The organism is Streptomyces sp. NPDC057617 (assembly GCF_042800555.1).
Taxonomy (GTDB): Bacteria; Actinomycetota; Actinomycetes; order Streptomycetales; family Streptomycetaceae; genus Streptomyces.
Genome location: NZ_JBHVGV010000005.1, coordinates 233,749 through 315,879, shown reverse-complemented (window position 1 = coordinate 315,879; position 82,131 = coordinate 233,749). Strand labels below are relative to the sequence as shown.

At 70.1% G+C, this 82,131-nt stretch carries 60 protein-coding genes, 2 pseudogenes and 1 riboswitch; of the genes and pseudogenes, 24 read left to right on the top strand and 38 right to left on the bottom strand.

The genetic code is table 11. The features are described from left to right. Positions 1–126: 126 nt before the first annotated feature. The 8 genes from ACFU9P_RS15305 to ACFU9P_RS15270 all read right to left on the bottom strand — a co-directional run bounded on the left by ACFU9P_RS15305 (position 127) and on the right by ACFU9P_RS15270 (position 9,194). Positions 127–1,242 carry an ABC transporter ATP-binding protein gene (locus ACFU9P_RS15305; protein ID WP_384080615.1) on the bottom strand — a complete coding sequence of 372 codons (1,116 nt, stop codon included), beginning with the start codon at positions 1,240–1,242 and terminating at the stop codon, positions 127–129. A gap of 14 nt (positions 1,243–1,256) precedes the next feature. Beyond that, positions 1,257–2,354 (bottom strand): ABC transporter ATP-binding protein, encoded by a 1,098-nt coding sequence (locus ACFU9P_RS15300; protein WP_376371589.1) that lies wholly within the window; start codon positions 2,352–2,354, stop codon positions 1,257–1,259. Beyond that, complete coding sequence (locus tag ACFU9P_RS15295; RefSeq protein WP_376371591.1) at positions 2,351–3,349, bottom strand: ABC transporter permease; 999 nt, start codon at positions 3,347–3,349, stop codon at positions 2,351–2,353. The genes ACFU9P_RS15300 and ACFU9P_RS15295 overlap by 4 nt, the downstream gene beginning before the upstream one ends. A gap of 114 nt (positions 3,350–3,463) precedes the next feature. Next, complete coding sequence (locus ACFU9P_RS15290) at positions 3,464–5,248, bottom strand: ABC transporter substrate-binding protein (protein WP_376371594.1); 1,785 nt, start codon at positions 5,246–5,248, stop codon at positions 3,464–3,466. Between the two features lie 62 nt (positions 5,249–5,310). Beyond that, positions 5,311–6,312 carry an ABC transporter permease gene (locus tag ACFU9P_RS15285; RefSeq protein WP_376371597.1) on the bottom strand — a complete coding sequence of 334 codons (1,002 nt, stop codon included), beginning with the start codon at positions 6,310–6,312 and terminating at the stop codon, positions 5,311–5,313. A gap of 362 nt (positions 6,313–6,674) precedes the next feature. After that, positions 6,675–7,466, bottom strand: a complete 792-nt coding sequence (locus tag ACFU9P_RS15280) for an enhanced serine sensitivity protein SseB C-terminal domain-containing protein (RefSeq protein ID WP_376371600.1) — start codon at positions 7,464–7,466, stop codon at positions 6,675–6,677. Between the two features lie 238 nt (positions 7,467–7,704). Continuing rightward, a complete protein-coding gene (locus tag ACFU9P_RS15275) occupies positions 7,705–8,439 on the bottom strand; it encodes an enhanced serine sensitivity protein SseB (protein ID WP_384080610.1) in 735 nt (244 codons plus the stop codon). A 77-nt stretch (positions 8,440–8,516) separates the two neighbouring features. Further along, positions 8,517–9,194 carry an AAA family ATPase gene (locus ACFU9P_RS15270; protein WP_384080607.1) on the bottom strand — a complete coding sequence of 226 codons (678 nt, stop codon included), beginning with the start codon at positions 9,192–9,194 and terminating at the stop codon, positions 8,517–8,519. 186 nt (positions 9,195–9,380) lie between these two features. After that, a riboswitch (glycine riboswitch) is annotated at positions 9,381–9,478 on the top strand. A gap of 147 nt (positions 9,479–9,625) precedes the next feature. On the opposite strand from ACFU9P_RS15270, the gene gcvT reads away from it, so the two are divergent. The 4 genes from gcvT to ACFU9P_RS15250 all read left to right on the top strand — a co-directional run bounded on the left by gcvT (position 9,626) and on the right by ACFU9P_RS15250 (position 14,210). Beyond that, on the top strand, positions 9,626–10,765 hold the full coding sequence (gene gcvT / locus ACFU9P_RS15265) for a glycine cleavage system aminomethyltransferase GcvT (RefSeq protein WP_384080605.1): 1,140 nt from the start codon (positions 9,626–9,628) through the stop codon (positions 10,763–10,765). A gap of 153 nt (positions 10,766–10,918) precedes the next feature. After that, complete coding sequence (gcvH, locus tag ACFU9P_RS15260) at positions 10,919–11,296, top strand: glycine cleavage system protein GcvH (protein ID WP_376371611.1); 378 nt, start codon at positions 10,919–10,921, stop codon at positions 11,294–11,296. A gap of 33 nt (positions 11,297–11,329) precedes the next feature. After that, a complete protein-coding gene (glyA, locus tag ACFU9P_RS15255) occupies positions 11,330–12,601 on the top strand; it encodes a serine hydroxymethyltransferase (RefSeq protein WP_384080601.1) in 1,272 nt (423 codons plus the stop codon). A gap of 226 nt (positions 12,602–12,827) precedes the next feature. Beyond that, the gene (locus ACFU9P_RS15250) at positions 12,828–14,210 is read left to right on the top strand and encodes an L-serine ammonia-lyase (RefSeq protein WP_376371616.1); all 1,383 of its coding nucleotides are present in this window, start codon (positions 12,828–12,830) and stop codon (positions 14,208–14,210) included. A 100-nt stretch (positions 14,211–14,310) separates the two neighbouring features. Here ACFU9P_RS15250 and ACFU9P_RS15245 read toward each other — a convergent pair whose 3' ends face one another. From ACFU9P_RS15245 to ACFU9P_RS15235, 3 genes are all read right to left on the bottom strand, one after another. Continuing rightward, positions 14,311–15,582, bottom strand: coding sequence for an MFS transporter (locus ACFU9P_RS15245; RefSeq protein ID WP_384080598.1), 1,272 nt, complete (start codon positions 15,580–15,582; stop codon positions 14,311–14,313). Beyond that, complete coding sequence (locus tag ACFU9P_RS15240; protein ID WP_384080595.1) at positions 15,579–16,325, bottom strand: PIG-L deacetylase family protein; 747 nt, start codon at positions 16,323–16,325, stop codon at positions 15,579–15,581. The genes ACFU9P_RS15245 and ACFU9P_RS15240 overlap by 4 nt, the downstream gene beginning before the upstream one ends. Before the next feature lie 70 nt (positions 16,326–16,395). After that, positions 16,396–17,841 (bottom strand): glycosyltransferase, encoded by a 1,446-nt coding sequence (locus ACFU9P_RS15235; protein WP_384080592.1) that lies wholly within the window; start codon positions 17,839–17,841, stop codon positions 16,396–16,398. Between the two features lie 621 nt (positions 17,842–18,462). Here ACFU9P_RS15235 and ACFU9P_RS15230 point away from each other — a divergent pair. After that, on the top strand, positions 18,463–20,196 hold the full coding sequence (locus ACFU9P_RS15230) for an amidase family protein (RefSeq protein WP_384080589.1): 1,734 nt from the start codon (positions 18,463–18,465) through the stop codon (positions 20,194–20,196). Between the two features lie 110 nt (positions 20,197–20,306). On the opposite strand, the gene ACFU9P_RS15225 is transcribed toward ACFU9P_RS15230, so the two are convergent. The 10 genes from ACFU9P_RS15225 to ACFU9P_RS15180 form a co-directional block, all read right to left on the bottom strand. After that, the gene (locus ACFU9P_RS15225; RefSeq protein WP_384080586.1) at positions 20,307–20,540 is read right to left on the bottom strand and encodes a DUF6296 family protein; all 234 of its coding nucleotides are present in this window, start codon (positions 20,538–20,540) and stop codon (positions 20,307–20,309) included. A 142-nt stretch (positions 20,541–20,682) separates the two neighbouring features. After that, the gene (locus tag ACFU9P_RS15220) at positions 20,683–21,681 is read right to left on the bottom strand and encodes a CopD family protein (protein ID WP_384080583.1); all 999 of its coding nucleotides are present in this window, start codon (positions 21,679–21,681) and stop codon (positions 20,683–20,685) included. Positions 21,682–21,769: 88 nt separating this feature from the next. Further along, positions 21,770–21,985, bottom strand: a complete 216-nt coding sequence (locus ACFU9P_RS15215; RefSeq protein WP_376371633.1) for an EF-hand domain-containing protein — start codon at positions 21,983–21,985, stop codon at positions 21,770–21,772. A gap of 57 nt (positions 21,986–22,042) precedes the next feature. Continuing rightward, positions 22,043–22,732 (bottom strand): ADP-ribosyltransferase, encoded by a 690-nt coding sequence (locus tag ACFU9P_RS15210; protein ID WP_384080580.1) that lies wholly within the window; start codon positions 22,730–22,732, stop codon positions 22,043–22,045. Positions 22,733–22,919: 187 nt separating this feature from the next. Next, complete coding sequence (locus ACFU9P_RS15205) at positions 22,920–24,104, bottom strand: YncE family protein (RefSeq protein ID WP_384080577.1); 1,185 nt, start codon at positions 24,102–24,104, stop codon at positions 22,920–22,922. Continuing rightward, positions 24,104–24,922 carry a polysaccharide deacetylase family protein gene (locus ACFU9P_RS15200; protein ID WP_384080574.1) on the bottom strand — a complete coding sequence of 273 codons (819 nt, stop codon included), beginning with the start codon at positions 24,920–24,922 and terminating at the stop codon, positions 24,104–24,106. Before ACFU9P_RS15200 ends, ACFU9P_RS15205 begins: the two co-directional genes overlap by 1 nt. A 212-nt stretch (positions 24,923–25,134) precedes the next feature. Then, the gene (locus ACFU9P_RS15195; protein ID WP_376371644.1) at positions 25,135–25,659 is read right to left on the bottom strand and encodes an ATP-binding protein; all 525 of its coding nucleotides are present in this window, start codon (positions 25,657–25,659) and stop codon (positions 25,135–25,137) included. Positions 25,660–25,920: 261 nt separating this feature from the next. Then, complete coding sequence (locus ACFU9P_RS15190; RefSeq protein WP_376371646.1) at positions 25,921–26,691, bottom strand: enoyl-CoA hydratase/isomerase family protein; 771 nt, start codon at positions 26,689–26,691, stop codon at positions 25,921–25,923. Between the two features lie 94 nt (positions 26,692–26,785). Beyond that, positions 26,786–27,964, bottom strand: coding sequence for an Ig-like domain-containing protein (locus ACFU9P_RS15185; RefSeq protein WP_384081023.1), 1,179 nt, complete (start codon positions 27,962–27,964; stop codon positions 26,786–26,788). A gap of 437 nt (positions 27,965–28,401) precedes the next feature. Next, positions 28,402–29,592 carry an Ig-like domain-containing protein gene (locus ACFU9P_RS15180; protein WP_376371649.1) on the bottom strand — a complete coding sequence of 397 codons (1,191 nt, stop codon included), beginning with the start codon at positions 29,590–29,592 and terminating at the stop codon, positions 28,402–28,404. A 498-nt stretch (positions 29,593–30,090) separates the two neighbouring features. On the opposite strand from ACFU9P_RS15180, the gene glgX reads away from it, so the two are divergent. Then, on the top strand, positions 30,091–32,340 hold the full coding sequence (gene glgX, locus ACFU9P_RS15175; protein WP_384081020.1) for a glycogen debranching protein GlgX: 2,250 nt from the start codon (positions 30,091–30,093) through the stop codon (positions 32,338–32,340). Positions 32,341–32,397: 57 nt separating this feature from the next. On the opposite strand, the gene ACFU9P_RS15170 is transcribed toward glgX, so the two are convergent. The 4 genes and pseudogenes from ACFU9P_RS15170 to ACFU9P_RS15155 all read right to left on the bottom strand — a co-directional run. Next, positions 32,398–33,042 carry a response regulator gene (locus ACFU9P_RS15170; protein WP_384080569.1) on the bottom strand — a complete coding sequence of 215 codons (645 nt, stop codon included), beginning with the start codon at positions 33,040–33,042 and terminating at the stop codon, positions 32,398–32,400. Next, a complete protein-coding gene (locus ACFU9P_RS15165; RefSeq protein WP_384080566.1) occupies positions 33,035–34,339 on the bottom strand; it encodes a sensor histidine kinase in 1,305 nt (434 codons plus the stop codon). Before ACFU9P_RS15165 ends, ACFU9P_RS15170 begins: the two co-directional genes overlap by 8 nt. Before the next feature lie 64 nt (positions 34,340–34,403). Next, positions 34,404–35,147 (bottom strand): ABC transporter permease, encoded by a 744-nt coding sequence (locus ACFU9P_RS15160; RefSeq protein ID WP_384080563.1) that lies wholly within the window; start codon positions 35,145–35,147, stop codon positions 34,404–34,406. Positions 35,148–35,301: 154 nt separating this feature from the next. After that, positions 35,302–36,198: pseudogene (locus ACFU9P_RS15155) on the bottom strand (ABC transporter ATP-binding protein); the annotation flags it as partial. 161 nt (positions 36,199–36,359) lie between these two features. Here ACFU9P_RS15155 and ACFU9P_RS15150 point away from each other — a divergent pair. From ACFU9P_RS15150 to ACFU9P_RS15120, 7 genes are all read left to right on the top strand, one after another. Further along, positions 36,360–38,261, top strand: coding sequence for an ABC transporter ATP-binding protein (locus ACFU9P_RS15150; RefSeq protein WP_384080560.1), 1,902 nt, complete (start codon positions 36,360–36,362; stop codon positions 38,259–38,261). Further along, positions 38,258–40,216 (top strand): ABC transporter ATP-binding protein, encoded by a 1,959-nt coding sequence (locus tag ACFU9P_RS15145; RefSeq protein ID WP_384080558.1) that lies wholly within the window; start codon positions 38,258–38,260, stop codon positions 40,214–40,216. Before ACFU9P_RS15150 ends, ACFU9P_RS15145 begins: the two co-directional genes overlap by 4 nt. Positions 40,217–40,403: 187 nt before the next feature. Beyond that, a complete protein-coding gene (locus ACFU9P_RS15140; protein WP_376371669.1) occupies positions 40,404–41,267 on the top strand; it encodes an oxaloacetate decarboxylase in 864 nt (287 codons plus the stop codon). A gap of 14 nt (positions 41,268–41,281) precedes the next feature. Next, the gene (locus ACFU9P_RS15135) at positions 41,282–41,779 is read left to right on the top strand and encodes a hypothetical protein (RefSeq protein ID WP_384080554.1); all 498 of its coding nucleotides are present in this window, start codon (positions 41,282–41,284) and stop codon (positions 41,777–41,779) included. A 10-nt stretch (positions 41,780–41,789) separates the two neighbouring features. Continuing rightward, positions 41,790–42,860, top strand: coding sequence for a bile acid:sodium symporter family protein (locus ACFU9P_RS15130; RefSeq protein ID WP_384081017.1), 1,071 nt, complete (start codon positions 41,790–41,792; stop codon positions 42,858–42,860). Positions 42,861–43,196: 336 nt separating this feature from the next. Beyond that, on the top strand, positions 43,197–45,203 hold the full coding sequence (locus ACFU9P_RS15125; protein ID WP_384080551.1) for a M4 family metallopeptidase: 2,007 nt from the start codon (positions 43,197–43,199) through the stop codon (positions 45,201–45,203). A gap of 97 nt (positions 45,204–45,300) precedes the next feature. Next, on the top strand, positions 45,301–46,311 hold the full coding sequence (locus tag ACFU9P_RS15120; protein WP_384080548.1) for a threonine/serine dehydratase: 1,011 nt from the start codon (positions 45,301–45,303) through the stop codon (positions 46,309–46,311). An 88-nt stretch (positions 46,312–46,399) separates the two neighbouring features. On the opposite strand, the gene ACFU9P_RS15115 is transcribed toward ACFU9P_RS15120, so the two are convergent. After that, positions 46,400–47,650 carry an alginate lyase family protein gene (locus ACFU9P_RS15115; protein ID WP_384080545.1) on the bottom strand — a complete coding sequence of 417 codons (1,251 nt, stop codon included), beginning with the start codon at positions 47,648–47,650 and terminating at the stop codon, positions 46,400–46,402. Positions 47,651–47,822: 172 nt separating this feature from the next. Next, positions 47,823–50,420 (bottom strand): alpha-glucan family phosphorylase, encoded by a 2,598-nt coding sequence (gene glgP, locus ACFU9P_RS15110; protein WP_384080542.1) that lies wholly within the window; start codon positions 50,418–50,420, stop codon positions 47,823–47,825. A 493-nt stretch (positions 50,421–50,913) separates the two neighbouring features. Between glgP and ACFU9P_RS15105 the strand changes: the two genes are divergently transcribed. The 4 genes from ACFU9P_RS15105 (at position 50,914) to glgB (ending at position 59,049) form a co-directional block, all read left to right on the top strand. Further along, positions 50,914–52,911, top strand: a complete 1,998-nt coding sequence (locus ACFU9P_RS15105) for an alpha-1,4-glucan--maltose-1-phosphate maltosyltransferase (protein WP_384081014.1) — start codon at positions 50,914–50,916, stop codon at positions 52,909–52,911. After that, positions 52,908–54,641, top strand: coding sequence for a maltose alpha-D-glucosyltransferase (gene treS, locus ACFU9P_RS15100; protein WP_376371684.1), 1,734 nt, complete (start codon positions 52,908–52,910; stop codon positions 54,639–54,641). Before ACFU9P_RS15105 ends, treS begins: the two co-directional genes overlap by 4 nt. A gap of 241 nt (positions 54,642–54,882) precedes the next feature. Next, entirely contained in the window at positions 54,883–56,391 is a 1,509-nt protein-coding gene (locus ACFU9P_RS15095) for a phosphotransferase (RefSeq protein WP_384080538.1), read from the top strand. Between the two features lie 207 nt (positions 56,392–56,598). Continuing rightward, entirely contained in the window at positions 56,599–59,049 is a 2,451-nt protein-coding gene (gene glgB / locus ACFU9P_RS15090) for a 1,4-alpha-glucan branching enzyme (protein ID WP_384080536.1), read from the top strand. Positions 59,050–59,157: 108 nt separating this feature from the next. On the opposite strand, the gene ACFU9P_RS15085 is transcribed toward glgB, so the two are convergent. The 3 genes from ACFU9P_RS15085 to ACFU9P_RS15075 all read right to left on the bottom strand — a co-directional run bounded on the left by ACFU9P_RS15085 (position 59,158) and on the right by ACFU9P_RS15075 (position 62,407). Next, entirely contained in the window at positions 59,158–61,389 is a 2,232-nt protein-coding gene (locus ACFU9P_RS15085) for a HelD family protein (RefSeq protein ID WP_384080533.1), read from the bottom strand. Between the two features lie 191 nt (positions 61,390–61,580). Beyond that, positions 61,581–61,955 carry a thioredoxin gene (trxA, locus tag ACFU9P_RS15080; RefSeq protein ID WP_376371695.1) on the bottom strand — a complete coding sequence of 125 codons (375 nt, stop codon included), beginning with the start codon at positions 61,953–61,955 and terminating at the stop codon, positions 61,581–61,583. Continuing rightward, on the bottom strand, positions 61,952–62,407 hold the full coding sequence (locus ACFU9P_RS15075; protein WP_384080530.1) for a MerR family transcriptional regulator: 456 nt from the start codon (positions 62,405–62,407) through the stop codon (positions 61,952–61,954). The genes trxA and ACFU9P_RS15075 overlap by 4 nt, the downstream gene beginning before the upstream one ends. A 215-nt stretch (positions 62,408–62,622) precedes the next feature. Here ACFU9P_RS15075 and ACFU9P_RS15070 point away from each other — a divergent pair, with 215 nt between their 5' ends. Then, the gene (locus ACFU9P_RS15070; RefSeq protein WP_384080527.1) at positions 62,623–64,098 is read left to right on the top strand and encodes a glycoside hydrolase family 16 protein; all 1,476 of its coding nucleotides are present in this window, start codon (positions 62,623–62,625) and stop codon (positions 64,096–64,098) included. A gap of 106 nt (positions 64,099–64,204) precedes the next feature. Here ACFU9P_RS15070 and ACFU9P_RS15065 read toward each other — a convergent pair whose 3' ends face one another. Both ACFU9P_RS15065 and ACFU9P_RS15060 read right to left on the bottom strand, forming a co-directional pair. Then, entirely contained in the window at positions 64,205–64,708 is a 504-nt protein-coding gene (locus ACFU9P_RS15065) for a hypothetical protein (RefSeq protein WP_384080524.1), read from the bottom strand. 245 nt (positions 64,709–64,953) lie between these two features. Next, positions 64,954–65,463, bottom strand: a complete 510-nt coding sequence (locus ACFU9P_RS15060) for a hypothetical protein (protein ID WP_384080521.1) — start codon at positions 65,461–65,463, stop codon at positions 64,954–64,956. 433 nt (positions 65,464–65,896) lie between these two features. Between ACFU9P_RS15060 and ACFU9P_RS15055 the strand changes: the two genes are divergently transcribed. Together ACFU9P_RS15055 and ACFU9P_RS15050 are read left to right on the top strand one after the other, a co-directional pair. Further along, positions 65,897–67,783 (top strand): LamG-like jellyroll fold domain-containing protein, encoded by a 1,887-nt coding sequence (locus ACFU9P_RS15055; protein ID WP_384080518.1) that lies wholly within the window; start codon positions 65,897–65,899, stop codon positions 67,781–67,783. A 288-nt stretch (positions 67,784–68,071) separates the two neighbouring features. Next, positions 68,072–69,277: a cytochrome P450 gene (locus ACFU9P_RS15050; protein WP_376371711.1), complete on the top strand. Its 1,206-nt coding sequence runs from the start codon at positions 68,072–68,074 to the stop codon at positions 69,275–69,277. A gap of 168 nt (positions 69,278–69,445) precedes the next feature. Here ACFU9P_RS15050 and ACFU9P_RS15045 read toward each other — a convergent pair whose 3' ends face one another. The 5 genes and pseudogenes from ACFU9P_RS15045 to ACFU9P_RS15025 form a co-directional block, all read right to left on the bottom strand. Beyond that, positions 69,446–70,768 carry a glucarate dehydratase family protein gene (locus ACFU9P_RS15045; RefSeq protein ID WP_384080515.1) on the bottom strand — a complete coding sequence of 441 codons (1,323 nt, stop codon included), beginning with the start codon at positions 70,766–70,768 and terminating at the stop codon, positions 69,446–69,448. A 796-nt stretch (positions 70,769–71,564) separates the two neighbouring features. Beyond that, positions 71,565–72,218, bottom strand: a pseudogene (locus ACFU9P_RS15040) (recombinase family protein); the annotation flags it as partial. Positions 72,219–72,281: 63 nt separating this feature from the next. Continuing rightward, positions 72,282–73,076 carry an enoyl-CoA hydratase/isomerase family protein gene (locus tag ACFU9P_RS15035; protein ID WP_384080512.1) on the bottom strand — a complete coding sequence of 265 codons (795 nt, stop codon included), beginning with the start codon at positions 73,074–73,076 and terminating at the stop codon, positions 72,282–72,284. Positions 73,077–73,201: 125 nt separating this feature from the next. Then, complete coding sequence (locus tag ACFU9P_RS15030) at positions 73,202–74,170, bottom strand: NADP-dependent oxidoreductase (protein WP_384080510.1); 969 nt, start codon at positions 74,168–74,170, stop codon at positions 73,202–73,204. A 68-nt stretch (positions 74,171–74,238) separates the two neighbouring features. Beyond that, positions 74,239–75,027 carry an SDR family NAD(P)-dependent oxidoreductase gene (locus tag ACFU9P_RS15025; protein ID WP_384080507.1) on the bottom strand — a complete coding sequence of 263 codons (789 nt, stop codon included), beginning with the start codon at positions 75,025–75,027 and terminating at the stop codon, positions 74,239–74,241. Positions 75,028–75,143: 116 nt separating this feature from the next. Between ACFU9P_RS15025 and ACFU9P_RS15020 the strand changes: the two genes are divergently transcribed. Continuing rightward, a complete protein-coding gene (locus ACFU9P_RS15020) occupies positions 75,144–75,833 on the top strand; it encodes a TetR/AcrR family transcriptional regulator (protein WP_376371725.1) in 690 nt (229 codons plus the stop codon). 528 nt (positions 75,834–76,361) lie between these two features. Here ACFU9P_RS15020 and ACFU9P_RS15015 read toward each other — a convergent pair. Next, complete coding sequence (locus ACFU9P_RS15015; RefSeq protein WP_384080503.1) at positions 76,362–77,723, bottom strand: cation:dicarboxylate symporter family transporter; 1,362 nt, start codon at positions 77,721–77,723, stop codon at positions 76,362–76,364. A 136-nt stretch (positions 77,724–77,859) separates the two neighbouring features. Here ACFU9P_RS15015 and ACFU9P_RS15010 point away from each other — a divergent pair, with 136 nt between their 5' ends. From ACFU9P_RS15010 to ACFU9P_RS15000, 3 genes are all read left to right on the top strand, one after another. Further along, positions 77,860–79,677, top strand: a complete 1,818-nt coding sequence (locus tag ACFU9P_RS15010) for an ATP-binding protein (RefSeq protein WP_384080500.1) — start codon at positions 77,860–77,862, stop codon at positions 79,675–79,677. After that, on the top strand, positions 79,674–80,363 hold the full coding sequence (locus tag ACFU9P_RS15005) for a response regulator (RefSeq protein ID WP_384080497.1): 690 nt from the start codon (positions 79,674–79,676) through the stop codon (positions 80,361–80,363). The genes ACFU9P_RS15010 and ACFU9P_RS15005 overlap by 4 nt, the downstream gene beginning before the upstream one ends. Before the next feature lie 141 nt (positions 80,364–80,504). Beyond that, positions 80,505–81,866: an ABC transporter substrate-binding protein gene (locus ACFU9P_RS15000; protein ID WP_384080495.1), complete on the top strand. Its 1,362-nt coding sequence runs from the start codon at positions 80,505–80,507 to the stop codon at positions 81,864–81,866. Positions 81,867–82,131 lie beyond the last annotated feature (265 nt).

Here is an 82,131-nt window from a genome sequence, read left to right as displayed (position 1 = left end):
GGAAAGGGAAAGGGGGGGGGGGGTGGGGGGGGGGGGGAGGGGGGGGGGGTGGGGAAGAGTTCGGCCCCGGGCTTTGTGGTTTGGGGTCCCGGCCAGCCTCAGCGACACCTGCCTGAGCAGCGATACCTACTCCGCGGCCCCGGTCTCCGGAGCGCCGCCCGTCACCGCGGCCGTCTGCGCGCTCTGGTCAGGAGCGTTCTCCGGGTGGTGGCAGGCCGCCTGGTGCCCCGTCGCGAGCTGGATCAGCGGCGGCTCGGTCGTCCTGCACACCTCCGTCGCCTTCCAGCACCGGGTGTGGAAGCGGCAGCCGCTCGGCGGATTGATCGGCGACGGCACATCGCCCTTGAGCAGGATCCGGTCGCTCTTCCCGCCGCGCCTGCTCGGGTCCGGCACCGGCACCGCGGACAGCAGCGCCTTGGTGTACGGGTGCTTGGGCGACTCGTACAGCGACGCACGGTCCGCCAGCTCGACGATCTTGCCGAGATACATCACCGCGATCCGGTCCGAGACATGGCGGATGACCGAGAGGTCGTGGGCGATGATCACATAGGTCAGGCCCAGCTCCTTCTGGAGGTCGTCCAGCAGGTTCACCACCTGCGCCTGGATCGACACGTCCAGCGCCGAGACCGGCTCGTCCGCCACGACCAGCTTCGGGTTGAGCGCGAGCGCCCGGGCGATCCCGATGCGCTGGCGCTGGCCGCCGGAGAACTCGTGCGGATAGCGGTTGTAGTGCTCGGGGTTGAGGCCCACCAGCTCCAGCAGGTTCTGGACCTTCTTCTTGACCCCGCCCTCGGGCGTGACGCCCTGGAGCTTGAACGGCGCGCTGACGATCGTGCCGATGGTGTGGCGCGGGTTCAGCGACGAGTAGGGGTCCTGGAAGATCATCTGGACATCGCGCCGCATCGGGCGCATACCGCGTACCCCGAGATGGGTGATGTCACGGCCCTCGAACTCGATCCGTCCGCCGGTCGGTTCGAGCAGCCGGGTGATCAGCCGGCCCATCGTCGACTTGCCGCAGCCGGACTCGCCCACCACGCCCAGGGTCTCACCGGCGCGTACGTCGAAGTCGAGGCCGTCGACGGCCTTGACCGAGCCGACCTGCCGCTTCAGCAGCCCCTTCCGGATCGGAAAGTGCTTCTGGAGCCCGGCGACCTTGAGCAGGGTCTCGCCGGGAGCGGCGTCCTTGTTGAGGAGACCGGTCCCTTCACCCGGGGCGCCATCGCTCTGCGCGGGAATCGTCACGTCTTGGTCCTCGCTCACAGCTTCGGCGCAATCTCTTCGGTCCAGATGCGCTGCCGGTCCTGCTCCGACATGTGGCAGGCGGCCCAGTGTCCGCGCTCCGACTCCGTCAGCTCCGGACGGGTGGTGCGGGTGATGCCGTCCTTGGGCACATCGGCGTACGGGCAGCGCGGGTTGAAGGCGCACCCGGACGGGAGGTTGATCAGGGACGGCGGGGAGCCCTTGACCGGGATCAGCCGCTCGGTCTGCTCACGGTCGATCCGCGGCATCGAGCCGAGCAGACCCCAGGTGTAGGGGTGACGGGGCTCGTAGAAGACCTTCTCCGCCGGGCCGCGCTCGATACAGCGTCCGCCGTACATCACCAGCAGATCGTCGGCCAGTTCGGCCACCACACCCAGGTCGTGGGTGATGATGATGACCGCGGAACCGAACTCCTTCTGGAGATCGCGGATCAGATCCAGGATCTGCGCCTGGACCGTCACGTCCAGAGCCGTCGTGGGCTCGTCGGCGATCAGCAGTTCCGGGTTGTTCACCAGCGCCATCGCGATCATCGCGCGCTGGCGCATTCCGCCGGAGAACTCGTGCGCATACGAGTCCACCCGCTTCTCGGGCTGCGGGATGCCCACCCGGTCGAGCATCTCGATGGCACGGCGGCGCGCGGTCTTCCGGTCCACGTCGTTGTGGACCCGGTAGGCCTCGACGATCTGCTTGCCGATCGTGTAGTACGGGTGCAGCGCCGACAGCGGATCCTGGAAGATCATCGCCATCTCCCGGCCGCGCAGCTTGCGCACGGCCTCGGGGGACGCACCGAGGAGTTCCTGACCGTTCAGCCAGATCTCACCGGAGACCTGGGCCTTGCGCTTCCCGTACTGCCCGGTGGTGTGCAGCCCCATGATGCCCATCGAGGTGACGGACTTCCCGGAGCCGGACTCGCCGACGATGCCGAGGGTCTTGCCCTTCTCCAGCTGGAAGCTGAGCCCGTCCACCGACTTGACGACACCGTCGTCCGTCGGGAAGTGCACGCGCAGATCGCGCACTTCGAGGAAGGCCTCGGAGGGGCGTGTCCCCGTGTCGACCGGCTCGCCCACGGCACCGGTCTTGCTCAGGTCGGTCATGCGAGCCTCACTCGGGGGTCGATCACGGCGTACAGGATGTCCACGACGAGATTCGCGACGATCACCGCGAGGGACGTGATCAGAGTGACGCCGAGGATCACCGGGAGATCACGTTCACTGATCGCCTTGAGCACCGCCTGGCCGAGGCCCGGAAGACTGAACGTCGTCTCGGTGAGGATCGCGCCGCCGATGAGGGCGCCGAGGTCCATGCCGAGCAGGGTGAGGATCGGTGTCATCGTGGAGCGCATGGCGTGCCTGCCGATGACGGTGGGCTCGCCCAGGCCCTTGGCCCGTGCGGTCCGGATGTAGTCCTCGCCCATGACCTCCAGCATGGTGGCCCGGGTGATACGGGCGTACATCGCGGCGTAGAGGAAGGCCAGGGTGACCCAGGGCAGGATCAGTCCGCCGAGCCAGCCGCTGAAGCTCTCCTCCAGCGGTACGTACTGCCCGTCGATCCAGCCCAGTCCATAGCTGAAGATCGCCAGCGAGAGCAGACCGGTGAAGTAGATCGGCAGCGAGACCCCGCCCAGGGCGATGAGCATCGCCCCGCGGTCCCAGCCGGTCCCCCGCTTGAGCGCGGAGAGCACACCCGCGGCGAGACCGAACAGCAGCCACAGCACCGCCGCGCCCAGGGCGAGCGACAGCGTCACCGGCAACCGGTCGGTGAGTACGGGCCAGATGGCCTGCTCACTCCGGAAGGAGTAGCCGAAGCACGGGGCGGCACAGTGGGTGACATCACCGCCGGCGGAGTAGGTGCGCCCGACGAAAATGCCCTTGAAGAACTCCAGGAGCTGGACAAAGATCGGGTCGCCCAGTTGCAGCTTCTCCCGGACGGCCTCCACGGCCGCGGCATCGGACTGCTTGCCCACGTACATCGTGGCCGGGTCGATGCCCGCCCACTTGGGGATGAGGAAGAAGATGCAGAAGACCACCAGCATGATGACCACCAGCATCACTGCGACGGCCAGCAGCCGCCTGATGAGGTATGCGAGCACTGCTCTCGGCCTGCGGCGGGCCACGGGCCACCGGAGATCGTCCGATGGCCCGCGGTCACACCGCTCCGGCCTTCACCTGCCTTTCGTGCCGTACGGCGGGTGTACCGGTGGTGGTTACTTCACAACGCCCAGGCTGGTGAAGTCGTACTGACCGCTGTACGCGTCGGTCGTGTAGACGTTCGTCAGCCGGTCGGAGCGCCAGTTGATGAACTTCTCGAAGACGAAGGGCAGGTAGTACCCGCCCTCCATCACCTGGTGGTTGATGTCTCTGGCGATCTGTTCCTTCTTCGCCGCGTCCAGCTCGACGGAGAACTTGTCGAAGTTCGCGTCGATCGCCTTGTCGTTGATCATGGCGAAGTTGTTGTTGCCGCTGTCGAGGATGTACTTGCTGCTCCACAGCGGGGCGCCGTAGCCCTGGACCGACGGGAAGTCGGGGCCCCAGCCCATGATGATGATGCCGTAGTTCTTCTGCTTCACCACGGTCGGGTTGCCGATGATGCCGGAGGTCTGCGAACCGTCGTACTGGTCGATCTCGACCTCGATGCCGATCTTCTTCAGCGACGCCTGGAGCGACTCCGCGGTGGCCACCTCGACCGGCTTGTTGTTGCGGACCGCGATGGTGGTCTTGAAGCCGTTCGGCTGGCCGCAGGCCTTCAGCTCTTCCTTGGCCTTGGCGGTGTTCGGCGCGCCGTCGTTGGCGGCGAGGCCGTACGGGTCGTACTTCTGCAGCTCGGAGCCCGGGACCGACGGGGGCAGCATGTTGGTGCCGATGTCACCGCCCGCGAGCGGGCCGCCGCGCGCCGTCTGGAGCGACTTGTGGTCGGCACCGTAGATGACCGCCTTGCGGCAGTGGATGTTGTCGAACGGCTTCACGGTCTGCGGGAAGACCGCGTACCGGATGTAGCCGGAGACCGGGTTGTCCAGGTTGGCCTTGTGCTCCTTGAGGGCCTTCGTACGACCCTGCGGGGAGAGACCGGTCTGGTTGATGTCCAGGTCGTAGTCGCCGGCGATCAGACGCTGGTCCATGTCGTCGGCGTTGCTGAACAGGGTGAGGCTGATCTTGTCCGGGAGCGCCTTGCGGACCGGGTCCGAGGACTGCTTCCAGTTCTCGTTGCGGACCAGCTTCAGGGACTTGTTCGGCGAGTACGACTCGAACTTGTACGGGCCGGAGGAGAACGGACGCAGACCGTACTTGGACTTGGTGTCCTTGTCCTGGCGGACCGGCGAGGACGAGGTGAGCGCGAGGATCTCCTCGAAGTCACTGTTCGGGGCCGGCAGGTGGAAGGTGATGGTCTTCGCGTCGGGCGTCTCGATCGCCTTCAGGCCCTCCTTGGAGGTGTCCTTGTACGGGCCCTTGTACTTGCCGTCCGGGTCCAGGATGTCCTTGAGGTAGACCGGGCCGCCGGACAGCACGTCCTGCGCCCACTGGCGCTCGATGCCGTACTTGACGTCCTGGGACGTGATCGCCTTGCCGTCCTCCCAGGTGACTCCGTCACGCAGGGTGTACGTGTAGGTCTTGCCGTCGGCCGAGATCTTGGCGCGATCGGTGGCGAGGTCCGGGGTCAGCTCCGTGCCGGCCTTGCCCGGCTCGGTCTTCCCGGTGACAAGCTGACGGCTGTAGTAGCGCATGAAGTTCCACGCGAAGCCGTAGTAACCACGCGTGGTGTCCCACGAGTCGGCGTCCTGCACGCCCGCGAACTTCAGCTCGCCACCGGTCTTGGTGGAGGCGTTGGCGACCTTGTTGTTGGCCGCGTCGAAGCCCGCGGCGGTGCCCTTGCCGCTGTCGTCCTTGCTTCCGTTGTCGCCGCCGCCGCACGCCGCTGTGGTCAGCAGTGCCGCGACCACGGCGGCAGCGGCCATGGCCTGCTTGCGCCGCCCTGTGGTGCGTTGGGTAGTCACGATCTCGGATCCTCCGTATGGATTGACGGCCCTTGGAAGTGCGGGCCCTGGTGTACCGCGGTTCAGCGGGAGCCCTTGGGGTCGAGCGCGTCACGCACGCCGTCGCCGAAGAGATTGAAGGAGAGCACGGTGATGAAGATGGCCAGACCCGGGATCAGCATGTACATCGGGTCCGAGTCGTAGTAGCTCACCGCGGACGAGAGCATCTGGCCCCACGACGCGGTGGGTGGCTTGACGCCCACACCCAGGAAGCTGAGCGCCGCCTCGGTGAGGATGTTCGTGGGGATCATCATCGTCATGTAGACGATGATCGGAGCGATGATATTGGGCAGCAGTTCCTTGAAGAGGATGTACGCCTGCCCCGCCCCCAGGCTGCGGGCCGCCTCCACGTACTCCCGTTCGCGCAGCGAGAGCGTCTGTCCGCGCACCACACGGCCGACATAGGGCCAGCCGAAGAAGCCGATCACCAGGATCATGACCAGGAGGCGGACGCCGCTGCCCGACAGGCCGAGCATCTGGTTCGGCATGACGGAGACGAGCGCGATGATGAAGAGAAGCTGCGGGAAGGACAGCAGCATGTCCATCACCCGGCTGATGAGGGCGTCCAGCCAGCCGCCGAAGTATCCGGCCAGCACGCCCATCACGGTTCCCACGATGACCGCGACCACGGCCGACAGGAACCCGACGAGCAGCGAGACACGCGCTCCGTAGACGATCCGCGCGAACACGTCCCGGCCGTTGACGGGCTCCACCCCGAGCCAGTGCTCGGAGCTGATCCCGCCCCACGAGCCGATGGGCGTGGAGAACAGCGGATCGATCAAGTCTTCATGGTGCTCCTCGGGAGACTGACCGGCGAGCCCCGCGATCAGTGGCGCCAGGACCGCGATCAGGATCAGCGCGAGGACGACGATCCCTCCCGCGAGGGCCAGTTTGTCCCGCTTCAGTCGCTCCCAGGCGATTCGACCGAGCGAACGGCCCTGAACCGAACTCCCCTGAGCGGCGGCGACCTCTTCCGTCGCACTCGGGGCCGCTTCCGTGGTCGGCTCATGCAATGGTGCCGTCATCGTGGCAAGAACCCCTCTCAACCGGTGGTAACCGGCCCGCACTTGCCGCTGTAGCGGCCGTTCCCATCAGCAGCGCGAGCGGCGCACCGACTCTGCCAGATAGGCCGGGCCACTCGCACGACGGGGCGGACCACTCGCACACAGGCCCGAAGGGCCCTGCATGCCGGGAGTCTTCATGGCGCCAGTGATCACCCGCCAGCCCTCCCGGGGAATGTTTGCTCAAACGTGATGCGGGTAGAGGGGTTCCGTTATCCGGACACCCCGGCCGCCTCAGCGGACCAACTCGGCCACTCTCATAACAGACCGGGCATACCGACCAGCCCGCTCGATACTCGGCGGAATCAGAGCATCCGTATCAGTCGTCAGTACGCCCGGGAGGCCGGCGGCGGATAGCCGTAGCCCGTCGCGGGCGCCGCTGCGGCAGCGCCGTGCGCCTCACGGGCGTAGAACGGGCGGGAGTTGGCGCGCAGCCACATCGTGACCGGGTCGTACTCGTCGGACATCGCGACCGTCGACACCGGCAGCCCGTCCGGGACCGCCGTGATCGACTGCCGCATCATCGTCCGTACGGAATCCACGGACGCCGGGCTCGTGTCGTACAGGTCGAGGCCGATGGTCAGATACGGGACGCCGAGCGCCGGCTGCACCCAGGCGCGGCGCAGTGAGCGGACCGCGGGGGTGCGATGGGCGTTCTGGGTCAGCAGGGCGTAGAACTGCGGGAGTTCGATGGCCGGTTCCGACAGGCGCAGCGGGCCCGCGGGCATCCGGTCGAGGCCGGTGGCGATCCGCCGCAGATCGAGCCAGGGGATCCCGACACCGCCGCCCGGGGCGTGCGGATTCAGCCAGATCCCCCAGCGGTCGGGGTAGAGGGCGCGGGCGATGTCGCGGCCGGTGACCACTTCATGCGCACGGGTCCAGCCGCTGGCGGCCAGCTCCTGTGCGGAGGTGACACAGGGCGCGTATCCCAGGCCCTCGATCTCCATGTTCCCGTACTGCGCGTCGGGCGAGCCCGCGCTGCCGTGCCAGAGCAGCATCCAGACGCTGTCGTCGGCGAGGGCCTGGAGCAGCGCCTCGTACGCGTCGTAGCGCCCTGGCGTCACCTGGCGCAGCATGTGCTCGACCTTCCCGGCCGCCGCGGTGCCTGACGCGCTCACTCTGGGTCCCGCCCCTCTTCGATCCACCATTCGGCCAGCTCCCCCCGAAGCTCCCCGGCCCCCCGTCCCACAGGGCCACTCCGGGCACCCGGTCGTGGAGGCTGAGTCATCAAACCAGCTTAGGCGGCGGCTCTGACACCGGCGTGTGGTGTGCCGGGCCCTGTAAGGCGAGCCGCTCTCCCTCGCTGTCGTACCCGCGAGGACCGGGCGTACCCGTGGCGGCCCGGCGTACCCGTGGCTACGCCCTTTGGTAGAAGGGCCGTACCTTCGCGAGCAGATAGTCACCGACCGGGTCCTGCGCCACGTCCAGCAGGATGAGGTTGACCGGCCAGCCCACCGACACGCGCCCCAGCGCGCGCCCGAGCGCGTCCAGTGGCGCGTTTCGGTCAGCGGCCTCCCAGGACGAGAGCTGTACGCCGATGAAGAGCGCCGGCGGGTCCCCCTCGACGCTGGCGAGCGCGCGGCGGGCCGAGAGCACCACCCCTGATGTCTCGAACTCGCTCCCAGCGGCGGCCAGGAAGTCGACCGGGTCCTCCTGCCAGTCCGGCTCGAAGAGCCTGACCCGGCCGCCGGTGGCCGGACCGTCCAGCGGGGAGCGCCCCGACCGGCACAGCTCGGCGACCGCGGGCGGCGGCAGCGGCATCCCGACCATCCCACCGGGGTTGACCGCTATACCGAGCTGCGGGGGCAGGCCCCGGGCGAACTCGCGCGCGGGGGCGATCGTGAAGGGCATATGGGCGCCGACGCACTGGAGGAACTGTCCCTGGGAGCTGAAGACCGGAACGTACGGAACGCCCTCGATCTCCAGGGTCGGCAGATCGAGGCCGGGGCTGTCGGGACCGCCGCCGTTGGGCAGCGGCACCCACACCTCGCTGCGCCCGAGCACCTCCACCAGCCGGCCGCCCGCTCCCTGGCTGCCGAGCGAGGCGGCGAGCACCTCTTCCAGCTCATTGCCCGGCCATGCTGTATTCACTGTCGCTTCCTCCGTGCTCGTACCTGCGGCAGCACCCTAACGCCGCAGGCGGCGGCCCGTCCCCGCCCGTCCACGGCTCACCTCTCGGGCTTCTCCAGGAAGGCGATCCGGTCCAGGGCGCCGGCCGCGGACCGGTCCAGGAGCACCGCCGTGGCACAGCCCCGGGGCAGCCGGCCCGACTCGGCGGCGGCCAGCAGACGCCGTACGGCCCGGCGGTGGCGGGCGAACGCGTACCCGGAGACGCCCCGGCCGCGCTCGCGCTGCCCCTCGCGGGCCACCTCCGGCGGGACGTCCAGCAGTACGAGATGGAGCCGGCGGCCACGTCTGCGGGCCTCGCGGGCGAGCCAGCGGCGTACCCATCTCTGCGTACCGCAGTCGTGCACGACGACGCTCTCGCCGGAGCCGAGCGCGCGCCGCAGCCCCGCGTAATGCGCCATCCGGACGAGCGGGCGGTAGACGGCGTAGGGGAGCCGGGCCGGCAGCCTGCGCTCCCAGCGGTCCCTGGCGTCCTGGGAGTCGATCCCGCCGGCCTCTGCGGCCCGCCGGATCAGGGTCGACTTGCCGCTGCCGGGCAGTCCCGAGACCACCACCAGATCGCCCGCGGAAAAGGCCAGGGCACCGGGCACCCGGCCGGCGCGCCCGCGCAGATCCCGTACCACCGCGACCGGCCGCGCGACCGCTTCCCGGTCGGACACCCCCTGCTGCGCCGGCACTCCCGCGGTCGTCGCATACGCTCCGGACCCCTGCGACATCATCGCCGTCCCCCCTGTCGATCAGTCGGCGTCAGCTCCGTCGGCCTGGCCCATGGCCCTTGCCCACAAAGTGTAAAGAATTGGTAATGCGCCTCAAGCCTTTCACGCCGAACGGCGTAATACGGGCCGGGCGACCCGGTCCGCCCGGATGCGTGCGATGATGTGCCCGCCAACTGCATACCGGCCGTTTGAATCCGCGCGGGAGAGTCCCGGTCACTCAGTGCGCCGGGCGCCGAAGGAGCAAGTTCCTCCCTTGAATCTCTCAGGCCCCGTACCGCGTGGATGAGGCAGATCTGAAAAGCGGGCCGCAGCCCTGCGGCTCCACCCAAGGTGCAAGTCATGACCCCTGGTACGGGTGGTCGTGGTGAACCTCTCAGGTTCCGATGACAGATGGGGAGGACCGTCCTCGCCGTCATGCCCTGGGAGCCCTTGCGATGAACCACGCCCCCCCGAGCAGCACCCCCCGTAAGACCGCCCTCGACGCGGTGCACCGCGCCCTCGGCGCGACCATGACCGACTTCGCGGGCTGGGACATGCCGCTGCGGTACGGCAGCGAGCGCGACGAGCACACCGCGGTACGGACCAGGGCCGGGCTCTTCGACCTCTCCCACATGGGCGAGATCACCGTCTCGGGCCCCGCGGCCGGTGCGCTGCTCGACTACGCGCTGGTCGGCAATATCGGCTCCGTCGCCGTGGGCCGTGCCCGCTACACCATGATCTGCCAGGAGGACGGCGGCATCCTGGACGACCTGATCGTGTACCGCCTCGGCGAGGACACGTACATGGTCGTCGCCAACGCCTCCAACGCGCAGACGGTCCTCGACGCGCTGACCGGGCGCGCCGCCGGATTCGACGCCGAGGTCCGCGACGACCGTAACGCCTACGCCCTGCTGGCCGTCCAGGGTCCGCAGTCGCCCGGCATTCTCGGCAAGCTGACCGACGCCGATCTCGACGGCCTCAAGTACTACGCCGGTCTGCCGGGCACGGTGGCCGGGGTCCCGGCGCTGATCGCCCGTACGGGCTACACCGGCGAGGACGGTTTCGAGCTGTTCGTCGAGCCCCGGTACGCCGAGGGACTGTGGCGGGCGCTGACCGAGGCGGGCGCGGGCGCGGGCCTGGTGCCCTGCGGGCTCTCCTGCCGCGACACGCTCCGGCTGGAGGCCGGGATGCCGCTGTACGGGAACGAGCTGAGCACCGCCCTCACCCCGTTCGACGCCGGTCTCGGCCGGGTCGTGAAGTTCGACAAGACCTCGAACGGCGGCGCCTTCGTCGGCCGCGAGGCCCTGGAGGCGGCGGCCGAGCGCGCCGCCGGCGCCCCGCCGCGCAAGCTGGTCGGCCTGATCGCCGAGGGCCGCCGGGTCCCCCGGGCCGGCTACCGGGTCGTCGCCGACGGGGCTCCCGTCGGCGAGGTCACCTCGGGAGCGCCCTCCCCCACCCTGGGCAGGCCCGTCGCCATGGCGTACGTCGACGCCTCGCACGCGGCGCCGGGCACGCCGGGCGTCACGGTCGACATCCGCGGCTCGCAGGAGCCGTACGAGGTCGTGGCGCTTCCCTTCTACAAGCGCCAGAAGTGATACGGACATCATCAGCGCCACCCCCGTTCCGCCTTCGTTCCACAGGGATGCCGTCCCGGTGCCGTTCGGTTCCGGCTCCGCCCATCTCGCTCCGTCTCGCTCCGTAAGACAGCCGTTCCGCACCACTCCCCCGCGTACAGGAGAATTCAGGTCATGAGCAACCCCCAGCAGCTCCGTTACACCAAGGAGCACGAGTGGCTGTCGGCGCCCGAGGACGGTGTGGCGACGGTCGGGATCACCGAGTTCGCCGCGAACGCCCTCGGCGATGTGGTGTTCGCCCAGCTTCCGGAGGTCGGCGACACGGTGACCGCGGGCGAGTCCTGCGGCGAACTGGAGTCGACCAAGTCGGTCAGCGATCTGTACGCCCCGGTGACCGGCGAGGTCGTCGAGACGAACCAGGACGTGGTGGACGACCCCTCGCTGGTGAACTCGGCTCCGTACGAAGGCGGCTGGCTGTTCAAGGTACGTGTCGCCGAGGAGCCGGACGAACTGCTCACCGCCGACGAGTACCAAGACTTTTCCGGCAACTGACGCGCTCCGGCCACCGAGACCCCAGGGACTGTGATGTCTTCGAAGTCGCTTCTGAACTCCTCGCTCCATGAACTCGACCCGGACGTCGCCGCCGCCGTCGACGCCGAACTCCACCGTCAGCAGTCCACCCTCGAAATGATCGCCTCGGAGAACTTCGCTCCCGTGGCGGTCATGGAGGCACAGGGCACGGTGCTGACCAACAAGTACGCCGAGGGCTACCCCGGGCGCCGCTACTACGGCGGCTGTGAGCATGTCGATGTGATCGAGCAGATCGCCATCGACCGGGTGAAGGCGCTGTTCGGCGCCGAGCACGCGAACGTACAGCCGCACTCGGGCGCCCAGGCGAACGCGGCGGCGATGTTCGCGCTGCTCTCCCCCGGCGACACGATCATGGGCCTGAACCTCGCGCACGGCGGGCATCTCACCCATGGCATGAAGATCAACTTCTCCGGCAAGCTCTACAACGTCGTCGCCTACCACGTCGACGACGAGACCGGCCGGATCGACATGGCCGAGGTCGAGCGGCTCGCCAAGGAGTCCCGTCCCAAGCTGATCGTGGCCGGCTGGTCCGCGTACCCCCGCCAGCTCGACTTCGCGGCCTTCCGCCGGATCGCGGACGAGGTCGGCGCGTATCTGATGGTCGACATGGCGCACTTCGCCGGGCTGGTCGCGGCGGGGCTGCACCCCAACCCGGTGCCGCATGCCCATGTCGTGACCACGACCACCCACAAGACCCTGGGCGGCCCGCGCGGCGGTGTGATCCTCAGTACGAAGGAACTGGCGAAGAAGATCAACTCGGCGGTCTTCCCCGGTCAGCAGGGCGGTCCGCTGGAGCATGTCATCGCGGCCAAGGCGGTCTCCTTCAAGGTCGCGGCGACGGAGGAGTTCAAGGAGCGGCAGCGCCGCACCCTGGAAGGCGCCCGGATCCTCGCCGAGCGGCTGGCGCAGGCGGATGTGGCCGAGGCGGGCGTGTCCGTACTGTCCGGCGGTACGGACGTCCATCTCGTCCTGGTCGATCTGCGGGACTCGGAGCTGGACGGGCAGCAGGCGGAGGACCGGATGCACGAGATCGGCATCACGGTCAACCGCAACGCCGTCCCGAACGACCCGCGCCCCCCGATGGTCACCTCGGGTCTGCGCATCGGCACCCCGGCGCTCGCCACCCGCGGCTTCACCGCCGAGGACTTCACCGAGGTCGCGGAGATCATCGCGGCGGCGCTGAAGCCGTCGTTCGACCGGGAGGGGCTGGCGGGGCGGGTCTCCGCGCTGGCAGTGAAGCACCCGCTGTACCCGGGCCTGAAGTAACCGCTCGTAAGGCCCACTGGCCCGTACGACTGCCGCATCGCTTTGTCGCCGTACCGCTACACCGCTTTACCGCTACACCGCTGTACCCGGATCCGACGTCACCCGTACGGCCGGGGTTCACGGGGCGCCGCGCACACTGAACCGTGGAGCGCGGTGCCCCGGACCGTATGGGCCCGCCCCACCCCGGCGGGCAGCGGCGTCCACCAGCCAGCAAGGAGTCACCACCGTGGCCATCTCGGTCTTCGACCTGTTCTCGATCGGTATCGGCCCGTCCAGCTCCCATACGGTCGGTCCGATGCGCGCGGCCAGGATGTTCGCCCGCCGCCTCAAGAACGAGGGCCTGCTGGCCCACACCGTCACGGTCCGCGCCGAGTTGTACGGTTCGCTCGGCGCGACCGGACATGGCCACGGCACCCCCAAGGCCGTTCTGCTCGGCCTGGAGGGCAACTCACCGCGCACGGTCGATGTGGAGCACGCGGACGAACAGGCGGAACGTATCCGCAGCAGCGGCAGGCTGAGTGTGCTCGGTATGCACGAGATCGCCTTCGACGCCGGTACGGACCTGGTCCTGCACCGCCGCAAGACCTTGCCGTACCACGCCAACGGCATGACCCTCTTCGCGTACGACACCGACGGCGGCCTCCTGCTGGAGAAGACCTACTACTCGGTGGGCGGCGGCTTCGTGGTGGACGAGGACGCCGTCGGCGAGGACCGGATCAAGCTCGACGACACCGTTCTCCGCTACCCGTTCCGCACCGGGGACGAACTGCTGCGGCTCTCCCGTGAGACCGGTCTGTCGATCTCCGCGCTGATGCTGGAGAACGAGAAGGCGTGGCGCACCGAGGACGAGATCCGGGCCGGGCTGCTGGAGATCTGGCGGGTGATGCAGGCGTGCGTCTCACGCGGGATGGCCCGCGAGGGGCTGCTGCCCGGGGGTCTGAAGGTCCGCCGCCGCGCCGCGCACTCCGCGCGCCAGCTTCGCGCCGAAGGCGATCCGCAGGCGCACGCCATGGAGTGGATCACCCTCTACGCGATGGCCGTGAACGAGGAGAACGCCGCGGGCGGGCGGGTCGTCACCGCCCCCACCAATGGCGCGGCGGGCATCATCCCGGCGGTTCTGCACTACTACATGAACTTCGCGGCGGGCGGCGCCACCGCACAGGAGAAGGACGACAGCGTGGTCCGCTTCCTGCTGGCCGCCGGCGCCATCGGCATGCTCTTCAAGGAGAACGCCTCCATCTCCGGCGCCGAGGTCGGCTGCCAGGGCGAGGTCGGCTCCGCCTGTTCCATGGCCGCGGGCGCCCTCGCCGAAGTCCTCGGCGGCAGCGCCGAGCAGGTCGAGAACGCCGCCGAGATCGGCATGGAACACAACCTGGGCCTCACCTGCGACCCGGTCGGCGGCCTGGTCCAAATCCCCTGCATCGAACGCAACGGCATGGCCGCGGTCAAGGCGGTCACCGCCGCCAAAATGGCCCTGCGCGGCGACGGCACCCACAAGGTCTCCCTGGACAAGGTCATCAAGACCATGAAGGAGACGGGCGCCGACATGTCCGTCAAGTACAAGGAGACGGCGCGCGGCGGCCTCGCGGTGAACATCATCGAGTGCTGAGGAAACACGGCAGCCGGTGATGGTGACGCGCGAGACGCCGCGGTGTCAGGGAGCGCTGTCGCCGAACCGGGCGGGCGGCGGGGGAACGCTTCTGCCGGGATCAGGTGGTGGCCGAGGGCTCGGTCTGCTTCGGGGTCGACAGTGCGGGACGCTCCTTGACAGCCAGCAGGGAGGCCAGCAGGGCCGTCGCCACGGCGAGCACCGGCAGCGCCAGCAGTGCGACGCGCACGCTGCTGTGAGAGGCGAGGAAGCCGATGAGCGGCGGGCCGGCGAGGAAGGCGAAGTAGCCGGTCGTCGAAACCGTGGCCACGGCGGTACCGGGTGAGCCGGTGTGGAGCCGGCTGGCGCCGCTGACGACCAGCGGGAAGGACGCGGCGATACCGAGGCCGACCAGCGCGAAGAACACCACCGCCACCACCGGGTTCCCCGTCACGATCACGACCATGGCTCCGGCCGCGGTCAGCAGGGCGCCGACGCGGACGACCCGGACGGGGCCGAACCGGCCTGCCGTCCAGTCGCCGCCGAGGCGTCCCGCCGTCATGGCCACGGCGAAGGCCGCATAACCGGCGCCCGCCAGGCCGGGTCCCGCGTCCAGCGAGTCCGCCAGATACACACTGCCCCAGTCGGTCACCACCCCCTCGATGAGCAGCACGCACAGCCCCAGACCGCTGAGCAGGAGCAGCCGGGGGGTGAAGCGGGAGACCGGGGCCGGGGCAGGAGCGGTGGCGGAGCTGCCCGGGGCGGAGCGGGCACGCACTGGCCCGGGGGACTGGTGCGCCGCGGGCCGCAGGGCGGCCGCCGCCGCCCCGGCGGCGAGCACCGCGACCACGGCCGACGCGGTGAACTGGGCGCGCGGTGTCACGCCCCCGGCCGCGGCAAGCGTGCCGACCAGCGCACCGGCCAGCGCGCCCGCGCTGAAGAGGGCGTGGAAGGAGGACAGCCGGGCTCGGCCGCTGCTCCGTTCGACGTCCACCGCGTGGGCGTTCATGGCGACATCCAGCGCACCGACCGCGGCGCCGAGCACGGCCAGGCTCACCAGGAGTTCGGTCAGCGAGCCGGCCAGTCCTGGCAGGGCGATGGCCGCGGCGTACAGCAGGACCGCGGTCCGTGCCACGGTCCGGCTGCCGAAGCGGTTCACCAGCGAGCCGGCCGCCGGCATGGCCGGTACGGAGCCCAGCGCCACCCCGAGCAGGGCCAGTCCGAGCTGCCCGTCGGACAACTGAAGCTGTTCCTTGACCTGGGGGATGCGGGGCGCCCAGCTCGCCAGGACGAGCCCGTTGATGAAGAAAACCACGTAGAGCGCGACGGCGCCGCTGTTCCCGCGCCCGCCCCCGCCCTCCTGCCGCATGCCGGCCGTGCTCGGCGCCTTCATCGCGGAGTGGCACACAGGGGGAGTCGTACGTCGTCCCCCGCCGGTGTCAGATCGAGTGCCGAGGTCGCGGGGTGGGAGGGAGCACAGGTGAACGCCTCCGCGTACCGGACGCCCACTTGCTGTCCCCGGTACTCCGCCTGCTGTTTCGTCAGGTCCACGAAGTCGGCTCCTTTGCGCTGCCGGCGCGCGTCGTTCTGGCTGAGGTGCTCCGACAACATGGCTTCTTTGGCCTCCATGGTCTCCGTGATGTCCACCCACACGTCGGGGGTTCCGCCGTTCGTCCCCAGCAGGGTGTCCATGTAGAACAGGGGTGCCACCCTGTCGGTGGCCGGATGCGGCGACGGGAGCGAGGGTTCCCGGGCCAGCAGCCTTGCGGCGCTCGCCAGTTGGCTGACCGCGCGGTGGTCGGGGTGATAGTCGCCGGGATGGTGCGCGAAGATGACATCCGGTCGGCTGCGGCGCACCACGTCCACGGCCTCCCGGCGCGTGTCGGGGGTGTCGAAAAGGAAGCCGTCCGGAGCGCCCAGCCAGAGCAGTTCCGCGCCCAGTACGCCGACGGCACGGAGCGCCTCCCGCTCACGTACCGCCGCGGTCTCCTCGGGCGAGAGGGTGCGGGAACCGAGTTCCCCGTTGGTGAATATGGCGACGGTGACGTGCGCACCCTGCCGGACGTAGTGGGCGAGAGTTCCCGCACAGAAGAGTTCGACGTCGTCGGGGTGGGCGCCCATGGCCAGAATACGCACTGCTGTTCCTTCTCCTTCGGTCAGCTTGAACAGGTCCGAGCGGCCTCTTGAACGGCTGGTCCGAGCGGCCTCAGTGGACCGGTGCGGCATCCGACAGGACCCGCGCGAAACTCAGCACGTTGCTGTCGATGAGGAAGTGGCGCAGGACCCGCTCACGCCCGTTCCTGCCCAGTTCGTCGGCGTAACCGCGGTCCCCGAGCAGGCGGTTGATCGCCTCTCCGAGCCCCTGGAGGTCGCGGGGGCCCGAGAGGAGCAGCCCCGTCGCGCCGTGCTCGATCTGCTGCTGGATGCCGCCCACCGGAGCGGCGACGACCGGCCGCCCCTTCCAGGCCGCCTCGGACACGGTCAGACCGAAGCCCTCGGCCAGGCTCTTCTGGATCACTATGGTCGAACGGCGCTGGATGGCGTTGATCGTCAGCGCGTGCTCGGACGGGTTGTCCGTCGGTACCTGTACGAGATGCACCCGCTCCCGTCCCTTCCCCAGTGCCGACCAGATCTCACGGCATTCCTCGAAGACCTGCTGCGCCTGCCGGTCGCCCGTGGTGCTCGGGCCGACCAGCAGCAGATGGGCGCCGAAGGCGGGGTCGACATGCTCGGTGAACCCCCTGATCACCCCCGGTATGTCCTTGACCCGGTCCCAGCGGCTCACCTGAGTGACCAATGGAGCGTCCACGGGCACCGGGCCGCCGCTCCGGACGATCCGCACGGGGTGCCGCAGAAGGAGGTCGTTGAAGGCGTGCACGCCGGGCACCGCCTCGATCCCGTTCTGGATCAGCCCGGCGGCGGCCAGCAGCCGCGACGGGTCGATGCCGGGCTGGAGGAAGAGATTCTTGGGGGACAGCGGGTTGATCGACGGAGGGACGATATGGCTGTCGGCCTCCGAAAGGTTGGCGGGCAGGACTCCGAGGTACGAGGCGATGTGCCGGTGCGCGGAGGGGAGGTAACGGCTCAGGAAGTCCCAGGCGGGCGCGGCCAGTTCCTGCCGCAGCGCCGAACCGATGTGCGCCCGCCACAGCACGGTGCAGCCGGCCTCACGCAGATGAGGGATCAGACCGGCCGTCTGGTGATCGTGGAGGACGACGACGGAGCGCCGGTCCATCACGGAGGCGAGCCTGGCCGCGGCCTCCTTGCACACACGCTCGTACAACCGGCGGCCGTGTTCGAGATCCGTCGCCGGCATGGACTTCTTCGTGGGTGACGCCGGCGCCACGCCGCACAGGTGGTAGTACAACGCCTTGGTGAACTGGCGGAATTCGGGGGGCGCGTCGAGAGTGGCCCATCGTGTGGAGATGCCCCCGCCCGACAGGTAGGGCAAGTTGCCCCGCAGGAGTTCGGCGACGCCGCCCCGCGCCGGATTGTCGCTGATGTGCCACACGGTGCGCCCGTCGAGGCGATCGCTCGCCGCTCGTAACTCGGCCTCCACGCTCGCCACTCGCTCCGTTCCCACAATGGGTTCGAGCCAGGAGAGCGGTGCGCGGGATAATCGCACCTCGTGCGCCGTCGGCGCCGAGGACATGGAGTGAGCCGGACAAGGGAACCTTGAATTCCTCCGGCGCTCCCTCGCCGCCCTTTCCGCCGGTGTCGACGCCGACTGTGCGGAGAGTTTGTGCAACAGCCTGTTTCCATGCCGCAAACGAGTCACCGAATACGCCTTCCCCGAAGTGGAACAACTCGCGAACCGGATTGATCCTTACACAGGCCGGCAGCCCCACCGAGTGTTCCAGCCATTCTCACGTGACGCGCATACGCGTTCCCGGACCGGGAAGTTGTGCGCGCACCGCACGTCACTCATCTGCATCGTTGCGGACGACGCAAACAGCACTTCGAATCGACGCTACGCGCGTTTGCGAAGAGTTAACCTGCAAACAGGCACGATGTCCATCCCCTTCCTTTTCTCCGACACCTCTTCGCAATGCGCACTGTCGTGTTCGCGGCGCTCCAATTATCTGGACGCGGGTGCGGCAGGACTCAGCAGCGGGGGAATCGCGCCTCATAAAACGAACGAAGGGTAAATGGACCGAGGCCGTCCTGGCAGCCGAGTTCGAAAAGTCGTTGCCGCATCTGGACGAGCGTCAGCGTCGGCCGGCCATGGGGCCCGCACGCCGCGGGCCGGACACGCCCCGGTTCGCGTGCGGGGATGGCAACTTGGCCGAAATCAGGGGGATATGCGCCCGACAAGGAGTGCCGTTTCGATGCTCTGGCCAAAGGTCCGTTTCCCCTTCGCCAGGAGCATACGATCGACACCAACTCCCCGGCCCGCGAACGGTTCAGCCGCCGCCATGCCGCAGCCCTCGCCCTTGCCTTGCTGATGGTCGCCGCCACGGTCTCGGTGACCTCGTCCAGAGCCGGCGCGACCGGTCACTCCTCCGGAAAACCGCTGTCCATCGACCTTGAGAGCGCGACCGTGGCCCAGCTCGACGGTCTCCTCGACTCGGGGAAGATATCGAGTACGAAACTCACCGAGGCCTATCTGGACCGCATCCGGGCCCTCAACTCCCAGGGCCCGTCCCTCAATGCGATACGTTCCGTCAATCCGAACGCCATGAAAGAGGCGGCCGCGGCCGACCGGATGCGGCGCGGCAAGGGCCCGCACAGTCCGCTGCTCGGTATACCGGTCGTCGTCAAGGACAACATCGATGTCGCGGGCATGCCGACCACCGCCGGGTCCGTGGCGCTCGCCCGCTCGTACCCCGCCAAGGACGCGCCGATCGTCGCGCAGTTCCGCAAGGCGGGCGCGGTCATCCTCGGCAAGGCCAATCTCACCGAGTTCGCCAACTACCTCACCTCCGGGATGCCCGGCGGCTACAGCTCGCTCGGCGGCCAGGTGCTCAACGCGTACGACGGGAGCCAGTCCCCCAGCGGCTCCAGTGCCGGTTCGGGTGTCGCCGCGTCGGTCGGCCTCGGCGCCGTGACCGTCGGCACCGAGACCTCCGGGTCCATCCTCAGCCCCGCGTACTCCAACTCCGTGGTGGGCATCAAGCCGACCGTGGGGCTGGCCAGCCGTACGGGCATCGTGCCGATCGCCGCCAGCCAGGACACCGCGGGCCCGCTCACCCGTACCGTCGCCGACGCGGCGGCCACGCTCACCGCCCTGAGCGGGAAGGACCGCGAGGACCCCGCCACCGCCGCCAACCCGCTCGTCGGGCACGACTTCACCGACGACCTGTCCACGACCGCGCTGCGCGGGGCCCGTATCGGGGTCGTCGCCAGCCAGGTCCCGGCCGCCGGGACCGACAACCGTGCCCTCTGGGACGCGGCCGTAACCGCTCTCAAGGACCAGGGCGCGACGCTCGTCGATGTCACGCTGGACACCTCGGGCCACAGCTCGACGGTCCTGTCGTACGAGTTCAAGCGCGACCTCAACGCGTATCTGGCCAGGCTGCCCAGGAACGCCCCGATGAAGAGCCTCGCCGACATCATCGCGTACAACACCGCGCACCCCACCGAGGCGTTGAAGTTCGGACAGGTCAACGCGCTCAACTCGCAGGCCAAGGACCTCGGCGCGGACAGCGCCGACACCGCCGCCTACAAGGCGAGCCGCGCCCAGGACCTGGCCGACAGCAAGGACCGTATCGACGCGGTCATGAAGGACAACGATCTGACGGCCCTGCTCTTCGCCAACAGCGGCAGCGCGGGCATCGGCGCGAAGGCCGGGTACCCCTCGGTCAGCGTCCCGGCCGGCTACCAGGCCGCCAACCGGCGCCCGTTCAGCATCTCGTTCCTCGGTACGGCATGGAGCGAGCCGGCCCTCGTCGGTTACGCGTACGCCTACGAGCAGGCCACCAAGCTGCGCCGGCCGCCGTCGGTGATCAACCCGGCGCCGTACCGCTGCACCGCGCTCACCAGCTTCACGGAGACCTGCGCGCCCTGACACACCCGCTCGCCCACCCGGCATGCGTCGGTCATGCCTGTCGCGCACGGCAGGCATGACCGATGGCGAATCGAATCGGATCGAATCGGGCTGTTCAGGAGCGAAGCGGCTCAGGAACTCAGTGACCGTACGAGCAGGGGCGCGCCCAGCTCCTGGTGTCCGCCGCTCGCCAGCATGCGCACCTCTCCCCGGTCGCTGATCTCCGCCCGGACGATGCCCGTCTCGTCCTCGTAGACGGGGAATCCGCCCGCTCCCGTGGCGGCCGTACGCCGGACGATCACCACGTCGTCCTCCACGGCCGACGCCTGGAACACCAGCTCATAACTTTCCGGATAGTCATCCATCGGGGCCTCCCGACAAGGCTCTCGCAGGGGACTGCGCCTGCGTCCTCCCATGGTTACCCAGACCCGGACCCCGCGCCTCACGAAACGGACACCGGTCGGGACACGTTTCACGGCGCGCACGGCGCGCCGGCCACCGCCCCGGTCACTGCACGCTGAGCCAGTGCGGGTCCGGTACGACCGTGAGGATCGCCGAGAGCAGGACGACCACCGCCAGCAGAACCAGCTCCGCACGGGCGGGAGCCGTGGGATCCCGCCCGTGGCGCAGCCGGCGCCGGGCGGTCAGGGCCAGCGCGCTGACCACCGCGACCAGAACCAGTTTGGCGATCAGGACACGGCCGTAAGCCGTGGTCAGGACCACATCGGCGGGGAGCCTGCGCAGGGTGGAGACCGTACCGGTGGCGGCCAGCGCGACGAAGGGCCAGACGGCGAGACGGGCGTACCGCACCAGCACCGCCCTGGCCCCGGCCGGATCGCCGCGCCGCAGCCGCAGTGTGCGCAGGACGTACAGCAGGGAGCCGGTCCACAGCGAGGCGGCGGTGAGATGGACGACGGTCAGCGCCACGCCGAGCACCGGGGTGTACGGCTCGGGATGCGCCCGTAGCGACTCCGCGCCGATGACCGCGGCCAGCGGGAGAAGGGCCCAGCCCGGGTGGCCCAGGGCGGCACAGCCCGCGGCCAGCAGAAAGCCGTTGGCCATCACGAGCAGCAGACGGCCGTCCGTGGTGCCGTACACGGTGGTGATGTCCAGCCCGCTGACGGCGGCCAGGACGAGGATCTGCGCCGCCGAGGCGGCGGCCCCGGCGAGTGCGGCGGGCACCGCGCGGCTACGGGGTGCCGGTCCGGTACGGGCGAGCCGGCCGCCGGCCAGTTCGCCGAGGTGCAGCGCGAGGGCGGCGAAGACGGCGAGCCGCAGCGCGGTCGTACGGCCCGAGCCGGGTATTCGCAGCTCACCGGTGCCGCGCCCGGCCGCGTCCGCGCCGAGCAGCGCGCCGAGGACGGCGAGCGTGGCGGCCAGGGTTCCCAGGGCGATCAGGCTCCCGGTCACGGCCGTGCCGCGCCCCGGAGAGCCAGTGGTGTCATCGGCGGACGGACCCGGAGATATCACCTTCTGATCGTCTCTTCCGGGTGCGGGATACGGCAACGCGACCGGCGCGCACGAGGGACCGGCGGGCCTGCGCGGGCCCGCCGGCCGCCGGGACCGGTCGCCGCGGTCCTTCTTCTCGCGCCTGTCAGCCGTTCTTGCGGGAGGCCAGGAACTCGTCGAAGGTGAGCAGCCCGTCGCCGTTGGCGTCATGGGCGTTGATGACGGCCTGCGCGACGGTCTCGGTGACATGGAAGTCCCCGAGCTGCGCCATCACGCTCTTGTACTCGGCCGCCGTGATCAGTCCGTCGCCGTTCGCGTCGAACCGCTCGAACGCCTTGCGCGCGTCGTCGATGTCTGCCACTGTCCCGCCCCTTCGTGGTGCCGTTCTGACGCGGTCAGATTATCGGCTCGCGTGGAGTCACCCGCGCCAGGGCTTGTAGTGCGGATTGTCCACGCACTCCGTCATGATCTCGGTCTTCTTCTGCTTGTCGACCGGGCAGACACCGACGATCAGCTCACGCGAGATCCCACCGGGGAAGGCGACCTCTTCCTGGTCGGCCCATTTGTGGGTGGCGCCGATCGTCCTGTTGACGTCGATACCGCCGGGGGCGTCGATGTAGTAGTTGAAGCCGCTCTTGTACCACTGCTTGTACAGGTCGTGGTCGTACGAGGTGGAGACATACGGCGAGGGCTGGTTGACCAGCACGTACTTCTCGACGTCGTACTGGCCGTCCAGGGTCGCCTTGGGGTGGAAGCCCTGCTCGAAGACGATCTCCGGCGGACGGCTGTCGGCACGGTAGAGCTGCTTGCAGTTGGTGCGCCAGGACGGTGCCGGGGTGATCCGGTTCAGCTCGACCCTGCGGTCCGCCGCGGCGAACAGCGGGTCCTTGACGACGGGGCAGCGTTCGGCGGCGACCGCGGTGGCCGGCACCGCCGGAGCGGCCCCGGTGAGGGTCGGTCCGGTGAGCGTCGGACCGCCGGTGGCGGGCGCCGAGACGGCGGGCCCGGAAGCGGTGGGCGCGGCCTCGGTGGTGGTGACCGGAACGAGAAGGGCGACGGCGGACAGGACGACGGCTGCGGCCCGCTGCCGCGAGCGAGAGGTGATCATGGGGAGCACCCTCTCCGCTGGACGGCGACGGGCCGTGGACCATCACCCGAATGGGGGCGTGTCGGCCCCGAACAGCGGCGAACGGAAGGCGAGTTGACAAAGGGCCCGGTCTCCCCGACCGGGCCCCGACGAGCCCCTCGGCCCAGTCCCGTACGGGCCCGTACCCGCTCCGGCCTGGCCCCGTCCCTCAGCGGAAGACGCCCGTGTGCCCCAGCGAGTAGCGTCCCGGCTGCGGATAGACCGCCAGCCCGTGCGGCCCGCCGTCGACCGGGATCCGCGCGAGCTGCTTGCCGGTGACGGTGTCGATCGCGTACACCTCCGAGTCGTACCGCCCGGACAACCACAGCACCTTGCCGTCCGCCGAGACCCCGCCCATGTCCGGGCTGCCGCCGTCCGGCAGGTGCCACTTCTTGGTCAGCTGGTTCTTCGGGAAGTCGAAGATCGAGACGGAGCCCTCGCCCCGGTTGGAGATGTACATCACCCGGGAATCGCGGCTGACATACAGCCCATGGGCGCCCTTGCCGGTGGGCAGCAGCTTCGGGGTGGTGAACTTCTCGCCGTCCAGCACCCACACACCGTGCGCCATCATGTCGGCGATGTAGAAGGTCTTGCCGTCCGGCGAGATCTTCACGTCCTGCGGCATCGCGCCCTGGAAGGGCAGTTTCTGCTGGGCCGTCACCGCCATCTTCTCGGTGTCGACCTTCAGCAGCTCGCCGGAGAACTCGCAGGAGACGATGAAGTAGCGGCCGTCCGCCGAGAAGTCCGCGTGGTTGACGCCCGCGCAGGTCACCGGCTCGGTCTTCTTGACCTTCATGGTGTGCGGGTCGCGGAAGACGAGCTGGCGGTCGAGCGAGGCCATGACGACCGCGTACTTGCCGTTGGGCGTGAAGTAGAGGTTGTACGGGTCGTGTACGTCGACGGACTCGCCCACCTTGCCGGTGGCGGGGTCGATCGGGGTGAGGGTGTGGCCGCGGTTGTTGTTGACCCAGAGGGTCTTCAGGTCCCAGGAGGGGACGACGTGCTGGGGCTGTCTGCCGACCTCGATGGTCTCGATGACCTCGTAGGTCGCCGGGTCGATGACCGAGACGGTGTCGGAGTTGGTGTTGGGGACGTACACCCGCGAGGGGAAGCGTTTCACGACCGGCGAGAGCATGTTGGGCCGGTCCGCGGCATAGATGTCCTTGGGGTCCTGCACCGGCGGCATGCCGGGCAGTCCCGCGGGCGCGCTCGGCCGGGCCACGGCTGGCCGGGCGGTGGCCTTGGAGGCGTTCGCCCCGCCCCTTCGGTCGTCGGGGCTCGCGCAGCTCGCGAGCAGGGCGAGGCCCGCGGCACCGAGCAGGGCGGTGGTCCGGGTGAGGGGAGGAGGAAGCATCAGGTCAGCAGCTCCGTGGTCGTCACCGCGCGCAGGCCGCGGCGTTCCAGTGCGTCGAGAAGGGCGGGCAGTGCGGCGACCGTGTCCGCGTAGCCGAAGTGCAGGCTCACCACGGAGCCGTTGCGGATCTGCCCGGTGACGGTACGGACGACGGCCGGGGCGCCGGGCGAGGTGAAGTCGAGGGAGTCGACGTCGTACGAGAGGACGTGCGGGTAGCCCGCCCGCTGCGCCAGCCGCCGGACGAGCGGGGTGGCGTGCTGGGTACGGGAGGGGCGGAACCAGGTGCCGATGGAGCCGGTGAGCCGGCGCAGCCGCTCGGCGCAGCCGGTGATCTCCGCGTACGCCTCGGTCTCGTCCATCGCTGAGATGTCGGTGTGGTGGAGCGTGTGGTTGCCGAGGTCGTGGCCGCCGTCGAGGACGCGCCGTACGAGAGCCGGGTGTTCGTCGGCCCAGCCGCCCACGGCGAGAACGGTGATCCGGGCTCCGGCGCGCTCCGCCTCGTCCAGTACGGCGGTGGCGGTGGCGGGGTCGCCCTGCCCGTGGAAGGTGAGCGCGACCCGGGCGCGGTCCCGGGGGCCGTGCGCGATCTCGGCGGGCTGCCCGGGAAACCGCCGGGGCGCGGGCGCGGTACGGGCGGCCGGCCCGGTACCGCGCCCGTGCGGCGGTACGGAGGACGGCGGCGGCCGGGAGCCGGGCGGTACGGAGCCGGGCGCGCCGGAGACGCTGTCCGTACGGTCCGTACAGCCGGTGGCCAGGGCGCCCGTGACGGCCGCGCCGGCTGCTGCGCGCAGTGCTCTGCGACGGTCGATCGGGATCACTCCCCCATTTAAGGGGCGCCCGGGGTGAAAGGTGACGATTGACCCGGATAGGTCGTGTCTGCCACATAGCGTCCTCCGCCCGCAGAGAACGGCGCGGCGGAGGGCGGCGGGGGCGGACCGGAGGGCAGGGGACCGATCGGCTCGGGGAGGCCGGACGGCTCAGGGGATCCGGCGGCCCGGAGTGCTCGCCGGCTGAGGCCCGCCCGCGCGGCTCAGTGGGTCTGGCGGTCCGCCACCCGCATCTCGAACCAGGTGTTCTTGCCGCGCGGCAGCAGGTCCACGCCCCAGCGGTCGGAGAGCCGATCCACCAGGAAGAGACCGCGCCCGCTGGTGTCCATCTCGTGCACCGGCATCAGACAGGGCAGCCCGCGCGAGGGGTCCCGTACCTCGATCCTGATCCAGCCGCGGCGGCGCAGCATCCGTAACCCGAAGACCCGCGCGCCGGTGTGCCGTACGGCGTTGCCGACGAGTTCCGAGACGAGCAGCACCGCGTACTCCGCGGTCTGCGGCGAGAGCGCCCACTGGCGCAGCACCACACTGTGGGTGATCCTGCGGGCGGCCGAGGCGGACTCGGGGCGGGAGGGCAGCCGGACTTCAGCCTCCGTCGGATTGCCGAACAACTCCAGCGCCCTGAGCGCCTGTTCGTCATCGACGGACGGTATCCCCCGCGCAGCGACCGCATGACCGCGCTGCCGCGGTTGTTCCACACCCTCCAGGCCCGCCATGCCCCCCATCATGGCCGCCCAGAGGCCGTTCCGGGGCCGTTCCGGGGGAATAGACCCCCCGGAATGAATCATTCCAGGGGGCGCGAAGGGCATATGCCATTGACAGAACTTGGCCTTGCACAGAGGTGCTGACCTGCGATGACGCCTCGCGATCCAATGATCGCCAAGAGTGATCACGCGATGACACTTAAGGTTCTCTTAAGGCCCCGCTAAGCCGAGCGGGCCGGTGCGCCGGGTTGACGCGGTGGCTCTCCGTGTCCAAGCGGGCCGCTCTCAGAGGAACTTGGCCTTGCCGGGACCTTCCTCCACGAAGGACCGCATGCCGCGCTCGCGGTCCTCCGTCGCGAACAGGCCCGCGAACCAGGTCCGTTCGACGGCGAGGCCGGTCTCCAGATCCGTCTCCAGACCGGCGTCCACCGACTCCTTGGCGGCGCGCAGCGCGAGCGCGGGCCCCTGGGCGAGCTTCCCGGCCCACGCCAGCGCCTGCTCGTACACCTCCGCCGCCGGGACCACCCGGTCGACCAGACCGATCGACAGCGCCTCCTCGGCCTTCACCTGACGGCCCGTGAAAATCAGGTCCTTGGCCCGGGAGGGGCCGACGAGGCGGGCCAGCCGCTGGGTGCCGCCCGCGCCGGGGATCAGCCCCAGCAGGATCTCGGGCTGGCCCAGCTTCGCGTTGTCCGCGGCGATCCGGAAATCGGCGCAGAGGGCCAGCTCGCAGCCGCCGCCCAGGGCGTATCCGGTGACCGCGGCGACAACGGGCTTGGGGATACGGGCCACCGCGGTGAACGACTCCTGGAGCGCCCGGGAGCGTACGACCATCGCCGCGTGGTCCATGTCGCGCATCTCCTTGATGTCGGCGCCGGCCGCGAAGACCTTCTCGCCGCCGTAAAGGATCACCGCGCGGACGTCCTCGCGCCGGCCCGCCTCCTCGGCCAGCTCGCGCAGCCGGTCCTGAATGGAGGTGTTGAGCGCGTTCATCGGAGGGCGGTCGAGCCGGATGGTGCCGACGCCGCCGGAAACTTCCAGGTTCACGAATGCCATAGGACGCAGGTTAACCGGCGCTAACGACAACGGACCCGGCGCACTGTCACCGTGCGCGGGTCCGTGGCCGTATCAGCCCGGTGGAGGGCCGCCGCTACTTGACCCACTCGTCCCAGGGCATGTTCCAGCCGTTCAGGCCGTTGTCCGGGGCGATCTGCTTGTCCTTGGAGTTCTTGACGACGACCACGTCGCCGATGAGCGAGTTCTTGTAGAACCACGCCGACGGGGTGCCGTTGTTCCCGCCGCCCCGGATGTCCCGCAGCCCGACGCAGCCATGGCTCACATTGGCCGAGCCGAAGGTGGACCGGGACGCCCAGTAGTTGCCGTGGACGAAGGTGCCCGAGGTGGACAGGCGCATCGCGTGCGGCACGTCCTTGATGTCGTACTCGCCGCCGAAGCCGACCGTCGCGCCGTTCATCCGGGTCACCTCGTACTTCTCGCTGATGACCATCTGCCCGTTGTACGTGGTGGTCGACGGGGCGCCCGCGGTGATCGGGATCTTCCTGATCTGCTTGCCGTCCCGTACGACCTTCATCGTCTTGGCGCGTGCGTCGACGGTGGAGACCTGGCTGCGGCCGATGGTGAACGACACGGTCTTGGCCTGCTTGCCGTACACGCCCGGGCGGCCCTCGACGCCGTCCAGGTTGAGCTCGACCGTCACCTTCGTGCCCGCGGCCCAGTACTTCTCGGGCCGGAAGTCCAGCCGGTCGTTGCCGAACCAGTGGCCCTCGACCGGTACGGGCGGGTCGGCCGTCACCGTGATGGCGTTCTCGACGGCCTCGGGCGCGGTGATGCCCCGGGTGAAGTTGATCGAGACCGGCATCCCGACGCCGACCGTCGAACCGTCCTCCGGCGTGTAGTGGCCGATGAAGGTGTTCTTCGGGACGAGGGTGGTGAAGGTGGTGTCCTTGGCGGACTCACGGCCGTCGGCGTCCTTGGCGATCGCGTGCACCTTGTACTTGGTGGCCCCGGCGAGATGCTGGAGCGGCTCCCAGGTGGCGGCGTCCGCGGACAGCTTGCCCTCGACCGGATTGCCCTTGTCGTCCTGGACGGTGACGGTGGTCAGTTTGCCCTTGGCCGCGGAGACCTTGAGGGCGCCGGTGGTCGCGACGCCCTTGGCGCTGTCCTTCGGCGCGATGGTCACGACCGCGACGGAGGCGGCGTTCCGCACCTTCGCCGCGTCCTTGCCGCCGTTCTTGTCCCCGCCGTCCTTGCCGGAGGCCCCGCCCCCGCCGCCGCACGCGGTGACCACGAGGAGGAGCGCGCCCAGCATCAGGGCCAGCGGCCCCGTTCCCCCATGTCCCCGCCGCTTGCCCGGTATCGGCAGCTCGTTCACTCTGGTCGTCTCCCCTCGCACGGCCCAGGCCGTGTCTGACAGATAGCGTCGTCCGCCCGCAGGGCGGGGCTCGCGGCGTCTGGTGCGTGCGATCGCAAGGCGGAGGATCGCCCGTGTACTGGACGTACTCGGGCGACTCCGACAACGCAGCGAGCGTGCGTGCCAGGCGTCGCGAGCCAGACGGGATCTGGCAGACACGGCCTGGCCCCGCCACGGCCCGCACCCCCGCGCGCTGAAGTGCACGCGCACGACAGATAATCACACCGCGCGCGACACGGTGAGCACACGAATGTCACCGTTCCGTCCCAACAAGTCCGGGACGGCGCAGGTCATCCGGGCTGTACGAGTAAGGGTTCTACGAGCACGGGCCGGGGTCAGTGCAGGGCCGAGCCCGCCTTCCACTGCCGCCACGTCAGATTCCAGCCGCCGAGCCCGTTGTCCGGAGCGACCGTGCGGTCCGGGGAGTTGACCACTTCCACCACATCGCCGATCAGCGTCCGGTAGAAGAACCAGCCCGCCGGGGAGTCGGCAGCGCCGCCCTTGACGTCCTGGAGCCCGACACAGCCGTGGCTCACGTTCTCCGTACCGAACGTCTCGTCCGGCGCCCAGTAGTTGCCGTGCAGGAACGTCCCGGACGTGGTCAGCCGTACCGCGTGCGGCACATCCTTGATGTCGTACTCGCCGCCGAACCCGACCGTCTCGCCGTTCATGCGCGTGACGTCGTACAGCTCGGTCGCGACCATCTTGCCGTTGTACGTCGTGGTGCCGGGCGCGCCCGCGGTGATCGGCAGGGTCGAGAGCAGCTCGCCGTCCCGCCGTACCTCCATGGTGTGCTTCCTGGCGTCGACGCGTGAGACCTGGGACCGGCCGACCGTGAAGCCCACGGTCTTGCGCTGGATGCCGAACACACCGGGGGCCGCCTGGACGTCCCTCAGGGCGATGGAGATGGTGACCTCGGTGCCGGGCGCCCAGTACGCCTCCGGCCTGAAGTCGAGGCGCCGGCCGCCGAACCAGTGGCCCACCACCTCGACCGGCGGTTCCGAGGTGACCTCGATGGCGCGCTCGACGGCGGCGCGGTCGCGGATGCGCCGGTTGAAGTCGAAGGAGACGATCATTCCGGTGCCGACGGTGGCGCCGTCCTCCGGCGAGAAGTAGCCGGTGAAGCGGTGGGTGGGGACGTCCGTCGTGAACGTACTGTGCCGGGCCGAGCGGCGGCCCCGGCGGTCCACGGCCACCGCGTCGACGCTGTACTTGGCGGCGAACTCGATCCGCGCGCCCCTTTCGGGTGTCCAGGTGCGTCCGTCCGGGGAGAGACGGCCCGGCAGCTCGGTGGGGCGGGCGTCCTCGATCCGGACGACCCTGACCCGTTCGAGCCGGCCGTCGGGCACCCGTACCTCGATCCGGTCCGCCGCGCCGACGCCCTTCTCGCCGTTCGCGGGGCTGATCAGGATGGTGTCCCTCGGCGTCCGTGGCTTGCTGTCGGCGGACCTCCCCCGGTCGGCGCACCCCGCGAGACCGGCGGCCAGCCCGGCCAGCAGTCCCGTCCATGCCAGGGTGACGGCCACGCCGACCCCTGCCCGCTTCGCCCGTTTCAGTACATGTCTCACGATCCGCCCAACGACGACCCCCCTCGGGGGGAAACGTGAGTGCGGGCCCTCTGGCGGGCACAACAGTTGCGAGGACCACGCGAGGACAGCCACGGCCGGGACGCCGCGCGCCCCGCCCCGCGGGCCCGTGAGCCGCGGGAGGCCGAACAGGTGGCAAAGGCAGCCGACCGGAAGCCGGAGCAGCAGCCGACGAAACGCGCGCGGAAGGCGGCCGCCGCGAAGCCGGAGAAAGACCGGCCCGCCCCGGGCACGAGCACGCCGGGCGCGCCGGACCGAGCGGACCGGCCGGACCGGGAGACCCGGCCTGCCCGGGACGACCGGCCGAACCGAGCGGCCAAGAAGGGCCGGCCCGCCCCGGAGGGACGCCAGGCCGGCCAGACGGCCCGCGACGACCGGTCGGGCCAGGCCGCCCAGGCCGCTCAGCCCGCCCAGGCCCGGCGCTCCGGTGCTTCTCCGTTGTACGGGGTCAATGGGCGGCGCCGGGACCCCGCGGAGCCCGTGCCCCCCGTCTGGCCCGGCGCGCCCACTCCGCTCGGTGCTCGCTTCCGTACCGGGCCCGACGGGGTTTCCGGGACCAACTTCGCGCTGTGGGCGGGCGGGGCCGATGCCGTCGAGGTCTGCCTGTTCGACGACAGCGGCACCGAGACGCGGCTGCCGCTCGGCGAGCTGACGCATGAGATCTGGCACGGGTTCGTGCCCGGGGTGCGGCCCGGCCAGCGGTACGGGTTCCGGGTGCACGGGCGGTGGGATCCGTGGACCGGCGCCCGGTGGAATCCGTCGAAGCTGCTGCTCGACCCGTACGCCCGCGCCGTCGACGCCTCCGGCGGGAACGACTACCGCCGGCTGCCTCCCGAGGTGTACGGCCATGTGCGTGACTGGCCGCAGCGGAATGTCGCCGACACCGTGCGCGACGACCGCGACTCCGCGCCGTACGTCCCCAAGGGCGTCGTCGTCCACGAGGACGCGCCCGACGACGAGTGGGCGGAGGACCGGCGGCCTAAGACGCCCTGGGCCGATTCGGTGATCTACGAACTCCATGTGCGGGGCTTCACCAAGCTCCACCCCGGCGTCCCCGAGGAGCTGCGCGGCACCTACGCAGGCCTCGCGCACCCCGCCGCGATCGCGCATCTGCGGCGGCTGGGCGTGACGGCCGTCGAGCTGCTGCCCGTACACCAGTTCGCACACGAGGAGCATCTGCTGCGGCGCGGGCTGCACAACTACTGGGGCTACAACTCCATCGGCTACTTCGCCCCGCACGCCGCCTACGCCTCGGACGGCACCCGCGGCGAACAGGTCGGCGAGTTCAAGCGGATGGTACGGGCCCTGCACGCGGCCGGGATCGAGGTCATCCTCGACGTGGTCTACAACCACACCGCCGAGGCCGGCGAGCTGGGTCCCACCCTCTCCCTGCGCGGGATCGACAACCGCGGCTACTACCGGCTCCCCTCCGACGCCCGCCGCTACACCGACTACACGGGCTGCGGCAACACCCTCCATGTGGTCCAGCCCCATGTGCTGCGGCTGATCACCGACTCGCTGCGCTACTGGGTCACGGAGATGGGCGTCGACGGATTCCGGTTCGACCTCGCGGCGGCCCTGGCGCGCTCGATGCACGACGTCGACATGCTGTCGCCGTTCCTCGCGGTGATCGCCCAGGACCCCGTGCTGCGCCGGGTGAAGCTGATTGCCGAGCCGTGGGACGTCGGCAACGGCGGCTATCAGGTGGGGGCGTTCCCTCCGTTGTGGACGGAGTGGAACGACCGGTACCGCGACGCCGTACGGGACTTCTGGCGCGGCGCCCTGCCCGATGTACGGGATCTCGGCTACCGGCTCTCCGGGTCGAGCGACCTGTACGCGTGGGGCGGCCGGCGGCCGTACGCCTCCGTCAACTACCTGACCGCGCACGACGGTTTCACCCTGCGCGACCTGGTGTCGTACGAGCGGAAGCACAACGAGGCCAACGGCGAGGGCAACCGGGACGGCACGAACGACAACCGGTCCTGGAACTGCGGGGTCGAGGGCGGGACCGACGACCCCGCGGTCAACGCCCTGCGCCGCCGTCAGCTCCGCAATCTGCTGACCACGCTGCTGGTGTCGACCGGGGTGCCGATGCTCGTCGCGGGCGACGAGATGGGCCGTACGCAGGGCGGCAACAACAACGCGTACTGCCAGGACAGCGAGGTGAGCTGGGTCGACTGGTCACTGCTGGACCCGCCGGGTGCACAAGCGGATGAGCGGGCGGCCGACCCGTACGGAGCACGCGGTCTGTACGAGCTGACCACCCGGCTGCTCGCCCTGCGCCGCGCCCATCCCGTCCTGCGCCGCCGTGCCTTCTTCTCCGGTCTGCCCCAAGCGCCGGACGGGCTGCGGGACCTGGCCTGGTTCACCCGGCGCGGCAAGGAGATGACCGAGGAGGACTGGTACGCGCCGGCCTCGACGCTCGGGCTCTTCCTCTCCGGGCGGGACATCCCCGGGCGGAACGAGCGCGGCGAGAAGATCACGGACGACAGCTTTCTGACGGTCCTGCACGCGGCGGGCGCACCGGCCGGCTTCACCCTGCCGGGACCGCCCTGGGCACGGACGTACGAACTGCTCGTCGACACCGCGCGCGAGGACCAGACACGGGCGCCGGGGACGGTCTACCGGGCGGGCGCGACGGTGACGGCCCCGGCGCGCTCCGTCCTGCTGTTCAGAGTGCGGACCTGAGCCGGTACGGGCACGAGGACCCGCGGACCTGAGGCGTACGGGCATGACGCGCCCCGGTCAGCCGAGGATGCCCCGGTCGTACCCCACCGCGACCGCCGCCGCCCGGTCCTTGACGCCCAACTTGGCGTAGAGGTGCGTGAGATGTGTCTTCACGGTCGCCTCGCTGATGAACAGCTCGGCGGCGATCTCCTTGTTCGGGGTGCCCCGTGCGACCAGTTCGAGCACCTCGCGCTCGCGCGCCGACAGCGGCTCCCGGCCCGCCGCGGCCGGGGTCCGTACCCGCGAGACCAGCCGGGAGGCGACGGCCGGCGAGAGGACCGTACGCCCGTCGGCGGCGGCCCGTACCGCCGTGAACAACTCCTCGCGGGGCGCGTCCTTCAGCAGATAGCCGGTGGCGCCCGCCTCGATCGCGGGAAGGGTGTCGGAGTCCGTGTCGTAGGTGGTGAGGACGAGGACCTTGGCACGGGCGCCGCGGCGCGTGAGTTCGGCGATCGCGTCGACCCCGCCGCCGCCCGGCATCCGCAGGTCCATCAGCACCACATCGGGGTCGAGCCGGGCGGCGAGCGCGACACCCTCGACGCCGTTCGACGCCTCGCCGAGGACCTCGAAGCCGGGCGCGGACTCGAACATGCCTCGCAGGCCGTCCCGTACGACGGGGTGGTCGTCGACGACGATCAGGGTGATGGTCCGCTGCTCAGCCATGGCGGACCAACGGTACGCGAGCCGAGACGGCCGTGCCCTGTCCCTCCTCGGACTCGACGGTGACGGTCCCGGCGATCCGCTCGGCGCGGGCGCGCATACCGTCCAGGCCGAAGCCGCCCGTACCGGAGCGCGGTGGCACGGAGAGCGGGTCGAAGCCGCGCCCGTCGTCCCGTACGTCGAGGCTGATCTCGTCGCCCATGTACGAGAGGGTCACGCCCGCGCGGGTGGCCTTCGCGTGCCGCTCGGTGTTGGCGAGCGCCTCCTGCGCGATACGGAGCAGGGTCGCCGCGACCTCGTCGTGCAGGGGCTCCTCCGTACCGGTGACGGTGAACCGCGCCCGGACGCCGGACCGTTCCGCCCAGGCCGCGACGGTCTTGCCGAGCGCCTCGGGGAGCGTGTCGTCCTCCAGCTCGGCCGGGCTGAGGTTCTGTACGGAGCGGCGCGCCTCGCCGAGGCTGTGCCGGGCGAGCGCGGCGGCACGCTCCAGGTGGTCGCGGGCCAGCGCGGGATCGGTGGTGGCGTGCACGACCTGGAGCTGGGCGATGATCCCGGCGAGGCCCTGTGCGATGGTGTCGTGGATCTCGGCGGCGAGCCGGCGGCGCTCGTCGGCGACCCCGGCCTCCCTGGCCTGTACGAGGAGCTGGGCGTGGAGGCCCGCGTTCTCGGCGAGTGCCTGCTCCAGCCGGGCGTTGGCCAGCTCCAGTTCGGCGATGGTCTCGGCCTTCTCCTTGGCCGCCTCGGCCTCGCGGGTGCCGAGATGGGCGAAGACGAGGGTGAGGCAGGCGTGCAGACCGAAGAGCCCGGCGAAGAGGATCCAGTGGACGGGGCTGACGGGTGGCAGTCCGCCCGCGTTGGAGCCCGCCATGGTCACGGCGGTGATCAGCAGTCCGAGGCGGACCAGGCGCCTGGGCAGGAGAGGGGCGGCGTCGAAGTAGCCGAGGACCGCGTAGACCGCGAAGAGCGGGTTGAGCCAGGTGAGGGTGAACGCGAGGGCGGTGCGCAGGCCGTAGTAGACCTGGCCGGGCAGCGAGTGCTCGGGCAGCCCCTGCCGTATCCGGCCCCACCAGAGCTGGAGGACGACGGCCATCGGGACGAGCGCCGCCGCCACATACATCTCGGTGCGGCTCATGGGGAGATCGGCGGCGACGGCGCCGCCGATCAGGGTGGAGAGGCCGAGCAGGACATAGGGGCCCCAGCGGTAGAACTGCTCCCAGCGCTCCTCTATGGAGACCGGCCGGCCGGAGGCGCCGTACGGTCCCGGGCCGCTCGTCCAGGCGCGGCCCGTCACTTCGCGCATCGCTCTCCCCCTCCCCCGCTCCTGTGGCCCCCGCGCCTCGCTGGTTTCACTGCCCTGACTGCCCTCACTGCCAGCGGAACCAGCGTGCCGCGGCCCCGGTGAGAAGAACAGCCCAGAGCGCGGTCACCCCGAGGTGCGCCCAGCCGGGCCAGTCCCCGCGCATCGCCTGGTCGAGTGCCGCGGAGGCGGCGCCGAAGGGCGTGAACTCCACGACGGTCCGCAGGGTGTCGGGCATCACCTGTACGGGCACCCAGACGCCGGCCGTGAACATCGCGGGGAAGAACACGGCCGAGCCGATGGCCCCGGCGATCTTCTGCGTACGGGACAGCGCGCAGACCGTGGCGCCCAGCGCCAGCGCGCCCGCCGCGGTGAGGACGAGTGCGACCACGTAGCCGGCGGGCTGCTCCGGCAGCCGTACGCCGAAGGCCAGCCGCCCCACGACGATCACCAGCACCGCCGAGGAGAGCGCGGTCAGGCCGTGCAGGACGAGCTGGGCGGTGAGCAGGGAGGCGGGCCGTACCGGAGTGGTGGACATCCGGCGCAGAATGCCCCGCTCGCGATAGCCCGTCAGCACGGGCGGCATGGCCTGGATCCCGGCCATGATCAGCGCGAGCAGTACGGAGACCGGCACATAGAGGTCGATGACCCGGCGCCCGCCGAGCCCCGGGTCGGTCTCGCGGAAGGTGGGGATCAGCCCGAGGATCGTGAGGAGGAGAGACGGGAACAGCACGACCCAGAAGAGGATTCCGGGTTCGCGGGCCATCAGGCGCGCCTCGGTCCTGAGGACGGCGGTGGACGCGGAGGACATGTCAGAGCCTCTCTTCGGGGCGGTCGGCGGGGGTGTACGAAACGACGGGGGCGGATCCGGTGTCGGGCGCCGCTCCGGCGGTGGGTCCGGGGACGGCTCCGGCCGTGGCGCCTGCCGTGGCGCCTGCCGTGACTTCCGCTGTGGCGTCTGCTGTGGCTTCCGCTGTGAGATCGAGGAACGCGTCGTCCAGCGAGGCCTCGGTGACCCGGAGCTGGCGGGCCGTGACCCGGTGCCGCGCGAGCAGGGAGATCACCGCGTTGACGGTCTCGTCCGTACCGTTGATCACGATCCGGTCCCCGAGGGTCTCGATGGACGCGGTCCCCGGCAGCGCGGCCAGTTCGCGGTCGTCGAGCGGGCGCGAGGGCGTGAAGGAGATGACGGTGGAGGCCGTCGACCGGGCGATCAGCCCGCCCGGTGAGTCGAGTGCCGCGACCCGGCCCTTGTCGATCACGGCGATCCGGTCGCAGAGCCGCTGGGCCTCCTCCATGAAGTGGGTGACGAGCAGCACGGTCACCCCGGAGTCCCGGATCTCCTCGATCAGGCTCCAGGTGTCCCGGCGGGCCCGCGGGTCGAGACCGGTGGTCAGTTCGTCGAGTACGACCACGCGCGGGGCACCGATCAGGGCGAGCGCGATGAACAGCCGCTGCTTCTGGCCGCCGGAGAGCTTCGCGAACCGTGTGGTCAGCTTGGGGGTGAGCCCCAGGCGCTCGGCGAGCGGTCGCCAGTCGGCCGGCCTGGGATAGAACGCCGCGTACAGCTCCAGCGCCTCCCGTACGGTCAGCTTCGCCTGGAGTTCACTCTCCTGGAGCTGCGCGCCGAGGACGCGCGTCACCTGCTCGTGGTCGGCGACTGGATCGAGGCCGGCCACCCGGACCGTACCGGCGTCGGGGGTTCTGAGACCCTCGACACATTCGACGGTTGTCGTCTTGCCCGCGCCGTTGGGGCCGAGGATCCCGAAGATCTCCCCCTCGGCCACGGCGAAGGACACCCCGTCCACGACGGCCCGGCCCCCGTACTCCTTGCGCAGTCCGCTCACTTCGATAATCGCCATGCCCCGAGCGTCGCCTCCGGGGCGGGCTCCGGGCATCGGCCATCACGCTCGAAAGGCCATCAGCCATTCGGTTGATGCGGACATACGACAGACGGAGCGCACACTCGACTGGCGGAAAAACACATGAGCGATGTCAGTGGTCAACCGTAGGCTCGCTCGTGATGTCCGAGACAGATGCAACCACCAAGGACCGGTCCTCCGTGCGCTCGTTGCTGCGGCTGTGGCCCTATGTACGACCGGTGCGCGCGCGGCTGTTGAGTGCGGCTTTTGTCGCGATAGTCGCGTCGTGCCTGAGTCTGGTGTTCCCGCTCGTCCTCAAGTGGATGGTGGACGGGCCGGTCACCGACGGGGACCCGGGGGGCGTATGGCTGGGCGCGCTGGCGCTGCTGCTGCTCGGGATCGTGGAGGCGGTGCTGTTCGGTTTCCGGCGCTGGCTGGTGGCCCGGCCGCTGTCGTCGGTGGAGGCGGCGATGCGCGCCGATCTCTACCGCCATCTCCAGCGGCTCCCGGTCGCCTTCCACGACCGGTGGCCGTCCGGCCAGTTGCTCTCGCGGGCGACGACCGACCTGATGCTGCTGCGGATGTTCCTCGCCTTCCCGCTGACCTTTCTGCTCGTCAATACGACGACGATCCTGGCGGGCTTTGTGATTCTGCTGCTCCAGGACTGGTCGCTGGGGGTGGTACTGCTGGCGCCGGTGGTGCCGCTGGTCATCCTCTGCTCGCTGTTCGAGTCGAAGTACTCCCTGGTGGCACGGCAGGCACAGGACCAGGTCGGCGATCTGACGACGGTGGTCGAGGAGGGCGTGCTCGGCATCCGGATCATCAAGGGCTTCGGGCGCCACCGCAGCCAGGCCGTCGCCTTCCGGGCGCTGGCGCAGCGGCTGCGCACCACGGAGCTGGGCAAGGCGCGGCTGCTGGCGGGCATCTGGGCGCTGATCATGACCATTCCGGAGCTGGCGATCGGCGCGGCGCTGGTGCTGGGCACGGTCCAGGTCGCGGACGGCGCGCTCTCGGCGGGCACGCTGGTGGCGTTCCTGTCGACGGCGCTGGCGCTGCGGTGGCCGGTGGAGTCGATGGGGTTCCTGCTGGCGATGAGCCAGGAGTCGGCGACGGCGACCGAGCGGTTCTTCGAGGTGATGGACGTCCAGGAGGAGGCGGAGCCGTCGCCCGGACAGGCCGCAGAAGCCGGTCTTCCTGAGGGCGGTCTCCCGGAGGGCGGTCCCTCGGAGGCCGGTCTCCCTGAGGGCGGTCTCCCGGAGGCCGGGGGCGGGCTGCGCTTCGAGGGGGTCTCGTTCCGCTATCCGGACGCCGGGCCGGACTCCCCGCCCGTACTGGACCGTATCGATCTGCACATCAGACCCGGCGAGACCATGGCCCTGGTCGGGGCCACCGGGTCCGGCAAGACCACGCTCACCGCGCTCGTACCGCGGCTGCACGAGGTGACCTCCGGGCGGATCACGCTGGACGGCGAGGACATCGCGCTGATACCGCGCCCGCGGCTGCGGGAGCTGGTGTCGGTGGCCTTCGAGGAGCCCACGCTGTTCTCGGCGAGCGTCGCGGAGAACGTGCTGATGGGCGCGGAGGACGCCGGTGAGGAGGCGCTGTCGCGGGCGCTGGAGGTGGCCCAGGCGGGCTTTGTCGGCGATCTGCCCCACGGTGCGCGTACGGAGGTGGGCGAGCAGGGGCTCAGCCTCTCGGGCGGCCAGCGGCAGCGGCTCGCGCTGGCCAGGGCGGTGGTCGGCCGGCCGCGCTTCCTGGTGCTCGACGATCCGCTCTCCGCGCTGGACGTCCATACGGAGGCGCTGGTGGAGGGGGCGCTGCGGCAGGTGCTCAAGGACACCACCGCGCTGGTCGTGGCCCACCGCCCGTCGACGGTGATGCTCGCCGACCGGGTGGCGCTGATCTCGCACGGGCGGATCGCGGCCGTGGGGACCCATCAGGAACTGCTGCGGGGCAGCGAGGAGTACGCGTGGCTTATGTCCGGGGCGGAGCGGGACACGGAGCCCGCGGCCGTCACGGGCACCGAGGCCGGGGCCGACGTCGTTGAGGAGAGCGTCCGATGACCACATCGACCAGCACCATGGGTACGGGCCCGGCCCCCGACGACGGACCGGCCACGGATACGGGCACGGGCACGGGCACGGGTACGGGTACGGGTACGGAGACAGTCACGCTCCAGAAGGCGCCCGCGACTGTCGAGCAGGAACCGGCGCCCCTCGCTCCCGCCGACGACCCGTTCGGCCGGGACGCGTTGCCCGCACCGCCCGGCGCCACCGGCGCTCTGCTGCGGTCGCTGCTGCGCGCCCGGCGTACGAGGGTCGCGGTGGCCGCGCTGCTCCTGCTGCTCCAGCAGGCCGCCGCCCAGGCGGGCCCGCTCCTCGTGGCGTACGCCATCGACCGCGGCGTACCCGCCTTCCGGACCGGCGACCACGGTCCGCTGATCGCGATCGGTGCCGGGTACGCGCTCTGCGCGGCCGGCTCCGGCGGCTTCCAGTACGCCTTCATCCGCGCCTCCGCCCGTGTCAACCAGGACGTCCTGCTCGATCTGCGCGGCCGTATATTCCGCCATGCCCAGGCGCTGAGCGTGGACTTCCACGAGCGGTACACCTCGGGGCGGCTGATCTCGCGGTCGACCACCGATGTGGAGTCGCTGCGGGAGCTGCTCAGCGAGGGCCTCCAGGAACTCATAGGCGTGGTGCTGGCCTTCGTCTACATCAGCGCGATGCTGCTCTGGCTGGACCTGGGCCTCGGCGCGCTGGCCGTGCTCTCGTTCGTACCGCTCTATCTGCTCGTACGGCTCTACCAGCGGCGCGCGGCCGAGGTCTTCGGCCGGCGCTCCACCGCGATAGCCGCCGTCATCGTGAAGTTCGCGGAGACGATGAACGGCATCAGGCCGGTGCAGGCGTTCCGCCGCGAGCGGGCCAACGACGCGGAGTTCCGGGTGCTCAACCACCGCCATGAGCGCAGCAACGGCGATGCCCTGCTGGAGATGGCCCGCTATGTGATCGGCTCGCGCCTCGTCGCCAACACCACCGTCGCGGGCATCGTGCTCTGGGGCGCCTACCGGGTGGCGGGCGGCACGCTGGCACTCGGTGTGCTGGCCGCGGCCGTGCTGTATCTGCGACGGCTGTACGACCCGATCGACCGGCTCGGCATGTTCCTCAACTCGTACCAGTCCGCGGCCGCTTCGCTGGAGAAGATCGCGGGGCTGCTGGCCCAGACGCCCTCGGTGCCCGAGGCGGCACGCCCCCGGCCGCTGCCCGCCCTGACCGGCGGGTTCCCGGGCCGCGAGGTCGTCTTCGACGGGGTGAGCTTCGCGTACCGTACGGGCGGCGAGGTGCTGCCCCGCTTCGATCTGACGATCCCGGCCGGACAGACGGTCGCGGTCGTGGGCTCGACGGGCGCCGGCAAGTCCACGCTCGCCAAGCTGCTGGCCCGGTTCTACGACCCGACGGACGGCCGGGTCCTGCTCGACGGTGTCGATCTGCGCGAGCTGGACACCCCCGAACTGCGGCGCGGGGTGGTGATGGTGACCCAGGAGGCGTTCCTGTTCTCCGGCACGGTCGCCGAGAACATCGCCATCGGCCGCCCCGAGGCCACCCGCGAGGAGATAGAGGAGGCCGCGCGGGCCATCGGCGCCCATGAGTTCATCAGCGGCCTGCCGGACGGCTACGACACGGACGTACGGAAGCGGGGCGGCCGGATCTCCGCCGGCCAGCGCCAGCTGGTCGCCTTCGCCCGCGCGTTGCTCGCCGACCCGGCGGTCCTGATCCTCGACGAGGCGACCAGCTCGCTGGACATCCCGGGCGAGCGGGCGGTGCAGCGCGCGATGGGCACCGTCCTGCACGGGCGTACGGCGGTGGTGATCGCTCACCGGCTGTCGACGGTCGAGATCGCGGACCGGGTGCTGGTGATGGAGCACGGCCGTGTCGTCGAGGACGGCACCCCCGCCGATCTCATCGCCGGCACGGGCCGCTTCGCCGGTCTGCACCGCGCCTGGCGCGAAAGCCTTGCCTGACAAGGGAATTCAGCACGGCATAAACGTTTCGCAGGCATTACCCATATATTAACCACTGGCTAGATTTTGCCTCTTCTGGGCCTGTACCGGTGTGTCGTTTTACGGAGTCTTGGTTTTCTGTAAATGTTTGCCCGTCACACCAGGGCCTGAACCCGTGACCGGGCGGGTTCTGAATTGAGGGAGAACCATGAGCTACGGCAATACCCTGCGAGAAGCTGTCGCGTCGGAGCGCACCACGCCTCTCATCGGTATCTATGACATGTACTCGGCATCGATCGCGGCCCAGCACTACAACGGATTCTTCGTCTCCGGCTTCGGTTTCGCCGCCTCGCATTACGGGCTGCCCGACATCGGTTTCATCGCCTGGCCCGACATGGTGGCCTTCGTGGAGCGGCTCCGGCTGGCCTTCCCGCAGCACCATCTGCTCGTGGACATCGACGACGGCTATGTGGATCCGGAGGTGGCCTGCCATGTGGTGCAGCGGCTGGAGCGCGGCGGGGCGTCCGGGGTGATCCTGGAGGACCAGAAGCGTCCTCGCAGGTGCGGGCACGCGGACGGCAAGCTGATCCTGCCGCTGGAGGAGTATCTGGCGAAGCTCGATCTGGTGCTGCGCAGCAGGGAGGATCTGCTCGTGGTGGCCCGTACGGACGCCACGGAGGAAGGGGAGATCATCCGCCGGGCCGAGGCGCTCGCGAAGTCCGGCGCGGATGTCGTTCTCGTCGACGGGGTGCGCAGTGTGGAGTGGATTCGTAAGATCCGCTCGGTCGTCGGCGACACACCGCTTCTCTTCAACCAGATCGCGGGCGGGAAATCGCCGCGGCTCTCCCTCTCGGAACTCACGGAACTCGGCGTCGATGTCGCCATCTACAGCACTCCGTGCCTTTTCGCCGCGCATGGCGCGATCGACGGAGCGCTGGCCGATCTGAAAATGGCCGACGGGCGGCTCCCGGACACCGCGGAGACCGGATCCATCGGGGTCAAGGGCTCCACGGAACTGCTGGAGAAGAACATCAGCAGGCATCACCGGATCCCTCAGCCGCTTTCGGTCTGAGCGCGCGTCGTCCGATGTCCGTAAAACTCTTCCGGTCCGGTTCCGGCCGGCACCGGCAGCGGAAAGCAGGACCCCTCGCGAGAGGGGCGGCCACGGCGGGCGTCGCCGTGGCCGCGGCGGCGGGTGTGCTGGGCGGCGCGGCGTCCGCCGCGACTCCGCCCACGCCCGTGACAGCCCCCCAGGACGACGACGAGGACGATTCGCCGGAGCCGCCCCAGGGCAACCGGAGCGTCGGCCTTATCGTGATCGACAACTCCTTCGCGGACTCGTGGCTGGAGATCGACCGGACGCTCAACACGCTGCTCCTCAGCCGGGGGACGGCGGGCAGCGACCACGACGGGGGCGGCGGCGCCATCGACGTACACACGGGGGACGGCTCGGGCGCCGGGGCCCCGCCGAAACCGGCCCCGGCCCCCGCGCAGGAACCCGCGTCCGAGCCGCGGCCCGCCTCCTCGGGCCACTGGATCGGCGAGATCGGCCATCCCCCGTGGCAAGGCGAAAGCGGTGAGTGACGTGGCGTCCATGACCTGGCTGAAGTCCTGGCCAGGCCGTTTGAGGAGGGCGGTCGACCTCTATGTCGTCGCCCTCCTCGGCACGGTGGTCCTGGCGGCCCTGCTGCCCGCGACGGGCCGGGCGGCAACGGTCGTCGGCAGCGGCGCCGATGCCGCCATCGGCCTGCTCTTCTTCCTGTACGGGGCGCGGCTCTCCACCCGGGAGGCGCTGGACGGGCTGCGGCAGTGGAAGCTGCATCTCGTGGTGGGGGCGAGCACCTTCGTGCTCTTCCCGGTGCTCGGTCTCGCCGTCGGCAGCCTCGTACCGTACCTGCTCAGCGAGCAGCTCTACGCGGGGCTGCTCTTCCTCTGCGTCGTCCCCTCGACGGTCCAGTCGTCGATCGCGCTTACCTCCACCGCGCGGGGCAATGTGCCGGCGGCCATCTGCGCCGGAACGTACTCAAGCCTGGCCGGGATGGTCGCCACCCCGCTGCTCGCGGCCTGGCTGATCGGTTCGAGCGTGAGCTTCTCGCTCCACGGTCTGCTCGCGATCGTCACCGAGCTGCTCCTGCCGTTCCTCGCCGGGCAGTTGCTGCGCCGGTGGATCGGCGGCTTCATCGGGCGGCACAAGAAGCGCATCGGTCTGCTGGACCGGTTCTCCATCCTGCTCGTGGTCTACACGGCGTTCAGCAAGGGCATGGAGGAGGGCATCTGGCGGCAGATGACACCGGTCCGGCTGCTCGCCCTGCTGGTGCTGGCGGCGAGCCTGCTGGCGGTCGCCCTGGCGACGACCTCGTTCGCCGCGCGGAAGCTGGGGTTCGGCCGGGAGGACCGGATCACCATCGTCTTCTGCGGCTCCAACAAGAGCCTGGCGACAGGGCTGCCGATGGCGGCGGTGCTGTTCGGGTCCTCGGCGGGGCTGGTGATCCTGCCGCTGATGCTGTTCCATCAGCTCCAGTTGATGGTGTGCGCGGTGATCGCGGGCCGGTGGTCGCGCGAGCCGGTGACGGCGAGCGCCGCTCCGCCGCCGCTCGTTCCCGTACGCGGGACGGCGCATCAGCCCTCAAACAGGCGGCAAAAATTCGGCCACGTTACGAAGTGATCCCGTCAGCGGACCGCCATGGCCCGCTCAACATCGCGTTCACAATTGGCAATCTCGCGCACAGCGCCGCCGCAGACCTCGAATCGGGCTGCGGCGGACCGCTGTTGGCACAGTGCGAACCCTCGGCGGCATCGCCACGATGATCGACGAAACGTCCGCTTAACGAACAGGGTCTGTCGGGCAGCGAACGATTTCCGGCCAACTTGTTGACGCGCTCCTGACAGTAAGCGGTCACGGCTGTCACTCTTCCCCCGTTCTCCGCACCACCTTGCTCCGCTTGCTCTGTCCGGGCTGCCCAACGAGCGGCCCGGTACCCCCCTCGCAGAAGGAGTTCGCGTGAGATCCACGCCCAGCCGCCGCGCCACCGCGACCGGCGCTCTGATAGCCGCAGCGGCCCTGCTGTCCGTAGGCCTGCAGGCCGGCACCGCCACCGCCCAGCCCGAAAGCGCACCCGCCGCACCGGTGGCCGGCAAGGCCGACCCCGGTGCGCAGCAGCGCGCCCTCTCCCCCGCGCAGCGCACCGCGCTGATCAAGGCGGCCGACGCGTCCAAGGCGGACACCGCCAAGGACCTCGGCCTCGGCGCGCAGGAGAAGCTCGTCGTCCGTGATGTCGTCCAGGACGTGGACGGCACCACGCACACCCGCTACGAGCGCACCTACCAGGGCCTCCCGGTCCTCGGCGGCGACCTCGTCGTGGCCGAGAAGGCGGGCGCGACCGAGTCCGTCACCAAGAACTCCTCGGCCGCTCTCAAGAACATCGCCACCGCCGCGGACGTCGCCCCGGCCGTCGCCGAGAAGCAGGCTCTGAGCGCCGCCGCCGCGGAGGGCTCGAAGCAGGCCGAGGCCGACCGCGCGCCGCGCAAGGTGGTCTGGATGGCGCAGGGCGCGCCGGTCCTCGCGTACGAGACGGTCGTCGGCGGGCTCCAGCACGACGGCACTCCGAACGAGCTGCACGTCGTGACCGACGCCGCCACCGGCAAGAAGCTGTACGAGTGGCAGGCCGTCAAGAACGGTGTGGGCAACACGCAGTACAGCGGCCAGGTCACGCTCGGCACCCAGCTTTCGGGGTCGACGTACAGCCTGACCGACACCGGCCGCGGCAACCACAAGACGTCCAACGCGGACACCGGCGCGCTCTACACCGGCCCGGACGACGTCTGGGGCAACGGCTCTCCCTCCAACACGGAGACCGCGGCCGCGGACGCCCACTACGGTGCGGCGGAGACCTGGGACTACTTCAAGAACGTGCACGGCCGCAGCGGTATCCGCGGTGACGGTGTCGGCGCGTCCTCCCGGGTGCACTACGGCAACGCGTACATCAACGCCTTCTGGCAGGACAGCTGCTTCTGCATGACGTACGGCGACGGTGCGGGCGACCTCAAGCCGCTGACGTCGATCGACGTCGCCGCGCACGAGATGTCGCACGGTGTCACGGCCGCCACGGCCGGCCTGATCTACAGCGGTGAGTCCGGCGGTCTGAACGAGGCCACCTCCGACATCTTCGCCGCGGCGGTCGAGTTCTACGCCAACAGCCCGCAGGACCCGGGTGACTACCTGGTCGGCGAGAAGATCGACATCAACGGCAACGGCACCCCGCTGCGCTACATGGACAAGCCGAGCAAGGACGGCGCGTCCAAGGACTACTGGTACTCCGGTATCGGCGGCGTGGACGTCCACTACTCCTCGGGCCCGGCGAACCACTTCTTCTACCTGCTCTCCGAGGGCAGCGGCGCCAAGGTCGTCAACGGCGTCTCCTACAACTCCCCGACCTCGGACGGTCTGCCGGTGACCGGCATCGGCATCGCCAAGGCCGAGAAGATCTGGTTCCGGGCGCTCTCCACCAAGTTCACCTCCTCGACCAACTACGCGGCTGCCCGCACCGGCACCCTCGCGGCCACCGCTGAGCTGTACGGCGCCACCAGCGCCGAGTACACGGCCGTCCAGAACGCCTGGGCCGGCATCGCGGTCGGTCCCCGCCCCGGTGGCGGCGGCACGGGCCAGTCGTTCGAGAGCACCACTCAGGTCGCCATCCCGGACGCCGGCGCCGCGGTGACCTCCGCGATCAACGTCACCGGTGTCACGGGCAACGCCCCGACGTCGCTCCAGGTCGACGTGAACATCACGCACACCTGGCGCGGTGACCTCGTCATCAACCTGCTCGCCCCGGACGGCACCTCGTACCGCCTCAAGGACGCGGTCGGCAGCGACTCGGCCGACAACGTCGTCGAGTCGTACTACGTGAACGCCTCGTCCGAGGTGGCCAACGGCTCCTGGCGCCTTCAGGTCCAGGATGTCGCGTCGGCGGACGTCGGCCGTATCAACAGCTGGAAGCTCACCTTCTGAGCTTCCGGACCGGGCGGTGAGACCGCCTGATCGTGGCTGAACCGGGAACCGCCCGGGGTGTTCCGACACCCCGGGCGGTTCTGCTGTGATGCGGTCCATGGAAATGAACCAGCAGGTCCGGCCGGGAGAAGCGGGCACGAACCGGCTCACGTACGACGATGTCAAGCAGGCCGGGGACCGTATCGCGGGCCGCGTGCGCCCGGTGGTCCTCGCGCCGGCCGATCCCGGCGCCACCGGTCCGGCCGACGGGTCCGCGGAGGTCTGGCTGGCGCTGGAGTTCCTCCAGCACACCGGGAGTTTCAAGGCGCGGGGCGCGCAGAACTTCCTCCGGGCCCACCGCGCCGCCGGCACCCTGCCCGGCACCGGCGTGACCATCGCCTCGGGCGGCAACGCGGGCCTCGCCTGCGCCTGGGCCGCCCGCGCCCAGTCCGTACCCGCCACGGTGTTCCTGCCCGAGAACGCCCCGCCGGTGAAGATCGCCAGGCTCCGGTCGTACGGCGCGGAGGTACGGCTCGTCGGCACCCGGTACGCCGAAGCCCTCGCCGCCTGCGAGGAGTTCGCCGCGGAGAGCGGAGCGCTGGCCTCGCACGCGTACGACCACCCGCTGATCGCCGCCGGGGCGGGCACCCTGCTGGAGGAGATCCACCGGCAGCTCCCCGGCCTCGACACGGTGGTGGTCGCGGTCGGCGGCGGAGGCCTGTTCGCGGGGGTCGCCACGGCGGCCGGGCATCATGGCGTACGGGTCGTGGCGGCGGAACCGGAGAACTGCCGGGCCCTGAACGCCGCGATCGAGGCCGGTACGGTCGTCGACGTCCCGGTCGACTCGATCGCCTCGGACTCGCTGGGCGCCTCGCGCGCCACCCCGCTCGCCCTCGCCGCCGCCCAGCAGACCGATGTCCGCTCGGTCCTGGTCCCCGACCCCGAGATCTCCCGCGCCCGCCACGCCCTGTGGACCGCCCACCGCATCCCGGTGGAACACGGCGCCGCCACCGCCCTGGCCGCCCTCACCACCCCGGGCGGCGGCTACCGCCCGGCCCCCGGCGAAAAGGTCTGCGTCGTCCTCTGCGGCGCCAACACGGACCCCGGCACCCTGGCCGAACACCGCTGAAGGGCCGCCGACGCGGCGGCGCGCCGCCCAGTGGCCCGGCTCACTGGACGGCGCGCCCCTGGGGCCACCAACTGATAAGGCTTCTCCGCTAGTTCGGGTTGCCCGCGTTCGTCAGTGTCTCCCAGGCCACGAACAGGTTGTTCGTGCCCGACGGCCGCTGCTGCTCGGTGAGGCGCTGCGTGTTCGTCATCGCGTATCCCAGCCGGGTGTTGAGGGCGTTGAAGCCGACCTCGGTGATCGGGCCGAGGCCGCGCTGCACGCTGCCGCCGCACAGGTTCGACGGTACGGGCTCGGCCTGCACCTCGTACTTGGACTGGAAGCCCAGCGCCTGCCGCAGCCGCTCGCCGACCTGCGGGAAGAGGTCCTGGCCCTGGATCCGCGCGGTCTCGTAGACATGCGAGACGGACGAGATGCCGTAGCCGGTGTGCACGAAGTCGCGGCAGGTCTCCTGGGTGAGGCCGGTCATGAAGGTGCCCTGGCCCTGCCAGTAACTGATGATCTTGTCGCGGGTGTTCAGGTTCTGGCTCGGAACGGTCTTGGGCAGATCGCCGTCGGACGCCAGATAGATGTACGCGGGCACCCGGACCAGGTACTTGCCGATCGCCTTGTCCCAGCTCGCCTTGTCGTCGAGGAAGACGGAGATGCTGACCGCCGCCTCCATCATCGTCAGCTCCCAGTTGCCGTTGGAGTTGGAGCCGTTGATGATCTCGGGCAGATAGACATTGCGCAGCATGGTGGAGAAACGGCCGGAGTTGGGCCAGTTGCCGTAGACGTGCTTGATGATCTCGGCGGCCTTGGGCCAGGACGAGCCCGCCCATCCGGTCTGGAGCGGGGCGTTGCTGTTGGTGTGGTCCTGGATGGAGTTGGACCACGCGTCCATGAGCTGGATGGACTTCTGCGCGTACCGGTCGTCGCGGTTGATGTACCAGGCCAGCGCGGTGGTGTACGCGGCGATCGCGTCCTCGCGCTCGTCCGTGCAGCCGTTGTTGGGGTTGGAGTACGAGCCGCACTCGACGACCGCGCGGGGCTTGGGCGTACGGGAGAGCGAGGCGTACTTGCTCGCCAGCATCTGGTCGTACGCGGCCTTCCAGGGCTGCGCCCCGGCCTGCACCTTGCCCCGTACGAAGTCGAGCTGGGCGGTGCTGAGGTTCACACCGGGGTGGGTGAAGCTCGCCGGAGCGGCGGCGACGGCGGGCGCGGCGGCGACAGCCGGGGCCGGCTTCGGCGCCTTCTCCGCGGAGGCGGAGGCGGGAGCCATGAAGGCCGCGGCCAGGACACCGGCGAGAGCGGCGGAGAGCCCGAGGAATCGGGGCAGTCTGGGGATGGATCCGGGGCGCATGTGGGGGTGCCTTCCGGTCAAGGGGTCGGCCCTCAACTCGATTCACTCATATGAACGTCGAGTGGAGCTGTGAACCTGTCATTGAGTCAGGAAGGTAGAACCATCACATGGACACGTCAAGGTCTGGACCAATGACCTGGGCCGCCGCACCCCCGTCTCCCGCCCGCCGCCGTCACCGCAGCAGGACCCCCGCGCCCTCGCCCGTAGCCTCCGTGGGCAGCGCGACCAGCCCCAGGTCCGCGCTGGTGGCGAGCAGCGGATGGGACGGCAGCACCCGGACCGTGTAGCCGTACGGGCCGGTACGGTCCAGGACGAGCGGCCCCTCGTACACCCAGCGCCCCTGCGCGTCGGGCCCCTCGGCCGGCTTGAGCGGGTAGGTCCGCGCGTCCACGAGTGTGTCGTCGGAGCCGACCCGGCCCGCGACGGCCTGCACCTCCACATCGTCCGGGCGCAGTTCGCCCAGCGCGGCCCGGACCCGCAGGGAGAGCGTGGAGCCCAGCTCGGCCGCGCCTCCGGAGGCCGTCGCCGCGACAGCCTCCACATGGTCCACCGCCACATAGGGCCAGAGCGTGCGCGTGCGGTACTTCCAGGACGCCAGCTCCGCGGCGGTCGCCGCGTCCATCGCGCGGTGGGCGTGGGCGGCGGGCTCGTACAGCCGCTCCACGTACTCGCGCACCATCCGCCCCGCGAGCACCTTCGGCCCCAGGTTGACCAGGGTGCTGCGGACCATCTCGATCCAGCGCTCCGGCAGCCCGGCAGCGCCGTGGTCGCCCCGGTCGTAGAAGCGCGGCGCGACCCGGTCCTCGATCAGCGCGTAGAGGGCGTTCGCCTCCAGCTCGTCCCTGCGGTTCTCGTCGGTGGCGGCGTCCGCGGTGGGGATGGCCCAGCCGAAGTCCGGCTCGAACCACTCGTCCCACCAGCCGTCCAGCACCGACAGATTGAGGCAGCCGTTGAGCGCGGCCTTCATCCCGCTGGTGCCGCACGCCTCCAGCGGGCGCAGCGGATTGTTCAGCCAGACGTCGCAGCCCGGGTAGAGCTTGCGCGCCATGCCCATGCCGTAGTCCGGCAGGAAGACGATGCGGTGGCGCACCCGCGGGTCGTCGGCGAACCGCACCAGCTCCCGTACCAGCCGCTTGCCGCCGTCGTCCGCGGGGTGCGCCTTGCCCGCGACCACGATCTGGACCGGCCGCTCCGGGTCGAGCAGCAGATCGGTCAGCCGGTCGCGGTCGCGCAGCATCAGCGTGAGCCGTTTGTACGAGGGGACGCGGCGCGCGAAGCCGATGGTCAGGATGTCCGGGTCGAGGACTCCGTCGATCCAGCCCAGTTCGGCGGCCTGGGCGCCGCGCTGGAGCCAGGACGCGCGCAGCCGCTGCCGTACCTCCGTGACGAGCTGCTCGCGCAGGGTCCTCCGTACGTCCCACAGGTCGGCGTCCGGGACCGCGGGCGACAGGGTGGCGTCCGGGCCGCCGCCGGACAGCCGGGCGATCTCGGGTGCGACCCAGGTCGGCGCGTGCACGCCGTTGGTCACGGAGATGATGGGCACCTCCTCCGCGTCGAAGCCGGGCCAGAGGCCGGCGAACATCTCGCGGCTGACCGCTCCGTGCAGGGTGGAGACGCCGTTGGCGCGCTGGGCGAGGCGCAGGCCCATCACGGCCATGTTGAAGAGATTCGGCTCGCCGCCCGGGAAGCTCTCCATCCCCAGGCCGAGGACCCGCTCGGCGGCGACGCCGGGCAGCTCGCCGTCGTCCCCGAAGTGGCGGGCGACCAGATCGAGGTCGAACCGGTCGATGCCGGCGGGGACCGGGGTGTGGGTGGTGAAGACCGTCCCGGCCCGGACGGTCTCCAGCGCGGCCTCGAACCCGAGACCCGCGCCGACGAGTTCGCGGATGCGCTCCAGGCCGAGGAATCCGGCGTGGCCCTCGTTGGTGTGGAAGACCTCCGGCGCGGGGTGGCCGGTGAGCCTGCAGTACGTACGGACCGCACGCACCCCGCCGATGCCCAGCAGCATCTCCTGGAGGAGGCGGTGCTCGCTGCCGCCGCCGTAGAGCCGGTCGGTGACCTCTCGCTCGCCGGGGCCGTTCTCCTCGACGTCCGAGTCGAGCATCAGCAGCGGGACGCGCCCGACCCGCGCCTGCCAGACATGGGCCCGCAGGGTGCGCCTGCCGGGCAGGGCGAGAGCGACCTCGGCGGGGGTGCCGTCCGCCTCGCGCAGCAGGGTGAGCGGGAGTTCATTGGGGTCGAGGACCGGATACTGCTCCTGCTGCCAGCCGTCCCGTGACAGCGACTGGCGGAAGTAGCCGTGCCGGTAGAGCAGACCGACACCGATGAGCGGTACGCCGAGATCGCTGGCGGCCTTGAGATGGTCGCCGGCGAGGATGCCGAGGCCGCCGGAGTACTGGGGCAGGGCCGCGGTGATCCCGAACTCGGGCGAGAAGTAGCCGACGGCGGCGGGCAGCCCGTCGCCCTGCCGGTCGCGCTCCTGGTACCAGCGGTCGCCGCGCAGATAGGTGTCGAGACCGGCCGCGGCGTCGGCCAGCCGGCCGAGAAACGAACTGTCCGCGGCCAGCTCGGCCAGACGGGCGGCGGAGACGGATCCGAGCAGCCGCACGGGGTCCCCGTCGGCGGCCCGCCAGCCGGCGGGGTCGACGGATTCGAAGAGCTCTCGGGTCTCGGTGTGCCAGGACCAGCGCAGGTTGCGGGCGAGGTCGCTGAGCGGTTGGAGTGGTGCGGGCAGGACGGGGCGGACGGTGAACCGACGGATTGCCTTCACGTGTTCCACCTTCGCAGGGACCTACGAGTCAGGGCGGGCGCACCACGGGTGTGCGGTCCGCCGTCCCTCCGACGGTAGTCCTCCGGCGCCGTACGCAACCACGGCGCATTCGCGCATTCACGCCCGGCGCTCCACGCCCCAGCGGTGACAGCCCGCCGGATTGCCCACCCGAGGGGAGGGGGAAGGCTCCTCCGGTACGCACAGCGCACACCGCGCCCTCCACCGCTCATACGCGGTGCCCGTACGGCAAACGAGCGCGTTTCCACCCGATTCCAGCGCTATTCGAGTGAACGCGGACAGGAGCGGCCATGCTCGCAGCCTCCGAGTCGTCCACCGAGCAGCTACAAAGAACATCCAAAACCTCCGGACCATCCCAAACATCACAGGCATCAAGAACCGGTAAAGCCACTCAACAGCCGGTAAAGTCACGCAACCCGCTCAATCCTCCCTGCCTGTCACGCCCGCACAGCCCACAGGTGATCCAGTGAAACCGCTGATTGGTCGCATTCCCGTCCTGGACGTACTCCCGCTCGTCGACTGCGGCAGACGCCCCGCGAAGGCGGTGAGCGGTGAGTCCTTCCAGGTCACCGCGACCGTCTTCCGCGAGGGCCATGACGCCGTCGCGGCCAATGTCGTCCTCATGGACCCCAGTGGCCGCCCGGGCCCCTGGACCCCCATGCGTGAGCTCGCCCCCGGCACCGACCGGTGGGGCGCCGAGGTCACCCCCACCGAGGAGGGCCGCTGGACCTACACCGTCGAGGCGTGGAGCGACCCGGTCACCACCTGGCGCCACGCGGCCCGGATCAAGATCCCCGCGGCCGCCGACGAGCACGACATCGCCCTGGTCCTCGCCGAGGGCGCGGAGCTGTACGAACGGGCAGCGGCCGGAGTGCCGAAGCGCGAAGGCCGGGAGGCCGTGCTCGCCGCCGTCGACGCCCTGCGCGACGAGTCGCTGTCCGCCGCGGACCGGCTGGCCGCCGCGCTCGCCCCGGCGGCGAACGCCGCCCTCGCCCGCCATCCGCTGCGCGAGCTGGTCACCGCCTCACGCCCGGCGCCCCTGCTGGTCGAGCGCAGACGGGCACTGTACGGCTCGTGGTACGAGCTGTTCCCGCGCTCCGAGGGCGCGGTCGTCAAGAAGGGCGAGCCGCCCGTCAGCGGTACGTTCCGTACGGCCGCCGAACGGCTGCCCGCGGTCGCCGCGATGGGTTTCGATGTCGTGTACCTGCCGCCGATCCATCCCATCGGCACCACCTTCCGCAAGGGCCGCAACAACTCCCTGGACCCCGGCCCGGACGATGTCGGGGTGCCCTGGGCGATCGGCTCCGCGGCCGGCGGCCATGACGCCGTCCATCCCGATCTGGGCACCATCGAGGACTTCGACCACTTCGTGGAGACCGCCCGCACCCTGCGGATGGAGGTCGCGCTCGACTTCGCCCTCCAGTGCTCCCCGGACCACCCCTGGGTCACCAAGCACCCCGAGTGGTTCCACCACCGCGCCGACGGCTCCATCGCGTACGCCGAGAACCCCCCGAAGAAGTACCAGGACATCTACCCGATCGCCTTCGACACCGATCTGCGCGGTCTGGTCAGGGAGACCACCCGAGTCCTGCGCCACTGGATGGACCACGGCGTACGGATCTTCCGCGTGGACAATCCGCACACCAAGCCGGTGGTCTTCTGGGAGAAGGTCATCGCCAACATCAACCGCACCGACCCCGATGTGATCTTCCTGGCCGAGGCGTTCACCCGCCCGGCCATGATGCGTACGCTCGGCGCCGTCGGCTTCCAGCAGTCGTATACGTACTTCACCTGGCGCAACGGCAAGCAGGAGCTGACCGACTACCTGACCGAGCTGGCCTGCGAGACAGCCGCCTTCATGCGGCCGAATTTCTTCGTCAACACGCCTGACATCCTCCACGCCTACCTTCAGCAGGGCGGGCGCCCCGCTTTCGAGGTACGGGCCGTGCTCGCCGCGACCATGTCGCCGTCGTGGGGTGTCTACGCGGGGTACGAACTCTGCGAGAACACCCCCGCGAAGCCCGGCAGTGAGGAGTACCTTGACTCCGAGAAGTACGAGCTGAGGCCCAGGGACTGGGAGGCGGCCGAGCGGGAGGGCCGCACCATCGCCCCGCTGATCACCCTGCTCAACCGGATCAGACGGCGGCATCCCGCACTTCAGCAACTGCGCGACATCCATTTCCACCACGCCGACAATGACGCGGTCATCGCGTACAGCAAGCGGGCGGGCACGGACATCGTTCTGGTGGTCGTCAACCTCGACCCTCACCACACCCAGGAGGCGACGGTCTCGTTGGACATGGAACGGCTCGGCCTCGAACGGCATGAGACCGTTCCGGTGCGCGACGAGCTCACCGGCGAGACCTATCACTGGGGCAGCTCCAACTATGTGCGCCTGGAGCCGGGTGTCACACCCGCGCACATCGTGGTGCTGCGACCGTCCCCGCCGATCGGAGGGTCACCCACATCATGATCGTCAATGAGCCCGTCCACGACACGTTCGAGGACACCCCGGTCAAGGACCGCGATCCCGACTGGTTCAAGCGGGCCGTCTTCTACGAGGTCCTGGTGCGTTCGTTCCAGGACAGCAATGGCGACGGCATCGGAGACCTCAAGGGCATCACGGCCAAACTGGACTATCTCCAGTGGCTCGGGGTCGACTGCCTCTGGCTGCCGCCGTTCTTCAAGTCGCCCCTGCGCGACGGCGGCTACGACGTGTCCGACTACACGTCGGTGCTCCCCGAGTTCGGCGATCTGGCCGACTTCGTGGAGTTCGTCGACGCCGCGCACCAGCGCGGAATGCGCGTGATCATCGACTTCGTCATGAACCACACGAGCGATCAGCACGAGTGGTTCCAGGAGTCCCGCAAGGACCCCGAAGGCCCGTACGGCGACTACTACGTCTGGGCCGACGACGACAAGCAGTTCCAGGACGCCCGGATCATCTTCGTCGACACGGAGACGTCCAACTGGACCTTCGATCCGGTGCGCAAGCAGTACTACTGGCACCGCTTCTTCTCCCACCAGCCCGATCTCAACTACGAGAACCCGGCGGTGCAGGAGGAGATCATCTCCGCGCTGCGGTTCTGGCTGGACCTGGGCATCGACGGCTTCCGGCTCGACGCCGTGCCGTATCTGTACCAGCAGGAGAACACCAACTGCGAGAACCTCCCGGCCACCCACGCCTTCCTCAAGCGGGTGCGCAAGGAGATCGACGCCAACTACCCGGACACGGTGATCCTCGCCGAGGCCAACCAGTGGCCGGAGGACGTCGTCGACTACTTCGGGGACTACACCCTGGGCGGCGACGAATGCCATATGGCGTTCCACTTCCCGGTGATGCCGCGGATCTTCATGGCCGTACGGCGCGAGTCCCGCTACCCGGTCTCGGAAATCCTGGCGAAGACCCCGGCGATCCCGACCAACTGCCAGTGGGGCATCTTCCTGCGCAACCATGACGAGCTGACCCTCGAAATGGTCACGGACGAAGAGCGCGACTACATGTACGCGGAGTACGCAAAGGATCCGCGGATGCGCGCCAACATCGGCATCCGCCGCCGGCTCGCCCCGCTGCTGGACAACGACCGCAACCAGATCGAGCTGTTCACCGCGCTGCTGCTGTCGCTGCCCGGCTCCCCGATCCTCTACTACGGGGACGAGATCGGGATGGGCGACAACATCTGGCTGGGCGACCGGGACGCGGTCAGAACGCCGATGCAGTGGACCCCCGACCGGAACGCGGGCTTCTCCTCCAGCGATCCGGGCCGGCTCTATCTGCCGACGATCATGGATCCGGTCTACGGCTACCAGGTCACCAATGTGGAGGCGGCGATGGCCTCGCCGTCCTCGCTGCTGCACTGGACCCGGCGGATGATCGAGATCCGCAAGCAGAACCCGGCCTTCGGGCTCGGTTCGTACACCGAACTGCCGTCGTCGAACCCGGCGGTGCTGGCCTTTCTGCGCGAGGCGCCCTCGCCGCAGGGCAACGGTGACGATCTGGTGCTGTGCGTCCACAACTTCTCACGCTTCGCACAGCCCACGGAGCTGGACCTGACGCAGTTCAACGGACGCCATCCGGTGGAACTGATCGGCGGGGTGCGCTTCCCGGCCATCGGGGAGTGGCCCTATCTGCTGACGCTCGCGGGCCATGGCTTCTACTGGTTCCGGCTGCGGAAGGACGGCCTGCCGGGCGTCACCTCGTAACGCCTTTCCTCTGCTTTCCTCTCCTTTCCTCGCAGCACCGCGTTCACGCCGTGCGAGGCGGTTTCCGCCGCCCCGCACGGGGCACGCTGTTTGTCCATAGGGAATCGAGAATCTGTACGGACAGAATCGAGCCCGTACGGATCATCCTCACCCGACACGTCCCGCACAGCCGGACAGCCATTGCCGCAATCCGGGACACTCTGCGCATCCTGTGGTGTGCCCGGGGAAAGGACGCGATGCCATGTCGAAGGCTGCATCCACCCGGACTACCCCGTGCCTCGTCACCGCCTCGCCCGCTGCCTCACCGGCCGCGTCGTCCGCGCTGTCGCCCGCCGACGCGAGGGCGCTCGTCGGCTCGCTCGCGCCGCTGCTCCATGACTGGCTGCCCCGCCAGCGCTGGTTCGCCGGCAAGGGCCGGCCGGTCACCGGCTTCGTTCCGCTGGCGGCCACCGAGCTGCTGCCGATGACCGCGGGGGGTCCGGGGCTGCTGCACCTTCTCGTACGGGTCGAGCAGCGCAGCGCGCAGGGCCCGCCTCCGGCGATTCCCTCCTCCACCCCCGCGGGTGCCACGTCCTCGACGGCGTGCGGCACGGCCGTGGGCGGCGACTGTTACCAGCTTCTGCTCGGGGTGCGCAAGGCACTGCCCCCGGCGCTGGCGTCCGCGCTGATCGGGCATGCGGCGCAGGGTCCGCTGGCCGGCCGTACCGTCTACGAGGGGCTGCATGATCCGCGGCTGGCCGAACTGCTGCTGGAGCGGCTGCGCGCGCCCGGCGCGCTGGGGCCGCTGCGCTTCGACCGCGCGGGCACCGTACCGGCGGGGCTGACCGGGCGGCTGCTCGACGCCGAGCAGTCGAACTCGTCCCTGGTGTACGGGGACGCCTTCATCCTCAAGATCCTGCGGCGGGTCTTCCCCGGGCCCCACCCCGATCTGGAGCTGCCGCTCGCGCTGGCCGCCGAAGGGTGCGAGCGGGTGCCCGCGCCGGTCGCCTGGTTCGAGGCGGCCGATCCGTCGGGCAGCGGCGACTCGCTCACCCTCGGGGTGCTCCAGCCGTATCTGCGCGGCTCCCAGGACGGCTGGCAGCTCGCGCTCGGCGCGCTGGCCAGGGGCCGGGACTTCACCAGGGAGGCGCGGGCGCTGGGGCGGGCCACCGCCGAGGTGCACACCGCGCTCGCCGCCGCGCTGCCCACGGTCACCCTGGGGCGGCGGCAGACCGCGCAGCTCGCGGAGGGGATGGCCGAGCGGCTGGAGGCGGCGGCGCAGGCGGTGCCGGTGCTCATGCCGTACGTTCCGGGGCTGCGCACCGCGTTCGACGCGCTCGCCGGTCTGGACGAGGCGGGGCGCGGCAGACCGGCCCAGCGCGTGCACGGGGATCTGCATCTCGGACAGACCCTGTGGTCGCCGGACGGCCGCTGGTCGGTCATCGACTTCGAGGGCGAGCCGGCCCGGCCGCTGGCCGAGCGCCGCCGCCCGCAGCCGCCGGTCCGCGATGTCGCGGGCATGCTCCGCTCCTTCGACTACGCGGCCCGCTCGCACGAGCCCTGGCGCCCGGACTGGGCGGCGCGCTGCCGGTCCGCGTACTGCGAGGGGTACGCACTGGCCTCGGGCACCGACCCGCGCGCCGAGCCGGAGCTGCTGCGCGCGTACGAGACGGACAAGGCGGTCTACGAGGTCCTGTACGAGGCGAGGCACCGCCCCGACTGGCTTCCGGTCCCGATGGCCGCAATCCGGCGGCTGGCCGGAGACGCCTGAAGCGGCGGTCCGGTACGGCGAGGGGGCGCCGCGTCGTCACACGGGAGCGGTGCCGTACCGGCCGGGCACCGGCCCGAGCCGCCCGATCAGACCCGATCAGCCCTGTTCCGTCCGATCCGCCCGACCCGTCTGATCCGTCCGAGCCGCCCGAGCCCTTCCGTCCATCCAGCGCGGCACCGCCGCAGCACCGCCGAGGAGGCAGCCCCCGTGACCGCCCGCACGCCGTCCGACCGTCCTTCGGAGCCCACGCTCCCCACCACCTCCGTCCCCGCCCCGGCCGCCGGGGCGGGGAAGAAGCCCGCGCGCCGCAAGCGCCCGCAGGACTCCGGCGCCACCGCTCCCCCGCCGCGCGACGACCCCGGCGGGCATGCGGGTGCGGTGCGGGCCGCGCCCGCGCTGGACGACACGGACCGGGAGCGGCTGCTCAACGGCTCGCACCACGATCCGCACGCGCTGCTGGGCGCGCACCCGGTGGCGGACGGCGTGCTGTTCCGGACGCTGCGGCCGTACGCGCGCGGAGTGACCGTCGTGGCCGTCATGGCCGGGGAGCCCGCCGGGAAGCGTGCCGTACGGGCCGCGCTGCACGACGACGGCGACGGCTTCTTCTCCGGGATCCTGCCGCTGGAAGCCGTCGAACCCGCCAGAACCGCCAAACCCGTCAAAGGCTTCGCAGCCGTACCGGAGTACACGCTTCTCGTCCGCTACAGCGACACCGGCGAGGCGCTCGACGAGCTGGAGGTGCAGGACCCGTACCGTTTCCTGCCCGCGCTCGGCGAACTCGATCTGCATCTGATCGGCGAGGGCCGGCACGAGGAGCTGTGGCGGGCGCTCGGCGCCCGGACCATGACCCACCAGGGCGTGGCCGGCACCCGCTTCACCGTCTGGGCACCCAATGCCCGGGGCGTACGGATCTCCGGCGACTTCAACTACTGGGACGGCACCGCCCTGCCGATGCGCTCGCTCGGCTCCACCGGGGTGTGGGAGCTGTTCGTGCCGGGGATCGGCGAGGGCGCGCTGTACAAGTTCGACATCACCCGCCCCGACGGCTCGCACACCCTGCGCGCCGACCCGATGGCACGCCGTACGGAAGTGCCGCCCGCGACGGCCTCCGTGGTCACCGAGTCGCACCATGTGTGGCGTGACGAGCAGTGGCTCGCGCGCCGCGCCGACCGCCCGGTGCACGAGGCGCCGTTCTCCGTGTACGAGGTCCATCTCGCGTCCTGGCGGCCGGGATTGACGTACCGTCAGCTCGCAGCGCAGCTCCCGGCGTACGTCCGCGACCTCGGCTTCACACATGTGGAACTGATGCCGGTGGCCGAGCATCCCTTCGGCGGCTCCTGGGGCTATCAGGTGACCGGCTTCTACGCGCCGACCTCCCGGATGGGCACGCCGGACGACTTCCGGTATCTCGTCGACGCCCTGCACCGCGCGGGCATCGGGGTGATCGTCGACTGGGTGCCCGCCCACTTCCCGAAGGACGACTGGGCGCTGGCCCAGTTCGACGGCCGGCCGCTGTACGAGCACGGGGACCCGCAGCGGGCCGAGCACCCCGACTGGGGGACGCTGGAGTTCGACTACGGCCGCACGGAAGTCCGTAACTTCCTGGTCGCCAACGCCGTGTACTGGTGCGAGGAGTTCCATGTCGACGGGCTGCGGGTCGACGCGGTCGCCTCAATGCTCTACCTCGACTACTCGCGCGAGGAGGGCCAGTGGACCCCCAACGAGCGCGGCGGGCGCGAGAATCTGGACGCCGTCGCCTTCCTCCAGGAGATGAACGCGACCGTCTACCGCCGCTGTCCGGGGGTGGTGACCATCGCCGAGGAGTCCACCGCCTGGAACGGCGTCACCCGCGCCACCCACCATGTGGGACCCGACGGCTTCGGCGGGCTCGGCTTCGGGCTGAAGTGGAACATGGGCTGGATGCACGACTCGCTGGACTATGTCTCCAAGGAGCCGGTCCACCGCAAGTACCACCACGGCGAGATGACCTTCTCCATGGTGTACGCGTACAGCGAGAACTACGTCCTGCCGATCTCCCACGACGAGGTCGTGCACGGCAAGCGCGCGCTGGTCTCCAAGATGCCCGGCGACTGGTGGCAGCAACGCGCCAACGAGCGTGCCTACCTGGGCTTCATGTGGGCCCATCCGGGCAAGCAACTCCTCTTCATGGGGCAGGAGTTCGCGCAGGGCGCGGAGTGGTCGGAGGGGCATGGCCCGGACTGGTGGGTGCTCGATCCGTCGTACGAGGCCGAGGCCGACCACCGGGGCGTACGCGATCTGGTGCGCGATCTCAACACTGTCTACGCGGCGACACCCGCGCTCTGGGAGCGCGACACCGTGCCGGAGGGCTTCGCGTGGGTCGACGGCGACGCGGCCGACGACAATGTCTTCGCCTTCCTCCGCTTCGATGCGGACGGCGCGCCGCTGCTGGCGGTCTCGCACTTCTCGCCGGTGGTGCGGCAGCAGTACCGGCTCGGTGTGCCCGAGGAGTTCGCGTCCTGGACGGAGATCCTGAACACGGACGCGGCGCGGTACGGCGGCAGTGATGTGCTGAACGCGGAGCCGGTGAAGCCGGAGCCGGTGGCGGCGCACGGGCGGCCCGAGAGCATCCAGCTCACATTGCCGCCGCTGGCGACGGTGTGGCTGCGGCCGGTGTGAGGGTTTTTGTACGGTGCGGCCCCCGCCGGGGTGATTCCGGCGGGGGCCGTTCCGTACCGTTTCCGCACTGTTTTCGTACCGTTGACGGTCGGGCGCGGTCAGGTGCGGTCAGGTGCGTACGATTCCCAGCCGCTGGGTCGCCCGGGTCAGGGCCACGTACAGGTCGTTCGTACCCCGCGGCGAGGCGTTCAGGATGCCGTCCGGGTCGGCGACGATCACCGTGTCGAACTCCAGGCCCTTCGCCTGGCGGGCGCCGAGCAGGACCACCGGCCGGGTGAGATCGGGCTCGGATCCCCAGGAGGCGTCCGGGAGTTCGGCCGCGAGGGCGGGCAGCAGAGTCGCCGGGGCGATCACCGCGAGCCGGCCCTCGCCCGGGTGCGCCAGCGCCGGATCCGAGGTCAGCGCGGCGGCCGTACGTACCAGAGCCGCCGGTTCCACCGTACGGACGAGCGGGGCGCGGCCGGTCGACCGTACCGACTTCGGGGGTTCGAAGAGCGGGTCCGCGGTCCGCCGTACCCTGGCCGCGACCTCCATGATCTCCACCGGCGTACGGTAGTTGACGCCGAGGCGCGCCAGCCGCCAGCGGTCGCCGGTGTACGGCGCGAGGATCTGCCGCCAGGAGTCGCAGCCCGCCGCGTCGCCGGTCTGGGCGGGGTCGCCGACCAGGGTCATGGAGCGGGTGGGGCAGCGGCGCATCAGCAACCGCCAGGCCATGGCGGAGAGTTCCTGTGCCTCGTCCACGACGATATGGCCGAAGGCCCAGGTGCGGTCGGCGGCGGCCCGTTCGGCGGCGCTCCGAGTGTCGGCCTCCTCCTGCCGGTCCGCGAACCGTTCGGCGTCGATGATGTCGTGCGCGGCGAGCACCTCGGACTCCTGGTCCTCGAACTCGTACGTCTTCGAGCCCTCGGAGAGATCGAGCACGCCCTGCGCGTAGGCGATCCGGTCCTGGCGTTCGGCCTCGGCCGCGGCGCGCGCGGCGCTGTCGTCCTCGCCGAGGAGTTCGGCGGCCTCGTCCAGCAGCGGTACGTCGGCCGGGGTCCAGGGGCCGTCGGACCTGCGGATCAGCTCGGCGTCGCCGTCCGGGAGGCGGGTGGGTTCGGCGAGGAAGTCGGCGATCAGCCGCTGCGGGGTGAGGAGCGGCCAGAGTTCCTCGATCGCGGCGTGCACCTCGCGGCTGGTGGCGATCTCCTTGCCGAGCTGGGCGATGTCGTCGGCGCCGAGCAGATTCTCACCGCCGAGGGGATCCGCGCCGAGCCGCTCCGCGAGCTGCTCGGTGAGGGCGTCGATGACATGGAAGGCGAAGTGCGGGCGCGCCAGATTGTGCGGAAGGCCGGTCTCCCGGGCGTGCCAGCGGGCGTCCTCGGCCATGGCGCGGTCGAGGAGGAGCGTTCCGTACCCCTCGTGGGCGATCTCGGTGGCACGGTGGGGCACGGTCTGCCGGTCGCGCACCACGCCGGCCAGCACCTCGGGCATCGAGGCCCGGCCCTTGATCTCGGCCGCGGCGGGAGTGTCCGTACCGGTGGCCCGTACCCCCGGGAACAGCTCACCGACCGTCGCCAGCAGCACTCCCGTCTCACCGAGCGAGGGCAGCACCTCGCCGATATAGCCGAGGAAGGCCGGGTTGGGGCCGACGATCAGCACGGCGCGGCGGGCGAGCTGCTCGCGGTGGGCGTAGAGGAGATACGCGGCCCGGTGCAGCGCGACGGCGGTCTTGCCGGTCCCGGGGCCGCCCTCGACGACGAGCACGCCCCGGTGCGGGGCGCGGATGATGCGGTCCTGCTCGGCCTGGATGGTCTGGACGATGTCGCTCATCCGGCCGGTACGGGCGGAGTTGAGGGCGGAGAGCAGGACGGCGTCGGCGTCCGGGTCCTCGTAGCCGGTACGGGTGGTGTCGGTGAGATCCATGATCTCGTCGTGCAGGGCGGTGACGCGGCGGCCCTGGGTGGTGATGTGGCGGCGCCGGCGCAGGCCCATCGGGGAAAAGCCGGTGGCGAGATAGAAGGGGCGGGCGACGGGGGCGCGCCAGTCGATGAGGAGGGGGGTGCGGTCCTCGTCGTCGAGGCGTATTCCGATTCGTCCGATGTGGTGGGTATTGGCGCCCGTGGCGGTGTCGCCCTGCGGGTCGTGCAGGTCGATGCGGCCGAAGCAGAGACCGCTCTCAACGGCATTGAGGGTGGAGAGGCGGTGGGACTGTTCCGCGACGCTGATGTCCCGCTCCACCCGGGCCTGCCGTACGGTCGTGATCTGGCCGGCCGACGCCTCCATGGCGGTCTCGGCCTGGTCCCGGAGGGCGTCGAGGCGCTCGTAGAGGACAGAGATGAATTGCTGCTCATTCCGCAATTCGTCGGTGGATTCCTGATTGGATCCCCGATTGGATTCCGTGGTTGACAATTCAGCCCCTGTCCGATACGCTGCACACTAATGAGTTTCCTGCACCTCACAGTCCAAATGAGAGCATGGAAACACTCAATATACGCAGACGAATACCCCGGCCGTCAATTCGGACCGGGGATTTTTTGTTGCGTCGCTGGTCAGGGTCGGGGGCGGTCCAGCCCGTCGGCCAGTCCCTCGTCCAGTTCCTGGAGCAGCTTGCGCTTCGGGCGGGCGCCGACCATCGACTTCACCGGCTCGCCTGCGCGGAAGAGGATGAGCGTGGGCATCGCGAGGACGCCGTAGCGGGTGGTGGTCAGCGGGTTGGTGTCCACATCGAGCTGTACGACCTTGATACGGGCGGCCTCCTCCTCGGCCACGGCGCTCAGGACCGGGGCGAGCTGGCGGCACGGCGGGCACCAGTCGGCGGTGAACTCGACCAGGACCGGGAGGCCGGCCTTCAGTACCTCGTCGTCGAAGTCGGCGTCGGTGACGGAGTCGACGCCTGCTGCTCTGGCGCCCGTTGCCTTGATCATTTGTGTTCTCCCTCGTTGGCTTCGTGGGTGGGGTGTTGTGCGGTGGGTACGGTCAGCTCGCACCGGGGCGGGGGCGCGGCGGCTTGCACAGCTTCCGCCTGCGCGGTCTCGGCCTGGGCGAGTTGCGCCCCGACCTGGGCGCGTACCGACTGGAGCTGGTCGATCAGACCGTCCAGTTCGGCGAGCTTGCGGCGGTAGACGGCGAGCGAGGCCGGGCACGAGTCCCCGGCCGGGTGCCCGGCGCGCAGGCACTCCACGAACGGCCGTGTCTCCTCCAGTTCGAACCCGAAGTCCTGAAGGGTCCTGATCTGCCGGAGCAGCCGGAGATCGCTCTCGTCGTACGTGCGGTATCCGTTCACCGCGCGCCGTGCGGGCAGGAGCCCGCGGGACTCGTAGTAGCGCAGAGTCCGGGCGGTGGTTCCGGCCCGCTCCGCCAGCTCACCGATTCGCATGCGGTCGACCGTAATCCTTGACGCCGACGTCAGGGCAAGGGCCGGCGGACACGGCTCGCGAGGGCTGGGGCACATGGCTCCCGAGTGGGTCGGCCGGGGCCATTGACGGCTGCCCGGCCGGGCACTACAAGACGTACTGAGAGCGCTCTCAGAGCATCGGGTTCCTGACCCCCAGGTCCTCTTCGGCACGCACCATCCTCACCGGAGGTGTTTCCTTGAGAACGAGCCGCACCAGACGCACTCCCCGTACCCCCCTCCTCGCCGCGGCCCTCGCCCTGGCCGTCGCGCTGGCGGGCTTCGTCGGACTGACGGCCGCGGGCACCGCGCAGGGCGCCATTCCGCCCGCCCCCGGCTGGACCGTCCAGTGGAGCGACGACTTCAACGGCCCCGACCGGGCTCTTCCGTCCGCCGCCGACTGGCAGATCGACACCGGTCACGGCTACCCCGGCGGGCCCGGAAACTGGGGCACCGGCGAGATCCAGAACTACACCGCGAGCCCCGACAATCTGAGTCTCGACGGCAACGGCAATCTCCGTATCACCCCGCTCAGGGACGGCGCGGGCAACTGGACCTCGGCCCGTATCGAGACCAAGCGCGCCGACTTCAAGGCCCCGGCGGGCGGCACCCTCCGTATCGAGGGCCGTATCCAGATGCCGAACGTCACCGGGGCCGCGGCCGCCGGCTACTGGCCCGCGTTCTGGGCGCTCGGCTCGCCGTACCGCGGGAACTACTGGAACTGGCCGGGCATCGGCGAGTTCGACATCATGGAGAACGTCAACGGGATCAACTCCGTGTGGGGCGTGCTGCACTGCGGGGTCAGCCCGGGCGGTGCGTGCAACGAGACCACCGGGCTCGGCGCGAACCGCGCCTGCCCCGGGGCGAGTTGCCAGTCGGCGTTCCACACGTACCGGTTCGAGTGGGACCGCTCGGTCGCACCGAACGAGCTGCGCTGGTACGTGGACGAGCAGCTCTACCACTCCATACGGCAGGACCGCCTCGACGCGGTCACCTGGGCCAATATGACCGAGCACGCCGGGTACTTCCTGCTGCTCAATGTGGCGGTCGGCGGCGCGTTCCCGGACGCGCTGGGCGGCCCGACCCCGACGGCGGCGACCGTGCCCGGCCGGCCCATGCTCGTCGACTACGTCGCAGTCTGGACCCGCGGCGGCGGCACACCCCCGACCGATCCCCCGACCGACCCGCCCACGGACCCGCCGCCCTCGGGGTCCTCGACGCTGTACCCGGCGGGCTCCGGCCTCGGCGCGGCCTCCGGCTCCGCCACGACGGCCACGCTCGCCTCGGCGGGCGGCGCCAACTACGACGGCACACCGCACAACCCGCAGGTCTTCACCTCCGGCGGTATCACCCGGACGTACAACGGCGGCGCGACGCAGTTCGACCTCTTCGTCGACTCGGGCGCGACGGTCGGCAACGGGCAGCAGGTGCGGGTGAGTTACGACCGTACGGGCGACGGCACGTGGGACCGTACGGAGACGTATCTGTACTTCGCAACCGATCCAGTGGCCGGCTACGAGCACTACAGCCAGGCGAGCGGCCTGAAGTCGGCGACCGGATCGCACGGCAACCTGGTCAACGGCAAGGTCCGTGTCGAGGTCTGGAACGCCATCGGCAACGGCACCAGCACACTCGGCACCGGCAACCAGTCGGTGATCCGGATCCCGTTCGGCTGAGCGGGCGCGGGGCGCGAGGCGCGGGGCGACGCTTGGCGACCGGCGACCGGCTCGTACGGACGCATCGGTGTCCGTACGAGCCGGTCACCGCAGCGAGGCCGGTCCGTCAGAGCCGTGTGCGGACGAGGCCGATGAGCTTCTCCGCGGTCGGACGGTCGGATTCGTCGGTCACGCTGGTGACGACTTGGAGCGTGCAGGCCCGGTCACCCACGACGAACTCGGCCATATTGCCGGAGCCGAATTCGATGTTGTCGGAGCCCGCGGACGACTGCCCAGGGACGGCCGTGCCGGGCGAGCCGATACTCAACGTGACGGAGTGGTAGGTGTCGGGGTTCTCCCACAGACACACACTCTCCCCCACCCCGCCATCGGGCCGCCCGCCGTCGTTCTTCCCGATGACCGGCGTGATCTCCGCAGCCTTGAGCAACGTACACGCGTCAACCGTCTCGGCGGACGCCGCGCCGGCATCGGTCTCTTTGACCGCCGAGGCACTGGGAGCGCGATCATCGGGCGCCTGCGCACCCGTGTCCGTATCCTCCGAGCCGCACGCGGCCACGGTCGACACCAACAAGAACACCAGGCTGACCGCGGCAAGTGATGAACGCTTCACGACTGTTCCTCCAATGTGGTTTTTATGTGAAGTTGCAGGTTGTGAACCAGGCATGGCACAGGGGCAGGAGCGGGGAGTCAAGGGCCGGGACTGATCGCCCGAACACCCCCAAGGACGGCCCCACTCAACCCACGGGTTGCGCTACCACGTGCCGATCACGTCCAAAAACGGTCACCGAACCGCCACCAACGGACGCGATCAGCAGGAGCGCGCACGTCGCATCCGAGGGTGTCGGTCAGTGCGCATCAGCCGGGTCCGTCCGTGGGTTCGGCGGGAACCTGAGGGTGGCCCGCGAGACGGCGGGCTTCGGCCAGGACCTCCGCATTGACCTGGTCCACTGTTCTGTCGCCGAATTCGAGGATGTCGTACTCGTCATCGAGTTCGGCGAGCCGTTCAGTCAGCGGTAGCTCATGCCCGTAGCGCTGGTGAATCCGGAAAGCGAACTCCCAAGGTGTCAGCTTGCCGGCGAGCATGCGGCGTGCGAGCGCCCGGGCGGCGGCTTCTTGGCCGGCGACGCCGACGACCGGATGAAAGGTGAGGTTGAGTTCGTCGAGTGCCGCGGGAAGCAACTCGTGGACGTCGTAGTCGGCCTCGGCGCGTGTGCACGCGGCGAGGATTCGAAGGCCGGGGCTGTCGAGTCCGGCGACGAGTGCATCGCAGGCGGCATTGACGACGTCGCTCGCGCGGACATCTCCGACGCTCCAGAGGATGGCGTAGTCCTGTAGGGCGGTTGCCGCTGCTTCGGTCGACGTCACGCGCTCATGATTGCGTTCAGGGTGCGTCCTGGTCGAGCAGGTTTCGTCGAAGTCGCTGTTCAGCGGCCTGTTCCAGCGAGGCTCGTGCGGAGTCCGCGTAGCGCATCGGGCCCGTGAGTGAAGGTGCCGGGGGTGGGCTGCTGCCGGGGATCAGGCGAACGGCATGACACCCGCCGGGGCTCGACTTCTTTTGGTTACTGCCCGCTCATCAAGAAATCAGCTCGCGGCCGTGATTTGACTCGCGCTTTCAACCTTGGACGGACGCTTGATCTGCGTTTGTCATCTCACGTCTGCCCAGCCTGGGCCGCTTCTGCATAGCGTCATTGCTGTATGAGCCATCGACCCGGGAAGAACCCCTATGTCCACGAACGGTGACGATCAGTCACAAGAGCCGACCGGGCAGAGTCGGCGAGGTTTTCTACGCAACACTGCGTTGGCCGGTGCGGGAGCGGCAGCGGCAGGAGTCGGCGCGTCCGCGCTCGGTGGAACGCCCGCGTTCGCCGCGGACGTCGCCAAGAGCGACAAGAACGGCAGGACCGGCACGTGGAGGCCGGATCCGACCGCCCTCCAGTTCACCCTCGCGGTCATGCCGGACACCCAGTTCCTGTACTGGGGCAGCCAGGACAGCGTCAACCGGACGCCGCAGGAGGAGTCGTTCCGCTACATCATCAACAACAGCGGGAACCCCGACAACAACATCGTGTTCATGGCGCACCTCGGCGACATGACGCAGGACGCCGACGCGTCGTCGTTCGAGCAGGTCGACAAGGCGTTCGCGCTGCTGGACTCGCACGGTGCCGCGTACAGCGTGCTGGCCGGCAACCACGACGTGACCGGCGACGACAGCCGCGGCGACACGCCGTACCTCCGGACCATGGGCCCGCAGCGGTTCCGGCACTCGAAGACGTTCGCCGGGTCGGACGAGACGGGCTACAACACCGCGCACATCTTCCAGGCCGCAGGCCGCTCGTGGCTGCTGCTGGCCCTGGACTGGCGGACCACCGATCAGGGCTACGAGTGGGCCAACAAGGTCATCAAGGCCCACCCGAAGATGCCGGTGATCGTCACGTCGCACGACATCGTCGCCTCTCCATACGATGACAACGTTTTCCCGTACGAGTCCGGCGACCCGGAGAACAACGCCGTGATCGTGGGCAACGGTCAGGTGATGTGGGACAAGCTGATCAATGACAATGACCAGGTCTTCCTGACCCTCAACGGCCACTACTGGCCGCCCGGCCGCATGACCAGGAAGAACGCCGCCGGCAACGACGTGTACATGCACATCACGAACTACCAGAACCGCTACTTCGGCGGCGGCGCCATGATCCGGCTCTACCACTTCGACCTGGCCCGCGACACGGTCGACGTCGAGACGATCAACCCGTGGATCCTGGCCCAGGAACCGGAGTCCCGCAACGAGCTGGCGGCCGAGCACGCCCGGATCACCGGCCCGGTCGACAACTTCTCGATCCCGATCGACTTCGAGCAGCGGTTCGCCGGCTTCATCCCCGTTCCGGTCCGGCCCGCCCGGCCGGCAAGCAAGGAGCTGGTGAAGGGCACGCTGGCGTACTGGCGTTTCGACGGGCAGGGCGCGCCCGGCACCCCGCTCACTGCGGGCCAGACGATCCGCGACCTGTCCGGCAAGGGCAACGATCTGACGGTGGTGACCGTACCGGGCACCGCCGCCGACGCGCTGACCTGGTCCGACGCCCACCACCCCGACCAGCCCGGGCACGCCAGCCTGAAGTTCACCGGCGGCAGGAACCCGGTCCACGGCACGTACCTGACCACCGGGGCGAAGGCTCCGCTGAACGCCGAGACGTTCAGATCCGGGTACACGATCGAGACGTTCGTGATGCTGCCGCTGGACTGGGACTCCGGCAACAACGGCAACGCGTCGATACTCAGCCGCCGCGGTTCGGCCGGGGCAGCCGGGAAGCACGGCAAGAACACCGATCCGAACGAGCCGTTGGCGCAGTTCGCCATCACGAACAACGGCCGCGAGGCGCAGTTCAACCACTACCCGCTGAACGACACCTACCCGACGACCAACTGGGGTCACGGCATGGTGGAGCTCAAGTGGTGGCACCTGGCGGTGGTCAACGACGGTCGTTTCACCAGGCTGTACGTCGAGGGCGCTCCGGTCGTCGACAACCCGAACCGGGTGTCGGTCGGCCTCACCTCGCTCGGACTGCCCTGGCTGGTGGGCGGCCACGAATACGCCGGCGCCATCGACGTCGTCTTCCACGGCAACGTCGGTGACATCCGCGTCGTGAACCGTCCTCTGTCCATGGACGAGTTCCTGACCGCCGAGTAAGGCAGCCTCTCCCGTCTCGCGTCTCCTGTCTGCCGCCTTCCGTCTCCCGTCTGCCGTCTTCCGTCTTCCGTCAACCGTTTCCCGCCCGTCTCCCACCCGTCTCCCGTCTCCGGCCGATCCGCCGGGGGCGGGAGACACCCATTCCAGGAGGCGGCGTACGTCGGCGGCCACCCGCACCCATTTGCGCTGCCCGAGGCATACAGCCGAAAAGAGGGAGGTACCCATCCCTCGCTCGCAACGTCCGTCTTCTTGGCCGGATGACCGTACGCGCTCGTTATGGAGTACGCGATGACCGAAATTGGCGAAACAACCACCTGTCCGTTCGATTTCAGCGAAGGCCTGGAATTCGATCCCCTGCTCGCGGACCTCATGTCCAGGAATCCGGTCACCCGGATCCGGCTGCCCTATGGCGACGCGGACGCGTGGCTGGTGACGGGGTTCGAGGGGGTGCGGCAGGTGACCACCGATCACCGGTTCAGCCGGGCGGCGATCACCGGGCGCAACTATCCGCGGCTGACGCCGGAGCCGATCGTCTCGCCGGAGTCGATCAATGTGATCGACCCGCCCCGCAGCACCCGGCTGCGCCAGCTCGCCTCGCAGGCGTTCACCAAGCGGCATGTGGACCGGATGAGGCCCGCCGTCGAGGCCATCGCCAACCAGCTCTTCGACGAGATGGAGGAGCACGGCGCGCCCGCCGACCTCGTACGGCATCTCTCCGACCGGCTTCCCCAGCACACCATCTGCGAGCTGCTCGGCATCGCACCCGCGGACCGGCCGCGGATGCAGGAGTACGCGCACCAGCTCCTGTCCACCGGACAGAGCACCCGGCAGGCCGCGGCCGACGCGAAGTCGGCGCTGCGTGAGTACTTCGGCGGGCTGGTCACCGAGCGGCGGCGCAAGCCGGGGGACGATCTGATCAGCACCCTGGCCGCCGCGAAGGAGGGCGACGACGCCTTCGACGACCAGGACCTCGCGGTCATGGCACTGACCCTCATGCTGAGCGGGCACGACACCGCGACCTGCGAGATCAGCAATATCGCGTACATCCTGCTCGGCCGGCCCGATCTGATGGAGCAGGTACGGAACCGGCCCGCGGAGCTGACGCGGGTGCTGGACGAGCTGCTCCGCTTCATTCCGTTCCGCAAGGGCGTCGGCATTCCCCGTATCGCCACCGAGGACGTCGAGATCGAGGGGGTCACGATCCGGGCGGGCGACTTCGTCCATGTCTCGTATCTGACGGCGAACCGCGATCCGAAGAGGTTCACCGACCCGGATGTCATCGACCCGGACCGTACGCCCACCCCGCACATGACGTTCGGCTGGGGCGGACACCGCTGTATCGCTGCGCCGCTGGCGATGGCGGAGCTGGAGGCGGCGATCGGGGGGCTGGTGAACCGTTTTCCGCGGCTGCGGCTGGCGGTGCCGGCGGAGGAGGTGCGCTGGGACACGGAGACGATCCGGCGGTTCCCGATGGAGCTGCCGGTGAGCTGGTAGCGGACGGTGCGGTGCGGGGGCTCGGAGCCGCCGCGCCGGTCGTACGGAACGGGGTCCTGGAGAACGCATCCGGGGCCCCGTTCTCGTACCCGTACCGTTCGCGTACGCGTACCATTCCCGCACCCGTCCCGTTCTCGTACCCGTACCGTTCTCGTACTCACCAGCTGCTTACCAGCGCGGTACGGGCGGTGTCGTCCAGTCGGGGTGGGCCACCCGCATCGCGGCGGCGTCGTCACGGTCGCGCATCGTGCCGTCGTCGTCCAGCCACCGCTGGTGCAGTACGGCGAGCCGGTCGCGGTCGAGTTCGACACCGAGCCCGGGGAGGCCGGGCACGTCCAGGCACCCGTCGCGGAAGGTCAGCCGCTCCTTCGACGCGTCCGTGATGACGTCCTCGGTCTGCCAGGGGTAGTGGCTGTCACAGGCGTAGTCGAGGTTCGGGACGGTGGCGGCGACGTGGGTCATCGCGGCCAGGCTGATGCCGAGGTGGGTGTTGGAGTGCATGGACAGGCCGACGCCGAACGTACGGCAGATCGCGGCCAGTTCGCGGGTGTTGCGCAGCCCGCCCCAGTAGTGGTGGTCGCTCAGCACGACCTGGACCGCGCCGGTCGTGAAGGCCTCGCGGATCTCGGGGAACGTGGTGACGCACATGTTCGTGGCGAGCGGGACGTCGGCGTGGGCGGCGACCTCGGCCATGTTTCGCGTACCGCTGGTGGGGTCCTCCAAGTATTCGAGGACGTCGCGCAGTTCGTCGGCGACCTTGAGCGAAGTCCGCACGGACCAGGCGCCGTTGGGGTCGAGGCGGAGGGGCTGCCCGGGGAAGCGGCGGGCGAGGGCGCGGATGGCGGCGATCTCCTCGGCGGGTTCGTACACGCCGCCCTTGAGCTTGAAGGAGGTGAACCCGTAGTCGCGGGCGAAGCGTTCGGCCTGCGCGACGATGCCGGACGGGTCGAGTGCGGCACCCCAGTCGTCGGTCTCGCCCCGTGGATGCGTGGCCGGGTGTGCGGCCGGGTGCGTGGCCCAGCGGTAGAAGAGGTACGCGCTGTACTCGACCCGGTCACGGACCTTGCCGCCGAGCAGGGCATGTACGGGGAGGCCGGCGGCCTTGCCCCAGGCATCCAGGCACGCCACCTCGAAGGCGGACACGACAGACAGGCGCAGCTTGTCGGCGGTCTGTACGCCACGGAGTCCGCCGACGTCGACGGAGTCGTCCACGCGGGCCTCGTCCACGGCGACCTGGTCGGCCAACGCGAACAGCCCGTTCAGATCGGTGACCCTGCGGCCCGGCAGCCGCTCGGCCAGCGGACGCGCCAACTCCAGGTACTTGGTGTCCCCGTACGTCTCACCGATGCCGACCGTCCCGTCGGCGGTGACCACTTCGACGATCAGGCGCGGGGTGTACGGCTGGTGGACGCCCTGGGTGTTGAGGAGGGGCGGGTCGGTCACGAGGACGGGGGTGAGGCGGACGTCGGTGATGGTGAGCATGTGAGGCATCTCCCTATGCGCGCGGCGTCCACGTACAGGACTGGAGGCTAGGGATGTGAACGGGGTGAGTCAATGGGGACGCTTGCCTGGCAGGGGCGGGGGGCACGGAGTTCGCCGGGCCCGCCCGGCAGCCGGTTCGTCCTCAATCGCCGGACGGGCTTGATTTGTCGGCCGGCACCGACCACGCACCCGGGTCCGGGGGCATCGGTTCCGCCCTCAAACGCCGGACGGGCCGGAATTCGGCAGAACCAAGCCCGTCCGGCGATTGCCATCACCAAGCGCGCACCACGGCCCGAGCCGCCGCGAGTGGGTCTCGGTCGTGCGCCTGAGCGGCGACCGCGCCGAGTCCCATTGGCTGACCGAACGGGACTTCGAACACGGTCACCGATCCCCGAGGATCCAGCGAGAACTCCGCCCCGAGCAAGGCCCGCACCGTCATCCCGCCAAACGCTCGGCTCAGTTCCACAACTGCCGGCACCGCACGGGCAGGCTCGGGCGAAGCGGGGCGTTCGCAGCGTGCCGCGTGCACACCGACGTACACAGCAGACGCCTCGTCCGTCCGGACCGCGGCACAACGGCCGCCTTCCACGATGATCACCGCGGCTCCATTCCCCAAGCCCGACACCGGTTGTTGCCCGACGTCAGTTGTTGCTGAACATACGGACGCTGCTGCCCGTTCAGTGGTCGAGAATTCCCAAGCCGATACCGTAGACGGCAATACTCTCTTCCCGGCCCAGGGAATAGCGCTCCATGGTCCGGTCGGCGTGGGGGTGAGCGGGTCGTCCGGCCGCCGGATGCGGACTCGGCGTGGGCGGGGGATGTCGTCGGCATCCTGGAGGTCGGCGAAGTCGGCGTGCGCCTGGGCGACGGCTTCGGGGTACGCCTCCTGCTTCTCGTGCTCGGCGAGCGCCCGGTAGATGCTCGCGACGCCAGGCGCCCGCCCCTTGCGCTTGCCGGTGGGGATGATCAGGTCGGGCTGGATCTGCTCGACCGACTCGCCGTTCGCACGGCGGCGGAGCACAGTGTGCAGCATGTCCTCGGTGATGACGGGTGGCCGGCCGCCGTGTTTGCCCTTGCGGGCCGCCGCGTCGAGTCCTTCGAGAGTCGACTCCCGGATGTTCTCCCGCTCGGTCTCCGCCATCGCGGCGAAGAACGCGAACAGCAGGCGGCCGGGCCCGCTGGGGTCGTAGATCCCGGGTAGGGGCCCGGCGAGCATCTCCAGGACCAGGCCGTGGGCGGTGAGGTGGTCGGCGAGCGCGGTGAGTTCGGCGGCGTCGCGGCCCAGGCGCTTCATCTCGTACACGGTGAAGATGACCCGGCAGTGCGGGGCGTGGGCCTTGATCTGGCGGGCCAGCGCGAGCGCGGCCTCGAACTGGGGGCCGGCGACCGCGCCGGAGCGCGCGCGGCACGGCGAGCCGGGTTCAGCCCGGCAGCGTGGGCAGGGGTGGCGCTCGACGTCGTGCGTGTTGCCGGAGGGGTAGCGGGCGTGAAGGGAAGCCGAGCCTCTCGCGACCCTGTTGCGTCAGTCCTTATAGAGGGGCTGGTCGCCGGTCGGGGTGTAGATCTGCATGCCGTAGCCCTCCAGGAAGAGGCCGTGGTTGAGCTCGTTCACCGCGGCCTTGCGGAAGGGCTGGGTGAGCAGGTGTCGAGTGAACCGGCGGGTGGTGGTGGGCTTGACCAGAAGCTTGTTGGCGACTTCGTGGGCGCGGGCGAGTACTGCGTCCTTGGGGACGACCTCGTTGACGGCGCCCCATTCCTTGGCTTCCTGGGCGGTGAGTTTCAGGTCGGTGGTGAGGAAGTAGCGCGCGCGGTTCTGCCCGACGACGAGCGGCCAGACCACATGGACACCGTCACCGGGGACGACGCCCTGCGCGAAGTGGGCGCGGTCCATGAGGGTCGCGTCCTCGGATGCGATGACGACGTCGCACATGAGGGCGAGTTCGGAGTGAAGTTCGGTCGGCCCGTTGATCGCGGCCACGCAGGGGACCTGGATGTCGAGGAAGTTGGTGATGAGCTGGTAGCCGGACCAGCCCAGCCGTTCCATGAAGACGGCGGGAATGGGCTCGCCGGAGTCTCCGTAGGTGTAGTCGACGATGAAGTTGTCGCCGGCGCCGGTGAGGATGAGCACCTCGACCTCGGGGTCGCCGGCGACGTCGGAGAAGGCGAACGCGACCTCGTCGTGCGCGCTTCCCGGCGCCCAGACAATGCTGTCACCGTCGGTGTGCAGGGTCATGGTGACCACGCCCTCGGGGGTGCGGTCGAAGCGCACGTTGTCGTACCGGTCCTTGTAGTCCTCGAATCGCGTCAGCTTCGACATGGTGCTGGTTCCCTCTTCCTTGGATGGGCGGAGCGTTGGCCGGGGTCTGGGGTCAGGGGTCAGGGGTCAGGGTGCGACGGTCATGGGGTGTGCTGGGACCGCGGCGGCTGGTGGTGCGTCTCAGGTCAGGGGCGTGAGAAGTCCAGGACGAATCGCCCGCGGACTCCTCCGGCCTCCAGGGCCGCGTGGGCGCGGCCGGCGTCGGCGGGGTCGATCACCTCGGCGACGCGGGGGGTGAGTTGCCTGGCTTCCACGGCCTCGGTGAGGTCGCGCAGGCTGCCGGGGATGTCGGGGTTTTCGTAGAAGCCGAAGTAGCGGTAGTCGATGCCGCGCGGGGCGGGTTCGGGGAGGGGGGTGGTGCCGCGTTCCCCGATGGCGCGCAGACTGGAGTAGAGGCCGTTGTCGGTGACCGCGTCCAGAACGTCGGCGCCGAGGAGGGCGGCGTCCGCGAGGGCGTCGGCGCCCTCGGGGATCTGCCGGCGGACGTCGGCGGCGTAGCCCGCGCCGCGGCGGGCGGTCAGGTCGGCGCCCAGGCTGCGGACGAGGGCTTCGTCGGCCTCACTGGAGTCCGCGATGATGCGTGCTCCGGCACGCTTGCCCAGTTCGATGAAGTAGCCGCCGAACGCACCGGTGGAGCCGGTGACCGCGAGGGTTGCGCCGGGGCGTGCGTTGAGGACGTTCAGGCCCTGTAGCGCGGTGAGGCCGTTCATCGGGACGGTGGCCGCCTCGATCAGGCTGACGTTCTTCGGTGCGGCTGTCACCTGTCCGGCGGGGACGACGACGTACTGGGCGTACCCGCCGTTGTGGGGCCGGTCGGGGATGACGACGGCCATCACACGGTCGCCCGTGCTGAACGCGGAGTCGCCGGGGCCGACCTGGTCGATGACTCCCGCCACGTCCATGCCGAGGATGTACGGCCCTGGCATGGCTCCCAGGTCGACGTCGCCGATGCGGATGAGGGTGTCGGCCGGATTGACGGCGGCGCCGTGGACACGGATGCGTACTTCACCCGGCCCTGCCTCTGGGGCAGGGAGGTCCAGTTCGGTGAGAACGTCAGGTCCTCCGGGCGTGTGGAAGCCGACGGCTTTCATCATGTCTCCTTGATCGTTTTCATGGTTGTCCCGCAGGCGGCGCAGGGCGGGCCTTCTACGCACGCGGGAGGTCAGCGCGTGGAGCGGGAGCGCGCGCTGCGCTTCATCACCCGCAGCAGGCGGATCGTCAGCAGCATGGTCAGGCCCAGCCCCTTGCGGCCGGGCAGGATCAGGGCTTCGGGGGTCTTGCCCTTGGCGACCAGGTCCCAGGCGGTGTCCGCGATGCGGTCCGGGTCGAGCAGGTAGGCGTCGTCCGACTGCCCCGAGGACGACATGGCCGTCTGGATGTCGCTGCCGTTGATCAACCCGCCGATGAGCAGCACACCGGCGAAGACGCCCTGCTTGGCGAGCGCGGCGTTGAGCGTGACGGCGTAGCTGCGGGCTGCCGCCGCCGGCACCGTCATCGCGCCGAGCTCCGGAACGGGCAGGACGGCGCTGATGGCACTGGTGAACAAAAACGCACCCCGCTTGCGTGCAAGCATCCCGGGCAGCGTCCTGGCGACCACGTCCGCCGCCGGGTGCACCATGGCCATGGACGCCTCGACGTCGGCCCCTGTGATCTGGTCGATCGACTTCTGTGTCTCGGTCATGTTGTGCGGCGACGGCCCGTAGTACACGAAGTCGATTCCGCCGAAATTCCGCTCGATCTCGTCCAGAGCTGCGCCCAGCCCGGCGGTGTCACGCACGTCCGCGGCGAAAGCGGCCGCCTCGATCCCCAGCCCGGCCAATTCCCGAAGGGCGTCATGGTGACGATCGGGGTTACGTGAGACCAGCGCGATTTTGTATCCCCCGCGCCCGAAGCGCCGAGCCATCGCGATGCCGAGGCCCGGGCCGGCTCCGATAAGGACTGCAGTAGGCATTGTTAATTTCTCATTCCTGACAGTGACAGTTCGCGCTCGCTTTCTCCGGCGGAACGGTGGAGCTATCGTAAGCAGACAATCGGACAGGGTTATCCGTTTGCGGGGAAGTGGGAAAAATGACGGCGGAAGAGTCCCAGATACCAGTGGAGGGCGCGCCCTCCGAGGCGGAGGCGCCGACGGCTCTGCGTGCCGATGCCCGGGAGAACCGGCACAAGATTCTCGACGCGGCACGGCGCTTGTTCGCGGCGAAGGGCATCGACGTGCCCATGTCCGCGATCGCACGCGAGGCCGGAGTGGGCATGGCCACGCTGTACAGGCGCTTCCTCACCCGGCAGGAGCTGCTCACCGAGGTCTTCGCCGACCAGTTCGCCCAGTGCGCCGCCATCGTCGAAGCCGCTCTGGCGGATCCGGACGCCTGGCGAGGGCTGCGCACTGCCGTGGAAGGGCTCACAGCGATGCAGGCACAGGACCACGGCTTCAGCGCCGCCTTCGTCGAACAACTTCCGCAAGGGGCGATGGTCGAGGAGAAACTGCGGCAAGGAGTAATCGGATTCAAGCAACTCATCCAGCGCGCACAGAAATCAGGACAGCTCCGCCGTGACTTCACATTCGACGATCTCGCGCTGGTCCTCATGGCCAACAGTGGAGTAGTGCAGCACGCGCCGGAATCCGCAGCCGCGACATCGAGACGGCTCGTCGGCTACCTTCTCGACGCTTTCCGAACAGACGGCACGGCCCGGCAGCCGCTCCCGCCTCCCGTCCCCGCTGACCTGTCCCAGGTGGCCTTTCCACCAGCCCCTCGATGAAGAAAACCAACGCTTATGGGCTGACAGATCTGAAAAACCCGGCAAGAGCCGTCAGTCGTCGTCCTCGGCAGCATGGGGGTCGCGGAAGGGGCGCAGTCCCCGGCTGGGCCCACTGGCGGTGATGCTGAACAGGCAGCGGCCCAGGAAGTTGATGTGCCGGTCCTTCAGCAAGCGCCGGACGGGCTGGTAAATCGCGGCCCGCGCCGGAAGTTCGCGGCCCGCGACGGAAAGTCACCCACCGACCGCCCAAGCCCGTCCGGCGATTGAGGACGAACCGGCACCCCGACGCCGGGGAACCATCCGGTACGGGCACACATGAAGACCGGCCCGTACGGAAGCGTCTCCGTACGGGCCGGTCTCCGGGGGAGCCGGGGCGGGGGGAAAGGCCCCGGCGGGGTGGCCGGGGTTGGGGGGAGGAGCCCCGGCCTGGTCGGAAAGCGGGAAGCGGGAAGGGAAAACAGGAAGCGGAACCGGTAGGCAGGAACCGGGACCCGGAAAGCGGAACCGGGAAGCGCAGAGCGCCTCGGGTCAGACTGTCGCCTTGTCCGTCGTGCGCTGGTCCGGGATCGTCGGACCCGCGTCCGCCGCCCCCGTGTCCCCGTGCCCGTCGTCCAGCAGCGTCTTCTCGTCGAACGGGATCTCGCCCGCCAGCACCTGGTCCACCCGGGCCTTGTCGATCTCCTTCGTCCACGTGCCGACCAGGACCGTCGCCACCGCGTTGCCCGCGAAGTTCGTCAAGGCGCGGGCCTCGCTCATGAAGCGGTCGATGCCGACGATCAGGCCGACGCCGTCGACCAGTTCGGGGCGGTGGGACTGGAGGCCGCCGGCCAGGGTGGCGAGGCCCGCGCCGGTGACGCCCGCCGCGCCCTTCGAGGCGATGATCATGAAGAGCAGGAGGGAGATCTGCTCGCCGATGGAGAGCGGGTCGCCCATGCCCTCGGCGATGAAGAGCGAGGCCATCGTGAGATAGATCGCCGTACCGTCCAGGTTGAAGGAGTAGCCGGTCGGTACGGTGATGCCGACCACCGGCTTGCTCACGCCCAGGTGCTCCATCTTCGCGATCAGACGCGGCAGCGCGGACTCCGACGACGAGGTCGAGAGGATCAGCAGGAACTCACGGCCCAGGTACTTCAGCAGCGAGAGGATGTTCAGACCCGCGACCAGCCTCAGCAGCAGGCCGAGGATGACGAAGACGAAGATCGCACAGGTGGTGTAGAAGCCGATCATGATGATCGCCAGCGACTTCAGCGCGTCGAGACCCGTCTCGCCGACCACCGCCGCGATCGCGCCGAACGCGCCGACCGGGGCCGCCCACATGATCATCGCGAGGATCCGGAAGACCAGGCGCTGGAGGTGCCCGATGCCGCGCAGGACCGGCTCGCCCGCCGAGCCCATCGCCTGGAGCGCGAAGCCCGCCAGCAGGGCGACCAGCAGGGTCTGGAGGACCTGGCCCTCGGTGAAGGCCGACACCATCGTCGTCGGGATGATGCCCAGCAGGAAGTCCGCGGTGGACTCGCTCGCCCCCTCCGCCTGGGCCGCGCCCGCGCCGCGGGTCGCCTCGGTGAGGTGCAGTCCCGAGCCGGGCTCCAGGATGTTGCCGACGACCAGGCCGATGGCCAGCGCGACGGTCGACATCACCATGAAGTAGCCGAGCGCGAGCCCGCCGACCGCGCCGACCTTCGCGGCCTTTCTGACCGAGCCGACGCCCAGCACGATCGTGCAGAAGATCACGGGCGAGATCATCATCTTGATGAGGTTCACGAAGCCGGTACCGATCGGCTTCAGCTCGACGGCCACACCGGGAGCCGCGAAGCCCACCAGGATGCCGAGCGCGACGGCGGCGATCACCGCGATGTACAGATAGTGGGTGCGGTCCCGGCGTGCGGCCACGGGTCCTCCTTGACTCGTACCAGCGATTCCCCCCGTCCCTGTCCGTGGGGGTCCCGGCGACTATCCATCAGCATGTGATGCCGGTCACGGTTACGTTCATTTCGTTCATATGAATGCGGCGATGCAGACTTGCGCCATGCACCTGCCCCGGCCCCGCAGCCTCGCCGCCCAGCTCTTCGCCATGCAGGTCGTGCTGGTCGCCGCCGTGGTCGTGGGGTGCGCGCTCTTCGCGTACATCACGGGACGTGCCCACGCGGACGAGACCGCACGCAAGCAGGTTCTGGCCACGGCGCACGCGCTGGCCGATTCGCCCTCTGTACGGGAGGCCATCCGTACGCCCGATCCGACGGCCGTGCTCCAGCCCTACGCGGAACGGGTACGGCGCGACACCGGCATCGACTTCGTCACGATCATGAATCCCCGCGGGATCCGCTGGACCCACCCCGATCCGGCGCAGATCGGGATGCCCTTCCTGGGGCGTACGGCGCCGGCGCTGCGCGGGGAGACCTTCACCGAGACGTATACGGGTACGCTCGGCCCCTCGATGCGGGCGGTCACCCCGGTCTGGGACGGTGGCCGGATCACCGGCCTGGTGAGCGTCGGCATCACCGTGGACCGGATCTCCTCCGAGGTGACCCGGCAGGTCAAGGTGCTCGCGCTGGTGGCGGGCGCGGCGCTGGTGCTCGGCGGGCTCGGTACGTACGTGATCAACGCGCGGCTGCGCAGGCACACGCACGGGATGAACGCCGCGGAGCTGAGCCGGATGCACGACTACCACCAGGCCGCGCTGCACGCCGTACGTGAGGGGCTGCTGATGCTCGACGGCGGGCTGGGCGGAGGGCGCAGGATCGCGCTGATGAACGACGGCGGGCGGGAGCTGCTCGGGCTCGACGAGTCCGCGGTGGGCCGTCCCGTACCAGAACTCGGGCTGCCCGCGCCTCTCACCGACGCGCTGCTCGACCCCGGGCCGCGGGTGGACGAGCTGCATCTCACCGCCGACCGGATCGTGGTCGTCAACACGCGGCCGGTGGTCGGCGGGGAGCGGCGCGGTACGGTCGTGACCCTGCGCGACCACACCGAACTTCAGGCGCTGTCAGGGGAGTTGGACTCGGAGCGCGGCTTCACGCAGGCGCTGCGCTCGCAGGCGCACGAGGCGGCGAACCGGCTGCACACGGTCGTCTCGCTGATCGAACTGGGGCGGGTGGAACAGGCGGTGGAGTTCGCCACGGCCGAACTGGAGCTGGCCCAGGCGCTGACGGACCGCGTGGTCGGCTCGGTCGGCGAACCGGTGCTGGCCGCGCTGCTCCTGGGGAAGGCGGCGCAGGCGAACGAGCGCGGGGTGGAGCTGGTGCTGGCGGAGGACAGCCGTATCGACGACGGGGTGCTGCCGGCGACGCTCGCGCCGCGCGATCTGGTGACCATCCTGGGCAATCTGATCGACAACGCGGTGGACGCGGCGCAGGGCGGCGAGGGCGCGCGCGTGACGGTCACGGCGCTGGTGCAGGACGCGCAACTCCTGCTGGGCGTACGGGACACGGGGGCCGGCGTCGACCCGGCCGCGATGGACGAGGTCTTCCGCCGAGGCTGGTCCACCCGAGGCCCGGACCGCGGCCTGGGCCTCGCCCTCGTACGCCAGTCGGTCCACCGCGCCCACGGCACGGTCACGCTGACGCGCGGCGCGGAGGGCGGTGCGGAGTTCACGGTACGACTCCCACTGAGCGCGGGGCAGGGGGCGGCGGGGACGGTCCCGGCGCAGCGGGCGGCCAGTACGAAACCGGCGCCACCAGCGGCTGCCGGTACGGTCGGGCCCGGCCTGGAAGCCGAGAACGCACCGGGCTCCGGTACGGCCCCGGCCGACCGTACGGGGCGCTCCCCCGGCACCCAAGCCGCGTCGGCCCATCGCGCCGAGCCCGGCGACGACGACCCGGCGTCCGGTGCCGAGGTGACATCGTGAGTGTCAGACCGCCCATCCGTGTGCTCGTCGTCGAAGACGACCCCGTGGCCGCCGACGCTCATCAGCTCTATGTCGGGCGCGTCGCCGGGTTCGCCGTTGCCGGGGTCGCGCATTCGCGTGGGGAGGCCGCTCGGGTGCTGGAGCGGGCGGACATCGATCTGATTCTGCTCGATCTGTATCTGCCCGACGGGCACGGGCTCCAGTTGCTGCGCGGGCTGCGGGCCGCCGGCCATCACGCCGATGTGATCGCCGTGACCTCCGCCCGCGACCTCGCCGTCGTACGGGAGGGCGTCTCGCTCGGGGTCGTGCAATATGTCTTGAAACCGTTCACGTTCGCCACGCTCCGTGACCGCCTCACACGCTACGCCGAGTTCCGGGCCGCCGCCGGGGAGGCCAGCGGCCAGGAGGAGGTGGACCGCGCGCTCGGGGCGCTCCGGGCGCCGCAGCCGTCCTCGCTGCCGAAGGGGCTGAGCGCGCCGACGCTGGAGGCGGTGACCCGTACCCTCCGTGCCTCCCCCACCGGGCTGACCGCCGCCGAGGCCGGTACGAAAGTCGGTATCTCGCGGATCACCGCACGCCGCTATCTGGAGCATCTCGTCACCAACGGGCGCGCGGCGCGCAGTCCGCAGTACGGGCAGGTCGGGCGGCCGGAGCTGCAGTACCGCTGGATCCCCGCACCCCACTGAACGGCCCACCGATCGGCCCGCCGAACACCCCGCTGCGCCGGGGGGCGCCAACTACCGGTCGTTGCACGGGGATTGACCATGGTAACGGCCCAGTCCTACGGTCGCCGGGCAGCCCCCTGTGGCTCAGAGGAGGTCGTGCCCGTGCGCCCCACCGCCCCGCTCATCCTCATCGCCGCCCTCGCCGCCGGTTCCCTCACCGCCTGCGGCGGCGGTTCCGGCAGCGACCCGGACACCGTCAAGGTCGCGTACAACCGCAACACCGACAACAAGATCCGCTTCAAGGACAACTATCTGGACTCCGTGAAGCGCGAGTTCGAGAAGGCGAACCCCGGCAAGAAGGTCGAACTCATCCCGATCCAGGCGCCGGACAACGACTACGCCACCAAGGCGCAGCAGATGATGCGGTCGCCGAAGACCGCGCCGGATCTGGTCTACGAGGACACCTTCCGTATCAACGCGGACATCAAGGCCGGCTATCTGCGCCCGCTGGACGACTACTTGGCGAAGTGGGACACCTGGGACCAGTTCGTCGACACGGCGAAGGCGGCCGCGAAGGCGGAGGACGGCAAGACGTACGGCGTACCGGACGGCACCGACACGCGCGGACTCTGGTTCAACAAGAAGATCTTCGCGCAGGCCGGCCTGCCCGCCGACTGGTCCCCCCGCACCTGGGACGACGTCCTGGACGCGGCCCGTACGGTCAAGGCGAAGGTCCCCGGGGTCATCCCGCTGAACGTCTACACGGGCAAGGGCCCCGGCGAGGCGGCCGTGATGCAGGGCTTCGAGATGCTCCTTTACGGCACGGGCGCGGCCGGCGAGGACCCCCTGTACGACGCGTCCGCACGGAAGTGGGTCGCGGGCGGGCAGGGTTTCCGGGACGCGCTGGGCTTCGTCAGGACGGTGTACGGGGAGAAGCTCGGCCCGGACGTCTCGGACGCGCTCGACCCGAACGTCGGCACCCGGGTCGCGACCGAGTGGTTCCCCGAGGGCAAGCTGGCGATCTCGCTGGACGGCTCCTGGATGGGCCAGAACTGGATCAACGAGGGCCCCAAGGAGTGGCCGCGCTGGTCGACGGACCTCGCCCAGGCACCGATGCCGACACAGCGCGGTCAGGCGCCGGGCGCGGTGTCGATGTCGGGCGGCTGGGCGTGGGCGATCCCGCAGAAGGCGAAGAACCCCGATCTCGCCTGGGAGTTCATCAAGACACAGCAGACCGCGGAGAACGCGGTCGAGTGGGATGTGGTGGGCGCGCAGATCGCCGTACGGAAGGACGTGGCGGCCGATCCGCGGTATCTGAAGTCCATGCCGGGCATCGAGTTCTTCACCGGCCTGGTCCAGTACACCCACTACCGGCCCGCGCTGCCGGTCTATCCGCAGGTGTCGACGGCGATCGGCGAGGCGATGGAGAAGGTGACGACGGGGGACGCGTCCCCGGAGGACGCGGCGAAGGAGTACGACGAGCAGCTCAAGACGATCGCCGACGGCGCGGTCGTCACGAAGTGAGCGCGAACGGGGGCGAGTCGCCGCGGCGGGAGGGGCCGGAGGGCGAACCCGGCCCGGGGGCCGGGTCGGCGCGACCGGGCGGCGGCCCGATGCCCGCGGGCGGCAGGCCGGACGGCCTCGAAAGCGGTTCGTCGTACTCGCCGGACGTGCCGGCCCCGGCACACGGGCCGGCGCGGACAGAAGGCCCGTCCGTACGGCCGACCCGCCCGGGGGGAGGAAGTAGCAGCGGGGGGGGGGGGAGCGCGCACACACAACCACGTTGGGA

What these genes read in the sequence shown, in the direction of transcription:
- ACFU9P_RS15300 (WP_376371589.1), bottom strand. Translation starts at nt 2,354, where the DNA reads ATGACCGACCTGAGCAAGACCGGTGCCGTGGGCGAGCCGGTCGACACG.
- ACFU9P_RS15285 (WP_376371597.1), bottom strand. Translation starts at nt 6,312, where the DNA reads ATGACGGCACCATTGCATGAGCCGACCACGGAAGCGGCCCCGAGTGCG.
- ACFU9P_RS15270 (WP_384080607.1), bottom strand. Translation starts at nt 9,194, where the DNA reads ATGATGTCGCAGGGGTCCGGAGCGTATGCGACGACCGCGGGAGTGCCG.
- gcvT (WP_384080605.1), top strand. Translation starts at nt 9,626, where the DNA reads ATGAACCACGCCCCCCCGAGCAGCACCCCCCGTAAGACCGCCCTCGAC.
- gcvH (WP_376371611.1), top strand. Translation starts at nt 10,919, where the DNA reads ATGAGCAACCCCCAGCAGCTCCGTTACACCAAGGAGCACGAGTGGCTG.
- glyA (WP_384080601.1), top strand. Translation starts at nt 11,330, where the DNA reads ATGTCTTCGAAGTCGCTTCTGAACTCCTCGCTCCATGAACTCGACCCG.
- ACFU9P_RS15245 (WP_384080598.1), bottom strand. Translation starts at nt 15,582, where the DNA reads ATGAAGGCGCCGAGCACGGCCGGCATGCGGCAGGAGGGCGGGGGCGGG.
- ACFU9P_RS15235 (WP_384080592.1), bottom strand. Translation starts at nt 17,841, where the DNA reads ATGTCCTCGGCGCCGACGGCGCACGAGGTGCGATTATCCCGCGCACCG.
- ACFU9P_RS15230 (WP_384080589.1), top strand. Translation starts at nt 18,463, where the DNA reads ATGGCAACTTGGCCGAAATCAGGGGGATATGCGCCCGACAAGGAGTGC.
- ACFU9P_RS15225 (WP_384080586.1), bottom strand. Translation starts at nt 20,540, where the DNA reads ATGGATGACTATCCGGAAAGTTATGAGCTGGTGTTCCAGGCGTCGGCC.
- ACFU9P_RS15210 (WP_384080580.1), bottom strand. Translation starts at nt 22,732, where the DNA reads ATGATCACCTCTCGCTCGCGGCAGCGGGCCGCAGCCGTCGTCCTGTCC.
- ACFU9P_RS15205 (WP_384080577.1), bottom strand. Translation starts at nt 24,104, where the DNA reads ATGCTTCCTCCTCCCCTCACCCGGACCACCGCCCTGCTCGGTGCCGCG.
- ACFU9P_RS15195 (WP_376371644.1), bottom strand. Translation starts at nt 25,659, where the DNA reads ATGATGGGGGGCATGGCGGGCCTGGAGGGTGTGGAACAACCGCGGCAG.
- ACFU9P_RS15190 (WP_376371646.1), bottom strand. Translation starts at nt 26,691, where the DNA reads ATGGCATTCGTGAACCTGGAAGTTTCCGGCGGCGTCGGCACCATCCGG.
- ACFU9P_RS15185 (WP_384081023.1), bottom strand. Translation starts at nt 27,964, where the DNA reads ATGCTGGGCGCGCTCCTCCTCGTGGTCACCGCGTGCGGCGGCGGGGGC.
- ACFU9P_RS15170 (WP_384080569.1), bottom strand. Translation starts at nt 33,042, where the DNA reads ATGGCTGAGCAGCGGACCATCACCCTGATCGTCGTCGACGACCACCCC.
- ACFU9P_RS15165 (WP_384080566.1), bottom strand. Translation starts at nt 34,339, where the DNA reads ATGCGCGAAGTGACGGGCCGCGCCTGGACGAGCGGCCCGGGACCGTAC.
- ACFU9P_RS15160 (WP_384080563.1), bottom strand. Translation starts at nt 35,147, where the DNA reads ATGTCCTCCGCGTCCACCGCCGTCCTCAGGACCGAGGCGCGCCTGATG.
- ACFU9P_RS15150 (WP_384080560.1), top strand. Translation starts at nt 36,360, where the DNA reads ATGTCCGAGACAGATGCAACCACCAAGGACCGGTCCTCCGTGCGCTCG.
- ACFU9P_RS15145 (WP_384080558.1), top strand. Translation starts at nt 38,258, where the DNA reads ATGACCACATCGACCAGCACCATGGGTACGGGCCCGGCCCCCGACGAC.
- ACFU9P_RS15140 (WP_376371669.1), top strand. Translation starts at nt 40,404, where the DNA reads ATGAGCTACGGCAATACCCTGCGAGAAGCTGTCGCGTCGGAGCGCACC.
- ACFU9P_RS15135 (WP_384080554.1), top strand. Translation starts at nt 41,282, where the DNA reads ATGTCCGTAAAACTCTTCCGGTCCGGTTCCGGCCGGCACCGGCAGCGG.
- ACFU9P_RS15130 (WP_384081017.1), top strand. Translation starts at nt 41,790, where the DNA reads ATGACCTGGCTGAAGTCCTGGCCAGGCCGTTTGAGGAGGGCGGTCGAC.
- ACFU9P_RS15120 (WP_384080548.1), top strand. Translation starts at nt 45,301, where the DNA reads ATGGAAATGAACCAGCAGGTCCGGCCGGGAGAAGCGGGCACGAACCGG.
- ACFU9P_RS15115 (WP_384080545.1), bottom strand. Translation starts at nt 47,650, where the DNA reads ATGCGCCCCGGATCCATCCCCAGACTGCCCCGATTCCTCGGGCTCTCC.
- treS (WP_376371684.1), top strand. Translation starts at nt 52,908, where the DNA reads ATGATCGTCAATGAGCCCGTCCACGACACGTTCGAGGACACCCCGGTC.
- ACFU9P_RS15095 (WP_384080538.1), top strand. Translation starts at nt 54,883, where the DNA reads ATGTCGAAGGCTGCATCCACCCGGACTACCCCGTGCCTCGTCACCGCC.
- trxA (WP_376371695.1), bottom strand. Translation starts at nt 61,955, where the DNA reads ATGATCAAGGCAACGGGCGCCAGAGCAGCAGGCGTCGACTCCGTCACC.
- ACFU9P_RS15075 (WP_384080530.1), bottom strand. Translation starts at nt 62,407, where the DNA reads ATGCGAATCGGTGAGCTGGCGGAGCGGGCCGGAACCACCGCCCGGACT.
- ACFU9P_RS15050 (WP_376371711.1), top strand. Translation starts at nt 68,072, where the DNA reads ATGACCGAAATTGGCGAAACAACCACCTGTCCGTTCGATTTCAGCGAA.
- ACFU9P_RS15045 (WP_384080515.1), bottom strand. Translation starts at nt 70,768, where the DNA reads ATGCCTCACATGCTCACCATCACCGACGTCCGCCTCACCCCCGTCCTC.
- ACFU9P_RS15035 (WP_384080512.1), bottom strand. Translation starts at nt 73,076, where the DNA reads ATGTCGAAGCTGACGCGATTCGAGGACTACAAGGACCGGTACGACAAC.
- ACFU9P_RS15030 (WP_384080510.1), bottom strand. Translation starts at nt 74,170, where the DNA reads ATGATGAAAGCCGTCGGCTTCCACACGCCCGGAGGACCTGACGTTCTC.
- ACFU9P_RS15025 (WP_384080507.1), bottom strand. Translation starts at nt 75,027, where the DNA reads ATGCCTACTGCAGTCCTTATCGGAGCCGGCCCGGGCCTCGGCATCGCG.
- ACFU9P_RS15020 (WP_376371725.1), top strand. Translation starts at nt 75,144, where the DNA reads ATGACGGCGGAAGAGTCCCAGATACCAGTGGAGGGCGCGCCCTCCGAG.
- ACFU9P_RS15010 (WP_384080500.1), top strand. Translation starts at nt 77,860, where the DNA reads ATGCACCTGCCCCGGCCCCGCAGCCTCGCCGCCCAGCTCTTCGCCATG.